This window comes from Maribacter spongiicola (assembly GCF_052119685.1).
Taxonomy (GTDB): Bacteria; Bacteroidota; Bacteroidia; order Flavobacteriales; family Flavobacteriaceae; genus Maribacter; species Maribacter spongiicola_A.
On sequence record NZ_JBGQOO010000001.1, the window covers coordinates 346,029 to 461,371 of the forward strand.

Annotated in this window: 123 protein-coding genes, 1 other RNA gene and 1 pseudogene (2 of these 125 cut by a window edge); 36 read left to right on the top strand and 89 right to left on the bottom strand. The window is 35.6% G+C overall.

All coding sequences use genetic code 11. The features are described from left to right. From ACEN2N_RS01375 to ACEN2N_RS01400, 6 genes are all read right to left on the bottom strand, one after another. On the bottom strand, positions 1-637 hold the 5' portion of the coding sequence (locus ACEN2N_RS01375) for a hypothetical protein (protein WP_441822657.1). It extends 8 nt beyond the left edge of the window; 637 of the gene's 645 nt are visible here — the first part of the coding sequence; it begins with the start codon at positions 635-637; its stop codon lies beyond the left edge, outside the window. A gap of 30 nt (positions 638-667) precedes the next feature. Next, positions 668-1,309 carry a tetratricopeptide repeat protein gene (locus tag ACEN2N_RS01380; protein ID WP_441822658.1) on the bottom strand — a complete coding sequence of 214 codons (642 nt, stop codon included), beginning with the start codon at positions 1,307-1,309 and terminating at the stop codon, positions 668-670. Between the two features lie 233 nt (positions 1,310-1,542). After that, entirely contained in the window at positions 1,543-2,256 is a 714-nt protein-coding gene (locus tag ACEN2N_RS01385) for a hypothetical protein (RefSeq protein ID WP_441822659.1), read from the bottom strand. 285 nt (positions 2,257-2,541) lie between these two features. Further along, positions 2,542-3,195 (bottom strand): hypothetical protein, encoded by a 654-nt coding sequence (locus ACEN2N_RS01390; RefSeq protein WP_441822660.1) that lies wholly within the window; start codon positions 3,193-3,195, stop codon positions 2,542-2,544. Positions 3,196-3,456: 261 nt separating this feature from the next. Next, positions 3,457-3,981 (bottom strand): HAD family hydrolase, encoded by a 525-nt coding sequence (locus tag ACEN2N_RS01395; protein ID WP_441822661.1) that lies wholly within the window; start codon positions 3,979-3,981, stop codon positions 3,457-3,459. A gap of 155 nt (positions 3,982-4,136) precedes the next feature. Next, the gene (locus tag ACEN2N_RS01400) at positions 4,137-5,225 is read right to left on the bottom strand and encodes an endonuclease/exonuclease/phosphatase family protein (RefSeq protein WP_441822662.1); all 1,089 of its coding nucleotides are present in this window, start codon (positions 5,223-5,225) and stop codon (positions 4,137-4,139) included. An 859-nt stretch (positions 5,226-6,084) separates the two neighbouring features. On the opposite strand from ACEN2N_RS01400, the gene ypfJ reads away from it, so the two are divergent. Beyond that, on the top strand, positions 6,085-6,981 hold the full coding sequence (gene ypfJ, locus ACEN2N_RS01405; protein ID WP_441822663.1) for a KPN_02809 family neutral zinc metallopeptidase: 897 nt from the start codon (positions 6,085-6,087) through the stop codon (positions 6,979-6,981). 35 nt (positions 6,982-7,016) lie between these two features. Here the strand turns inward: ypfJ and ACEN2N_RS01410 are convergent, their stop codons facing one another. The 8 genes from ACEN2N_RS01410 to aceB form a co-directional block, all read right to left on the bottom strand. Beyond that, positions 7,017-7,367 (bottom strand): DoxX family protein, encoded by a 351-nt coding sequence (locus ACEN2N_RS01410; RefSeq protein ID WP_441822664.1) that lies wholly within the window; start codon positions 7,365-7,367, stop codon positions 7,017-7,019. Between the two features lie 30 nt (positions 7,368-7,397). Further along, positions 7,398-8,066, bottom strand: a complete 669-nt coding sequence (locus ACEN2N_RS01415) for a peroxiredoxin-like family protein (protein WP_441822665.1) — start codon at positions 8,064-8,066, stop codon at positions 7,398-7,400. 19 nt (positions 8,067-8,085) lie between these two features. Then, a complete protein-coding gene (locus tag ACEN2N_RS01420) occupies positions 8,086-8,730 on the bottom strand; it encodes a DsbA family oxidoreductase (protein WP_441822666.1) in 645 nt (214 codons plus the stop codon). Positions 8,731-8,734: 4 nt separating this feature from the next. Continuing rightward, the gene (locus ACEN2N_RS01425) at positions 8,735-9,049 is read right to left on the bottom strand and encodes an EthD family reductase (RefSeq protein WP_423998163.1); all 315 of its coding nucleotides are present in this window, start codon (positions 9,047-9,049) and stop codon (positions 8,735-8,737) included. A gap of 96 nt (positions 9,050-9,145) precedes the next feature. Then, a complete protein-coding gene (locus tag ACEN2N_RS01430; protein WP_423998161.1) occupies positions 9,146-9,694 on the bottom strand; it encodes a carboxymuconolactone decarboxylase family protein in 549 nt (182 codons plus the stop codon). Positions 9,695-9,769: 75 nt separating this feature from the next. Next, on the bottom strand, positions 9,770-10,333 hold the full coding sequence (locus ACEN2N_RS01435; RefSeq protein ID WP_441822667.1) for a TetR/AcrR family transcriptional regulator: 564 nt from the start codon (positions 10,331-10,333) through the stop codon (positions 9,770-9,772). Positions 10,334-10,484: 151 nt separating this feature from the next. Continuing rightward, complete coding sequence (locus tag ACEN2N_RS01440; RefSeq protein WP_441822668.1) at positions 10,485-12,116, bottom strand: isocitrate lyase; 1,632 nt, start codon at positions 12,114-12,116, stop codon at positions 10,485-10,487. A gap of 74 nt (positions 12,117-12,190) precedes the next feature. Beyond that, complete coding sequence (aceB, locus tag ACEN2N_RS01445) at positions 12,191-13,789, bottom strand: malate synthase A (RefSeq protein WP_441822669.1); 1,599 nt, start codon at positions 13,787-13,789, stop codon at positions 12,191-12,193. A 126-nt stretch (positions 13,790-13,915) separates the two neighbouring features. On the opposite strand from aceB, the gene ACEN2N_RS01450 reads away from it, so the two are divergent. Then, the gene (locus ACEN2N_RS01450; RefSeq protein ID WP_441822670.1) at positions 13,916-15,394 is read left to right on the top strand and encodes a helix-turn-helix domain-containing protein; all 1,479 of its coding nucleotides are present in this window, start codon (positions 13,916-13,918) and stop codon (positions 15,392-15,394) included. 59 nt (positions 15,395-15,453) lie between these two features. On the opposite strand, the gene ACEN2N_RS01455 is transcribed toward ACEN2N_RS01450, so the two are convergent. From ACEN2N_RS01455 to ACEN2N_RS01465, 3 genes are read right to left on the bottom strand one after another with little or no spacing between them, the layout of a single operon-like run. Then, positions 15,454-16,716 carry a serine hydrolase gene (locus ACEN2N_RS01455; RefSeq protein ID WP_441822671.1) on the bottom strand — a complete coding sequence of 421 codons (1,263 nt, stop codon included), beginning with the start codon at positions 16,714-16,716 and terminating at the stop codon, positions 15,454-15,456. 20 nt (positions 16,717-16,736) lie between these two features. Next, positions 16,737-17,291 carry a hypothetical protein gene (locus ACEN2N_RS01460; protein ID WP_441822672.1) on the bottom strand — a complete coding sequence of 185 codons (555 nt, stop codon included), beginning with the start codon at positions 17,289-17,291 and terminating at the stop codon, positions 16,737-16,739. Positions 17,292-17,307: 16 nt separating this feature from the next. After that, entirely contained in the window at positions 17,308-20,235 is a 2,928-nt protein-coding gene (locus tag ACEN2N_RS01465) for a PEP/pyruvate-binding domain-containing protein (protein ID WP_441822673.1), read from the bottom strand. A gap of 265 nt (positions 20,236-20,500) precedes the next feature. Between ACEN2N_RS01465 and ACEN2N_RS01470 the strand changes: the two genes are divergently transcribed. Beyond that, a complete protein-coding gene (locus ACEN2N_RS01470) occupies positions 20,501-20,806 on the top strand; it encodes a hypothetical protein (protein ID WP_441822674.1) in 306 nt (101 codons plus the stop codon). A gap of 139 nt (positions 20,807-20,945) precedes the next feature. After that, on the top strand, positions 20,946-21,692 hold the full coding sequence (gene ppgK / locus ACEN2N_RS01475; protein ID WP_423998140.1) for a polyphosphate--glucose phosphotransferase: 747 nt from the start codon (positions 20,946-20,948) through the stop codon (positions 21,690-21,692). A gap of 85 nt (positions 21,693-21,777) precedes the next feature. Here the strand turns inward: ppgK and ACEN2N_RS01480 are convergent, their stop codons facing one another. From ACEN2N_RS01480 to ACEN2N_RS01510, 7 genes are all read right to left on the bottom strand, one after another. Continuing rightward, a complete protein-coding gene (locus ACEN2N_RS01480) occupies positions 21,778-22,677 on the bottom strand; it encodes a DUF6503 family protein (protein WP_441822675.1) in 900 nt (299 codons plus the stop codon). Positions 22,678-22,712: 35 nt separating this feature from the next. Then, entirely contained in the window at positions 22,713-23,501 is a 789-nt protein-coding gene (locus ACEN2N_RS01485) for an SDR family NAD(P)-dependent oxidoreductase (protein WP_441822676.1), read from the bottom strand. Positions 23,502-23,793: 292 nt separating this feature from the next. Then, a complete protein-coding gene (typA, locus tag ACEN2N_RS01490) occupies positions 23,794-25,596 on the bottom strand; it encodes a translational GTPase TypA (RefSeq protein WP_423998134.1) in 1,803 nt (600 codons plus the stop codon). Between the two features lie 105 nt (positions 25,597-25,701). After that, entirely contained in the window at positions 25,702-25,848 is a 147-nt protein-coding gene (locus tag ACEN2N_RS01495) for a hypothetical protein (protein ID WP_441822677.1), read from the bottom strand. Between the two features lie 167 nt (positions 25,849-26,015). Next, entirely contained in the window at positions 26,016-26,246 is a 231-nt protein-coding gene (locus ACEN2N_RS01500; RefSeq protein WP_441822678.1) for a hypothetical protein, read from the bottom strand. Positions 26,247-26,298: 52 nt separating this feature from the next. Further along, positions 26,299-26,880: a hypothetical protein gene (locus tag ACEN2N_RS01505; RefSeq protein WP_441822679.1), complete on the bottom strand. Its 582-nt coding sequence runs from the start codon at positions 26,878-26,880 to the stop codon at positions 26,299-26,301. A gap of 89 nt (positions 26,881-26,969) precedes the next feature. Then, positions 26,970-27,443 carry a hypothetical protein gene (locus ACEN2N_RS01510; RefSeq protein WP_441822680.1) on the bottom strand — a complete coding sequence of 158 codons (474 nt, stop codon included), beginning with the start codon at positions 27,441-27,443 and terminating at the stop codon, positions 26,970-26,972. A 176-nt stretch (positions 27,444-27,619) separates the two neighbouring features. On the opposite strand from ACEN2N_RS01510, the gene kdsA reads away from it, so the two are divergent. Together kdsA and ACEN2N_RS01520 are read left to right on the top strand one after the other, a co-directional pair. Beyond that, entirely contained in the window at positions 27,620-28,438 is an 819-nt protein-coding gene (gene kdsA / locus ACEN2N_RS01515; protein WP_441822681.1) for a 3-deoxy-8-phosphooctulonate synthase, read from the top strand. A gap of 55 nt (positions 28,439-28,493) precedes the next feature. Further along, positions 28,494-28,733 carry a hypothetical protein gene (locus ACEN2N_RS01520; RefSeq protein WP_441822682.1) on the top strand — a complete coding sequence of 80 codons (240 nt, stop codon included), beginning with the start codon at positions 28,494-28,496 and terminating at the stop codon, positions 28,731-28,733. Positions 28,734-28,762: 29 nt separating this feature from the next. Here the strand turns inward: ACEN2N_RS01520 and ACEN2N_RS01525 are convergent, their stop codons facing one another. Next, positions 28,763-29,143 (bottom strand): DUF1801 domain-containing protein, encoded by a 381-nt coding sequence (locus tag ACEN2N_RS01525; protein WP_441822683.1) that lies wholly within the window; start codon positions 29,141-29,143, stop codon positions 28,763-28,765. A gap of 88 nt (positions 29,144-29,231) precedes the next feature. On the opposite strand from ACEN2N_RS01525, the gene ACEN2N_RS01530 reads away from it, so the two are divergent. From ACEN2N_RS01530 to ACEN2N_RS01555, 6 genes are all read left to right on the top strand, one after another. Next, entirely contained in the window at positions 29,232-30,137 is a 906-nt protein-coding gene (locus tag ACEN2N_RS01530) for a phospholipase A (protein ID WP_441822684.1), read from the top strand. Positions 30,138-30,486: 349 nt separating this feature from the next. Continuing rightward, positions 30,487-31,122: a hypothetical protein gene (locus ACEN2N_RS01535; protein WP_441822685.1), complete on the top strand. Its 636-nt coding sequence runs from the start codon at positions 30,487-30,489 to the stop codon at positions 31,120-31,122. 20 nt (positions 31,123-31,142) lie between these two features. After that, a complete protein-coding gene (locus tag ACEN2N_RS01540) occupies positions 31,143-31,433 on the top strand; it encodes a winged helix-turn-helix domain-containing protein (protein ID WP_441822686.1) in 291 nt (96 codons plus the stop codon). Positions 31,434-31,488: 55 nt separating this feature from the next. Next, the gene (locus ACEN2N_RS01545; RefSeq protein ID WP_441822687.1) at positions 31,489-31,941 is read left to right on the top strand and encodes a Coq4 family protein; all 453 of its coding nucleotides are present in this window, start codon (positions 31,489-31,491) and stop codon (positions 31,939-31,941) included. Positions 31,942-32,068: 127 nt separating this feature from the next. Beyond that, on the top strand, positions 32,069-33,469 hold the full coding sequence (locus ACEN2N_RS01550; protein WP_441822688.1) for a DUF4153 domain-containing protein: 1,401 nt from the start codon (positions 32,069-32,071) through the stop codon (positions 33,467-33,469). A 304-nt stretch (positions 33,470-33,773) separates the two neighbouring features. After that, entirely contained in the window at positions 33,774-34,166 is a 393-nt protein-coding gene (locus tag ACEN2N_RS01555; protein WP_441822689.1) for a DUF2809 domain-containing protein, read from the top strand. Positions 34,167-34,180: 14 nt separating this feature from the next. Here the strand turns inward: ACEN2N_RS01555 and ACEN2N_RS01560 are convergent, their stop codons facing one another. Then, positions 34,181-35,386, bottom strand: coding sequence for an NAD(P)-dependent oxidoreductase (locus ACEN2N_RS01560; protein WP_441822690.1), 1,206 nt, complete (start codon positions 35,384-35,386; stop codon positions 34,181-34,183). A 176-nt stretch (positions 35,387-35,562) separates the two neighbouring features. Here ACEN2N_RS01560 and ssrA point away from each other — a divergent pair. Continuing rightward, positions 35,563-35,963, top strand: a transfer-messenger RNA (tmRNA) gene (ssrA, locus tag ACEN2N_RS01565). Positions 35,964-36,300: 337 nt separating this feature from the next. On the opposite strand, the gene ACEN2N_RS01570 is transcribed toward ssrA, so the two are convergent. Beyond that, on the bottom strand, positions 36,301-36,705 hold the full coding sequence (locus ACEN2N_RS01570; protein ID WP_441822691.1) for a response regulator: 405 nt from the start codon (positions 36,703-36,705) through the stop codon (positions 36,301-36,303). Between the two features lie 539 nt (positions 36,706-37,244). On the opposite strand from ACEN2N_RS01570, the gene ACEN2N_RS01575 reads away from it, so the two are divergent. The 3 genes from ACEN2N_RS01575 to ACEN2N_RS01585 all read left to right on the top strand — a co-directional run bounded on the left by ACEN2N_RS01575 (position 37,245) and on the right by ACEN2N_RS01585 (position 40,287). Beyond that, positions 37,245-37,520, top strand: a complete 276-nt coding sequence (locus ACEN2N_RS01575; protein ID WP_441822692.1) for a hypothetical protein — start codon at positions 37,245-37,247, stop codon at positions 37,518-37,520. An 858-nt stretch (positions 37,521-38,378) separates the two neighbouring features. After that, positions 38,379-38,588, top strand: a complete 210-nt coding sequence (locus ACEN2N_RS01580) for a hypothetical protein (protein ID WP_441822693.1) — start codon at positions 38,379-38,381, stop codon at positions 38,586-38,588. Positions 38,589-38,922: 334 nt separating this feature from the next. Beyond that, a complete protein-coding gene (locus tag ACEN2N_RS01585; protein WP_441822694.1) occupies positions 38,923-40,287 on the top strand; it encodes an exonuclease domain-containing protein in 1,365 nt (454 codons plus the stop codon). Between the two features lie 349 nt (positions 40,288-40,636). Here the strand turns inward: ACEN2N_RS01585 and ACEN2N_RS01590 are convergent, their stop codons facing one another. From ACEN2N_RS01590 to ACEN2N_RS01620, 7 genes are all read right to left on the bottom strand, one after another. Then, positions 40,637-42,046: an MBL fold metallo-hydrolase gene (locus tag ACEN2N_RS01590; RefSeq protein WP_441822695.1), complete on the bottom strand. Its 1,410-nt coding sequence runs from the start codon at positions 42,044-42,046 to the stop codon at positions 40,637-40,639. Between the two features lie 53 nt (positions 42,047-42,099). Then, complete coding sequence (locus ACEN2N_RS01595; protein WP_441822696.1) at positions 42,100-43,848, bottom strand: SulP family inorganic anion transporter; 1,749 nt, start codon at positions 43,846-43,848, stop codon at positions 42,100-42,102. Positions 43,849-43,902: 54 nt separating this feature from the next. Beyond that, complete coding sequence (locus tag ACEN2N_RS01600) at positions 43,903-44,247, bottom strand: TfoX/Sxy family protein (RefSeq protein ID WP_441822697.1); 345 nt, start codon at positions 44,245-44,247, stop codon at positions 43,903-43,905. A gap of 3 nt (positions 44,248-44,250) precedes the next feature. After that, positions 44,251-45,024 carry an SOS response-associated peptidase gene (locus ACEN2N_RS01605; RefSeq protein ID WP_441822698.1) on the bottom strand — a complete coding sequence of 258 codons (774 nt, stop codon included), beginning with the start codon at positions 45,022-45,024 and terminating at the stop codon, positions 44,251-44,253. A gap of 28 nt (positions 45,025-45,052) precedes the next feature. Continuing rightward, positions 45,053-45,838, bottom strand: coding sequence for an aldose epimerase family protein (locus ACEN2N_RS01610; protein WP_441822699.1), 786 nt, complete (start codon positions 45,836-45,838; stop codon positions 45,053-45,055). Continuing rightward, positions 45,831-47,126: a M20/M25/M40 family metallo-hydrolase gene (locus ACEN2N_RS01615; protein ID WP_441822700.1), complete on the bottom strand. Its 1,296-nt coding sequence runs from the start codon at positions 47,124-47,126 to the stop codon at positions 45,831-45,833. The genes ACEN2N_RS01610 and ACEN2N_RS01615 overlap by 8 nt, the downstream gene beginning before the upstream one ends. 78 nt (positions 47,127-47,204) lie before the next feature. Beyond that, positions 47,205-48,446 carry an ABC transporter permease gene (locus tag ACEN2N_RS01620; RefSeq protein WP_441822701.1) on the bottom strand — a complete coding sequence of 414 codons (1,242 nt, stop codon included), beginning with the start codon at positions 48,444-48,446 and terminating at the stop codon, positions 47,205-47,207. 3 nt (positions 48,447-48,449) lie between these two features. Between ACEN2N_RS01620 and ACEN2N_RS01625 the strand changes: the two genes are divergently transcribed. Next, complete coding sequence (locus ACEN2N_RS01625) at positions 48,450-49,685, top strand: exo-beta-N-acetylmuramidase NamZ family protein (RefSeq protein ID WP_441823122.1); 1,236 nt, start codon at positions 48,450-48,452, stop codon at positions 49,683-49,685. Here ACEN2N_RS01625 and ACEN2N_RS01630 read toward each other — a convergent pair. The 4 genes from ACEN2N_RS01630 to ACEN2N_RS01645 form a co-directional block, all read right to left on the bottom strand. Next, positions 49,674-50,546: a sterol desaturase family protein gene (locus tag ACEN2N_RS01630; RefSeq protein WP_441822702.1), complete on the bottom strand. Its 873-nt coding sequence runs from the start codon at positions 50,544-50,546 to the stop codon at positions 49,674-49,676. The genes ACEN2N_RS01625 and ACEN2N_RS01630 overlap by 12 nt on opposite strands. Positions 50,547-50,851: 305 nt before the next feature. Continuing rightward, entirely contained in the window at positions 50,852-51,403 is a 552-nt protein-coding gene (locus ACEN2N_RS01635) for an ASCH domain-containing protein (protein ID WP_441822703.1), read from the bottom strand. Between the two features lie 38 nt (positions 51,404-51,441). Next, complete coding sequence (locus ACEN2N_RS01640; RefSeq protein ID WP_441822704.1) at positions 51,442-52,140, bottom strand: tRNA-uridine aminocarboxypropyltransferase; 699 nt, start codon at positions 52,138-52,140, stop codon at positions 51,442-51,444. Between the two features lie 52 nt (positions 52,141-52,192). After that, the gene (locus tag ACEN2N_RS01645) at positions 52,193-52,684 is read right to left on the bottom strand and encodes a YkgJ family cysteine cluster protein (protein WP_441822705.1); all 492 of its coding nucleotides are present in this window, start codon (positions 52,682-52,684) and stop codon (positions 52,193-52,195) included. 75 nt (positions 52,685-52,759) lie between these two features. Between ACEN2N_RS01645 and ACEN2N_RS01650 the strand changes: the two genes are divergently transcribed. Together ACEN2N_RS01650 and ACEN2N_RS01655 are read left to right on the top strand one after the other, a co-directional pair. After that, positions 52,760-53,473, top strand: a complete 714-nt coding sequence (locus ACEN2N_RS01650) for a class I SAM-dependent methyltransferase (RefSeq protein WP_441822706.1) — start codon at positions 52,760-52,762, stop codon at positions 53,471-53,473. A 45-nt stretch (positions 53,474-53,518) separates the two neighbouring features. Further along, positions 53,519-54,430 (top strand): hypothetical protein, encoded by a 912-nt coding sequence (locus ACEN2N_RS01655; RefSeq protein WP_441822707.1) that lies wholly within the window; start codon positions 53,519-53,521, stop codon positions 54,428-54,430. Between the two features lie 12 nt (positions 54,431-54,442). On the opposite strand, the gene ACEN2N_RS01660 is transcribed toward ACEN2N_RS01655, so the two are convergent. Beyond that, the gene (locus ACEN2N_RS01660; protein WP_441822708.1) at positions 54,443-55,075 is read right to left on the bottom strand and encodes a 7-carboxy-7-deazaguanine synthase QueE; all 633 of its coding nucleotides are present in this window, start codon (positions 55,073-55,075) and stop codon (positions 54,443-54,445) included. 171 nt (positions 55,076-55,246) lie between these two features. Here ACEN2N_RS01660 and ACEN2N_RS01665 point away from each other — a divergent pair, with 171 nt between their 5' ends. The 5 genes from ACEN2N_RS01665 to ACEN2N_RS01685 all read left to right on the top strand — a co-directional run bounded on the left by ACEN2N_RS01665 (position 55,247) and on the right by ACEN2N_RS01685 (position 59,515). After that, the gene (locus tag ACEN2N_RS01665) at positions 55,247-56,755 is read left to right on the top strand and encodes a helicase HerA-like domain-containing protein (protein ID WP_441822709.1); all 1,509 of its coding nucleotides are present in this window, start codon (positions 55,247-55,249) and stop codon (positions 56,753-56,755) included. Positions 56,756-56,758: 3 nt separating this feature from the next. After that, entirely contained in the window at positions 56,759-57,313 is a 555-nt protein-coding gene (locus ACEN2N_RS01670; protein WP_441822710.1) for a hypothetical protein, read from the top strand. Positions 57,314-57,378: 65 nt separating this feature from the next. After that, the gene (locus ACEN2N_RS01675; protein ID WP_441822711.1) at positions 57,379-58,236 is read left to right on the top strand and encodes an alpha/beta fold hydrolase; all 858 of its coding nucleotides are present in this window, start codon (positions 57,379-57,381) and stop codon (positions 58,234-58,236) included. A 3-nt stretch (positions 58,237-58,239) separates the two neighbouring features. Then, positions 58,240-58,665 carry a VOC family protein gene (locus ACEN2N_RS01680; protein ID WP_441822712.1) on the top strand — a complete coding sequence of 142 codons (426 nt, stop codon included), beginning with the start codon at positions 58,240-58,242 and terminating at the stop codon, positions 58,663-58,665. Positions 58,666-58,675: 10 nt separating this feature from the next. Continuing rightward, on the top strand, positions 58,676-59,515 hold the full coding sequence (locus tag ACEN2N_RS01685; protein ID WP_441822713.1) for a transporter substrate-binding domain-containing protein: 840 nt from the start codon (positions 58,676-58,678) through the stop codon (positions 59,513-59,515). Positions 59,516-59,519: 4 nt separating this feature from the next. Here ACEN2N_RS01685 and ACEN2N_RS01690 read toward each other — a convergent pair whose 3' ends face one another. The 3 genes from ACEN2N_RS01690 to ACEN2N_RS01700 all read right to left on the bottom strand — a co-directional run bounded on the left by ACEN2N_RS01690 (position 59,520) and on the right by ACEN2N_RS01700 (position 63,474). Further along, complete coding sequence (locus ACEN2N_RS01690; RefSeq protein ID WP_441822714.1) at positions 59,520-60,491, bottom strand: aldo/keto reductase; 972 nt, start codon at positions 60,489-60,491, stop codon at positions 59,520-59,522. Positions 60,492-60,639: 148 nt separating this feature from the next. After that, positions 60,640-62,373 carry an alpha/beta hydrolase-fold protein gene (locus ACEN2N_RS01695; RefSeq protein WP_441822715.1) on the bottom strand — a complete coding sequence of 578 codons (1,734 nt, stop codon included), beginning with the start codon at positions 62,371-62,373 and terminating at the stop codon, positions 60,640-60,642. A 48-nt stretch (positions 62,374-62,421) separates the two neighbouring features. Continuing rightward, a complete protein-coding gene (locus ACEN2N_RS01700; RefSeq protein ID WP_441822716.1) occupies positions 62,422-63,474 on the bottom strand; it encodes a sensor histidine kinase in 1,053 nt (350 codons plus the stop codon). A 231-nt stretch (positions 63,475-63,705) separates the two neighbouring features. Here ACEN2N_RS01700 and ACEN2N_RS01705 point away from each other — a divergent pair, with 231 nt between their 5' ends. After that, entirely contained in the window at positions 63,706-63,852 is a 147-nt protein-coding gene (locus ACEN2N_RS01705; protein ID WP_441822717.1) for a hypothetical protein, read from the top strand. A gap of 52 nt (positions 63,853-63,904) precedes the next feature. Here the strand turns inward: ACEN2N_RS01705 and ACEN2N_RS01710 are convergent, their stop codons facing one another. The 4 genes from ACEN2N_RS01710 to ACEN2N_RS01725 form a co-directional block, all read right to left on the bottom strand. Then, positions 63,905-64,789: a bifunctional 5,10-methylenetetrahydrofolate dehydrogenase/5,10-methenyltetrahydrofolate cyclohydrolase gene (locus tag ACEN2N_RS01710; RefSeq protein WP_441822718.1), complete on the bottom strand. Its 885-nt coding sequence runs from the start codon at positions 64,787-64,789 to the stop codon at positions 63,905-63,907. Between the two features lie 33 nt (positions 64,790-64,822). Then, positions 64,823-66,160: a signal recognition particle protein gene (gene ffh / locus ACEN2N_RS01715; protein ID WP_441822719.1), complete on the bottom strand. Its 1,338-nt coding sequence runs from the start codon at positions 66,158-66,160 to the stop codon at positions 64,823-64,825. 255 nt (positions 66,161-66,415) lie between these two features. Beyond that, positions 66,416-66,931 carry a hypothetical protein gene (locus ACEN2N_RS01720; RefSeq protein WP_441822720.1) on the bottom strand — a complete coding sequence of 172 codons (516 nt, stop codon included), beginning with the start codon at positions 66,929-66,931 and terminating at the stop codon, positions 66,416-66,418. A gap of 69 nt (positions 66,932-67,000) precedes the next feature. Continuing rightward, positions 67,001-68,761 (bottom strand): hypothetical protein, encoded by a 1,761-nt coding sequence (locus ACEN2N_RS01725; RefSeq protein WP_441822721.1) that lies wholly within the window; start codon positions 68,759-68,761, stop codon positions 67,001-67,003. 106 nt (positions 68,762-68,867) lie between these two features. Here ACEN2N_RS01725 and ACEN2N_RS01730 point away from each other — a divergent pair, with 106 nt between their 5' ends. From ACEN2N_RS01730 to ACEN2N_RS01740, 3 genes are all read left to right on the top strand, one after another. Beyond that, positions 68,868-69,380 carry an RNA polymerase sigma factor gene (locus ACEN2N_RS01730; RefSeq protein ID WP_441822722.1) on the top strand — a complete coding sequence of 171 codons (513 nt, stop codon included), beginning with the start codon at positions 68,868-68,870 and terminating at the stop codon, positions 69,378-69,380. A 171-nt stretch (positions 69,381-69,551) separates the two neighbouring features. Next, complete coding sequence (locus ACEN2N_RS01735) at positions 69,552-70,463, top strand: FecR family protein (RefSeq protein WP_441822723.1); 912 nt, start codon at positions 69,552-69,554, stop codon at positions 70,461-70,463. Further along, the gene (locus ACEN2N_RS01740; RefSeq protein WP_441822724.1) at positions 70,444-72,960 is read left to right on the top strand and encodes a carboxypeptidase-like regulatory domain-containing protein; all 2,517 of its coding nucleotides are present in this window, start codon (positions 70,444-70,446) and stop codon (positions 72,958-72,960) included. Before ACEN2N_RS01735 ends, ACEN2N_RS01740 begins: the two co-directional genes overlap by 20 nt. Here the strand turns inward: ACEN2N_RS01740 and ACEN2N_RS01745 are convergent. Continuing rightward, on the bottom strand, positions 72,951-73,766 hold the full coding sequence (locus ACEN2N_RS01745; protein ID WP_441822725.1) for a Brp/Blh family beta-carotene 15,15'-dioxygenase: 816 nt from the start codon (positions 73,764-73,766) through the stop codon (positions 72,951-72,953). The genes ACEN2N_RS01740 and ACEN2N_RS01745 overlap by 10 nt on opposite strands. Before the next feature lie 85 nt (positions 73,767-73,851). Between ACEN2N_RS01745 and ACEN2N_RS01750 the strand changes: the two are divergent. Continuing rightward, a pseudogene (locus ACEN2N_RS01750) lies at positions 73,852-74,289 on the top strand (bacteriorhodopsin); the annotation flags it as partial. Between the two features lie 74 nt (positions 74,290-74,363). On the opposite strand, the gene argS reads toward ACEN2N_RS01750, so the two are convergent. Next, positions 74,364-76,145 carry an arginine--tRNA ligase gene (argS, locus tag ACEN2N_RS01755; protein WP_441823123.1) on the bottom strand — a complete coding sequence of 594 codons (1,782 nt, stop codon included), beginning with the start codon at positions 76,143-76,145 and terminating at the stop codon, positions 74,364-74,366. Positions 76,146-76,261: 116 nt separating this feature from the next. Here argS and ACEN2N_RS01760 point away from each other — a divergent pair, with 116 nt between their 5' ends. After that, positions 76,262-76,687: a hypothetical protein gene (locus tag ACEN2N_RS01760; protein WP_441822726.1), complete on the top strand. Its 426-nt coding sequence runs from the start codon at positions 76,262-76,264 to the stop codon at positions 76,685-76,687. Continuing rightward, entirely contained in the window at positions 76,684-78,123 is a 1,440-nt protein-coding gene (locus ACEN2N_RS01765) for an SDR family oxidoreductase (protein WP_441822727.1), read from the top strand. Before ACEN2N_RS01760 ends, ACEN2N_RS01765 begins: the two co-directional genes overlap by 4 nt. Positions 78,124-78,135: 12 nt before the next feature. Here the strand turns inward: ACEN2N_RS01765 and ACEN2N_RS01770 are convergent, their stop codons facing one another. The 41 genes from ACEN2N_RS01770 to rpsL form a co-directional block, all read right to left on the bottom strand. Next, positions 78,136-80,310: a molybdopterin cofactor-binding domain-containing protein gene (locus ACEN2N_RS01770; protein ID WP_441822728.1), complete on the bottom strand. Its 2,175-nt coding sequence runs from the start codon at positions 80,308-80,310 to the stop codon at positions 78,136-78,138. A 3-nt stretch (positions 80,311-80,313) separates the two neighbouring features. Next, complete coding sequence (locus ACEN2N_RS01775; RefSeq protein WP_441822729.1) at positions 80,314-80,805, bottom strand: (2Fe-2S)-binding protein; 492 nt, start codon at positions 80,803-80,805, stop codon at positions 80,314-80,316. Positions 80,806-80,814: 9 nt separating this feature from the next. Further along, a complete protein-coding gene (locus tag ACEN2N_RS01780; RefSeq protein WP_441822730.1) occupies positions 80,815-81,426 on the bottom strand; it encodes a hypothetical protein in 612 nt (203 codons plus the stop codon). A 113-nt stretch (positions 81,427-81,539) separates the two neighbouring features. Beyond that, positions 81,540-82,469, bottom strand: a complete 930-nt coding sequence (gene ctlX / locus ACEN2N_RS01785) for a citrulline utilization hydrolase CtlX (RefSeq protein ID WP_441822731.1) — start codon at positions 82,467-82,469, stop codon at positions 81,540-81,542. A gap of 41 nt (positions 82,470-82,510) precedes the next feature. Further along, on the bottom strand, positions 82,511-83,425 hold the full coding sequence (locus ACEN2N_RS01790) for a dimethylarginine dimethylaminohydrolase family protein (RefSeq protein ID WP_441822732.1): 915 nt from the start codon (positions 83,423-83,425) through the stop codon (positions 82,511-82,513). A 93-nt stretch (positions 83,426-83,518) separates the two neighbouring features. Then, positions 83,519-84,805: a citrate synthase gene (locus ACEN2N_RS01795; RefSeq protein WP_441822733.1), complete on the bottom strand. Its 1,287-nt coding sequence runs from the start codon at positions 84,803-84,805 to the stop codon at positions 83,519-83,521. 115 nt (positions 84,806-84,920) lie between these two features. Further along, positions 84,921-86,456 (bottom strand): glycogen synthase, encoded by a 1,536-nt coding sequence (locus ACEN2N_RS01800; RefSeq protein WP_441822734.1) that lies wholly within the window; start codon positions 86,454-86,456, stop codon positions 84,921-84,923. A gap of 119 nt (positions 86,457-86,575) precedes the next feature. Next, positions 86,576-87,868, bottom strand: a complete 1,293-nt coding sequence (gene eno / locus ACEN2N_RS01805; protein WP_423997989.1) for a phosphopyruvate hydratase — start codon at positions 87,866-87,868, stop codon at positions 86,576-86,578. 102 nt (positions 87,869-87,970) lie between these two features. Next, positions 87,971-89,098 (bottom strand): glutamine-hydrolyzing carbamoyl-phosphate synthase small subunit, encoded by a 1,128-nt coding sequence (gene carA / locus ACEN2N_RS01810; protein ID WP_441822735.1) that lies wholly within the window; start codon positions 89,096-89,098, stop codon positions 87,971-87,973. A 95-nt stretch (positions 89,099-89,193) separates the two neighbouring features. Then, positions 89,194-89,724 (bottom strand): 50S ribosomal protein L17, encoded by a 531-nt coding sequence (rplQ, locus tag ACEN2N_RS01815; protein WP_441822736.1) that lies wholly within the window; start codon positions 89,722-89,724, stop codon positions 89,194-89,196. 59 nt (positions 89,725-89,783) lie between these two features. Continuing rightward, entirely contained in the window at positions 89,784-90,776 is a 993-nt protein-coding gene (locus ACEN2N_RS01820; protein ID WP_441822737.1) for a DNA-directed RNA polymerase subunit alpha, read from the bottom strand. A 17-nt stretch (positions 90,777-90,793) separates the two neighbouring features. Then, complete coding sequence (gene rpsD, locus ACEN2N_RS01825) at positions 90,794-91,399, bottom strand: 30S ribosomal protein S4 (RefSeq protein ID WP_423997983.1); 606 nt, start codon at positions 91,397-91,399, stop codon at positions 90,794-90,796. 89 nt (positions 91,400-91,488) lie between these two features. Continuing rightward, a complete protein-coding gene (gene rpsK / locus ACEN2N_RS01830) occupies positions 91,489-91,881 on the bottom strand; it encodes a 30S ribosomal protein S11 (protein WP_027064807.1) in 393 nt (130 codons plus the stop codon). A gap of 9 nt (positions 91,882-91,890) precedes the next feature. Next, positions 91,891-92,265, bottom strand: a complete 375-nt coding sequence (gene rpsM / locus ACEN2N_RS01835; protein WP_441822738.1) for a 30S ribosomal protein S13 — start codon at positions 92,263-92,265, stop codon at positions 91,891-91,893. 2 nt (positions 92,266-92,267) lie between these two features. After that, complete coding sequence (ykgO, locus tag ACEN2N_RS01840; RefSeq protein WP_013305171.1) at positions 92,268-92,384, bottom strand: type B 50S ribosomal protein L36; 117 nt, start codon at positions 92,382-92,384, stop codon at positions 92,268-92,270. Positions 92,385-92,392: 8 nt separating this feature from the next. After that, positions 92,393-92,608 (bottom strand): translation initiation factor IF-1, encoded by a 216-nt coding sequence (gene infA, locus ACEN2N_RS01845; RefSeq protein ID WP_013305172.1) that lies wholly within the window; start codon positions 92,606-92,608, stop codon positions 92,393-92,395. A gap of 3 nt (positions 92,609-92,611) precedes the next feature. Next, positions 92,612-93,955 carry a preprotein translocase subunit SecY gene (secY, locus tag ACEN2N_RS01850; protein WP_441822739.1) on the bottom strand — a complete coding sequence of 448 codons (1,344 nt, stop codon included), beginning with the start codon at positions 93,953-93,955 and terminating at the stop codon, positions 92,612-92,614. Positions 93,956-93,969: 14 nt separating this feature from the next. After that, positions 93,970-94,422, bottom strand: a complete 453-nt coding sequence (gene rplO / locus ACEN2N_RS01855; protein WP_441822740.1) for a 50S ribosomal protein L15 — start codon at positions 94,420-94,422, stop codon at positions 93,970-93,972. 13 nt (positions 94,423-94,435) lie between these two features. Beyond that, positions 94,436-94,615: a 50S ribosomal protein L30 gene (gene rpmD, locus ACEN2N_RS01860; protein WP_133686491.1), complete on the bottom strand. Its 180-nt coding sequence runs from the start codon at positions 94,613-94,615 to the stop codon at positions 94,436-94,438. Positions 94,616-94,625: 10 nt separating this feature from the next. Continuing rightward, positions 94,626-95,150, bottom strand: a complete 525-nt coding sequence (gene rpsE / locus ACEN2N_RS01865; protein WP_058103817.1) for a 30S ribosomal protein S5 — start codon at positions 95,148-95,150, stop codon at positions 94,626-94,628. 9 nt (positions 95,151-95,159) lie between these two features. Beyond that, positions 95,160-95,516, bottom strand: coding sequence for a 50S ribosomal protein L18 (gene rplR / locus ACEN2N_RS01870; protein ID WP_441822741.1), 357 nt, complete (start codon positions 95,514-95,516; stop codon positions 95,160-95,162). 11 nt (positions 95,517-95,527) lie between these two features. Beyond that, the gene (rplF, locus tag ACEN2N_RS01875) at positions 95,528-96,070 is read right to left on the bottom strand and encodes a 50S ribosomal protein L6 (RefSeq protein ID WP_423997971.1); all 543 of its coding nucleotides are present in this window, start codon (positions 96,068-96,070) and stop codon (positions 95,528-95,530) included. Between the two features lie 19 nt (positions 96,071-96,089). Next, positions 96,090-96,488, bottom strand: a complete 399-nt coding sequence (gene rpsH / locus ACEN2N_RS01880) for a 30S ribosomal protein S8 (RefSeq protein ID WP_133686488.1) — start codon at positions 96,486-96,488, stop codon at positions 96,090-96,092. Positions 96,489-96,554: 66 nt separating this feature from the next. After that, the gene (rpsN, locus tag ACEN2N_RS01885) at positions 96,555-96,824 is read right to left on the bottom strand and encodes a 30S ribosomal protein S14 (protein ID WP_423997969.1); all 270 of its coding nucleotides are present in this window, start codon (positions 96,822-96,824) and stop codon (positions 96,555-96,557) included. 1 nt (position 96,825) lies between these two features. Then, the gene (gene rplE / locus ACEN2N_RS01890; protein WP_133686486.1) at positions 96,826-97,377 is read right to left on the bottom strand and encodes a 50S ribosomal protein L5; all 552 of its coding nucleotides are present in this window, start codon (positions 97,375-97,377) and stop codon (positions 96,826-96,828) included. A gap of 2 nt (positions 97,378-97,379) precedes the next feature. Further along, positions 97,380-97,694 carry a 50S ribosomal protein L24 gene (gene rplX, locus ACEN2N_RS01895; RefSeq protein WP_441822742.1) on the bottom strand — a complete coding sequence of 105 codons (315 nt, stop codon included), beginning with the start codon at positions 97,692-97,694 and terminating at the stop codon, positions 97,380-97,382. A 13-nt stretch (positions 97,695-97,707) separates the two neighbouring features. After that, positions 97,708-98,076, bottom strand: a complete 369-nt coding sequence (rplN, locus tag ACEN2N_RS01900; RefSeq protein WP_027064819.1) for a 50S ribosomal protein L14 — start codon at positions 98,074-98,076, stop codon at positions 97,708-97,710. Between the two features lie 3 nt (positions 98,077-98,079). Next, positions 98,080-98,337, bottom strand: a complete 258-nt coding sequence (rpsQ, locus tag ACEN2N_RS01905; RefSeq protein WP_027064820.1) for a 30S ribosomal protein S17 — start codon at positions 98,335-98,337, stop codon at positions 98,080-98,082. 12 nt (positions 98,338-98,349) lie between these two features. Then, on the bottom strand, positions 98,350-98,541 hold the full coding sequence (rpmC, locus tag ACEN2N_RS01910; RefSeq protein WP_027064821.1) for a 50S ribosomal protein L29: 192 nt from the start codon (positions 98,539-98,541) through the stop codon (positions 98,350-98,352). 12 nt (positions 98,542-98,553) lie between these two features. After that, positions 98,554-98,982 (bottom strand): 50S ribosomal protein L16, encoded by a 429-nt coding sequence (gene rplP, locus ACEN2N_RS01915; protein ID WP_027064822.1) that lies wholly within the window; start codon positions 98,980-98,982, stop codon positions 98,554-98,556. A gap of 20 nt (positions 98,983-99,002) precedes the next feature. Beyond that, a complete protein-coding gene (rpsC, locus tag ACEN2N_RS01920; protein ID WP_133686484.1) occupies positions 99,003-99,719 on the bottom strand; it encodes a 30S ribosomal protein S3 in 717 nt (238 codons plus the stop codon). A gap of 1 nt (position 99,720) precedes the next feature. Further along, entirely contained in the window at positions 99,721-100,128 is a 408-nt protein-coding gene (rplV, locus tag ACEN2N_RS01925; RefSeq protein ID WP_133686483.1) for a 50S ribosomal protein L22, read from the bottom strand. 3 nt (positions 100,129-100,131) lie between these two features. Next, positions 100,132-100,410: a 30S ribosomal protein S19 gene (rpsS, locus tag ACEN2N_RS01930; protein WP_133686482.1), complete on the bottom strand. Its 279-nt coding sequence runs from the start codon at positions 100,408-100,410 to the stop codon at positions 100,132-100,134. 14 nt (positions 100,411-100,424) lie between these two features. Beyond that, positions 100,425-101,249, bottom strand: a complete 825-nt coding sequence (gene rplB, locus ACEN2N_RS01935) for a 50S ribosomal protein L2 (RefSeq protein WP_133686481.1) — start codon at positions 101,247-101,249, stop codon at positions 100,425-100,427. A gap of 9 nt (positions 101,250-101,258) precedes the next feature. Continuing rightward, positions 101,259-101,549 carry a 50S ribosomal protein L23 gene (gene rplW / locus ACEN2N_RS01940; protein ID WP_027064827.1) on the bottom strand — a complete coding sequence of 97 codons (291 nt, stop codon included), beginning with the start codon at positions 101,547-101,549 and terminating at the stop codon, positions 101,259-101,261. 4 nt (positions 101,550-101,553) lie between these two features. Next, the gene (gene rplD / locus ACEN2N_RS01945; protein ID WP_133686480.1) at positions 101,554-102,186 is read right to left on the bottom strand and encodes a 50S ribosomal protein L4; all 633 of its coding nucleotides are present in this window, start codon (positions 102,184-102,186) and stop codon (positions 101,554-101,556) included. Between the two features lie 5 nt (positions 102,187-102,191). Then, complete coding sequence (rplC, locus tag ACEN2N_RS01950) at positions 102,192-102,809, bottom strand: 50S ribosomal protein L3 (RefSeq protein WP_133686479.1); 618 nt, start codon at positions 102,807-102,809, stop codon at positions 102,192-102,194. A gap of 144 nt (positions 102,810-102,953) precedes the next feature. Further along, entirely contained in the window at positions 102,954-103,259 is a 306-nt protein-coding gene (gene rpsJ, locus ACEN2N_RS01955) for a 30S ribosomal protein S10 (protein WP_007094989.1), read from the bottom strand. 9 nt (positions 103,260-103,268) lie between these two features. Beyond that, the gene (gene fusA, locus ACEN2N_RS01960; protein ID WP_441822743.1) at positions 103,269-105,401 is read right to left on the bottom strand and encodes an elongation factor G; all 2,133 of its coding nucleotides are present in this window, start codon (positions 105,399-105,401) and stop codon (positions 103,269-103,271) included. Positions 105,402-105,407: 6 nt separating this feature from the next. Continuing rightward, positions 105,408-105,884, bottom strand: a complete 477-nt coding sequence (gene rpsG, locus ACEN2N_RS01965; protein ID WP_133686477.1) for a 30S ribosomal protein S7 — start codon at positions 105,882-105,884, stop codon at positions 105,408-105,410. Positions 105,885-105,907: 23 nt separating this feature from the next. After that, positions 105,908-106,282, bottom strand: a complete 375-nt coding sequence (rpsL, locus tag ACEN2N_RS01970) for a 30S ribosomal protein S12 (RefSeq protein WP_027064832.1) — start codon at positions 106,280-106,282, stop codon at positions 105,908-105,910. Positions 106,283-106,682: 400 nt separating this feature from the next. Here rpsL and ACEN2N_RS01975 point away from each other — a divergent pair, with 400 nt between their 5' ends. The 5 genes from ACEN2N_RS01975 to ACEN2N_RS01995 all read left to right on the top strand — a co-directional run. After that, the gene (locus tag ACEN2N_RS01975) at positions 106,683-109,913 is read left to right on the top strand and encodes a SusC/RagA family TonB-linked outer membrane protein (RefSeq protein ID WP_441822744.1); all 3,231 of its coding nucleotides are present in this window, start codon (positions 106,683-106,685) and stop codon (positions 109,911-109,913) included. A gap of 12 nt (positions 109,914-109,925) precedes the next feature. Then, complete coding sequence (locus ACEN2N_RS01980; RefSeq protein WP_441822745.1) at positions 109,926-111,593, top strand: SusD/RagB family nutrient-binding outer membrane lipoprotein; 1,668 nt, start codon at positions 109,926-109,928, stop codon at positions 111,591-111,593. Positions 111,594-111,604: 11 nt separating this feature from the next. Next, positions 111,605-112,531 carry a hypothetical protein gene (locus ACEN2N_RS01985; RefSeq protein WP_441822746.1) on the top strand — a complete coding sequence of 309 codons (927 nt, stop codon included), beginning with the start codon at positions 111,605-111,607 and terminating at the stop codon, positions 112,529-112,531. 169 nt (positions 112,532-112,700) lie between these two features. Then, positions 112,701-114,107 carry a PQQ-dependent sugar dehydrogenase gene (locus tag ACEN2N_RS01990; RefSeq protein WP_441822747.1) on the top strand — a complete coding sequence of 469 codons (1,407 nt, stop codon included), beginning with the start codon at positions 112,701-112,703 and terminating at the stop codon, positions 114,105-114,107. A 68-nt stretch (positions 114,108-114,175) separates the two neighbouring features. After that, a protein-coding gene (locus ACEN2N_RS01995; protein WP_441822748.1) for an arylsulfotransferase family protein crosses the window boundary here: on the top strand, positions 114,176-115,343 show its 5' portion. It continues 179 nt past the right edge of the window; 1,168 of the gene's 1,347 nt are visible here — the first part of the coding sequence; the start codon lies at positions 114,176-114,178; its stop codon lies off the right edge, out of view.

A 115,343-nucleotide genomic window follows, 5' to 3' on the forward strand; every position in this document is an offset into this window, starting at 1 on the left:
CAATTACGGAAAAGATCACCTCTTTAAATTCTTTAGAGTCATCAACATCAAAAGGAATTGGTTCAAGATGCGCGTGAAATTCATCATATATTTCACCTGTGTCCTTTTTGATTTTATAACTAGATTCTTGAGTATCAGATACTACTTCAATATCGTAAAAGTCTTCATTCTCACGAATAATTATATCTTCTTCAAATCCATCTAAATTACCAATCGCTTGTTTTACAAAATCGATATGCTTTTTGATATCTTCTGTTAAGTTAAAATAGGGAATCGTTCGTTCAGTGGAATAATTGTAAGGATTTGCAACGGAGTTTTTATATGTAGTTTGCGTAGTAATATTCACCCCAACATCAAAATAGTAGATCGTATTTATAGGAATGTATTTATATTGATTTCTAAACGAAACATATACTTCCTCGCCATTTGACAATACCGTAGCTGATGTAAAATTCTCAAGACTTATGGAACCGCCAATTGAATTTAAGGCTGATGCTACAATAGCATCTTTACCCAATTTAAGTATCTCTGTAACCTCTTTCGACATTTTAGGACTATTTTGATGGGTTTGCTGTGCATGACAAACTGAAGCTGTTTGTATGAATAAAATAACAATAAGGCTTGAGATGATTTTCATTGATTGTAAATACTTAGCAATTGAAGGTAATTAACTATTACACTTTTCCCTAAGTTCCTTTTCATAAGCCTCTGTTACATTAGGGTTATTCATTTTCTTAGCTTTCTTAAGTAAACCTTTAGCCTCTTTACAATCACCGAGATACATTTTAATAATAGAGAGCTTATATATGGTGTTTGAATCGCGACCATCATACTTTAGCGATTTTTCTAGATACTCATTTGCCGATATTAGCGGTTGATTCGCATTTGATGCACCCCTTTCTAAACGTTGATAGTAGTCACCTAAATACGTAGTACCATAATCTGTCAAAATTTTGGTATGCTTCGGATTTATTACCAAACCTTTCTCATACTGCTCTCTAGCCTTTTCTAATGCACCAAGATTAAAATAGATTGCTCCGAAACCATAGTAAGCATCCGCATTCTTTGAATTCAACAAATTAGCTTGATTGAATCTTCGCATTGCAGTAACAAAATCACCTTTATCATATAGATAAGTAAAAGCCAGCTCATTCATTTTTTTACTCGCAGCTATAGTGTCTCCTTTGTAATGTTCTAAAATTTCTTTCCTGAATTTGTTATCTGACTCTATTTGCTCTTCAGTTTTTACAACATTTCCATATTCCGGCTGTAGAGAAATATCAATTGCTGCCTTTTTTTCCCAAGACAAATAATTATTATTTTGAGCAAATGAATTAAGTGATATAATTAGAAAAAATAAAGTACATTTTAATTTCATAAATTTTATTAAGTATAAACACACAACGTATTTGAATATGTTTTGTTGTGATTTGCACTAGCTTTCAAAAGATATAACGGCAGAAATTGAAGCCAAGGATAATGTTGTCTTAGATTAAAGAAAATTTATTGGTTTTTATCGATTCTCTTTTTTAGACAACATTACTAATTATATTCAATTCTTGCATTTTTAAAAGATTCTGTTGAATCAATTTCCATAACTTTATATCTGATACAGTTCTTTTTTGAATCATATTTAATACAGTCATAAATACTTTCACTGAAAACTTCTCCATCTTCAATAACGATAGTTGAGTTTTTTACAATTTCTCCGTTATTCAATTCAGTAACATTTTTGATAACCGAAGACCCTCTATCGTAGACATTGTACTTAATCAAACTTCTATTTGAATCATATAAAAACTCAGTTATTTGGTCAGGAAACGAACTGTATATTAAATTTATAGAATCTGTTAAAGAGATTCCTAAAGCTCTGTATTCAGATTGCTTAATTAATTTTCCGTTTTTATTAAGTACGTTTTCAATTTTAGATTTATTTACAAATCCCCTTGAACCATTGAAATATGTTTTTGAAATCAAAAGGTTCTTTTCTTCATAATTATAAGAATGAATATGTATTAAACCTTCCAAAGAATATTGCCTTTGTTCGGAAATCATACCGTTTTGATTGAAATATAATTCGTTATCAATAATGTATGCGTTTTCATTTTCTTTTGCCGTATTATTTCTTTCGTGCTCAAACTTTAGGCTCTTAACATCTCCTTTAAGTCCAATTTTTTCTATATCCGTCGTAAGATTTTTATTAGTTGAACAGCTAAAGAGTAAAATTGAAGTCACAAAAATCTGAAGGTATCTCATTCATTTTAATGTTGCCTAACACATAAATATGTGCAATTGCTATTTCAGCTAAGAAGATACAATTTCTTTCCAAAGTCATTATATGCAACTAGTTTAAAAACACTCGACGATTAAACAAAAAATAGTTCAATTGAATATCCGAAAAATAATATGTTTTTTGATGAATAAAAATCATAAACAATTACTGTAGCTATTTGTAAAAGTTTATTTAAACAATTGTATAAAAAAACAGCCAGTATTTAAAAAATACTGGCTGTTTCTATTTGAAAAAGAAAAGAAGTTATTCTACTCCTCTCCCAACTCGGTAATTTTCTTTTCGTATAGTTTTTTACTTTCTACTACGGCAACATTCAATTCTTGCATAATACCATCTACACGACCTTCTATACTTTTCATTTGATCATTAATATTATCGAAAGAATTAAGGGCTGCAGCTACTTCTAATGCTTTAACGACCTCAACGGCATCGCCATGTAATAATCTTAACTTATCTATAGCTTGCGATGTGTTGGTTAAAGTACCGTTATACTTGGTACGTGCTTTTTCTATGGCACCTAATAGTGTTTTCTTACTAGTTTCATCACTTAGACTATTGGTCTGTGTTTCCATAGCTGTAAACAAGTTAGAAGCCTTTTCTTTTAAATCTTCGTACTCTTTGTTTAAGTTCTGAACGCGACGATCTACTTTCTCCCAATCGCCATATACCTTAGCGAATTCTTTGTCTTCATTTTTGGTGTCTTCTAAGGCGCTTTTTAATGCATTTAAAGATTCTAGACCTTTGTTAACATTTTTATTGGCGGTCTCTTTTTTATTCTCAAAAGAGTTTACCTGAGATTTAAACTTGTCTTTTAAACGAATAAGGTCTTCAGGACTTTTATCTTTCCAACAAGAAGTTAGGGTAAGTGCAATTAGGGCAACAAATAGTGTTCTTTTAAACATGTAATACTTTCTTTAGTTAATGGTACGCCAAAGATACATATTCTAAGATGCTTTTTATTTGAAAATGAAATGGTCGAAATTTTAGCTGTAGGTCACTAAAATGTCTGCTACCTTTTTTAGGTCAGATACTACAATTTCTGTTTCTGGTGCTAGCGGATATACTTGTTGACCAGGTCTACAAATAAACGCTGCTCACCAGCCTGCCCAGAGTGCACCGGCAACATCCCAACCATGGGCTGCTATGAGCATACATTCTTGGGGCTATAACCCCATTTGTTTTGCTCCCCACGCATAAGTATCCGTAAACGGTTTGAATTTTCCCGTTGGCACTACACTTAGCATTTCATCAAAATATTCGGTTAATTTGGCATTTTCAAATTGCTTTTTTAATCCGTCGTTAGATGAATTGGTGAAGGCTACTAATTTGTATCCAGCATTTTTCAATTGTGAAAGCGCTTCTTTTACTTCTGGGTGCGCAGGTAAATTTCCCATAGCCTCTGAAATAATGGTATTGGCCTGTTCTTCCCTAAGAGAAATATCAACATTTGCAGCCACCATTTGTAATGCGGCAGCACCAATGTGACCGAATGGTTTATACTGACCACTTGCCGAAGTCACTAATGAATAATGTAACATGGTGGTAAACCAAAGAGAAAGCAAATCTTCTCTTCCGCCTAATGCTTTACCTACTTCTTTTTTAACTGAAGTAAGATCTAAAAGTGTTTCATTGACATCAAAGAACAACACTTTTGGTCTGATATTTTTATGCGCTTTAGTTATTTCCATATTAAAGTTTACGCTTTTTGTGCTTAATTTTTTTTACTAGAATTATAAGGTGCACCAATGACACTCATAAGCTGAATTAATATATTCGGGTTTATAAAAGGAAAATAAACTATTCTTTAAACAAGATAATTTACCTTAATTAAACTGTAAAAATTTCATTTCTTTGGCTCTTGATTTTCCTTTTCTATTTGTTCATAAGCCCTATTTAATTCTTCTTCTGTTGGTTCTGGCAGCATTTGCTCCTTTGCCAACTGTGGTTCAAAACTAAATTTGGTAAAAAATGGAAAATGATCAGAGCCATTATTATCCCCGAGTTTAACATCTAGAATTCTAAAATCGGGAGATGAAAAAATATGATCTAAAGGCCACCGCATAATCCAACTCTTTGCATTGTACGTACTAAAAAATCCTCTTCCCTTTCGCAAATCTAATAATCCGCTAACTTTCTGAAATAGCTCTGTAGTCTCTGACCAAGCTACATCATTAAAATCTCCCATAACAATAACTGGAAATTTTGATTCTCTTGTAAGCTTCGCAATTTTCATCATCTCAGCATCTCTATCAACAGAAGTTGGATTATGTTGTGGGGTTGGTGGTGCAGGATGTATGGCGAACAATTGAATAGTATCTTTAGATTTCAAAATAATTTTTGAGTGTATAGAAGGTATAGTGTCTTCTACTAAATATCTTACGCTAGGTTCTAAAAGTTCTAATTTGGAATAAAGGAACATACCATATGTATTACTTAAAGGAACTTCCAATTTATACAAATATTCTTTACTTAAAGACTTTGAAAATGCTTGTTGCCATTTTTTGTCGGTTTCAGTAAATAATAAAATATCCGCATCAAATTTTTTAGCTTCATTTACAACAGAAACTTTATTATCATTTTTCTGTAACACATTCGCTGTATAAATATCGAATGTGGGCTTACTTTCGGGGCTACTTTCGAAAATTTCCTTTTTTGCAAATGTGGTATACGGGTATACTTTTGCCATTTGAAAAGTAAAACAACCGGCCAGGGCGATAACAAAAAGAATGTCGACTTTGCTTTTTAAATTAAATCTGAAAAAATAAAGTAATAGTGCCAACATGGTTAAAACAGTTAATTGAAGATGTGGAAAGTCAAAAACCCTAACTGTCCAGTGATCAACTGCTATAAATGGAAAAATGGTCAACACTATTGCCAATACTGCAAAAACTCGTAAGAACAATCTTAATTTTAATTTATTACTTAGATTCATAATTACATTTTTGGTGGTTGGTTTTATTTTATTCAGATAAAAAGTGAGTTGTGTTTTAGAAATTTCTCACAGGCTTCAATTTTTAAATGTTTAATACAAATAATTATAAATTTGTACGTTTTGTTCTCATAATAATTACAGTTTTTTTTTAATCTTGTATTCGAATCCTAAACAAGTAGAAATATAAAAGGGACTTAAATTAGTAAGCCCCTTAGTTATTAAACTGCACACAAGAACACTAACCATTACTATTACAACACATGCAGCCTAATTATATGCAATTTTAATAGTAAATGACCAACCTTATTATCTATATCCAAAAATAAATTGACCCTGAATTTCATTGAAATTGATATTTATGAAGGGTTATTCATAAACAAAATTCATTCTATTCTTTATGTTTATATGGTATACACACATTTTTTAAGAAGTGCTTTATGTATACTTTACTGATCTAATTTTAAAATAACTCAACCAACATACTAACAGGGTCGACCGCGATTTAAATAACATTGAAATTAATTGCATGCACTACCTATATGGTTAGTTATAATTGGATTTGAGCACTTTAAAAAAAGTAGATTTAGTAATTTTATTGCGGAATAATTAAAACATATTTAACAGAGGAACTAACTATAATAAGCATGATTAACTTAGCCAACATATTGATTTAGTTAAAGATTCTAAAAATCGTTTGGCAAACTATTTAAATAATATGTTATAGCTAATTCTAAAACTAATTTAAGCTTTGAAAATAAATGGCTAGCGGTGTAATGTAAATATCAATCATTTAATGCTGTAGAGAATAAAAGTTGAAAGGCTTTCAAAATTAAATACTAATTTTTAAATTAAAAATACTATGAAATGGCAAGGTAGGCGTCAAAGTTCAAATGTAGATGATCAAAGAGGTCAGTCTAGTTCTAGAAAGAGTTTTAGTGGTTTTAACCCAACATTACTTGCACCAATAATCAAAATGCTATTTTCCAAAACCGGCTTGATTATCGCGGGACTTTTCTTAGCATTTTCATTCTTAACCGGTAACAACCCGTTAAGCTTAATAAGTAACTTTTTAGGCGGCAATAGTCAGACTGTTTCTACAGAATCGTATCAAGGTACTGCGAAAGAAAATCAGCAGGCTGAATTTAGCGCAACTATTTTGGCCAGTACCGAAGATGTATGGAATAACCTTTTAGATGATTACCGCGAGCCTACTTTGGTTCTTTTTACAGGTTATGTAACGTCTGCTTGCGGCTCAGCCTCGAGTGCAACAGGCCCTTTTTACTGTCCTGGTGACGAAAAATTATATCTTGACTTAAGTTTTTTTCAAGATATGGAACAACAAATGAATGCACCGGGCGATTTTGCGCAAGCTTATGTCATTGCACATGAAGTTGGTCATCATGTTCAAAAACTAATGGGAATAACCACCAAAGTCGATAGGCTCAGGGGACAATTAAGCGAAAAAGAATTTAACAAATACTCTGTTCGTTTAGAGCTACAAGCGGATTTCTTTGCCGGCGTTTGGGCAAATCGTTCACAAAGCATGACGCAAATGATGGAAAAAGGTGATCTTGAAGAAGCCTTAAATGCTGCAAATGCTATTGGCGATGATCGCTTACAAAGACAATCAACTGGAAAAGTTGTACCTGACTCTTTTACACATGGCACTTCAGAACAACGTATTAGATGGTTTAAAAAAGGGTTTGATACTGGTGATATTTCGCAGGGTGATACTTTTAGCGCAACTGTACTTTAATTAACCAAGAACAACGTACTATTTTTTTAAAACAGCTATATCCTTTTACTAAAAATATAGGAAACTACCAATGCCACCCAAGCAATTACCGCAGCCATCTGCTCTCCATCGCTTATCATTATATGTGCAAAAAAGGCTAAGGTAACCGCAAAGAAAAATGCGGAATATGCCCACTCTTTAATCACATGAAATTTCGGATTCCAAATAGCAAATAAACCAACCAACTTTGCCGTAGCGTACGGATAAATTAAATATGTTGGATAGCCCAAACTCGAAAAGGCTCCTTTTATAAATTCGTGATTAAAAAAGTACATGCCTGCAGAAAATAATATCACCAAGCTAAAAATACCTGTAGCGATGTAATAAATGATTCTATCTCTTTTCATGGTTAACAGTATTGGTGGTCAAATATTAATTTATTTCAGCTTATGTAATGCCTCTAAGATATCCGTCACTTCTGCTCTTTCGGTATAATCAGCATCTAAAAAGGCATATTGAATAACAGCATCAGTATCAATTACATAAGTCGCTGCCAACGGCAGTTCATTACTATCATCTCCATTTACTTCACTTAACCCAAATCCTGCTTCATAAATAGAAGCTACCTGATTGGTCAATGTATACACTACGCCATATTCTTTACCAACCACATTACCCACATCGCTCAACACCGTAAATTCAAGTTTATTTTTCTCTGAAGTAGATAAAGAATTATCTGGCAATTCTGGTGTAATAGCAATTAATGTAGCACCTGTTTTTTTAATTTCAGGAAGTTTTTCTTGTAAATAGTGCAGTGTAATGTTACAATACGGACACCAACCACCTCTGTACCATGTTAAAACAACTGGAGCGTTTTTCAGTTCCTCATATAATGAAAACCACTTACCCAACGTATTTTTCAACGTGAAGTTAGGTGCTTTGCTATTGACATTCAATGCGTTTTCTAAAACTCCCGATGCGGCAACACTTGAAATACCCTCAGCATATATCTGCTTTTTCTCTTCGGTAAATTTCGCTGCAGCTTCTTGGCGTTTTATATCTAACAATACATCTAGTTCACCTTTAATTTTATCTGCTTTACTCATAACCTGCATTTTTAATTTTCTATTCAGCGATCAATTCAGAAAGTACTTGTTTAAAACTAGCTACGGATTGGGCTCCTGTTATGGCACTTTTCATGTTAAATACAATAGTTGGTACGGAGTTTACACCCATATTCTTCCATTGCCCCTGTCTATTCCTTACTTCATGACGGGCTTCTACATTATCCAATTTCAACAATGCTACCTCTGCATTTAAACCCACTTCTAATAGCGCTTGTTTTAAGACCTCTCTATCAGACACATCTTTTCTTTCTCCAAAAAATGAAGTCATTAAGCGTAATTTTAGTTCCGTTTGTTTCCCAAAATCTTTTGCATACTCCAATAACACATGAGCGTCGAAAGTGTTCGACATACGCATCTCATCAAAATAGTCGAATTTGAATCCTAACTCTTCACCGATATCGGTCATGTTCTCACGCGACTCTTTCTGCTGTTCTATAGTTGAACCATATTTTTCGGTAATATGCTCAGTAATATTCTGACCTTCTAGTGGCATACCCGGATTCAATTCATAAGGTTGCCATTCAATCTCTACTTGATCTTGAATACCTAGTTCGTCAATTGCTTTTTCTAATCTCTTGTAGCCAATTGCACACCAAGGACAAACAACATCAGATACAATATCTATTTTTAATTTCTTTTTCATAATTCTAAAATGTCACCAACTCACTAATTTGAATCTCACCTTGTACATTACTATAATTCTTTACATCATCTGCAAATGTCGCTGCATGCTTACCAAATGAAGCCTGAAAAGAAGCTACATCGTCAAATTTTAAGTGTACAATAGCAACATAAGGCGCAGCCTCACCTGTTGCTCTTCCACCAACTCCCAAGTCAAGTTCCATATCTTTTATTGCACTGCCTACCAATTTAGATACCATTGGCAAATGCTTATTTTTGTAATAGTCAACATCGAATTTTACACCTTCAATATTCGGATACATTACTGATACTTTTATCATAATTTATTATTTAAATTAATAGTAAACCTTCCGAATATACAGAAGGCCTACTTTACACAATTAACATGTGGTTTCTGGGGGAAAATGAAACCTCAATTATTTAGACCATGCAAACTTTTGAAAAGCTGCATCGACCGGTGTATTTGCAATATGATTTGTATAGTTACTAATTACCTTTTGAGATAATCCTAAAATAATTTCTAATACCTGAGCTTCACCATAACCAGCTGTGTAAAAAGCATCTAAATCTTCTTTTGTTACATTACCGCGGTTACGCACTATAGTTAATGTCATCGTTCTTAAAGCTTCTAATTTTGCGTCTGCTAACGGAGTTTCGTTACGTAAAGCATCTGTAATGGCATCATCAACCTTCATCATTTTAGCAATACCTGTATGTGCCGGCACGCAATAATGACACGCGTGTTCAACATTGATTGTTTGCCACACTACCGTTAACTCATCATTATCGAATGAAGTTTCAGTAAATAACTGATGTAGTGTTTGATACGCTTCTAATAATTTTGAAGAAGAAGCCAACACACCATGCAAACCAGGAATCATACCAAATGATTTTTGAGAGTTCTCTAATAATGCTTTGCTACCTTTTGGTGCAGATTCTATGTCGTGTACTTTTAAAGTTGTCATAATCTTATTATTTCTATTAATTATTATATTTATGTTAAATCTAAGCAACTGCTTAGTTATTGATTAAAAAAAATGCTACAAGTGTAAAAATGTAATCCTAATAATGCCTTTTAACTGTTCCTCTTTAAATACTTTTGATGAAATTGACAGACCTAAAAGAGCGTTCATTAAATAGTCAGCTTGTGCTTCTATTTCTTTTACATCCCTTGAGTCGTCTTGTTTTAGGTTCCTTACAAATAGTTCTCTAATATTTGAAGAAAAACGTTTCAACGCCGCCATAATAACCGGACTCGAATCTTCTTTAATTTCGTTTACCGTATTGGTAACCAAACATCCTTTGAAAATTGCACCTTCTCTAGAAAAATCTAGAAAGTCAAAAAAATACTCTTTAATACCTTCTACCCCATTATTAGATTTTTCTAAGGTATTGGTGATGGCTTTGATTTGAGTATTATAAAGTTTAATACTTTCTAAGAATACACCTTCTTTATTTTTAAAGCTGGCATAAATAGAGAACTGGTTAATACCCATTTCTTTTTCCAACATACGAACCGATGTGCTTTCATAGCCATTACGCCAGAACAAGCGCATGGCCTTATCAATGACTTCAGTTTCGTTATATTGCTTTTTACGTGCCATTATTACTAATTACACTACAAAACTAAGCAAGTGCTTTGATATAAAAAAACTTTTAACTTTGCTTTGGCAATTTACACCTCAGAATAAATAAAATGAGCCAACCCGTAGGCCAGCTCATTTAAGATACATCAAATAAGAATAAGTTACTATGTTAAGATAATACGCCTACTTCTTTTTGAATCTTTTTCTTGCTGGATCCGGCATCGAATTGATTTGAAGTATTCTTCTCACCACCCGCTTTTAGTGCTTTTTCACCAGCAAAGAAAGATTTATGATCATCACCTAGGTCAGATCCGGCCATTCGTTGGTGCTTAACACAAGAAACGCCTTTACGAATTTCTTGTCTTTGTACACCTTTTACATAAGCCAACATGCTTTCTTCGCCAAAATAACCTTTGGTTAGGTCGCTCATATGCAAAGCTGTGGTATGATAGGTCGGTAATGTAATTAAGTGATGAAAAATACCAGCATCTCTTGCTCCATCAACCTGAAACGTTCTAATTTTTTTATCTGCGCGAAATGATAACTCAGTGTCATCATAATCTTCTGACATTAAATTATTTCTATCGTACTCCGTCATATTCTCGCCTTCGGCAAGCATTTCATCATACGCCTGACCTCTGAAATTTAAAGTCCAGTTGAACGAAGGAGAGTTGTTATATACTAATTTGGCATTTGGTACCACCGCTCTAATTCTATTCACCATATGAGCAATTTGTTTCACGTTTGGCGTTGGGGTTTCAATCCACAATAAGTCAGCACCATTTTGCAAACTGGTAATACAATCTAATACCACCCTATCTATATTAGTACCATTTCTAAATTTGTATAGTCCGTTTGGTAATCTAATTGGGCGAACCAATTTACCATCTCTTTTTAGAAGAACATCGTCTTCACGAGCATCTGTTATATCAATTTCCTCTGCCTCAACGAATGCCAAATATTGCGATGCCAAATCACCAGGTACTTGACTTACCGGTAATTTCTGAGTTAAACCTGCCCCTTCAGAATCAGTTCTAGCTACGATTACCCCGTCATCGATACCTAGCTCAATAAAAGCATATCTAACAGCATTCAGCTTGGCTACAAAATCTTCATGAGGTACGGTAACCTTGCCATCTTGGTGCCCACATTGTTTAGCATCTGAAACCTGATTTTCTATTTGAATCGCACACGCACCTGCCTGTATCATTTTCTTTGCCAATAAATAAGTAGCCTCTTCATTACCAAACCCAGCATCAATATCTGCTATGATAGGTACGATATGAGTTTCATAATTATCGATTTCATCTTGAACATCTTCTCCATTTTCCAATCTTCTGAACAAATCGTTCAATTCAATAGCATCTGCCTGGCGTAAAAAATCATAGATTTCTGCGATTAAGCTAGAAACGGCAGTTTTTTCATGCATCGATTGATCAGGCAACGGTCCGAATTCAGACCGCAAAGCCGCCACCATCCATCCAGAAAGGTAGAGGTATTTTTTACTCGTGGTTTTATGGTGCTTTTTAACGGCAATCATTTTTTGCTGCGCCACAAAACCATGCCAGCAACCTAAAGACTGTGTATAGTTCGAAGAATCTGCATCATACTCCGCCATATCTTTTCGCATAATAGCTGCAGTATATTTTGCAATATCCAATCCGGTTTTGAAACGATTTTGCGCGACCATTCTAGCAGCATTTTCTGGGTTGATATCGTTCCAAGCAGTCCCATACTTTTGCTTTAAGTTTCTTACAGTCTCCAATGCCGAACTGTACTTGCTTTGTTCTAAATTTTTCATAATTTTGAAATACGTTATTTATTATTGATAATGAGATCCTGTTCATTGTTGCCGCAATGGCAGGATCGTTTTATTTAAATGAATTTATAGGCTGGTAATGTTAAGAACTCTTCAAATTTATCTGTAACCACCAACTGATCGAACAGTTGTATCGCCAATTCAAATTTGGTATTCTTTATATTATCTTCACCAACTTCGGTAATTAGTTTTTCTACTTCATCATCGAATATTTCCATATACAGACCTTTATTCAATTGGCGCCCATCTGCAAGAATAACTTCATTCTTCAACCACTGCCATACCTGGGTTCTAGAAATTTCTGCCGTAGCGGCATCTTCCATTAAGTTGTAAAGTGCTACTGCTCCATGCCCCCGCAACCAAGCCTCTGTATACAAAATACCCACATTAATATTTTTTCTAATTCCGTCTTCAGTAATAGTACCTCTTGGTATTTCTACTAAATCTTGCTCTGTCACCTTTACGTCTTCTCGCATTACATGCATTTGATTCGGCGTAGGCATATGTTTATTAAATTCGACCATTGCAACCTCAACCAAAGCAGGGTGCGCTACCCAGGTGCCATCATGACCATTTACCACCTCGCGCTCTTTATCTTTTCTTACTTTTTCAAAAGCTTCTGCATTCGCTCTTTCGTCATTCTTAATAGGAATTTGTGCTGCCATACCGCCAATAGCAAGTATGCCACGCTTGTGACATCTTTGAATAACCAATTTTGAGTAAGCATCCATAAACGGAGAGGTCATGGTCACCTGATCTCTATTAGGAACTACAAAACCCGTGTGATTTCTAAATTTTTTGATATAAGAAAATATATAGTCCCAACGACCGCAGTTTAGCCCAACGATATGATTTTTTAGTTCAAAAATGATTTCGTCTAATTGAAAACTCGCTGTAATTGTTTCAACCAATACCGTCGCTTTAAACGTACCAGGAGGTACCTGCAAATAGTCTTGTGCAAATTCAAAAACTTCGTTCCACCAACGGGCTTCTGTATAGTGCTCTAATTTTGGCAAATAGAAATAGGGCGCTGTTCCATTTTCCATCATTGTTTTGGTATTATGAAAAACATATAGACCAAAATCTACCAAACTTCCAGAAGCTTCCTCCTCATTTATTACTAAGTGTCTTTCGTTTAGATGCAAACCTCTTGGTCGTACCAAAAGCACCGCTGTTTTTTCATTTAACTTGTATGACTTTCCCTTTTTAGTATCAGTTAAACTAATGGTCTTTGTATTGGCATCCATTAAATTCTGCTGCCCTTCAATACTATTTTTCCAACTTGGGGAATTACTATCCTCTAGGTCTGCCATAAATGTTTTGGCACCCGAATTAAGTGCATTAATAATCATCTTTCGATCTACCGGTCCAGTAATTTCAACACGCCTATCTTGTAAATCTTCTGGTATGTTTCCTGCAGTCCAAACTCCCTCACGAATAGTTTTGGTCTCTTTAGGAAAATGAGGATACTTACCACTGTCAAAGACTTCTTGCTGGACTTCACGGTTTTTAAGTAGCTCTAATCTTTTGGTGTTAAATTTCTCATGTAGTGCTGTAAGAAACTCTAAAGCACTGTCTGTTAGAATCTCAGGATAGTAATGATCTACCTGATTAGCGAACTGAATTTTCGAATGTTTTAAAATCGTGTTTTCCATTGTAAAAAGTTTTTGTTGACACAATGATAAAATAAAATACTTTAAAAAACAAGCGAACGTTCGCTAAATAGATAAAATACACTTTTTTTATGTTGTCCGCAAAATGTAGTATCTTTAAAACTTATTATGGAACAAGAATATATTAAACTTATTTTCGGTCTAAAACTGAAGCAAATACGAACCGACAAGAATCTGTCTTTATTTGGATTATCTAAAATATGTGGACTTTCAAAATCGTATTTGAACGAAATTGAAAAAGGAAAAAAATATCCGAAGCCAGATAAAATCATTTTACTGTCAGAAAAATTAGATGTGCCGTACGACCAAATGGTGTCTTTAAAGTTGGATAAAAATCTGGCACCTATAGGAGATTTACTACGCTCAAAAATTTTAAAAGAGATTCCTCTTGAATTATTTGGCATAAAAGAGAGCGACCTAATAGACATTGTTGCTACGGCACCAGCAAAAGTCAATGCCTTTATAAGTACCATTATAGAAATAGCACAGCACTATAGTTTTAGTAGAGAAAGCTTTTATCTTGCCTCTTTACGCTCTTACCAAGAAGCGAACAATAATTATTTTGAAGATATAGAGCAGCAAGTTTTAAAATTTGCCAAAGCCTACCATTTAGATCTAAACAAAACACTCTCTTCAAAAGATTTGGAAGAAATATTAACAGAAGAATTTGGATACACAATTAATAATGGGGAAATAAAAAAATATGAGGCCTTAGAAAATTTAAGATCGCTATTTGTTCCTGAAACCAAAACATTGTTGCTCTCTGCCGATATTAACGAGCCACAGCGCACTTTCATCTATGCAAAAGAAATTGCCTATAACTTTTTAGCTTATACTGATAGGTTATATTCTTTTCCTTGGATAAAATTTGAAAATTTCGACCAAGTTTTAAATAATTTTTATGCGTCGTATTTTGCCGGTGCACTTGTTATACCTAAAACTCGTCTTGTCCCTAAAATTGAAGAGGTGTTTTCAGAAGAGACTTTTGATCCTAATAAATTCTTAGCACTCATTAACGGTTTCAACGCCTCTCCTGAATCTGTTTATCAACGACTAACTAATATTTTACCGAACTCCTTCAACATACAGAACTTATTCTTTCTCCGTTTTACCCATCGATTAGGTAGTACAAAATACCATCTTAAAAAAGAGCTGCACCTATCTCATCAACATTCGCCTAGAGCTAATGAAACCAACGAGCACTACTGCCGACGTTGGGTGTCGTTAAAAGTTTTGAACGATATTAAAATGAGCCAGAAAGACCATGAATTTGATTGCCAAATATCTGAGTATGATGGCGATGACAATAGCTATATTGTTTTCTCTTCTGCAACAAAAGATCCGTTTAAGGACAATCAGTACAGAAGTATTAGTATAGGTTTGCTCATGAATAAACAACTAGAACGCAAAATCAAATTTTTAAACGACCCAAAATTAAAGTCTCAAAAAGTGGGCGTTACATGCGAGCGTTGTGCCATTAAGAATTGCAAGGAGCGCCAAAATTCAGCTGTTGTTCTAGATAGGGTAGATAAAAATAAAAATGTAGAATCTATTGTAGAAGAGTTGCAGGCGAAGTTTCAGTCTTAATTATAATATTTAATCAAGACTACCCACATCTAAACACCTACATCTTTGCCACTAATAATTTACCCCTTTCTAATAATTTTATCAATATTACCCGCTAAATACATATGATCACTTGCAGAATTTTTACGAAGTACGTTCGTCATTAACACCACCATATACCTACAATTATCTGGATGCTCAACAATGATAACAGAGTTCATAAAATTGGTGACGTTACCCATATATTTTCCACAAGCTTCACCATTGCTTCTATCGCATTTGTACAAGGAGCCCGATTTAAAATACACTGCCGCTTCTTTCAAAACTGGCGATTGTGCGTAACGAATTCTACGATCGGTCATATACATTAATCGCTTCATTTCTAAACTAGAATCTTCATCGACTACTTTACCTTGCTCTAACTGCACCAAGAATTTCATTAATCCTTGCGGAGAACCAATACTACCACCTTTATCACCAACATAAGTATTTGGACCTCTAGTGAAGAAACTACCCAACCTCCACTCGTCTGAAGTAATACCTAAATCGCGAAGTGGCAAATTGACTACATCATTACTTAAATCGGTCAAGTCTTTTCTTGGCGTCTCTTTAAAATAAGCATCCGTTTCTTCTTGAGTTAAGTCGGGATATTTCTCTCCGAATGCAGCCATTAATAATACCTCTCTCCATACAATACTTGCAGCACCATTGTTACTCACCGACAACATGTGATCTGCCCATTCGTATAAAGTGAACACATCGCTGGCAATTACTTGACGTTTCACCAACGTATTCTTTTCAATATTATAGATAGGAATAGTATGTTCATCTGTTAAGCCCCATATTCCTGCTTTTACAGATTTATTTTTTAGCAGCTCCGTTCTTTTCTCGAATGAATCCGGGTAAATTTTTTCTAACTGCGTAAATAATCCTAATAAGACAGCCAATTTACCAACACTACCTGGCTGATAGCCTGCCGTTTCATTTCGTTCGGCATAACGAACATGTTCTGGGTCAGAAATATCCAAGACCGTTAAGGAATAACTTTTATCCAATCCGCGGAAAAGTGCACTGATTTCTTTCTGAAAATCTTCGTTCACCTGCATCAATCCCATTGCGCTATCATTCTTTCTTGATAGCAAGTTCAATTGAATATCGCTGTACGATTTCATTGCTCCGGCAGGCAATGCAGATGCATCTTTGATCTCTCCGTTTTTTATCATCTCTAAACGCTTTAAACGTTTAATACCTGTGCGCTCGTAACCGTCAATTGGGTAATATTTGTATGTTGTAAACGCAGATGCACTTAACACAACAATTAACAATACTATAATTTTCTTCATAATCATATCAATACTAATTCTTAAAAACTCTTATATGTAACATCAAATCGACCATTGCCATCCACAGCTGAAAAATAAAAAGTCCCAGATATAAACTTTTTTTCTTCATCAATTTTAATGATTTCCAGAACTCCACCAATGTTTTCATTAGAGTAAAATTCTGACTCAATTATTGCGCCGCTAATTTTTTTATTAATCCAACAAGAAGCATTAGCAATGGGAATATCGTTACCTTCTAATATAGTTTGTGAAAGGGAATATTTACCCTCGGTTAAAGGCTCTAAACCATTAAATAGTTCCAATGTCATAGAGACATATCCATCTATATCATTATGAGACCACAAAGCAAATCGATACCCTTCAAAAATCTCGCCATATGTCAATTGCAATTTGGGGGTATTTGCACAGTCTAAACAAAAGCTACCTTTTTTGGGCACATACACTTGTCCATTAATAAGGCAACCAAATGTATTTAATCCTGCAGTGGTTATCGCCGGCAGTTCTTCATCAACCCCATCGTCATCATCTAAATCACACGCAGTGAAAACAAGAAACAATGAAAAAATTAAAAACATGCAGGTCCTTTTCATTCTACAATTTTGTACTTAAAGAGATTTCTTTCTCTGTATTAATTTTCGGTGTAATAGATTCTAGATACCCAGAACTCAACGCTTTTTTATTTTCAACAAATGGTCTAATTTGAAACAACCATACTTTATCTTCTTTGAAACCAAGCTCCACATCATAGGCGCCTTCATAATCTGAATTTGTCTCTTTAGGCAGTGTTTCGCGAATGGTTTTTGCTAAAGTCTTAATTTCGGCCATGTTTTTTTCATTCACTACCCTATTCTGAAATGTAGCTGCCTTTTTACCAGTACCGCCAGTTGCAGGTAAGGTGTTGTACATTGGCTCGCGTGCAGGTGCCAATAAACGATAGCCATTAGTATCATATATAGTATACGTTTCTGCGGACTGACCATCTACAGCGCCACCTGCACCTCTACTAAAAGCAACGGTTAAATCTTTATCGTTACCCGAATTGATACCTTTTGTAATTAATACACCCGAGTAATCAACGTCTACACTTGGTATGACCAAAATAGAAGGAAATACATTCTCAGGATTCAATAAATACACTTGTCTCCATTTAAAGCTACGTTCGGTATATGGTGAAGCCCACACATCTTTTATACCTTCTAAAACTTTCTCTTTATCTAACACATTAAAAAGTGTCAAGTTTAATCCTGCACCAGTAAACTCCTTTAAATCCTCCATATTGGTATCGCTACGCAAGAACACGGGAATTTTTCCGAAGTCCGACCCAAGAACAGATTTGAATTTGCTTTCAAGCTGATTCATAAAATCTTCTTTCAACGGCATTTTTTTGATAGCACCTCTTAAGGTTTCTAATTGTCGTAATTGATAATTCTCAACTTCAGGCTCTGGTACATCTGCATTTCGCATACGCTCGGCTTCTTTGAACATGGCATTCAAATATTCCCAATACGAACTACTCTCGCCAGGCATTTGCTGATCCATATGGTCTCTAAAAATTCCGAACGGAATCACTAACCCCTCAACCACCTGCTCAGGGAACATCTTTTTCAATTGACCAAGGTTGGCAGCTTTTGGTCCGCATAATGCTCCCGAGTCACTTGCATCAACATCGCGCATATTCAAAACATCGGTATTGCCCAATTGAATTTTTTCAACAGGCACTTCTATTTTATCGGTATTACGTTCTTTTTTTACGAATAATCCGCGTTCTTGATCGGTCATTTCTGCTTCAGGTTTTATAATCACATTTCCCTTGTTAGAAACCGCATAAAAAACCCTTGTACCGTCGTACTTCTTTAAACTTTGAAGGTTAGCATCTGACAAAGCTGCATTTGGTATCCCTAAATTACGCGCCAGTAATTGCACATGAGAAACCATGTTCCCTTCTGCAACCGTAGCAATACCCGCAACAGGTTTTAAGTCTGACGGTGAGCGTTGAAAAATGTAAATTTTATCTGCCGATACTTCAATATCTTCAAACGAACCATCAACAACAACCAACTCACCAAAAGCATACCCTGGGTTTAACCCTCTAAACGCACTTTGGCCAGCAACATCCATCACTTTATTGGTCAAGGCAGATTCTTTAGAAATAAAATCACCCAACTCACCAACGCTTTGCCCTAAATGCAATGCTACCGAACCTCTAATTCTATCATCTATAAATGCATACGATTTTGGTTCAAATGTGGTATACGTATTTACTACTTCTTGGTAATTTGCTTTTACCATGGCTGCACTCCATTCAACTGCTGCTCTTGCCGTTTCTAATACTTGCGTTAATTCTGCTAAGCTCAATTGATCTTGATTGAACTTACTAAGAGTACCAGCAACCTGCTCCCATTCCCACAGTTCTATATATCCTGCCCCGACTGTTGCCGTTGTTAAAGCACATATTTTCTCTAACTGTTCGCTTACCGTTGTAGGTTCCCAATTAGGAGAATTTTGAAATAATAGCTCTTCTAATTTTAAAGAAATATCAAGTAATTGTAATCGTGCTAAGGGGCGCTTTTCTGTTAGCAGTTCTTCTCTGATTTCTAAAAGTAACTGTGCCGTTTCATTTACTGAATACGAAGGTGCTTTATTATTCGACCTGCCATTTACAAATGATTGCACCTTATCACCTAAGGTTGTTCCCTTTATTAATTTTGATTTGTTCAGCAATGCCTGAACATCTACCGGCGTAAAGAAAGTTTGCATGGTAACTACTAGACCGTCTAACTTTTTATTCAAATCGGTAGTCAGCGATTTTTGGTTTTTAACTTTAAAATCGATTACTTTTTGAATATCCGACTTTTCAGGCTGACTATGAATTTTTGTTCTCAGATCCATAAACGGAGTATATAGATCTGAGACTACTTTCGATTCGCTTCGCATTAACTGCGCTACATTATCATCGCCATTATGGGGAATATCTTTTAAAGACTGACGAATAAAATAGAAGTTATCGGCAACTACAGCATCCTTTGATAAAATTGATTTATAGAAATTGATTCCCCAAGCTTCTTCGTCTTCTACCTGAACAGAACCTCTATAAAACTGTCCTTTTTGATTAATCCATCCGTCATCGACTAATCTCAAATATTTATCTAACTGATATTGTTTTAAACGAGAATGGTTTTGGTCGGTATCCCAAAGTTCATCTATAGAGGTGTAAGCCAAAATCTGACCTAAATAAATATGATTGCTCTTACCTAATGCAACCACTTCATCCTTATAACGGGCATGCTGCACCCCAGGACCTATATTTTCTGGACACGGGTCTTTAGGCTGACGAATACTACCATCGGTACAAAACCATCGAATGTCTTTATATGGTCCACGTATATCGCTCTTGTACTTAGTAACCAAAGCTTCGATTTGATCTGCAGCTAGCGGAGATTGCGCTTGTGAGGTATGTATAAATGCAAAAAACGCGGTAAAAAGTATACTGTAAAAAGATTTTAATTTACTGTTCTTCAATTGTATAATATTAGATTATTTACCAAAGGTAGTATGTAATTACACTATTATACACGGTTAAAGACAAATTATTTTAACACCATAAATAAAAAATACAAGACTGACTTACAACGATTTAAGATTTAAAAAAAGATTCATAATAAAATGATAAAATAAATCGTTATTCAACTAATTAGATTTCATTTGCAAGAACTTTTCAAACCTAAAAAGCAGATTTGAAAATTGGACAAAAAAAATCTATACTTAACTTAAGAAGCAAAAAAAAATGAAATCAATTTTAATAGTATTGTTCGTTGCAGTTTCTTCATTGACCACCTTTGGTCAAGATACCAGCACTATGAACGGAACGTATGAGGGTTATATTAATGGCGCATATGTATTTACCGATAGTGAGGGTGACAGCGTAGAGTTTAATAATGCAGTTAGTGCAGTAACCTCTAAGTACGATTTGAACAGTCAAAAATTTATTGGAAAACAATTTTCAATTACTTTCACAATAGATTCTGAATTAGATGAAGACGACGAAGAAATTCAAGTTAGCACAATAGTTGATTTGCTAATGCCAGAATAACAAAATAAAAAGGACCTGATCAGGTCCTTTTTTTATGGCCATAAACCAGTGGTAACAGTGGTAAAAATCTAACAATAATAATCGCGCTTCAAAGAGCCGATTCTTTTTCGTTTCTTTGTAATCCATAATAAAATATAAAATGACTTTACTAGGTATTGATGTAGGTGGTTCTGGAATTAAAGGAGCGTTAGTTAATTCGGAAACCGGAGAAATGCTCTCTGAACGTTTTAGAATAGTGACTCCCATACCAAGAACACCAGACGCAATGGCCGATGTAATTGCTCAGATTGTTACCCATTTCGACTATAAAGGTAAAGTGGGCTGTGGTTTTCCAACAATTATAAAAAACGGAGTTTGCAAAGCAACCGGAAATCTACATAAAAGCTGGCTAGGCGTAAATGTTGAGGAATTGCTAGAAAAGAAAACCGGTTTAGATTTCACCGTAATCAATGATGCAGATGCTGCAGGTTATGCAACCATGAATTATGGTATTGGTAAAGGAGAAAAAGGTTTTGTTGTTATGATTACCATTGGTACCGGTTTAGGTAGTGGTGCCTTTTTAGATGGTAGATTAATCCCTAATTTTGAATTAGGCCAGATACCTTATAAGAAATACTCAAAAATAGAAAAGTGGGCAGCAGGATCGGCAAAAGATCGCGAAGGCCTATCGTATAAAAAATGGGGAAAAAGATTTAATACTTTTTTAGAATATGTAGAATTGATCGTTTCACCAGACTTAATTATTATTGGCGGTGGTGCATCAAAAGATTTTGAAGAGTTTAAATCTAAGATTAATATAGAAACTAAAGTTGTCGCGGCAGAGCTTCAAAATCATGCCGGTATTATAGGTGCTGCGGTCGCCTCTCAATACAAAGTAAAAAAATAAAAAGGCTCCAAATCCTTATAGTACAGGATAAAAAAATCCCAAAGAGAACTTTGGGATTTTTTTTATCCTAATAATTTATAAAATACTATTCTAGAATCTTCGCATTTGCAGGAGCATCAAAAAAGTCTTTAGGCAATTCTTTTTCGAAGGATACATCGGTGAAATCAATTTTAGTAATATAATCTCCCGGTTGATTATTTTTCACCGTCCAGTAGGTTTTAAATCCACCTGGCATAGTAACACCATCTACCACTTGTTCGCCAATAAATTCGGTAAACTTTTCTGGAGCGTGACCACCATCTTTAAAGTACTCAGGGTATGAAACGATGTATCTCATAACCGCTATTTTGCTCGTGTCTTTATTTACATATAAAATATAGTAATCATCTGGAGCATCACCTGTTTCGGCATCAAAGGTTACTTTAACCACATTATAATCTTGTCCTTTAAATTTCTCAGCATCGAGCAATTCTAGATTTACCCCTTCGCCGCTTAAAACAAAAGGATGACCCACAAACCATAATGGTGTTAATGCCCAAAACTTAGTATCATAGGCAAATGCAGTACTGTCTTTTGCTTTTACCCAAGCTTGATCACCTGACCAACCAAATTTCGCAGAACTAACTATTGTACTTGTATGCACAGATCTATTGCTCCATGTGTCTACAGTTTGGTAACTATCTCTCGCCGTTTTACCATCTAAAGGCTGATAATTAAAACGAAATGTAATTGGTCCGTTTGCATACCAAGTATCCAGTCCACCATGTGCTTCCATTGCGTTCCAAATAACTTTTCCTGCTTCCGTAGTATGTAGTCTTTCTTTTGTTTTTGCAACCCTTGAAGATACCCAAGATTCAGGTATTTCAATTACAGTAGATTCTGCAACCACTTCTTCAATGGGTTCAGTTACCGATTTAGGAGTTTCTTTACAGGATATAAAAACTGCAAATAGTGATAAAAGTGAAAATTTGTAAAGTAATTTCATAGTTGTGTGCCGTTTGGTTGATTTCCTAATTTAGATCACACGGCTTTATGATTTAAACTAGCCATTTTACGTTCCTCGTAATTTTCTGCCACCACCTTATCTAACTCTGCCGGTGCTTCAAAATTTAAGGTATTTTCTTTCAGTCGGTCATCACCACCAAAAATAACTTGAATCTCCTTATTAAATAATCCTTCTAAAGAACGTTTAGCAACATATTCTGGCGCATCCATTTTTCTACCTTTAAATTTTTGCATCATCTCGGTATCTGTAGCGGTGGGAAAGGCACAGGTAACCGACACTTTAAACGGTGCCAATTCTCTACGAATAGAATCTGAAAACTGACGAATCGCTGCTTTTGTGCTACCGTAAACCGCATAAAATGGCATCCCTATTAATCCCAATCCCGATGAAATATTCAAAATATATGCATCTTCAGAGAATTTCATTAATGGAATGCAATACTTGGTCAATAGCATTACTGCTGTAAGGTTAACAGCAACTTGATCATAAAGATCTTCATCTTGAATATCCTCTAAAGGACCTGCAGCTACGATACCCGCATTATTTATTAAGATATCTAAATGCCCCCATTTATCTTCTATACGTGCAGCAGCGTCTTGTAAAACTTCAATATTGGCAACATCACCTGCAATTCTAATAAATGTTACCTCTGGATATTCTTCCGAGAGTTGTTTTAGGTTTTGTTTATCACGAGCAATAACGGCAATATTGGTTACTCCGCCATTTATAAGTTCTTGAACCATACATTTTCCGATACCACGAGTACCACCCGTAATAAGTACATTTTTACCTTTTAGTTGCATAATAGTGTTCGTTTGAGTTGCGTTTAAATTCCACTTTAAATTAAATAAAAATCGATGTGGAAACGAAGAAAATTGAAGGATAGGTATATTATTAACGAAGTAGGAAAATCTACCTTAATTTATTGCATTTTTCTTAACCATAAGGCGCATATACACCATTTACATATCTGAAATTCAAAATATGTAGAAAGTTATAAATCAATACTTGAGCATGAGAATCAAAAAAGCCACCCAATTAGGTGGCTAAAATTCTATAAGGCATAAAAAAGCCCCTTAAAAGGGGCTCTATTATTTATGCTATTTTATTTCTCTTACGTTCATTTTCGGTCAAATAGATTTTACGTAAACGTAAATGTTTTGGAGTAACCTCAACATACTCATCTTTTTGAATGTATTCTAATGCCTCTTCTAAAGAAAACTTAATTGCCGGAACAATTTTAGCTTTATCATCAGCACCAGAAGAACGAACGTTAGACATTTTTTTAGTCTTTGTAATATTAACGGTCATATCATCTCCACGAGAGTTTTCACCGATAACTTGACCTTCGTAAATATCTTCTCCTGGATCAACGAAGAACTTACCACGATCTTGTAATTTATCAATAGAATAAGGAATTGCTTTTCCTCTTTCCATAGAGACTAAAGAACCATTCTGTCTTTGAGGAATATCACCTTTCATTGGTTGATACTCTAAGAAACGGTGTGCCATAATCGCCTCACCAGCAGTAGCGGTTAATAATTGGTTACGAAGACCGATAATACCACGTGATGGAATTTGGAATTCACATAACATACGGTTACCCTTTGCCTCCATTTTAGTCATCTCACCTTTACGGATAGATACCATTTCAACAGCTCTACCAGAAACTTCTTCAGGTAAATCAATTGTTAAATGCTCTATAGGCTCACATTTTACACCATCAATTTCTTTGATGATTACTTGTGGCTGTCCAATTTGCATTTCATAACCTTCGCGTCTCATTGTTTCAATTAGAACCGAAAGGTGTAATACACCACGACCAAATACTAAAAACTTATCAGCACTGTCAGTTGGGTTTACACGTAAAGCAAGGTTCTTTTCTAATTCTCTAGCCAAACGATCTTTAATATGTCTAGAAGTAACAAATTTACCATCTTGACCAAAAAACGGGCTGTCGTTAATAGTAAACAACATACTCATTGTAGGCTCATCGATAGTAATTGTCTTTAATGCTTCAGGATTTTCTAAATCAGCAACAGTATCACCAATTTCGAAACCTTCAACACCAACTAAAGCACAGATATCACCTGTTTCAACAGACTCAACCTTTTTACGACCTAGACCTTCGAAAACATAAAGTTCTTTGATTTTAGATTTCACGATACTACCATCGCGTTTTACCAAAGAAATCTGCTGCCCTTCTTTTAAAGAACCTCTTTGCAATCTACCAATAGCAATTCTACCGGTAAATGAAGAGAAATCTAAAGAAGTGATCAACATTTGAGTATTCCCTTCTTTTGGTTCGAAAACAGGAATATGCTCAATAACCATATCTAATAATGGCTCAATATTGGTAGTTTCGTTTTTCCAATCATCGCTCATCCAGTTGTTCTTTGCAGAACCATAAACTGTAGGGAAATCTAACTGCCACTCTTCAGCACCTAATTCGAACATAAGATCGAAAACTTTTTCATGTACTTCTTCTGGAGTACAGTTTTCTTTATCAACTTTATTGATTACCAAACAAGGCTTTAAACCAAGATCGATCGCTTTTTGAAGTACGAAACGTGTTTGTGGCATAGGCCCTTCAAAGGCATCAACCAATAACAAAACACCATCTGCCATATTCAATACACGCTCAACTTCACCACCGAAATCGGCGTGACCAGGAGTATCGATAATATTTATTTTAGTATCCTTATATATAACGGAAACGTTTTTGGAAGTAATGGTAATACCACGTTCTCTTTCCAAATCGTTATTATCCAAAATTAAATCACCTGTATTCTCGTTTTCACGAAACAAGCTACAGTGGTACATTATTTTGTCTACCAAGGTGGTCTTACCGTGGTCAACGTGCGCAATGATCGCAATATTTTTTGTAGTAGTGGACATAAGGTCTTATTTAAGCGTGCAAAGATACTTTAAATATTGATAGCTGCACTTAAACTTATGTTATTTTTATCTTATTGATTTTGAGAGAGTTCCATAATACAAATCTTACTTTTTTCGACCACCAATAACCCAACCTAGTCTAGCATCTATTAAAATACCCGCATCTGTATTAAATTCATCTACAAAAATAGCCGGACCGAAAGCCAAACCAAAATAGAATCCTTTTTTATAAGTACGCTGTAAACCATACACTAACGCAGTATTATAGAAATAGTCTGATGCATATTCAAGATTACCAATAATGGGCTTGCCAAATTGTAAATGATTTAAAAAACTGATGTAGTTACCGGTATTACCAGATGTATTTTTACCTTTTCTAAGTCTTCTATCAAAATTGATGTACTGCCTAACATCTGCTCCTACCCCAGGATATAGTCCGAAATTGGTATATCTATCTGACCCCCATTAAGTTCAAAACCTAAAAATGCCTCTAAGTTCAAGGTTGTTTTAGAACCAATACCGAGTTCGTATGACACTCCTGGCGCCAACAAATTAGCTTTAAAGAGTCCGTCTTCTACTTGTCTACCATTTTGTGCAAAAAGGGAAAAAGAAAACATAAGAATTGCTGAAAGAAGGGTGATTTTTTTCATGATTTTAGTTGGTTTGGTTTTATTTGGGATGTATATCAAACATCAGACCAGTTTAATCAAAAACCGGTTTTGTAGATTTCCGCTTTGTTGCTACCCAACCAAATTTAAAACTCACCAATGGACCATAACCATCTGGTATACCGTCGCCTTTATAAAACCCTGCGCCCAACTCTGCGTTAAAATTGAAGCCTTTTGGGTATGTACGCTGAACGCCATATACCATACCGTAGAAACCTAAATTAAAATCGCTCGGACCTTCAATATTTGTAGAAAGGCGTAATTGCGAAAAGAATATGGCCTGTGCCGCGGCAATATAATTACCAGAATTACCCGATACATTTTTATCGCGGTCAATACGTCTCTGAAAATTATGATAATAACGGTATCTATTGTTCAAAGCTAAGCCATACGCATAGCCTTCACCATAAGTAGCAGCGCCTAAGCCAACATCTACTGAAACAGATTGATTTCTAAATATGCCAAATTCGTAGCTTATACCCGGATTAAAAAGGTCGAACTTGAATTGATGCCTTTCTAGGTTGATGAGACCGTTGCCTTTTTCAGAAAAATCCCTAATCTGGGATTGGACGTTTGTAAAAGATAAAAACAGAAGAATTAAAGTAATTTGTTTCATGTAGTTTGATTGATGTTGCAACTAAAACTACATGTTTCTAAAAACGTAACCACCAGATTTAATGAAATATTAAGAAAATACTTACGTAATTAACGACCAACGCACCATCGCTTTTCACTAATAATAAAGCCTATACTCAAATTGGCTACTGGGTAAATACCGCCTTCGAACTGCCCATCATAATAAGCTGCACCTACATCTACAGAAAAGTTGAAGCCAGAATCATAACTACGTTGTATACCTGTTACCAAACCGGCATAACCGAATGCTCCTTTTACATTCTCGTTTGCAATAGTTCGTGAACCGGGAAAAAATACTGCTACCGCTGGCGCCACATAATTTGCCGAGTTGCCATAAATCTGTTTTCTATTGCGCTGACGCTTTTCAAAATTGTAATAGTAGCGATATTGCCCAGCTATTGCTGGGAAAACTCCGAATTCTCTATACACATCTGGCAACAAAGGATCTAAAACAACTTGAATACCTGCCTTTATATCAAGGGTAGTATTGGTGCCCATAGCCATTTCGTATTCAATACCGGGATTAATGAGATTAATCTTCACTTGTCTCAGCTCACAATTTTTACCAAACTGGGCATTGACATTGCACGCAAAAAACACCAGCAAAAATATTATTAGAAACGGTTTGATTTTCATTTCGATTTGGGGTTTCGACAATCTTATCTTAATAGAACAGTGAGCTTCTTAAAATAGTATCTTTGTTTAAAAATATTCGACGAATGAACCTATCTCTTATACCCCAAATAAAACATACCGACAGCAATAACTTTTTTCTTCTATCTGGACCCTGTGCCATTGAAGGTGAAGACATGGCGATGCGCATCGCAGAACATATTATTACTATAACCGATGAGCTTAAAATACCTTATGTATTTAAGGGAAGTTTTAAGAAAGCAAATCGTAGTCGTTTAGATTCTTTTACTGGTATTGGAGATGAAAAGGCATTAAAGATTCTACGAAAAGTTTCTGAAACATTCAAAGTACCAACAGTTACCGATATACATACCGAGCAAGATGCTGTTATGGCTGCCGAATATGTTGACGTTCTTCAAATACCCGCATTTTTAGCACGCCAGACAGATTTGGTAGTTGCTGCTGCAGAAACAGGAAAAACAGTAAACATCAAGAAAGGACAATTTATGAGTCCCGAAAGCATGAAACATGCCGTTAATAAAGTGACGGAAACCGGAAACCAACAAGCAATTATTACCGATCGTGGTACCATGTTCGGTTACCAAGATATGATCGTAGATTTTAGAGGTGTACCGACCATGAAACAATTTGCACCTGTAGTTTTAGATGTTACGCATTCGTTACAACAGCCGAATCAAACTTCTGGTGTAACTGGCGGTAGACCAGCATTGATTGGTACTATGGCACGCGCAGGTGTTGCTGCTGGTGTTGACGGACTCTTTATAGAAACACATTTTGATTGTGCCAATGCAAAAAGCGACGGTGCCAATATGTTGGATTTAGAATTAATGAAAAAACTATTGACAGATTTAGTGGCATTAAGAGCAGTTGTTAATCAGTTTTAAATCTTGACTATTTATTGCATTTCATTAGAAAAATATTGATAATTGAAAAAATACGATGAAGAAAATAAAACTAACTTTAGTTATCTTTTTATTGTTTTCTATAGAATGTTTTAGTCAACAAACAGGAAGTACAGGTATTACGCAAACTGCAGTTAATAACGGTATTGGAATTGGAAGCGCAATTGCAATTGTCGTTTCGTGGGATAGGAATAAGTCAATTCTTTACGCATTATTACACGGAATATTAGGCTGGCTCTATGTGATATACTTTGTAATTGTTCGTGAAAAAGAATAAGTAAGTTTTATCCGTATTAACATTAATAATTAAAGTAAGTCTTTCCGCTTATAAAACCCATTTTTCCGAACAGAATAAGCATCTTGTAAAACATCAATAAGAATATCGTTATCAATATCTTCAAGGGTACTATAACGCAATGAACGTACTACTTTTCTGTTTTCAGAAATTAGTACGTTCAAATGTTTTGTAAGATGTGCAGAGTTCCAAAAAGCAATATCTACAAACTGCTTTTTGTGCGAGGCATTTAAATAACAGATGGGCGATTTACCGATATAAAAACAGGGAATATTCCATTTGAATTTCAGTTCAACCTCAGGCAAAGTCGTTTCGATCATCATTTGCAAATGCATCAGAATACTTCTATAAGGTTCAGGTTGTTTGAAAATATAGTTCTCTGCTGGTTTCATAAACAATTTGATTGTGTTAATTTAAAATACGAATACATTTACAAATACGCATTCAAATATATAATTTTGACACTCTTAAAATTTATTGATGTTTAAAAACACAACTATAGCTTTAATAATTGCTTTTATAACAGGTACATATTATTTCGGTGTTGCTCAAGATGACCATGATCATAATTGGTATTTCAACAATAGTAAAAGCTTAAGCGAATTATGGGAATTAGATGATGAGCACCAACGCGGTACGTTCATTCTTACTTCGTATAAACCCATATACATAACTGCCGCAAAATTTTCTACCAACCCCAATGAATTTCCTCAGGCAGAAAACTCAGATAAAATTTTAGATGAACCTAGTAGTTTAAACGCAGTCGAGTCAAAATTTCAAATCAGTCTAAAGACCAAAATTTTTCATGGTATGTTCGATGGTCGTATGGATTTATGGATGGGCTATTCGCAGACCGCCTATTGGCAAATTTATAATACAGAGCGTTCAAGACCATTTCGAGAATTGAATTATCAACCAGAAATCATCGCGAACTTTCCCGTTAAGTTTCCGATTTTGGGGTTTGAGACTAAAATGATCGGAGCCGCTATAATTCATGAATCTAACGGACAATCAGATCCTATTTCTAGAAGCTGGAACCGTATTGCTTTTCATGCCGCATTCGAGAAAGGAAACTGGCAGGTAATGCTAAAACCTTGGATACGGATTGGAAGCAAAATTGATGACAATGAAAATATATCTGATTATATAGGTCGTGGTGAAGCTGACATCACGTATGACTGGGGTAGACAGCGTTTTAGAGCAATTGCAAGACACTCTTTGAATTTGGGAGATAAAAGTCGCGGGAGTTTACAGCTCAACTGGTCTTTCCCTATTTTCGAAAATTTCAATGGTCATTTTCAATTGTTCGATGGCTATGGCGAAACGCTCATAGATTACAACCACCGACAAACCACATTTGGTATTGGTGTTTCTTTAATTAATTAGGCGCTTTAAAAAGGCTATACACTTACTCTCTTATTTGACTTAAAGTCCATTTTTATACATTTGAATGTAAATTACTGATGGAAATTCTACGCAGATTTCCGATGTTATTGCCCGTTTTTATAGTTGATGTGCACATATGTATTCTCCGTAGATTTTTTATTACAATAGTTCTATTCAAAACAGTAAACCTCCTTAAAACATTAAGTTCAAAAGGAATAAATAGGCAATAAAATTTAGTCGATTTTCTCTTTCTTAGCTCCCATTAAAGCATCTTCACTAACTTTTTTTACTTCAGTTTTGTTGAATTATCAAAATTTTAAATTAACTTTGAATTTCAAAGTACTTTAATATGGAAACAAATAAGTATCTAAACGATATTACCGAAATCAAGAATTTAATGAATCGTTCTTCACGGTTTATTTCATTAAGCGGACTCTCTGGAGTGCTCGCCGGTATATACGCATTAATTGGGGCCGGCTTTGCTTATGTTAAGTTAAAAGACACCTCAGCTGCCAATTATGAAAATTTTTCTGGTAGGTCTTCGTCACTTTGGGGTTCAGATACTGCTAGCGACCTAACTTTAATTGCTTTTGCCGTTTTGATTGCAGCAGTAATTACCGGTTTTATTATGACCTTGAAGAAGTCTAAAAAAAGTGGAGAGAAAATTTGGGACAGCACCAGCAAGCGGTTAGTGTTCAATTTCGCTATTCCGTTAATAGTTGGCGGACTTTTTTGTTTAGTATTGATGCAACAAGGTATAGCTAGCCTAGTGGCACCTGCTACACTCATTTTTTATGGGCTGGCTTGTGTAAATGCAAGCAAGTATACCATGGGTGATGTTAGATATATGGGTTTAGCATTTATTGGAATAGGATTAGTTAGCACTCAATTTATAGGATATGGATTGTATTTTTGGGCTTTAGGGTTTGGCGTTTGCCATATTCTATATGGCGCATTAATGTATTACAAATACGATAGAAATTAAGATTAGCTAGCTATTGATATATGAGTTTAATTGACAACATAAACAAAGCTTTTGACCACCGTATAAGACTGGGCATTATGTCTATTCTAATGGTGAACGACTATGCTGATTTTAAAATGTTGAAAGAGCTATTAGGTGCTACAGATGGCAATTTAGCCAGTCATACCAAAGCGCTGGAAAAAGAGGAATATATAAAAGTGGAAAAGCAATTTATTGGTCGTAAACCAAACACACGTTATTCTGCCACTGCACTTGGCAAAACACAGTTTAAGAAGCATATTAATGCTTTAGAAAAACTCATAGGTAAGTAGTATATTTTTTTATCATTTTACTTTGAATTTCAAAGTACTTTTAAAATAAGAAATAATGAGAGCAGCCATTTTAGAAAAATTATATGATTGGAGCGTGACACCCTATCAATACTTCAAGAAAAATGAAGCTTGGCAATATAATGCTGAAGAGCTAAAAGAGTACCCAAGCAACTCATTAGGCTATCACATGGGTAAATTTCTTATTGCCAATAACTTTCAGTTGCAAGAAAAACTAGAGAGTCATGATGTATTTCATATACTCACGAACACGGGAACTTCGGTTCCCGAAGAAATAAGCATGCAGTTCTATTTAATGGGAAATGGAAAAAGAAGTCTTTACTTATTTACCGTCATATTAATAGGCTCTATGCTGTATCCGGAGTATTGGAGGTTCTTTATATCGAAATATACCTGTGGTAAATCTGCACTACCCTTTCATCAATTAGATTTTCAGAAACTGCTGCATCAACCCATCCAACGAATAAAGTCCACATTTTTAATTCCATAAAACCATGATACTAGAACTATCTAAAATTTCAAAAACTCGTAATGTAGTGCATCTCCTTTTTGGATACTATCTCTTATTAATAATCACAAAAATCAAATCACTAATAACCTTTTAAATACATCATATTATGAATATTCATATAAAATCAATCTTATCTGCCTTAGCCTTCAGTTTATTATTCTACAGCAAAAGCTTTGGTCTAAATCTATTTCTTATATCCATTTTAGTAGTGGTACTTGTTTCTACCTTAAAAGAAACTAGAACCATGTCTTGGGGCTATGCACTTACCTATATTCTAACTTCCATCTTTATTCTTATTAACCCAACGGGGTTTACCATATTTGTTCATTTCATGGCATTAATGGTGTTTATAGGAAAGTCCATATCAAGTAAAACCTCATTATACCTTTCTTGGTTACTTGGTTTTACTAATTTATTGGTTGCGTCTATCGCAAATTTCATTCAAAGACAAAATTCAGTAAAAGAAAAAGATGTAATAAAAGAGACTTCACCAAAACTGTTGAACCGCTTAAAAGGTGGCTTCTTCGCTGGTATTCTACTAATCTTATTTGCTACGCTTTATAAGAATGCGAATCCTGTTTTTGGAAACCTTCTAGATCAGATTAATTTTAACTTTATCAGTTTACCTTGGGTATTCTTTACTCTTCTGGGGTATGTTATATTTCTAAACATCTTACGCCCATTAGATGCACAAGATTTAATAGCGGTCGATGCATCTCAGAAAAACGAATTGGAGACTCCGACCGAAATAGAAATCATTGAACAAAAAAAGCAACTAGAAAGTGAGCATACCTTAGGCTCATTTATATTTATCGCCCTTAATATTCTACTGATATTCTTTTTAGTAACCGACGGAATTTACCTAATTCAAAAAGGTGATATTTCTAATGCAGAATACTCGGCATCTGTTCATCAAGGTGTGTATGCCCTAATGTTTTCGATAGTGTTAGCGATTATCTTAATTCTTTATTTCTTTAGAGGAAACCTCAATTTTTATAAAGAGAATAAACAAATAAAAACGCTAACCTATGTTTGGATCTCTTTAAATATTATACTAATTGTCTTTACATCTTACAAGAACTTTACCTATGTTGAAGCCTTAGGTCTTACCTATAAACGCATTGGTGTTTTCGTATATCTGCTACTTACCCTTACCGGATTAATTACAGCCTATATTAAAGTAGCGGAAGTAAAAAGCTTTGTTTATTTAGTACGCACCAATATCGCCACATTGTTTACTTTCTTAGTACTAAGCGCTGCAGTGCCGTGGGATAAAACAATTACGTATTTCAATTTAAGTACACTCGAAAATCCAGATATTCATTACCTCATCGATTTAGGGGATACCAATAGCATTCAATTATATAACTATGCTAAAGAGAAAGAAGTTAATTATGATTTGAATAGTAGTATTCTAGAAAAACACGAAGAATATATCACCTTACAATCAGAAAAAACATGGCAAGAATATACGTTTGCCCAACTAGCTAAAACTGACACGAAATGATGGTTTTATTTAAACATAAATGGAACCGTAGAATTTTGAGAGTAGTTTCATTGTATTTCCTAGTCTCGACTTTGCTACTGTGTATTGCCTTAATACCAGAAAATGAGGTCACTACCGTTATAGGAATTATGCTATATCTCAGCTATATCATCGTTACCTGTATTGCGTTGATTATAATTTTGATAAATATTCTTAGGTATTCGAAGGATATACAAGAGCATACCATGGTGCTTATATTACTGATTATGAATTACCCCATAAGTATGCTTTATATCTATTTAACAAACGCTTAAACTTTCAACACATGAAATTCAAATTCAACCGCATCTATTTTATATACTTTTTAGTACTATTAGTAATCGAAATCTTAATTGCAGTATTTTTAAAATCCGGCTTTATTCGACACACATTCGGAGATTACCTGGTGGTCATTCTTATGTTTTACTTTTTTAAATCTTTCGTGAAGGCGAATGACATTGAAATTGGCGTTTCAACATTACTAATAGCATATGCCATCGAATTTTTACAACTCACTAATATGCTTAGTTATTTCGGACTAGAACATTCTAAATGGGCAAATTTAGTCTTCGGTAATTATTTTAGCATACAAGATTTATTAGCGTACACCTTAGGCATACTTACCGTAACTAGCTTAGAGATAAAAAAACGCTTGCTATTAAAACAGCCTATAAATTAAAATGAAACCTCTATTTATTCTTTACCATCAACATAATCTTGCAAGTATGCATAGCGCTCGGTCAGCTTTCCGTTTTGAGTCATTCTCGCTCTATGAAGAACTCCATCCTTATCACCATTGAAAAAAGCTGGAATAACATTCTTTATAAAAGCCTCACCAAAACCTTCGCTGGCATCTCTTGGTAATTCGCATGGTAAATTATCAACGGCCATAACTGCAATTGCATCAGAGTTTTTAAAATCGATTTCAGATTCCGATTCGGCGTGATACCCGTAAATTGGATCTGCAATCGTTGAAGGGCGGATTGTTGAGGCAACCGGTCCGTCAATATCACAACTGACATCGGCAACAACTTTTATTTTGAAATCTTCATGTTTGGCATCTTCACGAGTAAAAAGATACGGAGACCCTTGACCGAAATAATGACCCGCAATATAGAAATCACTCACTTTTGCAAACCTGAAGAAGTTAGATTTATATTCCTGTGGATGAGCAAAGAAATCAGCCTTATTACCACGAACTCCGTCTTTACGTTTGTTATATTCACTTGCATCTATTTGGCAATATACAGGCTCGCTGAAAGTCTTTTCTAAGTATTCGGTAACATTTACCCTTCTCATTCCCATACCATCTAGCATCTCTCTAGCACCATTACCCACTCTTCCTCTACCAGTAAGCAGCACCTTAATAGCAGGTAATTTTAATTTTTTGAGTTCGCTAATCAATGCTTCTTGATTTTCTAAATCGTTAGCTTTTGGCAAATGGAACAAGTCAAATTTGAGTCCGTATGCACGAAATCCGTTATAGGCACCAACGATACCCGCGTATCTACCAAAGGCAACAACACGTTGTTCTTGCTTGTTGGTAATTACCTCATGGTCATACATTTCAATGTTCTTTTCTAAAATAGCACGAAGCAAATCTCTATTGTAAGGTTGCTTTTTAATGGTATGTGAAAAGAAAAAATATTTTTTATTGGGAATAAGGGAATCAATTGGCACTTCTTTCACTCCTAAAAGAACATCACAATTATCCATTTCACTGGCAACAGTAATACCTAAATGCTTATAATCAGCATCGGCATAAGCACGAATAGGAGATGGTTCTACAATTATTTGTGCCTCAGTATGCGTTTTTAAGACTTTTTGACATGCTTTTGGAGACAGAACAACACGCTTATCTGGTGGATTCTTACGTTCTCTGATGATTCCGAACTTCATATAGGTTTGGTATAAATATTGTACTAAATTATACAATTAGAAACACTTGGCTTCGGTCAAAATAAAAATTATATGGGATCGTAAAGTTTTGTTAGCTTTGCTGCCCGCTATTTAATAGTTGAAGTCGATTGAATTGATGCAGCTATTATTTAGATTAGGAAGTTCTTTTACATATTGGGGCCGACCGGTTTTGACAGCGAGACCAGTTGGAATGTAAGCATGTCGAGCGCTGGGAAACAGCTCGTTAATCTCATTTTTCACACTTTTAATTGGCGAAAATAATTACGCTCTTGCCGCTTAATCCGAATTATAGTAGGATTTAGCCTCGTCCCTACCAGGTAGGGAAGCGAGATGTTCCTGAATAGCCCTTGTTGATGGCGATTCTTATAGGAGCACCAGAAAAGTCAACATAAGGGTGTCCGCTCACTTTGGCGACACCACCAAAATCTTAAGAAGATAAGTGTGTATTGGGCGGTTTCTGGTCAGGTACGCATCGAAAATCAATCAGATTCTAAACATGTAGAAAGCATTTTAATTGCTTGTTTGGACGAGGGTTCGAATCCCTCCGGCTCCACAAATAAAACCACCTTTATGGTGGTTTTTTTCGTTACACCTGCTAGATTCGAAAGCCAGCACATCAGCTCGCACCGTGCTAAAAAGGTCTACCAGACCTTTTATTAACGCAAGGTCGTCTCCGGCTCCACTATCACTCACAACTGGAATGTGGATGAAAATAAAAAATCCCATCAAGTTTATTTGTTTGGGATTTTTGTTTTTATACACCAAGGCTTTTTTCAGCCTTGACAGTTGAATTTGCAGAACGTGAGCTAGTTGGGAACACCGTAAGGTAATACTCCGGCTCCACTAATAAAAACCACCTTCCGGGTGGTTTAATTAAACGTTTTTTCAAAAATTTAAACTGCAATCTTACTCATAGTTATAATATCTTTAAGGTTTTGTGAAACTAAAGGTTTTGAAATAAAATCACGCACCAATTCATAACTCCTACCTTTTTCAATATCAGATGCATCAAAATGCGAACTCACAATAAAAACCTGAGGCTTGTTATCAAAAATTAATTTTTGAAATTTATCTAAAAACTGCCATCCGTTCATAACTGGCATGTTTAAATCTAGTAGAATAATATCGGGCATTCTCTGCCCGCTTTTCAAAAGAGAAGTTAAATTCGTTAAAGCTTCATAACCATCTTCATACACTAGAATATTAGCACTCACAAAATTATTGTGATTCAAAAGAATTTTGGTGCCATAAACACAAATGGGGTCGTCGTCTATAATACAAACTGTGTCAACTTTCATAGCAATTAATTTTTTGGGAAAACTTTTTATACAAATCTATAAGCTAATTTATTTTAACAATATTTAACTTACAAAATATTTTCAAAGAAAACTAACTTTTAAAAGAAAAAGCTCATTTTTTATCATCTAATTACAAGGCAAAGAGCCTAAAAAAAAAACTCGTAGTAATTATTTTTTCGCGATAATTTATAAAAAATAGGAATAATTTGAAGGATATTCTAAAAAAAATGCATTAAACATCAATGCTACAAGAAATAAATATTTCAGGAAAAGGGGTATTCTTTTTCAATAAGACTAACTAAGCGTTAATAATAAATTCGAAGACCTATAAGTAATAGTACTACTCTTCAGATGATGTCAAATTTTACAGAACAATTTGTTCAAATACAGAAGACTACAACAGCTATTACAATTAGCGTAAAATATCATCTTTTTTTATCGGTTAAAACACCAATATGATCACTCAATATATAAGTATGAGATTTTAATAATCCACATTGTTATCAACTTGCTCATATCTATTAAAATCTTTTAACTGATTGAAAAACAATTTTAATTATTTTTGGAAACTACCAAGACCAATAATGACCGAAAATATAAAACAAATGTTCAGTAAAATGAACGACGAAACTCGCGATGAAGCTCTACTACTTTTAAAGTCAGAGTTTAATTTAGAAAGTGCAAAGTTCATTAAGAAAAACTGGATTATAGGTGGTCGCATTCCTGAAGAAAACCAGGAGCGTATTGTTCAAATCTTCCAAAATTTATTAAGGGTTCAGATTTTAAGAATTAAAGAGATTAAGGTTCAATTCTAACCCTTACATTTCTTAACACTATATAACACGATTAATTTCTTGGATAAAAAAACCGATACACTTATGAAGATGTACCGGTTGTTCAACTAACTCAAACGTATTCTAAACTCGATGCAAAGATGCATTCATTTATTAAGTTCAAGTTTACCTAAACATCAAGCTAACTTTAAATTCGTTGTTTTGTAAAAATACCTCAGCGAAATTCAATTTCCCCTTGACCTTTTGCCAATTAAATCTACTTCCTCAATTATAATAAATTCAATTTACCCGCTACTGGGTATGTTCTTGCTGTTTACCTACCCAAAGTTTTGACCAAGATATACTAAGGGAGTAGAGAGAATTGTTTCTTTTACAAATCTAGATTCCTCACAAAAGATCGCATTCCTATATAACGTATTATGCAAAGGCAAAAAATAAGTTGAAACTATTGGTGAGATTCCCTTAACGACATATTAAATCGCTAGGACAAATTACGAACGAACCGAATCTGAACTTCATTTAATGGTTAAACTATACAACAATAGAGCATGCTTTAAAACTAAAAACCTATTTAGAACAATGAATATTTTTTAGCCAAAGCCCCTCATGGGAATTATTGATTGAAACCCGATAAAAATGTTCCGTAATCAAAATGAATTATTTTTTTTGCTTAATTATTAAAAAAAATCAAACTAAAGCAACATACGATATAAGTTAATATGCTAATAATTATAGTGATTTATGTTATCAACAATGAGTGTTAATAACATTCGTGTGCATTTCATCGAATAAAATGAACTTTTCATCGTTAATGAATAAAGTTTAAATATTTTCGAAATGCGCTAATAAAATAGCGAGATAATTTTTACCACCAATTACATGAAATTTAATACTACCAAAGCCTTTTTCGTCCCTGTAGCAGCAATCCTTTTTCTTTTAAGTTTATCTTCTTGCGGTAAAGATTACGACCTTGTATCAGAATATGTTGTTCGTGATAACACTGAGAAAACAATCTCAAACAATTCATTGAACAATACTAATTTAGGCGTAGCTTCTATCAATATTGAAAAAGCAAAAGAAAGTAACTAATACTTTTACTCCTATTTAATTCTACTGTATAAGTACCAATACGCTTTAAATTTTAAAGCGCAACTATTTCTTTATTTTCGCTAATTTTAAAACTATAAAGAGTTTAGACTAGCGAATATCTTTTAATTTGCCATTGGCATTCTTCGCACCAATAACACTTACTTATGAAGATATCTTTTGAATCTCATATTCCAGTGATGAATCTAATAATCATTCACTAGTCCTTTTATAACATACTGTTACACTCCCAATTTTATCTCGATATACCCGACCCCAAATAAAATGATAATGCATTTTCTGCTAACTTTGCAGTTCTAAATTCATACTTCACTTTTTGTATACAATAATTGACATAGAAACTACCGGAAACGGCATAAAGGGTAACAGAATTACTGAAATATCCATTTTTAAATATGATGGTCACGAGGTTGTAGATGAGTTTACTTCTTTGGTGAATCCGGAATGTGAGATACCTGCATTTATTACCGGACTTACGGGTATTGACGATGATTTGGTACGAAATGCACCGTTGCTAGAAGAGTTGATTCCGCAAATTTTAGATATTACTAAAGACACCATTTTTGTAGCCCACAGTGTCAATTTCGATTACAATGTCATTAAAAATGAGTTTAAATTATTGGGTCATGATTTTTCTCGAAAGAAACTATGTACGGTTCGTTTATCAAGAAAATTGCTACCTGGCTTCAACTCTTACAGCTTAGGAAAATTAACGGCCGCCTTAGGCATACCTTTAACGGATCGACACCGAGCGAGAGGCGACGCACATGCTACAGTACTTTTATTTCATAAATTACTGAGAGCCGAAAATGCAGATTCCGTTTTCAAACAATTCTTGAATTCAAATTCTCAAGAGGCTACTTTGCCTTCTGGTTTACCAAAAGAAGAGTATTTAAAACTACCGACCACTGCAGGTGTATATTATTTTAAGGACCAAAAGGGGAAAATTATTTATGTCGGTAAAGCCAAGAACATTAAAAAAAGAGTGCTTGGTCATTTTTACGACAAAAAAACAAAAGAGATTACCCTTTGTGCAGAAACTACTTCGTTAGATTTTGAAGAAACCGGTAATGAACTCATTGCCTTACTAAAAGAATCTGCCGAAATTAAACACCACTACCCTAAATATAACAGTGCGCAAAAAAGATCTATTCAACAATACGGCATATTCACCTACGAAGACCGAAACGGTATTATACATCTTGCTTTTAATAAAATAAAGATGACTCCGAATCCGGTTGCTATTTGCTATAGTCCTACCGAAGCCAGACAGTACTTAGAAACACTTTGCAGCACTTTCGAGCTTTGTCCTAAGTATTGCCATCTACAAGAGAATGTGGCTATATGCTCGCATTACAAAATTAAACAGTGCATAGGTATTTGTTCTGATCTAGAAATGGTAGAAGAATACAACCAACGCGTAAAAGATGCCTTAAAAAGTATTAAGGAAGTTGAAGCTACGCTGGTCATCAAAACCAATGGTAGAACTATGGATGAAAACGGATTTGTGGTCATTAGAGAAAATAATTATGCTGGTTATGGCTTTGCACCTACCGATGTTGCCATAGAACAAATTGAAGACCTTGAGATGTTTATTACACCACAAAAAAATACGCTAGAAACCCAGCGTATTGTTGAAAGTTATTTGAGAAAAAATCCCGAATCAGCAATTTCTATTTAAAAACAGCAGCAGGTTTATTTGTTCATTTTCTTATACATCCTAATTATAAAGAGTAACCACACCATAAATATGATGGACACAACAATTGAATAAATTAGGACGAATTCCACTATTTTTTATATTTTAAGTAGTTCATAAAACCAAGAATGGTCGGTGCCCAAAAAGCTATAAAAATAGCATCTAGTTTTTTACCTGATAAAAAGAGAACCTCTGAGACGACAATTATAGAAATTACAACTAACAGCATCATAATATTCATTATGCCAACTCGCTCTATAAAATTTTTTAACATAGCTCTAATTAGAATCTATTAAATATACTAAACTAATTATAAACAAAACCGTCATTTTTATAATGTGGTCGGACAAACATAATCTGTCTTCTTCAAATCTTCATTTTTAAGTGCTCCGTATCCACCTTTAACATCAATAAGATTGTGGATGCCACGGCTCTTTAAAATAGACGATGCTATTACAGAACGGTATCCGCCAGCACAATGCACTAAAAATTCTCCCCTTTCTGGAAATTCAGATAAATGCTTGTTCAACTCGCTAAGTGGTGTATGTACTGCACCTACTAAGTGCTCGCTTAAGTATTCACCATCTTTACGAACATCGAAAATGCCAACATTTCCTTTATCAATTAAGGCTTTAGCCTCAGATGATGATATAGACGTTATTTGGTCAAATTCTTTACCTGCAGCTTGCCAAGCTTCAATTCCACCTTTTAAATACCCGATGGCAGAATCAAAACCAACACGAGATAGTCTAGTAATCGCTTCTTCTTCCTTTCCATCTGGTATCACCAATAATAAAGGTTGTTTGGTATCGGCAATTAAATCGCCCACCCACGGAGCAAAATCTCCATTTAATCCGATAAAAATTGATCTCGGTATATGACCTTTTACAAACTCATCTTGATGTCTTACATCTAATACCAAAGCTTCAGTATCATTCGCAGCTTTTTCGAATTCGTCGGGAGACAACTCAACATTACCACGATCAAGTACATCACCAATATCTTCATATCCTTCCTTATTCATCTTTACGTTTAAAGGAAAATATTTAGGTGGTGGCAACAGACCGTCAGTTACTTCTTTGACAAATTCTTCTTTGGTCATATCTGCCCTTAAGGCATAATTCATACTTTTTTGATTGCCCAAAGTATCGACCGTTTCCTTCATCATATTCTTACCACAAGCAGATCCCGCACCATGTGCCGGATATACAATAACATCATCTGCCAACGGCATAATTTTAGTACGTAAACTATCAAACAATGTACCTGCTAATTGCTCTTGCGTCATGTCTGCAGATTTCTGTGCTAAATCTGGTCTGCCGACATCACCTAAAAACAAGGTATCACCAGAAAAAATAGCATGATCTTTACCATTTTCATCGCGCAATAAGTAAGTGGTACTTTCCATCGTATGCCCTGGTGTATGTAACACCTTAAAGGTAATCTTACCCAATTTAAATTCTTGACCGTCTTTGGCAATTATGGCATCGAAAACAGGGTTTGCAGTAGGACCATATATAATAGGCGCGCCTGTTTCTTTTGATAGCGTTACATGCCCACTGACAAAATCTGCATGAAAGTGAGTTTCAAATATATACTTGATCTTTGCATTGTCGTTTTCAGCCCTTTTAATATACGGACTCACCTCTCTCAATGGGTCAATTATTGCTACCTCACCATCACTCTCAATATAATATGCTCCTTGAGCCAAACAACCTGTATATATCTGTTCTATATTCATTCTATACTTTTTTATTTTTAAATATCCCTTCCCCTTTAAGGTACGAGATTTATTTAATTTAGACTTCTTTTAGCTTTAGCCATTCTACTATTTTCATAAGCTACTTTTGCAGCCAATAAGGAAACTTCATTTGGGTCGTCAAAGAAATTAACCGCTTCTTTTGTTTTCACGAATAAAAACTCTCGCTGTAATTCTTTAATGATTCCGGTATTAAAAATGATATCTCGTGTTGGTCCGATAGCTCCTGCAATGTAAAACTGAAATCCTCTTTCTCGAATATCATGTATCAATTTCGTAAGCATATCTGCTGCTGTAGCATCTATATAATTTATAGCCTCTGCGTTCAAAATTATTCCTTTTAACTGCGGTCCTTTTGCCCTGATATGTTTTAACAACTGCTTTTTAAAATAGGCAGAATTACCAAAGTACAATTGCGAATCGAAACGTACTATTAATAAATCATTACGAACCACAACCTCATCTGCAAAACGAATTACATTTTTATAATAGTCAGAATTACCAATATTACCTATCTCTACAAAATGCGGTTTCGACGTTCTATATACCATTAGCAATAATGAACACAGCACGCCAATAAGTATACCTTGGGTTATACCAATGAATAAGGTGATAATAAAGGTAATTAACATTACAAAAAACTCATCTTTTCTATTGAGCCATAAATGCTTAAAGTAAGCTATATCTATAAGTTTTACAACAGACACCATAATAATACTCGCCAATATAGCATTGGGTAAATACTGAAATAACGGCGTTAAAAATAATAAGGTCAGTACTACCAATATAACACTGAAAATAGCCGATAAATTCGTTTTCGTACCAGCATCGTAACTAATTGCCGATCTCGAAAAACTAGCTGTTACAGGGTAACCTTGAAAGAAAGATCCAACAATGTTCGAAGATCCAATTGCTATTAATTCTTGATTTGCCTGAATAGTATCTTCACCCGTTTTATCTTCAATCGCCTTACCAATAGATATAGCCTCTAAATACCCTACCAACGCCAATGCAATCGCTATAGGCACTAATTGTTTCATGTTTTCTATATCGATAGTTGGCAACACAAAAGTTGGCAGACCGCTTGGCACACTACCTACCAGTTTAACATCAAAAACGTTTAACTGAAACAGGTATACAGCTACAATACCAAGTACCACAATAATTAGAATACCGGGTATATTCTTATTCCATTTTTTAAACCCAAGTAGCAGTGCAATACCCACCAGACCTATGCTGAAATCTACCCAATTAATTTCGCCCAGTTTATAAAAAATATTAAAAATAGTTTCATAAATTTTATTGCTGCCTGGCACAGAAACACCTAATAAATGCTTAAGTTGACTTAACACAATTATAATCGCTGCCGCGGATGTAAAACCACTAATAACGGGCTTGGAAAGAAAATTGACCAAAAAACCCATTCGCAATACACCCAACAAAAACTGAATGCACCCCACCATTAGGGTAAGCAACACGACCATTATAATGTAGTTCTCTACACCGGTAATTGTCAAGGTTCCCAAACCTACGGCTACCAATAACGAATCCATCGCAACAGGTCCTACTGCTATTTTTCGTGATGTTCCTAAAAGTGCATAGGTAAGTATCGGAAATAAAGAAGCATACAAACCATGAACTGGTGGCAACCCCGCAATCATTGCATACGCCATACCTTGTGGCACCAAAACGATACCAACGGTTAGACCAGCCAACAAGTCTTTTATGAAGTAAGCTTTTTTATAGGTAGAAACCCATTCCAAAAAAGGAAAAATGTTTTTCACGCCGTAAATTTAATCATTTCAAAGGGCATAGAATCAGATTTTGTAACCATTACTTTATTGATTCAGAAGTCTATTAAATTCCAACGCTTTTTCCGTCCAAAAATCAAGATCATCTTCGGTATCGAATCCATCGGGACCAATAAATAAAAAACCACGAATCGGTTTGCCCGTAAAATCCATTGGTTTACTACCTAGTTTGTCTAATAGTTCTTCATAATTCAATTTCCCTACCCGCACCATCAATTTATCTTCTTCCCTTTTTTTATCGAACATAATGCCTAAACACATCTTACCGTTCATCATAAACGTGAGGCCGCCCATCATTTTCTTCTCCTCCAGATCACCTTTGCCTTTTAAACGAGATCTTACTCTATCTGCTAAATACTCGCTATATGCCATTGCCTAAAAATTAAGTTCTTCTGGTTCTAATTCTTTATACTCTACTTCTTGGGCAATTGATTCTATATTTCCTGCATAGCTTTTACCACGGAGTTTGCCCACGGTATGTGCTTGCAATGCCTCATTATTATTTGCACTCAGCAGCCCTTTTAATTCTTTTTCAAAATCTGTAGATGATGTTAACCACTGCTCTTCAATCTCATCCGCCAACATTAAAGGCATTCGTGGTTCTTTCAGTTTTGGGTTGTTATGAATCTTAGCCATCATACCATTACCGACCGTAGTTACAATTGAAAAAGAATTGATAACACCACCATGTTCAGGATGTATCCACTCAGACCATAATGCAGCTAACGCTAAAGGTTCATTATTTTTTCGGTGGATGAAAAAAGGATACGTGTTATCCTTATAATGGTGATGCTCGTAAAAGCCGTCAACATAAAGTATGCAGCGTTTTTCGTTGGCAGCATCTCTAAAAGCGGGTTTCTCAAAAATGGTTTCTACCCGAGCGTTTAAAGTACTGTTCCAAATTTTCTTTTGTTGTTCTACACTATTTACCCAGTGCGGAATAAGACCCCAAGTAGCTACAATAGGATAAAACGGATCTTCATTGGTATAAATTAAAACTTCAGGATGCGAAAACCCTGATGCATGGTGAAGCGGTAAATCGGTCAACGGTGCAAGTTTCTCAACAATCTCTTCAATCGCCTTTAAATCTTGACTTCTCTTTGCTCTTTTTAACTGCGCCTCTAAGCTGGTTTTTACATCATAACACATACACTATTCTTTAGTGATGAATTTTAAACTATACAGGTTTTAACGTAACTGTAAAAATAGCCGGCTCATGCTTTAATACCATAAAACCTTCTGCTAAATCATCTTGTTCTACCGCATACGGATAAAAGGTAATTGGCTCTATACAGACCATATTAGGTACCTCTGTCCAAAGCATAAAATGACTAAAACCTTCGGATGTTATTTGAAGTGATTGCTCATCTTTTAAAGTAATTACATCTGTATTTGGCACTTGTAATGCTCTACTGCCAACTTCCAAAACTTCAGGTATGGTAATATTTTGTTCTCCGGCAGAAATGATCGCATTTTCAGAATGTAGCATAAACGCAGGGTGATAGCCCAACATAAAAGGCATGTCTTCTTCTCCAGAAATTGAAAACGTAACCACCAACGAATTGTCTATTAATTCAAGTGACTTTACAAACTCAAAATCATAAGGCCAGCTTAATTTCTCTGCGGTAGATTTTTTAGGATATTTCGAATTTAAAACCTCGGTATTCGCTGTATATTTTTTAGAGAACACAGCTTTACTTGCTGAGCTTTCTAACAACTTATATTTCATTTCACGTAGCAGACCATGCTGATCTTGAGTGGCAAAACCCTTGGGAGTTTTCACTTTAAAATCTGCCTCATTTGTTGGTCCGATCAACGGAAACATTTCGGTATCTACACTGCGCCATCCAGGGTTTCCTTTTTGGTGCATAAATTCGTAATCAGAAACTAGGTAACTCACCAATTCCCCTGCCTCTATTTTTACTTGTTGATCTCCTACCTTTAATGTTGTTATATTACTCATTTATTAATCTATAAATTAATAATGCTGTTCTTTTCGTTAATGCCTCTATAGTATTCAAATTCACTGTTTCTTCGGGAGTGTGGGCTGCATTACCCATAGTACCCAGTCCGTCTAAACAATCTACATACTCCGCCACAAAAGAAGTATCTGCCGCACCTCTTTTACCTGGGTCGTATGCTAAAACCTCACCTTGTTTTAAATCTAAACTTACCGTGTTCAGTTTTGTCAATAACGCCTTATTACCTTCAGTAGGTTGCATTGCTGGGTAACTATCTTTGAAAGTTACTGTTGCAGATGTATGTGGTAAATTATTCGCCACTACGGTTCGCATATTATCACGAGCACGTTCTTTTTGTTCTTCAGATATAAAACGTAATCCGCCACGGACTTCTGCTTTTTGAGCCACTACATTGGTCTTACCAAAAACAGTTCCTTTACTGGTCATTTCATCAAACTCTACAAAAGTACCACCAACTAATGTCCCAGGATTAAAAGTCAATAAATCTTCTCCTCTTACATCAGTATAAAATCCGTTTAATATTCTTGACATTTCAAAAATAGCTCCTGCACCTGTATCTTCACTGAATATACCAGATGAGTGCGCTCTTTTACCCTCTACCTCAACCTTCCAACCTGAAGAACCTCTTCTGGCAACGGTTGCATAATTGAATCCGGTGGAGTTTTCAAAACCTAAACCGATATCACTTCTTTTGGCCGCTTCAATTAAATCGTGTCTGCTTTTTTCTAGCGGACTACCTGTACTTTCTTCATCACCTGTAAAGGCAACAATAATTTGAGCATCATTTAGCAATCCGTTTTGTTGTAGCGCTTTTAAAGCATACAGCACTATAACATCGCCACCTTTCATATCATTACCACCTGGTGCATGTGCAATAGAATCGTTCACCATCTCAAAAGTTTGAAACGGACTATCTTCTTCAAACACCGTATCTAGATGACCAATTAACAATAATTTCTTGCCTTTTGTCCCTTTAATTTCTGCAAATAAATGTCCCGCTCTATTCATTTCTTCGGGCATAGGAATCCAAGTGCTTTCAAAACCTATATCGGTGAGAGCAGAAGCAAATTCTTGACCTACCATTTCAACACCTTTAAGATTTAAGGTTCCGCTATTAATGTTTACGACTTTTTCTAAAAATGAAATAGCCTCGGCATTATTTTGCACTATAGATTTTACAACCTTCTTCTCATTCTTTGAAAGTTTCTGTGCATTGACGCCGGTCAATAAAAGCACAGCAATTAGGGTAATTAGTAGTTTTTGATGCATGTGGTCTGTTTTACATCAAATTTACCAAAAAGGGGTTTAACCGAAGATTAAATTTGGAATAAGCTATTCAAAAATAAACTACTCGAATCGAATAGCTTTAACGGGTGTTATTCTAGTAATAATATATGACGGGATCAAAAGCATCAACAAACAAAGCAGCAACACACCCGCGTTTAAAAGAAGAATAGTCCACAGATCTATACTTACAGGTATGTACTCAATGTAGTATTCTTTTGGGTTCGGGAATTTAAAAACTCGAAACTTCTCTTGTATAAAAATAATCCCAAGCCCTATAAGGTTGCCCCAAAATAAACCAACAACAATAAGGTAAGCCGCGTTATATAAGAAGACTTTTCTTATACTCCAGTTGTTTGTACCCAATGCTTTTAAAATACCTATCATTGGCGTACGCTCTAATATTAACACTAGTAATGCGGTAATCATATTTATACCACCAACGATAATCATAATACCAATGATAAGGGCAATATTAAAATCGAACAAGCCTATCCACTCAAAGATTTTATAATACTTATCTTTTATAGTTCTATTATCAAGTGTTGAAAATGTATTAGATCTTATCTCTATATTCTTCTCGTCTATATCATCAAAACTCTCTAAGAATACCTCAAAATTACCTATCTCCGTATCTTTCCATTTATTCATACGCTGAATGTGGCGTATGTCTGTAAAAATATAGAGTCCGTCAATTTCCTCGAAACCGCTATCGTAGATTCCGGTGATAGTGAATTTTCTTTGGTTAGGTATTTTATCAGCTGCATCATCCCGTAGAAAAAAGGTAAAGAAAGAATCTCCCACTTTTAAGTTCAAACGATTTGACATTATTCTCGAAATAAGCACATCAGAATTCAACTCTCCCGAATAATCAGGCAAAACACCTTCAATCAAAAACTCATCGAACGGCTCCCAATTATATTCTTTGCCCACACCTTTGGCGATAATACCCTCAAAAGTTTCTTCGGTTCTTATAATTCCTGCTTTGGTCGCCACAGCTTGTATGTGCACAATGCCATCGACCATGTTAAAGTCCGGATAAAACTCTTGCTCCGTACTCACGGGCACCACAGAAACTTCAGAATTATTATTATCGTAATTATAGATTTGTACGTGACCGTTGAAAGCAGTTATTTTTTCACGGATTTTCTCTTTTAAACCACCTCCTGTAGCAATGGCGACCAACATCATTATAACCCCTATTGCAATTGCTGCAATGGCTATTTTTATTATTGGTGCAGATATGCTAATTTTATGCTCCTTACCCTTTATAAGCCGTTTGGCGATAAAATATTCTAGATTCAAATGATGTTATTTTTATCCAATTTCAAAAGTACAGTTTTATTATGGTTTTTGGTATTGGCTACCTGCGGAAACGAAACCAAAGTACAAGCCATTACCACATCACCAATCGATGAACCAAAAATTGAACAAGAAGTAAAAGAAATTGTAGTCGCCGCCAACCGTACGGAAGCATATGTACCACTTTTAAAAGGAAAAAAAATAGCTGTTGTCGCCAACCAAACCAGTGTAATATTTAAGTCTAGCGGACATACCCATTTGGTAGATAGCCTACTTTCTTTAGATATTGACATTAAACATGTGTTTGCACCAGAACATGGTTTTAGAGGTAATTTCGATGCAGGTGAACATGTAAAAAATAGTACCGACACAAAAACAGGATTAGAATTAATATCGCTGCACGGTAAAAACAGAAAACCAAGTCAAGAGCAATTAGAAGGTTTAGATTTAGTGTTATTCGATATACAAGATGTAGGCGTTCGTTTTTACACCTATATCTCGACTATGCAATTGGTGATAGAATCTTGTGCCGAAAAAGGAATTCCTATTATAGTGTTAGACAGACCAAACCCGAACGGACATTATGTAGACGGACCAACGATGGAAGCAGCACACACTTCTTTTCTTGGGATGACTGAAATTCCGTTAGTATACGGAATGACTATTGGCGAATATGCCAACATGATCAATGATGAACTATGGTTAAAAGGTGATAAAAAAGCGGATTTAACCGTAATCCCTTTAGAAAACTGGACGCATGATATGTTTTACAGTCTACCAATTCGCCCTTCACCAAACTTACCGAATGAGACTTCTATTACGCTATACCCAAGTTTGGGAATGTTTGAAGGCACTAACATTAATGCAGGTCGTGGAACCGAATTTCAATTTCAACGTTACGGAGCTTCATTTTTAGATTCCAAGGTGTATGATTTCACCTATACTCCTGAGCCAAATTTTGGATCTAAATATCCGAAAGAGGAAGGGAAATTATGCTACGGAAAAGACCTGTCAAAAACGGAGCGCATGAACGAGGTTACTATGGATTACATTATAGATGCCTATACGAATACGACAGATAAAAGTAAATTCTTTCTTACCAGCGGGTTCACAAAACATGCAGGTAGCGAAAAGTTGCAAAAGCAAATTGAAGCCGGTGCCACCAATGCCGAAATAAAAGCGACTTGGCAAGAAGACATTGAAAAGTTCAAAAAAATTAGAGCGAAGTATCTACTTTACTAAAGGTTGTTCATTTACAACATCTGCCAGGTTACTACCATCTGTTGTTGGTTTCCTATACCCTACAAAAGGATATTTCAACAATGAACTAATTTGACCGTTAGCAACCTCATCAGGAAAAGTGTCTACACCGTAGATAATTTTCTCTCTATCTAAATGCATATAGGTGCCGAATAAACGATCCCACCACGAGAATATATTTCCGTAATTGCTATCTGTATAAGGCAGTACATAATGATGATGTACTTTATGCATATCTGGTGAAATGAGCACATAACTTAAAGCCTTATCAACACCCTTTGGTAGTTTAATATTGGCATGGTTAAATTGAGATAATACTACAGAAAGACTTTGATACAGCATAATAATACCCACCGGTGCACCAACCACTAAAACTCCGACTAAAGTAAATATATATCGAATGATACTTTCTAACGGATGATGTCTGTTTGCAGTGGTCGTATCTACATTATGATCCGTATGATGCACCAAATGCACCATCCACAATGGTTTTACTTTGTGCTCTACTAAATGAGCCGTGTAAGCTCCAATTAAATCTAAAAGTGCTACACCTAAAAATACATACGCCCATAATGGCATTTCTGGCAACCAATTAATGATTCCGAAATCATTGGCAATCGTCCAATCAGAAGTTTTTAATAATAAAAATGCCAACGGAAAATTGATAACTATAGTAGTCAGTGTAAAAAAGAAGTTAGGCAGCGAATGTTTCCATTTGTTATAACCGCCGATAAATAGCGGTACGATACCTTCTAGTATCCAAAAAAATGTAATCCCGCCAACTAAAATAAGTGATCTGTGGGCTGCAGGGATTGATTCGAAATAAGATATGATTTGTTCCATTAAATGAGGGAGTCGTTTAAGTTATGAGCTGCAAAAAATATTCTAAAATCTAATTAATGCATCTTCAATAAAAAAATATAAATTCTAATAAATTCGCAACTATTCATCCAATATAATAAACTTTTGCTGATTTAATAACTGATAGATATACTTTTCAGAATCTCATTTTAAAGATAAAACCCTTGAACATTTGCTAAAACTTACAGATTATAGGTAGATGATCACTGATTTTCAACCAATAAGATACTGCTCCGATTTCGATTGTTTTGATGTTCTTTACAAATTCTTGGCTTCCGAAAATATAATTATTTCCTCCAAACTGTTTTAAATCTTTCAAAAACGATGAGCATATCTTCCGTAGGTTCTTCTCCATTTTCTTTCATAACACTTTCAAAGAAATCCCAATGCGCTTTTCTCCATTTTTGAAGAGGCTCTATGTCAGTTCCTATATCTAATACTGCTAAAGATTCTGAAAGTTGATTGAAAGGTATCGTATCAACCTTTGTTATTTCAATGATAGCTTGTGCTTTACCGTCAAAATCTGTAATAATATGGTTTGTGCCAATTTGCGGCAAACCAGCTTCTGCTTCAACGTACCATTTATACAATCCTGAAGTAGTAGCGGTCTTTTTTCCGTTTACTGTCAACGCCGCCAATCTATCAGCATCTTCTTTGTTATCATGAAAAAACCAAGATTCTGGGAATTCTTCTTTGTTAACTTGAGGGGTAGATTCTGTATAGTCATTCCACATTTCATAGACAGATACATCAATATTATCATCTTGCAATATCTCTTTCTTAGCCTCATTTTTACAGCTAAGAAATATTAAAATCAGGAAAATGGATAGATGTTTCATAATAATTTAGGAATAATGAATTCAGAGCATAATATCACCTATTCTAACTCAAAAACAACATTTCTCTCCTTTTTATCCCAATACATCGTCTTCGGCCCAATCTCTTTGTTCGCAGTTGAACTATAATTTTTATTGTTTGGGTTTAAAATATAATCGAGTTGATGTTCAATCATTTTTTCAAAAGGGATTAGGAAGTCCGTCGTATTACATTGTTCTACCCCACCTTTCTTCAATAAATTCAAAACTGTATAAACCGATTCAATCGTACTAAGGCAAAGCGCTTCGGGCTGTTGCTTAATAATGAATTTGGATGCTATACTATTATCAAAACTTACTCTATTCAATTTTTGCAAGTTCGTACTTAGCTTGAGCATTTTACGAGCACAGGGCCATGTACCATCGAGAATGAAGATGTTTGCGCCTTTACCTAAAAAACTATGCATTTCAGAACCATTTCTCTGAGATAAATTAAAACTTTCTCTACCCGGGTAAAGTAAGAATGAACCAATTTCTTCATTCGTTAATATTTCATTTACACGATCATTATTGCTAAAATCGACACCAACTATAATCTCTGAATTGTCAAGCTGAAGATTAGTCATACACCCCGTTCCATTCTTCTCTTTTTTATACTCTTTAGGGTGCATGAGAATTATGAAACGTGTTTTAGTCTTGACAGTACTAATGTGTTTACAAATACAGGTGCTCGAAGGTCGCATGCATTTGTAACATTTCATTCTTGGATTATTATTTAGGACTTGCAATATAAAATTCTCTTTATTTATCTACTTATTTTATCAACTTCTTCATCTCCTCAACAATATTAAAAGCGGCAGGGCAAATAGCTACATTTTTTAGGGTAAGGTTACTTATTTGCTGAAACTTCTTTCTATCTGTATGTGGAAACTCCCGACACGCTTTTGGGCGTACATCATAAATAGAACAGTAGTTATCGGATCCTAAAAAAGTACAGGGCGTTTCTTGTAACACAAAATCGTTCTCCTCATCGACCCGTAAATAGGTTTCGATAAATTTTTGCGGCTTCATTCGAAACGATTTTGAAATACGTTCTACATCGGCATTTGTAAAAAGTGGCCCTGTGGTTTTGCAACAATTGCCACATGTAAGGCAATCTGTTCGCTCAAATTCCGCCACGTGCAGTTCTTGCATGATATAATCTAAATTCTTAGGCGGCTTCTTTCTTAGCTTAACAAAGAACTTTTTATTCTCGTTATGTTTTTCTTTTGCCTTTTGCGGCAATTCTCGTAAAACCTCTTCCATGTGCAAAATTAATTCCCCAAAACTAGCGAAGTAGTACCAAAAATCGAGACTTTTGCAACTAGAAATACAAGAATTTTGAACAACGACATTTTAGGTACGGCACTTTTAGATTATCAGAACGGAAACTATTCTGAAGATATTACCACATATTCATCACTACTTGAAGATGATGTTTTACCGTTACCTTATATGTTCAGGAGTTTTAAAGAAATGCCAGAGCTAGAACAAAAGGCTTTACAATTATGCAAAGGCAACGTGCTAGATGTTGGCTGTGGTGCTGGTAGCCATGGGTTGTATTTACAAGAAAAAGGTTTTTCGGTTATAGGGCTAGATGCTTCTAAAGGCGCTATTGAAGTAAGTAAATTACGCGGACTCAAAAACACTGTACACTCAGAATTACTAAAATACGAAGGTGAGCAATTCGATACTATTCTAATTTTAATGAACGGCATCGGCTTGGCAGGAACGCTAGACGGATTAGAACCGTTCTTCTCTAAATTAAAATCGCTTTTAAAAAAAGATGGTCAAATTCTGTTAGACTCCAGCGACATTATTTATATGTTCGAAGATGGCGAAGATGGCGGGTATTGGATACCTGATAACGTTAATTACTACGGCGAAGTAAACTTTGAAATGGAATACAAAAAGGAGAAAAGCACATCTTTCCCCTGGTTATACGTAGACTACAATACGTTACAAAGAGCTGCTAACTATAGTAATTTAACATGTGAGCTTGTAATGGAAGGCGAACATTACGACTATTTAGCAAGATTGACGCAAATGAAGTAATAGCTACACTTTTTTTTCGTTATCCTATTTGTACAAAATGATATTATGAATAAGTTCAAAAGTTTATTGCTTGTAGGTATTATAACATTTGCAGTTTCGTGCTCTAAAAGCTCTTCAGATTCTGACGGTGACACTACAGAAACCAAAGTAGATAAAAGTGCCAATTTATTGGCGACAGGAGATTCTGCCAACGATATACTTTCTAACGATACTTTTGATAAACTTTTAATAGAAATAGCATACGTTACCGGTTTTAAACCAACGGATGCTGCGATGACCCAATTTACCGACTATCTAAAAGCACATACGCTAAAAGAGCAAATTGAATTGGTGTATAACGAATTATCAAGTCCGTCAGAAGACGAACTAACTTTACAAGAAATTGCAGATCTAGAAACTAAAAATAGAACGGTCTTTAATACAGGCAGCACCTTAGCTATCTATATTTACTTTGCAGATGCGCCTGCCGAAGGCGATGACATTGAAGATGGCTTAGTTACATTAGGCGCAGTATACCGCAATACCTCTATGGTGATACACGAAGTTACCGTAAGAGAATTAGCCGGTTTAAGTTCTTCTATAAGTGAAGTAGATGTAGAAACCACCACTTTAAATCATGAATTCGGACACCTATTCGGTTTGGTAAATTTAGGTTCTGATATGGTAAACGATCATGAGTCTGAATCTGAAAATGAAGACGGACAATTAGTTGGTGATAACCATTGCAACCAAACAGGATGCCTTATGCGTGCAGAATTACAATTTGGTGGGTCTACAGGTAAATCTTTACAATCAAATACTCTTACTCAATATGAAGACGGCGTTACATCTGGTTGTACACTTTCTGGCGCAACAGTTTTAAAACTACTACAACAAAACACGGAAAAAAGTGTCGCTACAGTAGGTCTTGATCCGGAATGTCTTTTAGATATTCGCGCAAATGGTGGGCGTAATTAAAACTAATTCGGTTTAAGGAATATTCAAATACTTATGCGTTTGCAATGACACTTTCCATTTTGGGTTGTTCATTACATACTCTACTATCAAAGGCACAACTTTATCTCTAACACTCCATTCTGGCTGCAGGTATAAAATACAATTTGCGTTGGTTTTCGCTGCTTGCTCTTCAGCAAAAATTAAATCGTGCTTGTTATAAACAATGACTTTAAGCTCATGGGCTTCGTCGTAAATTCGACCTTCAGGTAATTTATTTTTCTTAGGTGAAAGACAGATCCAATCCCAATCGCCAGAAAGCGTGTAGGCACCAGAAGTTTCGATATGTGTTTTTAGACCTTTTTCCTTTAATGCTTTTGTAATCGGGTTCATATCCCACATTAATGGTTCTCCACCGGTAATAACAATAGTATCAGAATATTTGGCAGCGTTGTCGACTATTTGTTCGATGGCAGTAGGCGGATGCGTTTCTGCATTCCAGCTCTCTTTTACATCGCACCAATGGCAACCAACATCACACCCGCCAACACGAATAAAGTAAGCTGCGGTTCCTTTATGAAAGCCCTCACCTTGTATGGTGTAAAACTCTTCCATTAAGGGTAAATACACCCCTCTATTCACTTTCTCAAGTACCTCCTCATTTTTCATTCGGCAAAGATACGTTTTAGTTGACAAATTCTACACGAAGTATACATCGGTAAATTCTGTACTCAGGCTAGTACTGTTCGCACATTAAATGTTAAAAAGTCGTGATATTAAAGACTGGTCTTATCTTTTGGTTTGGTTAAAAATCCCCTATTTTTATCGAAAATATATAAAATGGCCGGTACCGAAGATTTTTTTGACCACATAGAAAAGGGATATGCCACGAAAGGCGATTACATTAATATGGGCGCAGCTATGCTAAATGGTGAAGCTGTTACTAATGCATTCGTGAAAATACCGTTAAAAACTTTAAACAGGCACGGACTTATTGCAGGTGCTACGGGTACTGGTAAAACAAAAACATTACAAGTATTAGCAGAGAATTTATCTGAAAAAGGTATTCCTGTAATGTTGATGGATTTAAAAGGAGATTTAAGCGGATTGGCACAACCGAGTGCAGGTCATGCAAAAATAGATGAGCGTCACGCCAAGATTGGTTTCCCGTTCAAGGCAAGTAGTTTCCCTGTAGAAATACTTTCGTTATCTGAGCAAGATGGCGTAAAATTAAGAGCTACAGTTTCTGAATTCGGACCTGTATTACTATCCCGTATACTTGACCTTTCTGAAACACAATCAGGTATTGTTGCCGTTGTATTTAAATACTGCGATGATCAAAAAATGCCATTGCTAGATTTAAAAGATTTTAAAAAGGTATTGCAATATGCAACAGGAGCCGGGAAGGCAGAATTCACAAAAGAATACGGTCGTATTTCTACAAGTTCGACGGGTACCATTCTTAGAAAAATTATTGAGTTAGAGCAGCAAGGTGCAGAATTGTTTTTCGGCGAAAAGTCTTTTGATGTAAATGACCTTACCCGTATCGATGAGGAAGGCAGAGGCTATATTAGCATTCTACGCCTAACCGATATTCAAGACAGACCAAAGTTATTCTCTACATTTATGTTGAGTTTACTGGCAGAAATATATGACACCTTTCCAGAACAAGGTGATAGCGACAAACCAGAATTAATCTTATTTATAGACGAAGCACATCTTATTTTCAAAGAAGCTTCGAAAGCATTATTGGATCAAATAGAAAGTATTGTTAAACTGATACGTTCAAAAGGTATTGGTTTGTATTTTGTAACCCAAAACCCAACAGATGTACCAAATGATGTATTATCTCAATTAGGTTTAAAGGTGCAACATGCATTAAGGGCTTTTACCGCTAGAGATAGAAAAGCGATAAAATTAACGGCAGAGAATTATCCAGAATCTGAGTATTATGATACGAAAGAAGTGCTTACCTCTTTAGGTATTGGTGAGGCTTTAATATCTGCATTAGATGAAAAAGGTCGACCTACTCCTCTTGCAGCGACATTATTACGTGCACCAATGAGCCGTATGGATATTTTGACAGATAAAGAGTTAAAAGATGTCAATGATAGATCATCATTGGTTAAAAAGTATGGTGAAGTAATAGATCGAGAAAGTGCTTATGAAATTCTGAACGAAAAGATTGTAGCTGCAGAAAAGTTGGCAGAGAAGGAAAAAAACAAACCTGCCGCTACGAGAAGAACATCTACCAGAACCAGTACAAGACAGAATCCGGTATTAAAAGTTTTAACAAGTGCCACTTTTATAAGAGGTGTACTTGGTGTATTAAAAAAAGTGATGAGATAGCATATGAATTTTAGATATACCCTTTTATTAATTTTCTGCTGTGGTTTACTTGTAAACTGCACTGATGAGAAGAATACAGATTTTCAAATATCTGGTGATCAAGTTGGCAGATTATCCAAGCAAAGTTTGGCACGTGATATTGAATTAATTTTCGAAAAAGACTCGGTAGTTCAAGATACGGTCAAGCTAAATTTTGGTAATGGCGCCAGTAAAATAAAAATTTACGAAAGAGGTGGTGCTTTACTACTGACCTTAACGCCGAATAACGATAGCATCGCTACCATACAGAACGTCATAATCAATGATGACAGATTTGTGACAGATAAAGGGATTTCTAGAGTAAGTACTTTTAAAGAAATACGAGAAAACTATCCTATTAAAAAAATCATTACATCTATGAACAATGTGGTGATTCTATTAAAAGACAGCGATCTATATTTCACGATAGATAAAAAAGAGCTACCAGAAAGCCTTAGGTATAATGCCAATAATAAAATTGAAGAGGTACAAATACCAGATACTGCAAAAGTAAAATACATGATGGTGGGTTGGGATTGATATTCTCAAAACCATTCAATTTGATATTCTTCGGATAACTTTTATACATTTCAAAATTTTATCAAGTGCCAGTATACCTTCAAAAGCTTATCCCTAAATTAATCGGATTCTATTTTAACTTCCTTGTATGGTTTTCTCCAAAGAAAGTCGCCCACAAGGCTTTTTTAGTTTTTATAAAGGTCAGAAAAGGTGGTGTACTACCAAATCAAAAGGCATTTTTAAATCAAGCGAAATTAGATGTGTTACCATTGGATGAAAATGAAATTCAAGTTTACAACTGGCCCGGTACCAAAGAAACTGTTTTACTTGTGCACGGTTGGGAAAGCAATACTTGGCGTTGGCATAAACTCATAGAAAAATTACAAGAAGCAGATTATAATATTATTGCCTTTGATGCACCTGCACATGGGTATTCTTCTGGCGATATGCTACATGTGCCGCTTTATGCCGAAACGTTACAGCACGTATTAACCAAGTACCAACCAACAGTGCTTATAGGGCATTCTATGGGTGGTATGACTGCTTTGTATAATGAGTCTCTACACCCAAACAAAACTTTAGAAAAAATAGTAACGATAGGTTCACCATCAGAATTTCATGAGATACTTACGCACTATAAAAACTTGCTAGGCTTTAATAGTATAGTTTTAAACGCTCTAGAAAATTTAGTGTACACTAAATTCAAGTTTACGGTCAAAGAATTTTCTAGTTCCAAATTTGTTGAAAGGAATCAGAAAAAAGGATTACTTTTCCATGACAGGTTCGATATGATCGCTCCGTATCACGCCTCGGTCGATGTCCATAAACATTGGAAAGGAAGTGAATTGGTAAGCACAGAAGGTTTAGGGCATTCTATGCACCAAGATGGTGTAAATGATAAAATAGTGGAATTTTTAAATCAGGAACAATACTTAAATTTATAGCATATGCAAAATGTAACACCTTTCCATATTGCCATTCCCGTTCATAATTTAGCGGAATGCAGAACTTTTTACAGAGATATTTTAAACTGTGAAGAAGGTCGTAGTAGTGACCACTGGGTAGATTTCAATTTATTCGGACATCAATTGGTGATACATTACAAACCAAAATCTGAGACAGAAAGCGTTCACCATAATCCTGTAGATGGTCATGATGTACCAGTACCGCATTACGGAGTAGTTTTACCTTGGGATACTTTTCAAAGCTTTTCAGAAGAACTGAAATCGAAAGGTGTAAAATTCGCTATAGCACCTTATGTTCGTTTTAAAGGTAAAGTTGGCGAACAAGCTACGATGTTTTTCTACGACCCTGCAGGCAATGCCTTAGAGTTTAAAGCCTTTAAAGATATGGGGCAGTTGTTTGCTAAGTAGACAAATACTTATGTTTAAAACTTTTGACCACTATTTAAAAATATTATTATTTACTATTGTAATCTGCTTTGAAATAGGATGTAGCCCAAAACTATCCAATTCAAAAAATTATACTGTTAACGGTATTGAAAGTGGTTCTGATATACTAAATAATATTTACCAAAAACAAACTTTAAGAGTTGGAACAACTGGTGATTTTAAGCCTTTTTCATATATAGTAGATTCAACTGGCAACTATACCGGAATTGATATAAAAATGGGAAAGGATTTAGCAAAATCTTTAGGTGTAAAAGTTGAATTCATTGAAACTAGCTGGCCAACACTAATGTCAGATTTAATGGAAAATAAATTTGATATTGGTATGTGCGGAGTAACAATTACTCCTGAAAGAAAAAAAATATCCTTTTTTAGTATACCAGTATATTCAAGTGGTAAAGCTGCTATTACTAGAGATGAGAATGCATTAAAATATAATTCAATTGAAAAAATTAACAACAAAGAGGTAAGAGTTATTTTTAATCCTGGCGGCACCAATGAAGCGTTTGCAAGGGCAAATTTCCCAAAAGCTACGCTAATTCTTAACGAAGACAATCTTAGTATTTTTCAAAAATTGGTAGATAGTGAAGCAGATGTGATGGTCACAGATGCGATTGAAACATTAATTCAACAACAAATTCATAAAGAACTAACTGCAGTAAACCCACATGCTCCATTTAACAGTTTTGATTTTGGATATCTTCTTCCAAAAGACACCATATTCAAAACTGTAGTAGACAACTGGCTTTTAGAAAAGAAAAAAGATAGCTTGATTATTAAGTTACTACATAAAGAAATTGATGAACATCGATAAATCACTACTGCGACCAAGAAGTAGGCACTCTATCCCAACGGTGCTTTTTTAATTCTTCATACAATTCGTTAGATAGTAATTGACCATCACTTGTTGCAGTATTCGCTAAGACATTGCGTTGTTTACGCATACCAGGTATGGTAGTACCAACATTATCATTCATTAATATAAAACGAAGTGCCATTTCGGCCATGGTCATACCTTCAGGAATTAACGGTCTTAGGGCATCGGCATGTTCTACCGAAGAAATTAAATTCTCAGGTACAAAATAGGTGCCGCGCCAATCTCCTTCAGGAAACGTTGTTTCCTTGGTCATAGTTCCTGTCAATGTTCCTTCATCAAAAGGCACACGTGCAATGGTTGCAATATCTAGATCTTTGCATAGCGGAAATAGGGTATCTACTGGCGCTTGGTCAAATATGTTATAAATGACCTGTACAGCGTCTAACAATCCTGTTTTTAAGGCTTTTATTCCATTTTCCGGTTCCCAACGGTTCATACTAATACCCATTGCCGCTACTTTACCAGAAGTTTTTAAATCTTCAATAGCACGTTGCCATTCTTCTCTGTCGCTCCAACCGTCATCCCAGGTATGAAATTGCATAAGGTCTATTTGCTCCAACCCTAAATTCTTCAGAGTCTTATGGGTGTATTCCATTATATGTTCTGTAGGATAGGATTCCTCAAAAGTATATTCCGGTTTTGCTGGCCACTGAAAGTTCTTAGGCGGAATTTTACTTGCCGTATATATTTTCTTAGAAGGATGTCTTTTTACCAACTCCCCCAACAACTCCTCACTATGTCCTTCGCCATAACCCCAAGCAGTATCAAAAAAATTTATTCCGTTTTCAACTGCCAAGTCCAATGATTTTGCAGATTGGGCATCGTCACTGGCCGTCCAACCTGCCATGCCCCACATTCCATATCCTACTTCACTTACCTGCCAATCTGTTCTTCCGAATCTTCTATATTTCATTCTTTAAAATCTTATTCATTGATTATTGAATCCTGATTTGCAGAGTAGACCATCTTCGCCAATCTGCATTCATCGCTTCTCGATACTAATTTTTCGTGCCTCAAAATTCACTCGAAGTGACACTTATATTTTGACTCAACTATTAAGATTACTTATACCTCCAACTTGTCAAATCAGCTCCTTTTGGTGCACTCTTTTCTATACGTTCCATAATTTTGGGCACATACATACTGTTATACCTTAAACGAGTAATGGCGTTGGGCTGATCAGGATCTCCGTTCCAACAATGTTCTGCCCTATCGCCATATAAAACTTCTCCTTCATAATAAGGTTCGGTAGTACTCTCCAAGAAATCTTCCATTAAATACACCGCATTGTTTAGGTAGTAATTATCCATATCGCCACAATAGATATGAATTTTCCCTTTTAAATTATCGCCCAACTTATCCCAATCGCGTTCTAGAATATGTCTTAAATCGAAATTTTCTTTCCAATATTCAGCTACCTTAGGGTTGATATCGCCAGTCTTTTTATCCCAAATCCGCTGCGGATAACCATCTTTACCTTGAGGAGAATAGGTTGCTTCCCAAATATCCCATTGTTGACCTGACCTAGATTTATCGCCTAACACCAGTTCTAAATGATTGCCCTGTCTTAATGTTGATTGAATTTGCCCTAAGTAATTACGATGCGATGGCACCTCTAAAGTTTTATGAGCACTCTTGTAGAAATAGGCATTTTCATCATCATAGATATTCGTTAAAGTATACGCTCTAAAATCTATAGGATCTGGGCAAGCCGCGAAACATCCATTGTATTCTTCTGGGTATTTCACCTGTACTGCCAAAGCTTCCCAACCACCGGTTGAACCACCATAAAGAAAACGAGACCACCCCTCGCCCATTCCTCTAAACTGTTTTTCTATTTCAGGGATTAGCTCATAAGTAATAGCATCGCCATACGGACCTTGATTAGCTGAGTTTACGGCATAAGAATCATCATAATATGGTGTAGGATGCTGAATTTCAATTATAATGAAACGAGGAAAATCTGGTTCGTTCCAGCGCTTATAAAAATCATAGGCTTCTTGCTGTTGTATAACATTATAACCTTCTAAACTAAATCGTTCAGAATACTCTGGTTTCATTTTAGGATCTGGCGGCGTAGTTCTGAATCCGCCAAAATCTGAAGGAAAATGGCCGTGAAATACCATCAGAGGATACTTAGCTTCCGGATGTTCTTCAAATCCTTTTGGCAGCAATACATGAGCTCCTAAGAAAATATCGCGTCCCCAAAACTCAGAAAGTTTTTCTGATTTCATCTTTACATGTTTTATCCACTTGGTATCTTCTGGCTGCTCTATTGGTGGAATCACCTGATCCAAATCGACCGACACATTTTCAAAGCCATTACTAGCAACTCTTATTTTAAAAGGTTTGCTATATAAATTACCCGGTGATTTTTGCCATTGTTGTCCTTCGCCATTATCCATAGGCAACTTAACCGTATGACCAGTAGATAGGTTAAAAGTTTCATACACGTTTAAAAGAGCCTGTACATTATACTCCCCTGGTGGAACATCTTTTAAGCTTTCATATGGGTAACCGAATACATTTTCATCGAACGTAAGTACAGAATCTTTAGCCCAATTCTCGACATTCATTCCGAAAATCAGTTGCGTATTGAGTCCGTCATTAATTTGAAACCTTGGTTCATCGTTATCATCCGAAGAAAGCATAAGCAGCAAACGACCGTCTTTAGCCAAAGAGTCTACCTCAGCCGAATAACTTACATCAATTGTATACTTATGCTCTAATTTAGGAGGTTCTGAACACCCCATTATAAAAGCTACGACCACTAGAACCAAAAGATTTTTTCTCATAGGATAAATATTTTCATCTTAAAGATAATTAATGCACTAAATAAAATACTATGTAGGGAAGACAATTCTAAATTCTGTTCCTTCATTCGGACTACTAGAGACAGATATTGTACCCCCTAAACTATTGATTTGATTTTTAATCAAGAACAAACCAACACCTTTACCTTCTTGTACATCATTAAAACGCTGATTTAAACCAAAAATCTTATCTCCGTTATTTTCCATATCAATCCCTTGACCATAGTCTTTAAAAAGAAGCACATTTTTACCTTCTTTAAGTTCTGTTTTAATTTCTATAATAGGAGAAATACCTGGTATGGCATACTTTATCGAGTTGGTAATAAGGTTCAAAAAAATACTTTCCATGTATGCGTTATTAAAGTAAACGCTTTTACAATCTGAAAAATCTGAATCAATTCTAGCGTTAGAGTTTTTTATTACAGCTCCTAATGTACTATAGGTTTTAGCCAAAATATTCTCAAAAAAAACTTCTGTAAGTGAATTGAGTCCTTTGCTCGCATTCTCCACCAAATTCAAATAATTCTCCAAAGATTCCTTTATACCTTTAGCAGAAACTTCCATATACCTTAATATCTGTAAAGTATCTTCATCATTTATAAAAGAATAATCAATAACATCAAAAAGCGAGATTAAATTATTCATAGGAGCTCTTAAATCATGAGAAGTGGTATAGTTCAACCTTACCAAATCTTCATTTACCGTTTTCAATTTGGCAAATTCAACGATACGCTCATTCTTTAAGTTTATTTCATCGGTAATATTCTTGGCTATTGCATAAACCAATTTCTCTTCATCTACAGGAACAGCACTCCAAGACAACCAAATTATTTCACCATTTTTCTTTACATATCTATTTTGAAAATTCACCAGTTTTTTATTCTCATGTAGGCTAATTCTTGTTGTTTGGGTAACATCTTTGTCCTCATCAAAAACAAAATCATTGATTTTTTTAGACAAAAGTTCCGCTTTTGTAAACCCAAGTAATTTAATGAAAGCCGGATTTACATCTTCAAAATATCCTTCATAATTAGCTATGCAAAGCATGTCTACCGAAGAATCAAAAAAGTGGCTTAATTTCATATTTGGTATAGCTACTTCAGTATAATAGTTTTTAAAATGTAAGATTATTACAACTGAATCAATTGCTACAATAAACTTAGACAATAAAATTTTATAACAATTACTATCGCTGCAATTTAATATGCTAACCTACATATTCTGCTTATTTATTAAACAAGCAAAATACCAATTTCACATATAAAACGTTTTAAAGTATTACCACATTTAATCTTCATATAATCAACTGGTACTATGAAAAAACTACTATACATCGTATTAATCGGAATTTCGATAACAATAATGGCAAGTTGCGATTATGATGACAGCAATGACATAGACATCTTAACACCAAATGACACAACAGAAACCGGAGTAACCATCAAGGAATTACCTGCATAAAAAAAGCCTCGCAATAGTATTGCAAGGCTCCGTTTATAATTTTTATAGAAAATTAGTTTCTACTTCTATGTCTTTCACGAGCTAACAATGTATTTTTCAACAACATTGCAATAGTCATAGGACCAACCCCACCAGGTACGGGAGTAATGAACGATGCCTTTTTACTTACGTTTTCAAAATCAACATCACCCGTAATATAATATCCTTTTTCTTTAGTCTCGTCTGGTACTCTCGTAATACCCACATCAATTACAACAGCATCATCTTTTACCATTTCTGCTTTCAAGAATTTTGGAACGCCTAATGCAGAGATAACAATATCTGCCTGCGAAATAATCTGCGTAATGTTTTTAGTGTGACTATGGGTAAGTGTAACGGTAGAGTTACCTGGCCATCCTTTTCTACCCATTAAAATACTCATTGGTCTACCCACAATATGACTACGGCCAATTACCACCGTATGTTTACCTTTTGTATCAACTTTGTAACGTTCCAATAATTCAAGAATACCGAACGGAGTAGCAGGAATGAACGTACTCATATCTAAAGCCATTTTACCAAAGTTGGTTGGGTGAAATCCGTCAACATCCTTGTCTGGATCAACGGCCATAATTACCTTTTGAGTATCTATTTGTTCTGGCAAAGGCAATTGAACTATAAAGCCGTCGATATCATCATCAACGTTCAGTTCTTTGATCTTGTTCAATAATTCCTGCTCAGAAGTGGTACTTGGCATTTGAATTAAAGTTGATTCAAAGCCGATACGCTCGCAAGAACGTACTTTGCTACCAACGTAAGTTAAACTAGCGCCATCGTTACCAACAATAATTGCTGCTAAGTGGGGTACTTTCTCACCACGTTCTTTCATCTTGGCAACCTCAGCCTTGATTTCCTCTTTTATTTCGTTGGATACTTTTTTACCATCCAATATTTCCATGTCCGCTTCTTTTTAAGTTCTATTGTTTGGTTGTTATTTCATCCCTTTCATGGCGCCCATCATCTGCATCATCTTTTTACCGCCGCCGCCTTGCATCATTTTCATCATCTTGCTCATTTGATCGAACTGCTTCAAAAGCTGATTAATTTCTTGAACTTCTCTACCAGCACCTTTTGCAATACGTTTTTTTCTACTCGCATTTAATTTAGATGGCGTAGAACGCTCATCGGGTGTCATAGAATATATAATGGCTTCAATATGCTTGAACGCATCATCATCAATATCTAAACCTTTTAAGGCTTTTCCTGCACCAGGAATCATGCCCATAAGGTCTTTCATATTACCCATTTTCTTGATTTGCTGAATTTGGCTCAGGAAATCATCGAATCCGAATTTATTCTTGGCAATCTTCTTTTGAATCTTTCTAGCTTCCTCTTCATCGAACTGCTCTTGCGCTCTTTCTACAAGTGAAATAACATCACCCATACCCAAGATACGATCTGCCATACGTGATGGATAGAAAACATCAATAGCTTCCATCTTTTCACCAGTACCAATAAACTTAATAGGCTTATCAACAACCGATTTAATAGATATTGCGGCACCACCACGGGTATCACCATCTAATTTGGTTAAGATAACCCCATCGAAATTCAAGATATCATTAAAAGCTTTCGCTGTATTTACAGCATCTTGACCCGTCATAGAATCTACAACGAACAATGTTTCTTGCGGTTGAATTGCTTTATGAATGTCAGATATCTCTGCCATCATCTTCTCATCAACAGCTAAACGACCAGCGGTATCAATAATAACTACATTAAAACCTTCTGCCTTTGCCTTAGCAATACCTGCTTGAGCTATGGAAACCGGATCTGTATTTTCTCTGTCGGAATATACAGGAACACCAATTTGATCACCAACCACATGTAACTGATCTATTGCTGCCGGGCGATAAACATCACAGGCAACCAATAATGGTTTTTTAGATTTTTTAGTTTTTAGGAAATTTGCAAGCTTGCCAGAAAAGGTAGTCTTACCAGAACCTTGTAGACCAGACATTAAAATAATAGACGGATTGCCAGATAGATTAATACCTTCAGATTCACCACCCATTAATTGGGTAAGTTCATCTTTTACAATCTTGACCATTAACTGACCAGGTTGTAACGTGGTCAATACATCTTGCCCCAATGCCTTTTCTTTTACCCTGTTGGTAAATTCTTTGGCTATTTTAAAGTTAACATCCGCATCCAACAAGGCTCGGCGTACTTCTTTGGTAGTCTCTGCAACATTAATTTCTGTAATCTGACCATGACCTTTTAGTACATGTAAAGCTTTATCTAGCTTATCGCTTAAATTATCGAACATTCTTTTCTTTTTTAAGGGGTTACAAATTTAATAATCTCAACGTAAATTAAGTAGCAAGTGCCATAAAATAACAAAACAAAAGAGCACCCATTAAAAAATGGATGCTCTAAACTTAGTTGTGGGGCAAAAAAGGTATTACATTTTCATTAACTGCAAGATCAAAACTTCCATCAATACCGCCAACGAGGCCCAACTCTTTACTGTTGACGGTATATTTTTGGATGTTTTACTTTTATTTGGATTTGACTTTAATACTTATTCTTTTTCAAAAACAAGAATATCTATACTACCATCTCCTCCACTAATATGTTTTAATTCGATTCTTGTGTCAGTATAAGAAACAATCTCCCAATCTTCTGATAGTTCTTCTAAATTTGAGGAAGACGAAAAGAAAATATTAAAATCGACATCATCACTTGAATCATCGTCATCACTAGAACTGTCATCGCTAGAGCTATCATCGTTACTCTCATCTTCATTACTACTAGAATCTGAAGTGATTGACCAACTACCAGTTATTTGCAGGTCTTCCTTATCAGCATTCAAAACTCCATCTGTATTAAAAGTGAACGAATACCCAGAAAAATTACTGGTTTGATCAACTTGGTCTTCTTCAAAACGTGCTACCAACCAAGATCCAGAAGTGGCTGTTGCTTTAATTTCAGTCAAGTCCATTTTACTGTTTTCAATACTGTCATCTGAAGACTCACAGGAAAAAAACAGAATTGCTAAAAAAAGGTAAAGGATAGATTTTACATGTTCTAGTTTCATAATTCTCATTTAGGGTTATTTATTAAAACTAAAGCCGTTAGAAATAAATTCTTGCAGACCTTATATTTCTTATTTTTCTAATACTAATGTGGTTATGCTGCCATCTCCACTAATATCTTTTAATTCAATTCTACCGTCGACTACAGATACTACCTCCCAATCATCGGTTAGTTCATTAAAAGGATTGTTCTCTCCAAAATTCAAAAAGACTTTTAGTTTATCCTCACTATTTCTAAGTACTCTCCATAATCCCGCTCCGAAAACTTCGCCACCTTCCATGATAGAAATTTGATTGTCAGCAATAAAGCTTACACTGTAACCACCATATATATTGGTCATATCAACATTATCTTCCACATAAGATGCCACAATCCAGTCGCCGCCCATCATAAAATCTCTAATTTCCAGAACATCGGCGTCTGTAATACTGTTTTCACATACACGTTGCAGATCCAACTCGTATCCAATTTCGTCAGCTTCAAATTTTAATCTATTACTGAACATTTCACGTATTGGCCATTCAAAATTTACACCAGGTTCGTCAGTAATTTCAATAGCCAAAACTAATATTTGTTCTGTATTCAATTTAATATCCCAGGTCCCTTCAGAAATATTGACACCGTTGGATAAGGTTACAACGCCTTCTGCCATAAATTGAAATTCATAACCTAAAACCCTATCAAAATCCTCGTTTTGTAATTCTATATCCTTAATAATCCAAGCACACTCTTTAAGTATCTCTCTTAAGGTATCTACATTGGTATATTGCAAATCTTCACCACAGAATTGCTTCATGATTACTCGGTTACCATCACCACTGAATAACTTGATTTTATCATCTCCTAAATCGTAAACATTCCATTCTAGGTTAAAATCGGTAGAATTCTCAAATTCCATAGTAAGTTTTACACCATCATCGCCAACCGTTGTGCTCCAAGTACCCTCAATTACAGTTGCACCGTCAAAACCATTACTAACCGTACCGTCTCCTTTAAAGTTTAAAATGTAGTTTACGTATTGCTGCGTCTGGTCAACATCGTTTCTTCTGAATTCAGTTACGAACCATACACACTCAATTAATTCAGAATTCAATTCATCTTCATTAAAATCATCATCATTGTAATCATCGTCGTCATCTTCATCGCAATCGTCTTTTGCATTTTCAATCGCAATTGCCAATTCTTCATTACTATCTACTACGATGGTAGTTTCGTCAGACAATTGTAAAGTCACCGGAAAATCAAAACTTATAAGGTTATCGTCATCTAAATCTTTGAAGAACAAACGCAACTCGCGATCACTAGCGACCTCAACAGTACTGGTCTGCTCTAAGTTGACGTTAAAGGTGAATAGTGTCATAGGGTATACAAAATCTATACATTCTATATCATCATCTTCGCCGCCTTCTTTACAATCTGCAGCTAATAAGCGTAACTCATCTAAACCGTTAATGGTAATTTCAGAGAAGTCACCCGCAGTAATTGTTATAGGAAAAATGATATCTAGAAGGTTTTCATCATCTTCTACACTATCAAAAATTTCTTCTATTTGCTCAATATTTTCTTCAGAATCGATGGTAAGTATTAAACCGTTAACTTCAACCGTATACGGAAAATTGATCTGAAAGCAACTAGTACCATCTACGATATTATCCCAAGAACCATCGTTAGAACTGGTACGTTGAATTAAATCTGCCGTAGAAGAATTTGCTGTAATTGCAGTTGGCTCTTCTCCGTTATTAATTTCTTCGATTTCATCTTGACAAGCGGTAAAGCTCAGTGCAATTGTTAGTAGGCTAACGTACATTGCATATTTAAAAATCTTTTTCATAATGACTTGGTATTGTTTGTTATTATGCTTCTAAAACAACCGACTTTAAAAATACCCTACCTCCTTTTTAATTTTTTTTCAAATATCTTTGGTAAAAAGCAATCTATTGAAAGCAGACCAAACATTAAATGTATGCGAAGAGCAGGTTTACAAAAGGGTTTTTAACGAAACGTCTAAAACCATCTTCAATTACATTTATTACAAATTCGGTAACGAAGAGAAAGCCAATGATGCTGTACAAGAGGCATTTGTTAAGCTGTGGGAGAATTGCGCCAAGGTCGCTCCAGAAAAAGCAAAATCATATTTATATACTGTTGCCAACAATCTTTACCTCAATGTTATTAAGGCAGAAAAAGTAAGGTTAAAATATGCCGATGCTACTTTAAAGACCACGAATGAATCTCCGGAGTTTATTATGGAGGAAAATCAATTTAAGGAAAAATTGGATAATGCATTGAACAGCCTGCCAGAAAATCAACGCACCACTTTTTTATTGAATAGGATCGACGGAAAAAAATATGCAGAAATAGCAGAAATGGAAGGTGTAAGCGTCAAAGCGATAGAAAAACGGATGCATTTGGCATTGAAGAGTTTAAGGGAGCAAATTGATGGGATATAGGTGAGTGAATTAGTGAAAAAAACTTTTTACATTTCAATTAAACAACACAACTACTTAATACTTTTTACTTAGTACTTAATACTCATTACCGACCACCAATAACTAAATACTTAAAAAAATAAAGTAGGGTATTCTAATACTCAGTTGTTATACTAATACAAAGCTAAAAACATGCAAGACAATTACTTAGCAAAATGGCTCAATAATGAATTGACCGAATCCGAATTGGCGGAGTTCAAAAAATCGGAAGCCTATGAAACATATCAGAAAATCAAAGACTCTTCGGCTCGGTTAGAGTCTCCTGAGTTTGATATGGATAAAGTGTGGGAATCTATTGATCAAAATAAAACCGTAGAGGAACCCAAAGTATTTATTTTATCACCTTTTAAGAGGTTTCTTCGTGTTGCTGCCGTTGTAGCTATATTACTTGCTGGGTCATTCTTTTATTTAAGCACATTAAACGAATCTTTTTCTACGGAATATGCTGAGAGCAAATTCATCACTTTACCAGATACCTCTGAAGTTATTCTGAATGCAGAATCTGAGTTAGCTTTTAACAAGAATAAATGGGATACCAATAGAAATGTTGACCTCAAAGGTGAGGCTTATTTTAGAGTAGCAAAAGGAAAAAAATTCACTGTAGAAACTGCTCAGGGCTTAGTTACAGTATTAGGCACGCAATTTAATGTAGAATCTAGAGAAAATTTTTTTGAGGTCACCTGTTTTGAAGGCTTGGTTAGTGTTACTATTAACGGTAAAGAAACGAAGTTACCTGCAGGAAATTCTTTAATGACTATTGCCGGTAACAGCACGATGTCGAAAGCTATTATCAATGGTGGTCCGTCTTGGTTAACGAAAGAAAGTTCTTTTACAAGTATACCATTACATTATGTAATGGACGAATTGCAAAGACAGTATAATATTGAGGTAGCTACTGATGATATCGATACTACCCAGCTTTTTACAGGTTCATTTACCAACGAGAATTTAGAACTTGCCCTAAAAAGCATAAGCGCTCCTTTAAAAATTAAGTATACCTTAGAGGAAAACAAAGTGCTATTCTATGCCGAAGAAGCACCTTAAATTTCTTATCAGCCTATTTTTGTTACTGATGTTCAGTGGGGCGAGCTATGCCCAAACCACAAAGGACAGCATAGCATTACGCGATATATTATCTGAACTAGAAAATTCGTTCGATGTAAAATTTTCATTTGCAGATACCGATATTAAATCGGTTTACATCGCAAAACCTAAATCGAATTCTCTTGATGAAATTCTCACCGAACTAAGGGAAGCAACGGGAATAACCATCAATAAATTAAACGATCGTTATTACACCTTAACCAAAATTACCACGATTTCTATCTGTGGTTTTGTGCTAGACAATTTTCAAGAAAATAATATACCAGGCGCCACAGTTGAAATCTATGAATCTACCCTATCGGGCGTTACAGATGGTAATGGTTCATTCAGCTTTGAAAATGTACCCGTAAATTCGTTGGTGCATATAAAACATCTCGGTTATAAACCCATGTTTATTGAAGCCAAGGAGCTTTCAAAAACTACAGAATGTAAAGCGATTGCAATGGCCCTCAGCTATCAAGAATTAGAGGAAGTCGTTGTTACCCAATTTCTAACTACAGGACTTCAAAAACTTAATAACGCAAGTATAGAATTGAATCCCTCAGAATTCGGAATTTTACCCGGAGTTAGCGAACCAGACATTCTACAGACCGTGCAAGCCTTACCAGGAATTAAAAGCGTTGATGAAACCGTATCTGATATCAACATACGAGGCGGAACAAACGACCAAAATCTAATTCTTTGGGACGGAATTAAAATGTACCAAACCGGACACTTTTTTGGGTTAATTTCAGCATTTAATCCGTATGTAACAGAAAAAGTGACCATCATCAAAAATGGTACATCTGCCATCTATAGTGATGGTATTAGCGGAACTTTGAGCATGCACACTACAGATGAATTACCAATGAACAGTACCGGTGGAGCCGGATTCAATTTAATTTCAGGAGATATTTTTGGGGAAATTCCCTTTCAAGATAACATGGCGTTACAAGTATCTGCCCGCCGATCATATACTGACTTCTTAAACACGCCGACCTACAACTCATTCTCTGAAAAGGCATTTCAAGATACCGAAGTAAATAGTGAGAGTGAATTCTATTTCTACGATTTTACCGCTAAGTTTATGTACCAAATCAATCCGTATCAGAAAGCGAGTATCAGCTTAATTAATATGAGTAACAACCTTAATTATTTGGAAACTGCCAATGACACACTTGCTCCAAATAGAAGTAATTTGAATCAGGATAATTTTTCTATTGGTAGTGAATTACAAAGTGAATGGACAGATGATTTTTCATCTCAAATAAGTTTCTATTACACGCAGTATGATTTAGACGCCTTATCCATCTCCAGTAATGAAGCACAGCAATTAAAGCAGAATAATTTAGTAAAGGAATCGAACATAAAACTCACTAGCTATTACAAACTAGGAGAATATATAAATTGGATGAACGGTTATGAATTTACCGAAACAGGAATTAAAAATACAACCAACGTTAACCAGCCGCCATTTGCAAGTAATATAAAAGGAGTAATTCGCAAACACGGGGTATTCAGCGAAATCGCCTATAGCTCAGAAGATGAGAAATTGACTGGGTTCATTGGAGGTCGCTTGAACTATATTGAAAATCTTGACACGTTTCAAGAATACATTTTTGAACCTCGTATAAATATCAGCTATGAGTTACTCCCTAATTTTAAAACCGAAGTATTGGGTGAATTTAAAAGTCAGGTCACCAATCAGATTATCGATTTGGAACAGAACTTTCTAGGAATAGAAAAAAGACGTTGGATACTCTCTGATGGCGATGCCTTACCCATCACCAAAAGCAAACAGGGATCTATTGGTTTTAATTATGACACCAATAAATTATACGTAGGCATAGATGCTTTTTACAAAGAAATAAATGGCATAAATGTGTACACGCAAGGTTTTCAAAACCAGAATCAATTTAATGGCGAGATTGGCTCTTATGCAGTTAAAGGGGCTGAGTTTTTAATCAACACAAAGAATAACGACTATAGTGCATGGCTTAGTTACACCTTCAACAAAAACGACTATACTTTTGGTGCATTGGCACCATCTATTTTTCCAAATAATTTAGATGTTAGGCATGCTATTACACTTGCTGGAAATTATACTATCGGTGATCTTAAATTGGGTATTGGCTTAAATTACAAATCAGGGAAACCATTTACACAACCTATTGAAAGCGACCCAATTAATGAAGCGGTTTTCCCAACCGAAATAAATTACGAAGAACCTAATAGCAGTAGACTACCCGAATATTTTAGAGCAGATGCATCAGCAAATTACACTTTAAAAATGGGCGGTAAAATGAATGCTATTTTTGGCGTATCGGTATTAAATTTCACCAATAGGCAAAACACCCTAAACACCTATTACAGACTGCTAGACGATAATACCATTGAAACTATTGAACGTTTATCTCTAGGTATTACGCCCAATGCTAGTTTTAGAGTTCAGTTTTGATTTTGATTCAACTTTTTGATCACCAATACATGAGGAAAGGTTATAGCTGCCAGAAAAGAGAAAAAGAAAGCTAAAGACTTTTCAAAATTATCTCTAAATATGAATAGCAAGAAAAGTAGTCCCGCAACAGAGATTAACCAATATGGTAATGATGTTACCACAAATGAGCGGAAGGAACTTTTATTAATATGACCATGCAAAAAGAATATCTGGTCATAAAGGGAGGGAATAGAATGCCATAGGATAAAATATATAGTGAAACCCCACAACAAAGAGGCTGTTTTAAAAACCACAAAAAATAGTACTATAAAAAATAGCTCCTTTATCGGATTAATTTTTAATTCTTTCTTCAATATCAAAATGATACTAAAAGCCAATGTACTTACACCACTAATAAGTAATCCAATTTCAAATACAGATTTAGCAACAGAATAACCTATTATATTTTTAATAATCTCAGCTGTTGCTATATAATTTGAACTAAAAAGGAGAAAGAGAATAAAAGTACCATACGTAAAATAAAGCGCACTAGTTTTAAAAGATGCTCCAATCGTCTTAGAAATAAAATGTTGTTCTCCAAAATGATAACCACTAAAAAGCACAAATACAATTAATGCTAAGCTTGGCACTAAATAAAAAATTAATATACTGCCAAACACAAAAAGAACATAATACAAAAGAATCTTCAAGTAATTTCGAGTTAATTTCTTTTTGCTATCAGTCCTCTGAAGCAGAGTAAGGTCATTTGCACCATGTAAAATTCCAAAAGAAAGAATAAAAATATAGGCCATAACATGCTCTATCATGTCTTCAAAAATAACCGCCAACCACAATGAAAAGAACGTGGCTACAATGGTTATGCTTTCTAACTTGATAAATTCAATATGCTTATTTTTAATTTTAAAAGTTGCTGGCGCTAAAAAGTCATTACTCTGGAAACTAATTTTAGCTTCAGTAGTAATGTTAGTAACAGGATACTTTGGAGAGGCAGTTTACAACACAGGCAGTGGTCCAGCTGTTTGGGGATTAATCTCAGGTCTTGCGTACTTTTATATTGTCTATGAAATTTGGTTTGGTTCAGCAAAAAAATTGGCAGAGCAAGCAGGTGGGGCCGTACTAACCGCACACAAAACTTTATGTTGGTTTGTGCTTGTAGGGTGGGCAATTTATCCACTGGGCTACATGGCAGGTACACCTGGATGGTATGAAGGTCTAGGAAATATAGGTCTTAATATGGATGTTATTTACAACATTGGTGATGCTATAAATAAAATAGGTTTTGGTCTCGTTGTTTATAGTGCAGCACTTGCCGCAAAAAAAACTTCATAACATATTAGCAGCATATTTTAGTTGGTTAATAATTATAGTTGCTATGAAAAAGATCGCTTCGGCGATCTTTTTTTTTACATACGTTCAGGCACTTCAACACCCAACAATCTAAATGCATCTTGTATTACTTCAGCTACTTTCTTAGATAACTGAACACGAAAAACTTTTTTCTCATCATCAGACTCTCCTAGTATAGAAACTTGCTGGTAGAACGAATTAAATTCCTTCACCAAATCATAGGTATAATTCGCAATCAATGCCGGACTATAATTATCCGCAGCTAATTGAATAATTTCTGGGAAAATTTCAAGCTGCTTAATCAACTCCTTTTCCTTTCCGTGTAATTCTGTAACCTTGGCATCCTTAGAAATGTCGATACCCATGCTTACTGCCTTTCTTAAGATAGACTGAATACGTGCATAAGTATATTGAATAAACGGACCAGTGTTTCCTTGAAAGTCTACCGACTCTTTAGGGTCAAATAAGATTCGTTTTTTAGGATCTACTTTTAATATGTAATATTTTAAAGCACCTAAACCAATCATTTTATAAAGCGATTGCTTTTCGGTTTCATTATAATCTTCAAGCTTACCTAATTCTTCTGAAATTGTAGCGGCAGTTTGGGTCATATCAGCCATAAGATCATCGGCATCAACAACAGTACCCTCTCTACTTTTCATTTTTCCGCTAGGTAAATCTACCATCCCATAACTTAGGTGATGTAGTTTTTTAGACCAAGAGAAACCAAGTTTCTGTAGAATTAAGAACAATACTTTAAAATGATAATCTTGCTCATTACCAACAGTGTACACCATTCCGTTTACATCTGGGTGATCTTTTACACGTTGTATCGCGGTACCAATATCTTGGGTCATGTAAACAGCAGTACCATCTGAACGAAGAACAATTTTCTCATCTAGCCCGTCTTCGGTCAAATCAATCCAAACACTACCATCTTCCTTTTTAAAGAAAACTCCTTTTTTTAATCCTTCAGCAACCACATCTTTACCTAAAAGATAGGTGTCACTTTCATAGTACAGGTTATCAAAATCGACTCCTAAATTCTTATAGGTAACCTCAAAACCTTTATACACCCATCCGTTCATGGTTTTCCAAAGTTCAACGGTATCAGCATCACCAGCTTCCCATTTTAAAAGCATTTCTTGAGCTTCCTGCAAAATAGGAGCTTCTTTTTCTGCAACTTTCAAGTCAGTACCTTCAGCAACTAATGTTGCTATTTGTTCTTTGTACGCTTTATCAAAAGCAACGTAATAATTGCCAACTAGCTTATCTCCTTTAAGACCTGTCGAAGAAGGCGTTTCTCCGTTTCCAAATTTCTGCCAAGCGACCATACTTTTACAAATATGAATTCCGCGGTCATTAATAATTTGGGTTTTGTACACTTTTTTACCAGATGCCTTTAAAATTTCAGCAACAGAATATCCTAATAAATTATTACGAATATGCCCAAGGTGCAATGGCTTATTGGTATTCGGAGAAGAATATTCTACCATTACCGCATCATCTGACTCCTTTACAAATCCGAAATTCTCGGTTGAAAAAATCGAATTGAAAAAATCTAAATAGAAACCATCGTTAATAACGATATTCAAAAAACCTTTAATCACGTTAAAGCTAGCAACAGCATCTACATGCTCCTCTAAGTATGCACCAATCTGCTCACCAATTTGAACCGGATTCCCCTTTACCAAGCGCAACATCGGGAAAACCACAATAGTGATATCGCCTTCAAAATCTTTACGCGTAGGTTGAAATTCTACGTTTGGCAATTGCTTGTCAAAGATAGATTGAACCGCTTCTTTTACTTTATCTGATAGTACCTCTTGAATATTCACCAAAACGTTTAATTAAGGCTGCAAAACTAATCATTTTTTAGGCTTTTAAGGTAAACAGATGCGGCATTCATTCGCCTTTTCGCTAACTTTAATAAAAACACCACAATCAAATACGCATGCTTGTAAATGTATCTTACAATAATAAGGAGATTACCAGAAAAATAAATGAAGAAGTTGGTAAGCCTTTTACATTAAAAGAACGATGGACATTGGGTGGCATTGGCTCTCCAAAACTCATTATTACCAACACTAGTGTAGAAATTAGAAATTTATTGATTTTAGACAATAACAGAGATATCTGTAATATAGAAATGAGACCTAAAGGTATTATTGTCGGTTTTCGCTCTTTGCTAGAAAGCTATGCATTGATTATACCTTACTATAAACTCACCCTTTATAAAGGAGAAGCATCTGTTTATTCCATTTATCGAGACCATCATTTTATTAAAGTTGAATCTGACACCAAAGCAGTACAGAAATTCTTTAAAAAACTATTGGGCTTTAAAGCTGATAATGCACCAACCGCTATAGAAGATTTATGAAAATATTACTTACAGGTGCCAATGGTTATATAGGTATGCGTCTTTTACCACAGCTTTTAGAAATGGGGCATGAGATAGTTTGTGCTGTACGTGATGAAACTAGACTTTCTGTAGATAAAGAAACCAGGCAACAAATAGATGTCATTGAAATTGACTTTCTAGAAGAACCAAAAAAAAATGTAGTACCGAAAGATATTGATGCCGCTTATTTTCTAATTCACTCCATGAGTTCGTCAATACAAGATTTTGATGAAATGGAGGCGAAAACGGCAGAAAATTTCAATAAATATGTTGCCGATACTCAAATTCAACAAGTAATTTATTTGAGTGGAATTGTCAATGACAACAATCTTTCTAAACATTTACAATCAAGAAAAAATGTAGAAGACATTTTATACCAAGGCGACTTTAAATTAACGGTTTTAAGAGCAGGAATTATTGTAGGGTCGGGTAGTTCTTCTTTTGAAATTATTCGTGATTTGTGTGAAAAATTACCTGTGATGGTTACGCCGAAATGGGTATTGACAAAAACGCAACCTATTGCCATACGTGATGTCATTACATTTCTAACAGGTGTATTAGGAAATGAAAAAACGTTCAACGATTCTTTCGACATTGCCGGACCAAATGTAATGACCTATAAAGAAATGCTGCATAGATATGCAGAAGTCAGGGGTTTCAAAAACTGGATATGGACCGTACCAGTTATGACCCCTAAACTATCTTCGTATTGGTTATATTTTGTAACCTCAACCTCATACAAACTAGCATTGAATCTGGTGGATAGTATGAAGATTGAAGTAGTGGCAAAAGACACACGATTACAAGATATTCTCGGCATTACTCCACACACCTACAAAGAAGCAATTGATTTAGCCTTTAAAAAAATTGAGCAAAACTTAGTAATAAGTAGTTGGAAGGATAGTATGATCAGTGGGCGATTTGTCGATAATCTTGAAAAGCATATACAAGTCCCGAAATTTGGAGTACTGAAGGATTATAAGCAAGTAAAAGTTTCGAATCCCGAGGAAGTTTTAGAACGCATTTGGAGCATTGGCGGTGAAACCGGATGGTATTACGGCAATTGGCTTTGGAAAATACGCGGATTTTTGGACAAGCTTTCTGGCGGAGTTGGTTTGAGGCGCGGAAGAACACATCCTAACAAAATATTTGCTGGTGATTCATTAGATTTTTGGCGGGTACTATTAGCTGATAAAAAGGCAAAACGACTACTGCTATTTGCCGAAATGAAACTACCAGGCGAAGCTTGGTTAGAGTTTAAAATTGATGAAGACAATGTGCTACATCAAACCGCAACCTTTAGACCGCGCGGCTTACGAGGTAGATTGTACTGGTACAGTATAGTACCGCTCCACTACTTCATTTTTGGCGGAATGATTAAAAACATCGCTGATCAGAAAAATGCTAATCAATAACCAGAACTTCTGTTATGCTTTCTTTGAAAGCTTTAAAGGCAACTCAGTTAAGCGTTCTCCTGTTAAGCGTCTAACGGCATTTGCGATTGCAGCTCCAATTGGTCCTAGAGGCGGCTCCCCTACTGCACCTGGTGTATCTTTACCTTGCAATAAAAATACATCAATTTCTTTTGGTGCATTCTTCATTAAAGCCATTTGGTATGGTCCATATATGGTCGGAGTTAATTCCCCGTCTTTCACGAACATTTGCTCATAAAGAACGGCACTCATCCCCATAATTACACAACCTTCGCATTGCGCACGTATCTGATCAGGATTAACGGCTAAACCTGGATCCATAGCGATTGTAACTCTATGCACTACAATCTCATTATCAACAATAGAAACCTCTGCCACCTGCGCGCATGGCGTATTCGCATCTATTGAGGCAGCAAAGCCCATAGCACGACCATCTTTTACTTCTTCACTATAGTTAGCTTTTTCGGCAGCGGCTTTAATAACATTTTTTAAACGAATGTCAATTGGTTCATCTGCTATTTGATGCAATCTAAAATCGACTGCATTTTTTTTCGCTTTTAGCGCCATTTCATCTATAAAACTTTCCATGGCGAACGTATTGGCCAACAACCCCAGACTACGCCACCAACTGGTAGCAAAAGGCAACTCAACATGCCAGCACTCCGCTTTAAAATTCGGTATAGCAGTGTATTGAATGAATCCGCCACGAATGGCACCAACATCTGCACCCAAAAAGTTAGTAAGCGCATTAGGTATTAGAGCAGAATCGGTAGCAACATCGCCACTCACGAATTGATGTTCTAGTCCGTCTAAATAGCCCTCCGCATTTAATTTTCCTTTAATAACATGATGTGTTGGTGGTCGAAACATATCATGTTGAAATTCTTCTTTTCTACTAAAAAAGTATTTAACAGGTTTACCGACAGCTTTAGACATAACAGCAGCCTGAACAGCATGTGGTGTATGTAATCTTCTACCAAAACCACCACCTAAATAAGTAGGTATAACATTGACTTTTTCTGCATCTAAATCTAATCGCTTGGCAACCTCTTTTCTAGTAAGACCTACAACCTGAGTCGATATTTTTATTGTCGCAGTATCACCATCTACAAAAGCAACAACACCATTTGGTTCGATTTGAGCATGTGCACCAATCGGACTTCTAAATTCTAAAGTCACTACTTCCTCTTGATCATCAAAAGAGTCGCCGTTCTTCTGTATCACCGAAGACTTTCCGTTACCGACAGTCATCATTTTTACGATTGCCTCGGTATTTAAATTATCATAACTATCCCAAGTTACATTAATAGCTTCTTTAGCATTTTCAGCTTCTATCATAGAATTAGCCACTACACCTACAAAATCATCTTCTACCACAATTTTAACTACACCAGGCATACTCTCTGCTGCATTGGTATCTGCACTGACAAATGTTGAGCCTATTTTAGAAGCTCTTACAACCGCACCATAAAGCATACCAGGCATTTCTGCATCCATCCCGAATATCGGATCTCCGTATACTTTCGCATCCAAATCAACCCTAGCAATTGGTTGACCTATATATTTATAATCTTTAGCCTCTTTTAATACAGGAACATCTGGCACTTCCCAATTCTCAACTCCCTCTGCCGCCTGAGCATAAGTCAATGTTTTTCCGTTGCCAGATATAACGCCATCTACGACAGAAAGCTGATCGACATCTACATTCATTTTAAGAGCAGCTTCTTTTAAAAGCATCACCCGAAGCATGGCAGAAAGTTCTCTAAGCGGTTTCCACAGTCCAGATATAGAAGTACTACCTCCAGTGGCAAAACTATCTACATTTCCAGTTGAAGAAGCAGCATGTACTACCTGAATCTGATTCATAGATACCGACAATTCTTCGGCAGCCATTTGGGCAATACCTGTAAATGTGCCCTGCCCCATTTCCATTTTGGGAGAATGTAACAAGATATTATTATCAGAGGTGACCTCGAACCAAATCATAGGTTGGTCAATATTATCTAGATAAGGCGCTTCAAGAGAATTAACCACACCCAAAATTTGACGTCGAATAGGACTTCTAAATAAGTAGGCTCCAATTGCGACAACACCAATAGTTCCTAATCCGCCTTTGACCAAAAATTTTCTTCTAGACACTTTCTTTGAATCTTTTTCTTTACCAGCCATCTATTATAACTCTTTAGATTCATTAATCACCTTCTCTGCTTGCAACTCCGCCGCTTTATGTATGGCTTTTCGCATTCGGTAATAAGTACCACAGCGACATACATTTATAATGTTCTTATCTATATCTTCATCTGTTGGTTTAGGCACTTTGCTTAACAATGCTGCCGTTGCCATCATAAAACCTGGTTGACAATAGCCACATTGCGGTACAATTTCCTCTATCCATGCCTGTTGAACAGGATGTGGATTTTCTCTATCTCCTAAACCTTCTATGGTAGTCACTTTTTTTCCTTCCGCAAATTTTACGGGATAAGAACACGACCTGACCGCTTCACCATCTACATGTAAAGTACATGCACCGCAAGCCGCTTTTCCGCATCCGAACTTTGTACCTTTTAAATCTAAAGTATTTCTAACGACCCAAAGTAGAGGGGTGTTTTCATCTGCTATAGCTACGGTTTTTACGACACCGTTTACAGTCAAGGAAATTTCCATAAGGTTTTATTATTTAGAAGGTATTATTGCTCCGTCAGCAAACCAGTTTTCAACAGCTTTCTTAAAATCTTCTTTTGAAACTGGTGGTATAGTTCTTGGCTTACCATCAGCATCTACGCCTGGATCCCATGCCCAAAGCACCAAATCATCTTCGGTCATATGCTCAATAAGTTCTTGATGACTTCGATTGCCATTCGTGCTTTTATCAAGTAAACGTTCTGCTATTTGTTCGCGAGTGAGTCCTTCCCATGCCATTGAAGCCGGTGCCAATGCCCAATGAGGAGCACCGGGAACACCTGAATTTAAATTATTTTCAGATTGATGACATGTATTACAGCTCGTTGCTTCAAAGCCATGATCATCTTCCCCTCTAGCCATGCCAAAATGATGCGGATGACTAGTATCGCCCTGTTTTGGTATGTGGTCACTTGGGTGACAATTCATACAGCGTTGATGGGTAAGTACATCCATCATTTTAGTATAAGAATCATCAGAAGTTAATTCGCTGCTATTTTCGGCTTCAACTATCTCAAGTTCAGATATTTTTGGAGAACCTGCAAATACCAGAAAAACTCCAATTATCATTAAGATTAAAAAAGTATTGACTGGCTTTTGCTTCATACTATTTATTAAAATGTGAAAAAATTAAAATACTATTGTAATGAAGATAATCAATGTATACTAACTTATTTAACTCATTCAATTTTAAAATTAAAATTTCCCCAGACCCTTTTTTAACTCTTCGGAAGAAAAACTTCTGCCATCATACAGCGAGCACTACCACCGCCACAAGTTTCGATAGTTTGTAACGAGCTATGTAAAATTGCACAGTGATTTTCTATTTGGGCAATCTGCTCAGGCGATAAACTATGGTATGCAGCAGAACTCATGACCATATATCTCTTATCATCGGATCCTAATACTTGCAACATATTACCTGCAAAGTGATGCATTTGTTGCTCAGTGATAGTTATAATTTCTTTACCATCGTTCTTTAAATGGTCTAACACATTCTTACGCTCTTTCTTATCATCGATCGTAGCCGGACAAATAACAACGAAATTTTCAGCCAAAGCCATCATGACATTGGTATGATAAATAGGCAATCTTTTACCATCAACCGACTGATTTGCCGTAAATATCACCGGAAAGAAATCAAAATCCTCACAGAATTCTATAAACAAGTCTTCATCTGCTCGCTCAGACAAAGCGCAATATGCTTTTTTATTTACCCTATCTAACAAAATACTTCCCGTGCCCTCAAGATAAAACCCTTCTTCTTCAGCAGAAGTGTAATCTACGACATCATTAATCTTAAAACCGCTTTGTTCTAATATCTCGAAAATATCTTCTCTTCTTTCATTTCTTCTATTTTCGGCAAACATTGGGTAGATACCGACTGTACCATTTGAATGAAAAGAGATCCAGTTGTTAGGAAAAACACTATCTGGAGTGTCTGGTTCTTTAGTGTCTTGGACAACGATAACATTAACTCCCTTATTCTTTAATACGGTTACAAAAGCATCAAACTCATCTTGAGCTTTTTGATTTATTTCTTGATTCTTCATATCAATATCTTCCATGAAGTAGTTATTGACAGCGGTCTGCTCGTTCATTCTAAACGACACCGGGCGAATCATGAGTATAGTATTTGTTATTTGCATATCGGGGTAGTAATTAAATTTCTCTTTTTATTTTTTTTAAATTATTCTCTTATGAGTGGTAAAGTACTGCAGCGTAATAAACCTTCTTGTTTTGATATTTCGGCATACGCAATTTCTTCTACCGTAAAACCTTGTTCACGCAACCAATTGTTAAGACGTGTAAAATTACGTTCAGATACTACGACATCTGGTGAAATTGAAAAGACGTTACTATACATATGGTACATTTCATTGGCATCTATTTCAAACACATTTTTTTTACCAAAAAAGTCTACCAACCATTGGTATTCCTCTTCTACCAAGAATCCGTTTTTGTGCAAAATAGCTTTCCCTTTACCTAGAGGTTGAAAACAACAATCTAAATGCAATGCATTCTCTTGTGCCACCGTATTAGACTTTCTTAATTCGAATGACTTAACCGTCTTATGCGGAAATTGTTTCGTTAAATATGTTACAGCAGCTTTATTAGTTCGTGCAGTTATATAAGCAGAATAGTCGGGAGCGGTATAGGTGCCTACAAAAATATAATCGTTCCAAGGCATAACATCACCACCTTCAACATGAACGTCATCTGGCGGTGTTAGAATATTTTCATCATCGATTTTATCCAAAACATGTAAAATCGCTTCGACCTCTTTTTCGCGATCAGGTAGTATGTTTGCTTTGATGAGCTTATTTTCAATAACAAATGCAATGTCTCTAGTAAATATTTGATTACAGTCTTCGAGAACCTCTGGTCTAAAAACCTTAACATCATATTTCTCGAATACTTTTCGAAAACCCTCCATCTCAGCGATCATATCTGCTTCAACCGGATACGTACCCGCTTTAATATGTTCTAATGATTTTGGGTCATAAGCCTCTTCAACGGTAGGTGTTGGTCCAGAGCTTTTAGCGATTCCTAATACGACAGCTTTTAACCTTGAAACTTCATCGTTAATATTTAACTGTAACATATGTTTATATTTTAAAATGAATTAAAAAATGGCACAAAAAAAAGCCCCTTTAAAATTAAAAGAGCTTTTTGTTTTTTTGATAACGGTAGCAATCTACCTCTTGTCCAGTTCGACAAAAGGTCTTAAGTTTTCACCAACATAAACTTGTCTTGGTCTACCAATAGGCTCGCCGTTCAGTCTCATTTCTCTCCATTGTGCGATCCACCCTGGTAATCTACCTAAAGCGAACATTACCGTAAACATTTCTGTTGGTATACCTAAAGCTCTATAAATAATACCAGAATAGAAATCTACGTTTGGATATAATTTTCTGTCAACAAAATATTGATCCTCAAGTGCTTCTTTCTCCAAACCTTTTGCAATTGCAAGAATAGGATCATCGATACCTAAATCTGCCAAAACTTCATCGGCAGCCTTTTTAATAATCTTAGCACGTGGATCGAAGTTTTTATAAACTCTATGACCGAAGCCCATTAATCTAAAAGGATCAGATTTATCTTTAGCTTTCGCCATGTACTTTTTAGTATCGCCACCATCTGCTTCGATAGCTTCAAGCATTTCTAAAACAGCTTGGTTAGCACCCCCATGTAATGGACCCCAAAGCGCAGAGATACCCGCAGATAAAGATGCAAACAAACCAGCATGAGAAGATCCTACAATACGCACTGTACTTGTAGAACAGTTTTGCTCATGATCTGCATGCAAAATCAATAATTTATCTAAAGCTTCGATAATTAGTTTGTTCTTCTTATACTCTTGATTAGGACGCTTAAACATCATTTTATGAATGTTCTCTACATACCCTAAACTATCATCACCATAATCTAATGGAAGACCTTTCTTTTTACGCAATGTCCAAGCTACAAGAACCGGAAATTTAGCCAGAATACGCACAATTGAGTGGTACATAGCATCGTCAGAGCTAACATCTACAGTCGAAGGGTTGAATGCAATTAATGCACTTGTTAAAGAAGATAAAACCCCCATTGGGTGTGCAGATTTTGGAAAACCGTCCAAAATCTTTTTCATCTCTTCATCTACATGAGACTCATCTTTAATGTCTTTATGAAATTTCGCTAGTTCTTTTGCGTTTGGTAATTCACCAAAAATCAATGCATAAGCAACTTCTAAGAAATCTGCCTTCTCAGCTAACTCTTCAATTGAATATCCTCTGTAACGCAAAATTCCTTTCTCACCATCTAAAAAAGTAATGGCACTTTCACATGACCCTGTATTTTTATACCCTGGATCAATAGTTATAATTCCATTGGTAACCGAACGCAAAGTAGCGATATCAATTGCAAGTTCGTTTTCGGTTCCCTTAATAACAGGAAACTCATATTTTTCACCATTATATTCTAAAATAGCTTTATCTGACATTTTTAATTTTTACGTTTTAAATACTTCTCGTAAAGTTAACAAAACAAGTGTGGTTTACCAATTTCAAAAATCTGTTTCGGGTAAAATTAACAATAAGTTCTATGAATAGCTTTCATTACAACAGATAAAGTGAAGTGTAATATTCATCTAAAGATTTTTCCCAGGTAAAACGAGCCTTTTTTGCATTCGCTTTAATCTTTTTCCAGGTGTCTTTATCATGTTCCCAAATGGTCAAAGCCTCATCGAAACTTTTTACCATATTACTAATTTGCTCATCATAAGTATTACCACTAAAAGCAAAACCGGTATGTAAATGCTCAACAGTATCTTTTAGTCCGCCTGTATGATGCACCAAGCAAGGGTTACCATTTCTCATGGCTAGCATTTGACTTATACCGCACGGTTCGAACAAACTCGGCATAAAATATAATTCTGTTTCTAAATACATAGAATCGATCAAATCTTCAGACTGTCCGTTCGTAAAAACAAAATTCTTGTACTGATAGCTCATATGACGAAAGAAATCTTCATAATCGGGATCGCCCGTACCTAATAAAATGAAAATACCTTCTATTTCATCTAACCTGGCTAGCATTTGCTCAAAAGCTTCAGGAGAACGCTTTAGAAAGTAGAATTTCTGTTCGGTTAATCTTGCGACACTCGACACAATAAATTTTGGTTTGTTACCAACATATTGCATAATTTTCTCACCGGTATGTGCTAGAAAATCTGCTTTGTATTTTTTTGATGTATCCTGTAGCCATCTAAAAAGAGCTTTGACGGTATTTCTATACAACAGACCTTTTTCAGCAACTCTAATATTATCGTAATTACTGGCATTCAGTATCCCAAAAAGGCGTCCTTCATTATCTGCCTTGATCAAATCATTTTCCAAACTTTCACCTCCAATAAATTCAGGTCTTCTACTTGGCAAAAGAACATCTTCTTTGTAAGATGGAGAAACCGTATGAACCGCATCGGCAAAACGAATACCCACCGCCATTAAATTAATACAATCTTGATAACGAGGATCCATCAAAGCTTTATGGTCCAATTGAACTTCTGGAAACCAATGACTTACAGATGCGTAATTATTATAAAAAGGGCGAATACCCTGTATAGCTAGATTGTGAATCGTATATACATATCGCATCTTCTTTAAATCTTGATAATTCGGATGAAATGTTTTTATAAACAACAGTGCTGCAGAATGCCAGTCATGCATATGCACAATATCTAAATCGCCGAAAGCACCAACCTTAATGGCCTCTGCCGTAGCAGTACAGAAAATTATAAATTTTATAAAATCGTTAAAAAATGGCTCGGTAGGGTCATCATGATAAATATGCGCAATACCACCTTCCACTATTTCAGGATGGTGAATTACATAATGTGTAATATTCTTATCTACCCTTTTTGGTACTACTTCATACAATTCTGCTGTATAAGGCATACCTCTAAGACTAAATTCAAGTTTAGTTTTAAAAATTCCGTTTTTATGTAATCTTGAGTAGGCGGGTACCACCACGTGAGCTTTATCTCCTCGTTTCGATATCTCTCTTGGCACATCTCTAACAACATCACCCATTCCACCTGCTTTACAATCTGGAATAGCATCGTTCTCTGCGGAAACAAAAAGAAAATTATTCATACGCTAACAAAGAGGTATTATTAATGGTTTATTCTCAAAAGGTAGTTAAAGTTTTGAAGTACGCCAAAAAAAAAAGCCTTTCTCAAGAGAAAGGCTTAATTAAATAATCTTTAAAGAAATTATCCCAATTTAAATGCTTTTTCTTGAGGATAATAAGCGGTACTACCCAACTCTTCTTCAATACGAAGTAATTGGTTGTATTTTGCCATACGATCTGATCTAGAAGCCGATCCTGTTTTAATTTGACCTGTATTTAATGCTACAGCCAAATCAGCAATAGTATTATCTTCAGTTTCACCAGAACGGTGAGACATTACAGAAGTATAACCAGCATTTTTAGCCATGTTTACCGCAGCAATTGTTTCTGTCAATGTACCAATTTGATTTACTTTAATCAAAATTGAATTTGCAATTCCTCTTTCGATACCAGTAGATAGACGCTCAACGTTTGTAACGAATAAATCATCACCGACTAATTGAACTTTATCTCCGATTTTATCGGTCAAAGATTTCCACCCGTCCCAATCATTTTCATCCATACCATCTTCGATAGAGATAATTGGGTATTTAGCACTTAAATCTGCTAAATATTGAGCTTGCTCTTCAGAAGTTCTAATAACACCAGATTCTCCTTCAAATTTAGTATAGTCGTATTTACCATCAACATAAAATTCTGCTGCGGCACAATCTAAAGCGATCATCACGTCATCACCTAAAGTATATCCTGCATTTTTAACTGCTTTTGCAATCGTATCTAAAGCATCTTCAGTACCACCTGCAAGGTTTGGTGCAAAACCACCTTCATCACCCACAGCCGTACTAAGACCACGATCATGTAATACTTTTTTCAAGTGATGAAAAATTTCAGTACCCATTTGCATTGCATGTGAAAAGCTTTTTGCTTTAACAGGCATTACCATAAATTCTTGAAATGCGATAGGAGCGTCTGAGTGAGAACCACCGTTAATAATATTCATCATTGGTACAGGAAGCGTATTAGCACTTACCCCACCGATGTATCTAAAAAGAGAAAGTCCTAATTCATTAGCAGCAGCTTTTGCAGCGGCTAATGACACCCCTAAAATAGCATTTGCTCCTAGTTTCGATTTATTTGGCGTGCCATCTAAATCGATCATTGTTTGATCCAAAAGGTTTTGATCAAAAACGTTCATTCCTAATATCTCTTCTGCAATAATATTGTTAACATTGTCAACAGCCTGTGTAACACCTTTACCCATAAAAGCTTTACCACCGTCGCGAAGCTCAACCGCCTCATGCTCACCTGTAGAAGCTCCAGAAGGAACAGCTGCTCTTCCCATTACTCCGTTTTCAGTAACGACATCTACTTCAACTGTTGGATTCCCTCTAGAATCAAAAATTTGCCTTGCGTGAACGTTTAATATAATACTCATTTATACTCTTATTTTAGTTGTTTGTTTAAAAAGTAAAGATACAAAAGCAAGCATTTAACTAGCTTGTTCGGCCCTTACATTTGCCAATTAATTAATGTTTATTTAAACTATTTCGTTATGTTTTGAACAATTCTCAATTAATTTAAAAAAATCATCGAAAAGGTAATCTGCATCATGTGGACCCGGACTTGCTTCTGGGTGATATTGTACAGAAAACACATCTTTATTTTTCATACGAATACCAGCAACTGTTTTATCATTTAGATGTGTATGCGTAATCTCTAAATTCACATTAGCTTCTGTTTCTTCTCTATTAATTGCAAAACCATGATTATGTGAAGTAATTTCACCTTTACCAGTAATTAAATTTAAGATCGGATGGTTTATACCTCTATGGCCATTGTGCATCTTATAAGTAGACACACCATTTGCCAAAGCCAGTACTTGATGACCTAAACAGATTCCAAATAAAGGTTTATCTGTCTGTATCATCTTCTTGACAGCAGAGATTGCATCAACTAAAGGTTCTGGATCACCGGGGCCATTAGAAATAAAGAAGGCATCTGGGTTCCAAGCTGACATATCTTCAAAACTAGTATTGTAAGGAAAAACTTTTACATAAGCACCTCGCTTAACTAGGTTACGCAAAATGTTCTTTTTAATACCAATATCTAATGCTGCGATTTTAAATGTTGCATCTTCATCGCCAACAAAATAGGGTTCTTTTGTCGATACTTTAGAAGCTAATTCTAAACCTTCCATACTAGGCACTGCACTTAAACGATTTTTTAAATCATCTATATTATCTATGTCTGTAGATATTACCGCATTCATTGCACCATTATCTCTAATGTAACTAACCAATGCACGTGTATCAACATCAGATATAGCGAAAAATTCATTTTTATTTAAAAAACCTAATAAGCTATCATCTGCCAATGGTCTTGAGTATTCATAGCTAAAGTTTTTACACACCAAGCCTGAAATCTTAATAGACTCAGATTCTACTTCATCTATATTTACCCCATAGTTACCTATATGGGCATTAGTAGTAACCATAATTTGCCCGAAATAAGATGGATCTGTAAATATTTCTTGATAACCGGTCATACCTGTATTAAAACATACTTCACCAAAAGCTGTCCCTTCTTTGTCTCCAACAGATTTACCATGAAAGATTGTACCGTCTGCAAGTAAAATTATTGCTTTTCTCTTTGCCTGATATTTCATTTTAGTCTTATAATTTATTTCGTTCACAAAAAAACATAAAAAAAGGATAAGCTAGAAAGCTTATCCTTTTTCATTATTAATATTTATCGACAATTTTATTCCTTAGAATCATCTGTCTTAGCTTCAGTTTCAGTTTGAGCTTCTTCAACTTTCGTTTCTTTCTCTGCAGAAACAACTTCAGCCTCACCACCTGATCTTCTACTTCTTCTAGTAGATTTCTTTTTAGGCTTACCAGCGTTGTATAACTCGTTGAAATCAACTAATTCGATCATCGCCATATCAGCGTTATCTCCTAAACGATTTCCTAACTTAATAATTCTAGTATAACCACCTGGTCTATCAGCAACTTTCTCAGAAACAACACTGAACAACTCAGTTACTGCATACTTATCACGAAGATTCTTAAAAACGATACGTCTGTTATGCGTACCTTTTTCAGCACTAACATTATTCTCAGCTTTTGATTTTGTAATCAAAGGCTCAATAAATTGTTTCAAAGCTTTCGCTTTAGCTACCGTAGTGTTGATTCTTTTGTGTTCGATCAAAGAACAAGCCATGTTTGCTAACATTGCTTTTCTGTGAGCTGTTTTTCTACCTAAGTGATTAATCTTTTTACCGTGTCTCATCTTTTAATTTTATCATCTTGCTACCAAACTCGATAGAACGAGGAGCAAAATATGATTATTTAATCTTTATCTAATTTATATTTTGATAAATCCATACCAAAACTTAAACCCTTATTAATTACAAGTTCTTCAAGTTCAGTTAACGATTTTTTACCGAAGTTTCTAAACTTCATCAAGTCATTCTTATTAAAAGAAACTAAATCCCCTAAAGTATCAACTTCAGCTGCTTTTAAACAGTTTAGTGCACGAACCGAAAGATCCATATCAACTAATTTAGTTTTTAATAATTGTCTCATGTGTAGAGACTCTTCATCGTAAGTCTCTGTTTGAGCTATTTCATCAGCTTCTAATGTAATACGTTCATCAGAGAATAACATGAAATGGTGAATAAGAACTTTAGCAGCCTCAGTTAAAGCATCTTTAGGATGAATAGAACCATCTGAAGAGATTTCAAAAACTAATTTTTCATAATCAGTTTTTTGCTCTACACGAAAGTTTTCGATACTATACTTTACATTTTTAATAGGTGTAAAAATAGAATCCACTGCTATTGTACCTAATGGTGCACCGGACTTTTTATTTTCTTCCGCAGGTACATAACCTCTACCTTTTTCAATAGTAAGTTCCATATTGATACTAACTTTAGCATCCATATTACAAATTACTAAATCAGGATTCAAAACTTGATATCCAGAAATGAACTTTTGAAAATCACCTGCAGTTAATTGATTCTTTCCGCTTACAGAAATTGAAACAACTTCAGCTTCAGAATCTTCTATTTGCTTCTTGAAACGAACTTGTTTCAAGTTTAATATAATCTCTGTTACATCTTCAACAACGCCAGGTATCGTAGAGAATTCATGCTCTACTTTATCTATCCTAACCGAAGTAATTGCATGACCTTCTAAAGAAGAAAGCAATACTCGTCTTAATGCATTCCCAACAGTTAATCCATAACCAGGTTCCAAAGGGCGAAATTCAAACTTCCCTTCAAAATCAGAGGAATCGATCATTATTACTTTATCGGGTTTCTGAAAATTAAATAATGCCATAATTGGATCGGTGTTGTTTATTTAGAGTATAACTCCACGATTAATTGTTCTTTGATATTTTCAGGAATTTGCATTCTCTCAGGAATAGTAACATAAGTACCTTCCTTCTTTTCGCTATTCCATGAAATCCACTCATAAACTGCGCTACTTGCAGTCAATGAATCTTGTATAGTTTGTAATGACTTAGATTTTTCTCTAACACCAACAACATCTCCTGCTTTTAATGAGTAAGAAGGTATGTTTACCAACTCACCGTTAACCGTAATGTGTCTGTGAGATACTAATTGTCTTGCACCGCTTCTAGTTGGAGAAATTCCCATTCTGAAAACCACGTTATCTAAACGAGATTCACATAATTGAAGTAAAATTTCACCAGCAACACCTTCTTTTCTCTTAGCAGTCTGGAATAAGTTTCTGAATTGTTTTTCTAAAATACCGTAAGTATATTTAGCTTTTTGCTTCTCCATTAATTGAACAGAGTACTCAGATTTTTTACCTCTTCTTCTGTTATTACCGTGTTGTCCTGGAGGGTAATTCTTTTTTTCGAAAGATTTGTCATCTCCGAAAATTGCTTCGCCAAATTTACGGGCGATTTTTGATTTTGGTCCTGTATATCTTGCCATTTTCTTTTAATTTGAAAGTGAGACTATGAATTAAGGCTTATCCTTCGATAATCGTAACTACACTTTCGGTGAAATATATTAGTAATTAATTAAACTCTTCTTCTCTTAGGAGGTCTACATCCGTTATGAGGCATTGGAGTAACATCAATAATTTCTGTTACTTCGATACCGGCGTTATGTAAGGATCTAATAGCAGATTCTCTACCATTACCTGGACCTTTTACATAAACCTTAACTTTTCTTAAACCTGCTTCATGAGCTACTTTAGAACAATCTTCAGCAGCTACTTGCGCAGCATACGGTGTATTTTTCTTAGAACCTCTGAAACCTAATTTACCAGCAGACGACCAAGAGATAACATCTCCTTTTTTATTAGTCAAAGAGATGATGATGTTGTTGAAAGATGCACTTATGTGGGCCTCACCAACAGAATCAACTATAACTTTACGTTTCTTGGTAACTTTAGTACTTGCCTTTGCCATACCTAATTATTATTTAGTTGCTTTCTTCTTGTTAGCAACTGTTTTACGCTTTCCTTTTCTAGTTCTAGAGTTGTTCTTAGTACGTTGACCTCTTAAAGGCAAACCTGATCTATGACGAATACCTCTATAACAGCCAATATCCATTAAACGCTTAATGTTCAACTGAGTTTCCGAACGTAACTCACCTTCGATTACGAATTCAGAAACAGCATCTCTAATACGACCTATTTCATCATCATTCCAATCAGAAACCTTAGTATCTTCGCTAACTTGGGCTTTACTCAATATTTCTTGCGACCTACTTCTTCCAATTCCAAAAATGTAGGTTAAGGCGATTACGCCTCTCTTTTGTTTTGGTATATCTATACCTGCGATTCTTGCCATAATTACCCTTGTCTTTGTTTAAATCTAGGATTCTTTTTGTTGATTACGTACAACCTGCCTTTTCTGCGAACAATCTTGCAGTCGGCACTTCTCTTCTTAACTGATGCTCTTACTTTCATCTTGTATCTTAGTATCTATATGTAATTCTTGCTTTTGTAAGGTCATACGGACTCATCTCCAATTTAACCTTATCTCCAGGTAATAGTTTAATATAGTGCATACGCATCTTACCTGATATATGCGCTGTTACCACATGTCCATTCTCCAATTCTACACGAAACATTGCATTTGATAATGCTTCGATAATAGATCCATCTTGTTCTATTGCTGCCTGTTTAGCCATAAATTATGCTACTTTTCTATTTTTACCCGTTTTCATTAATCCATCATAATGTCTATTCAATAAATATGAATTAACCTGTTGTACCGTATCAATAGCTACACCCACCATAATTAAAAGGGAAGTACCACCATAAAATAAAGCCCAACCAGCTTGAACATCCATTAACTTAACAACTATCGCCGGTAAAATAGCCAGCAAAGCTAAGAAAATAGATCCAGGTAACGTTATTAAAGACATAATCTTATCTAAATAATCTCCAGTTTCTTTACCAGGACGTATTCCTGGAATAAATCCACCACTTCTTTTAAGGTCATCTGCCATTTTATTGGTAGGAACAGTAATTGCGGTATAGAAATATGTAAAGATTATAATCAATATTGCAAATAGCAAGTTATATGCCCATCCGAAAATATCACTGAACTGCACTTGCATCCACTGTCCAAAGGAAGTATCATCAAAAGCACCTCCTATTAAACCTGGCACAAACATAATTGCTTGAGCAAAGATTATAGGCATTACTCCAGAAGCATTTAGCTTTAACGGAATATATTGTCTAGATCCCATTATGTTCTTTTCATATCCACCAGAAGCGGTACGTCTTGCATATTGTACAGGTATTTGTCTTGTAGCCATTACTAATAGTATACAAGCTAAAATAACTAAGAACCAAATAATCACTTCAATAAGAATAAACATTAAACCACCATTATTATCAGTTGTTCTTGAAATAAATTCCTGAACAAAAGACTGTGGCATTGTTGCGATGATACCGATCATAATCAACAATGAAATACCATTACCAATACCTTTATCAGTAATCTTCTCACCTAACCACATGGCAAATACGGTACCTGTTACCAATATAATAACAGCAGGAACCATAAAATCTAATCCTTTACCTAATAAAAATGCACTATCTCTAACACCGAACGCTTCTAAACCGTATAAGTATGCAGGAGCTTGAACAATACAAATACCGATGGTTAACCATCTAGTAATTTGATTAATTGTCTTACGACCACTTTCTCCTTCTTTTTGTAACTTCTGAAGATAAGGTATCGCTATACCCATCAACTGAACTACAATAGAAGCTGAAATATAAGGCATGATACCCAAAGCAAAAACAGAAGCATTAGCAAAAGCCCCTCCTGTAAATGCATTTAAAAGACCAAAAATACCCTGATCAGTACTATCTGTCAATCCACCTAATTGAGTCGAATCAATACCCGGAAGTACAATTTGACAACCAAAACGATAAACTAACAAAAGACCCAACGTAATAAGAATTCTATTTCTTAGCTCTTCTATCTTCCAAATATTGGATATTGTATCAATAAAATTCTTCATGCTCTCGTTTATGCTTACAAACTTATTGCTTCACCACCTGCTGCCTCTATAGCTGCTTTGGCAGATGCTGTAAATTTATGTACTGAAATTTTTAGAGGTGCCTTTAATTCACCATTACCTAAAATTTTCACTAAATCATTTTTACCAACTAAACCATTCTCGATCAAAAGATCTAACGAAACCTCATTAGTTAAAATCTTATTATCAACAAGTTCCTGCAATTTCTCTAAATTGATCCCTTGGTAGTCTTTACGATTTATATTCGTAAAACCAAACTTAGGTACACGACGTTGCAAAGGCATTTGACCACCTTCAAAACCAATTTTCTTAGAATAACCAGATCTTGATTTTGCTCCTTTATGACCTCTTGCAGCTGTTCCTCCTTTTCCAGAACCCTGACCTCTTCCAAGGCGTTTTCCGTCTCTATTAACTGAACCTTCTGCAGGCTGTAGATTATGTAAACCCATTTTATTCTAATATTTAAGCTTCCTCTGTGGAAACTAAATGTTTAACTTTATTTATCATTCCAAGAATGTTCGGTGTATCATCATGTTCAACAACCTGACCAATTCTTTTTAAACCAAGAGCCTCTAAAGTTCTTTTTTGATTTTGAGGTTTCTTAATTCCACTTTTTCTCTGTGTAACTTTAATCTTTGCCATAATTTTCCTCTTAACCTTTAAATACTTTTTCTAAAGAAACACCTCTTTGTGTAGCAATAGTCTTTGCATCTCTAAGTTGTAGCAAAGCATCGAATGTTGCTTTTACAACGTTATGCGGATTTGATGATCCTTGAGATTTAGATAGTACATCATGTACACCTACAGACTCTAATACCGATCTTACAGCACCACCAGCAATTACACCGGTACCATGAGATGCAGGTTGGATATAAACCCTAGCTCCACCAAATTTACCTTTTTGCTCGTGAGGTAGAGTACCCTTATTTAAAGGAATACGTACCAAGTTCTTTTTACCATCTTCAATTGCTTTAGCGATAGCCGTTGCAACTTCTTTTGATTTACCTAAACCGTGACCTACAACACCATTCTCATCACCTACAACAACAATTGCAGAAAAACCGAATGCTCTACCACCTTTTGTTACCTTGGTTACACGTTGAATACCAACTAATTTATCTTTTAAATCTAAACCACCTGGCTTAACAGTTTCTACGTTTTTATATTTTTGGAACATACTAGTATATTAGAATTTTAGTCCTGCTTCTCTTGCACCATCAGCTAAAGATTTTACTCTTCCATGATACAAATTACCTCCTCTATCAAAAGCTACTTTTTCTAAGCCAGCTTTTACAGATTTCTCAGCGATTGTTTTACCAACCAAAGCAGCAATCTCGGTTTTATTTCCTTTTACTTTTGCGATATCCTTATCTCTTGAAGAAGCGGATACTAAAGTGACTCCGTTAACGTCGTCTATAACTTGAGCGTATATTTCGCTGTTACTTCTAAATACAGATAATCTTGGTTTAACTGCAGTTCCAGAAGAAACCTTACGTATTCTACGTCGGATTCTTAATTTTCTTTGTGTTTTTGATAATCCCATAATATCCTTTATTAAGCTGACTTACCAGCTTTTCTTCTTAATATTTCACCTACAAACTTAATTCCTTTCCCTTTGTAAGGCTCAGGACTACGGAAAGATCTAATCTTTGCTGCAACATGACCAACTAATTGTTTGTCATGTGAGGTAAGCTTTACAATAGGGTTCTTACCTTTATCAGAAACTGTTTCTACTTTTACCTCTGGGGCAATATCGAAAACAATATTGTGAGAAAAACCTAAAGCTAAATCAAGTTTTTGACCTTGATTACTTGCTCTATAACCTACACCTACCAACTCTAACTCTTTAGCCCAACCTTTAGAAACACCTTCAACCATATTAACGATTAGTGATCTATATAAACCGTGCTTTGCTTTGTGCTCCTTAGAATCAGAAGGTCTTGTTACAAAAACCTCACCGTCTTCTACTTTAATCAAAACTCCTGAGAACTCTTGAACCAACTCACCTAACTTTCCTTTAACAGAAATGATATTGTCGTTGATTTCAACTGTAACTCCTTCAGGAATTGCGACTGGATTATTACCTATTCTAGACATTTTCTAAATCTTTAATCAATTAATAAACGTAGCACAAAACTTCACCACCAACTTTTTCTGCCTTTGCTTGCTTACTTGTCATTACACCGTGAGATGTAGAAACAATTGCAACACCTAAACCATTCAAAACACGAGGTAAATCTTCGTTACCTGCATACTTTCTAAGTCCAGGCTTACTGATACGCTGTATTTTCTTGATGACAGGTTCTTTTGTAACCTTATCGTACTTCAAAGCTATTTTAATAGTCCCTTGTACTTTGCTCTCTTCGAACTTGTAACTTAAAATATATCCTTGATCGAATAATATTTTAGTAATTTCTTTTTTTAGATTCGACGCAGGAATTTCAACAACCCTATGTCCCGCTCTACTCGCGTTTCTAACTCTCGTTAGGTAATCTGCAATAGTATCTGTTACCATATGTATATAATTCGGAAACGGTTTTCAGCACTTAAGCTAAACCTGAATCCATTAATAATTCTATTCTTACCAGCTAGCTTTCCTAACACCTGGTATTAAACCGGCATTTGCCATCTCTCTGAACTTCACCCTTGAAATACCAAAAGTTCTCATGTAACCTTTAGGTCTTCCAGTTAATTTACATCTATTATGCAAACGTACCGGAGATGCATTTTTAGGCAATCTCTGTAACGCCTCATAGTCTCCAGCTTCTTTCAAAGCTTTACGTCTTTCAGCATAAACTGCTACAGTTCTTTCCCTTTTTCTCTCACGGGCTTTCATTGATTCCTTAGCCATACTAATTCTTTTTAAAAGGTAAACCTAATTCTGTTAATAATGATTTTGCTTCTTTGTCTGTTTCTGCAGAAGTTACAAATGTAATATCCATACCGTTAATTCTATTGATTTTATCAATATTAACTTCAGGAAAAATAATTTGCTCTGTTACACCAAGGTTATAATTTCCACGACCATCAAACCCTGTAGCTTTGATACCTTGAAAATCTCTTACTCGTGGTAATGCAGAAGTAACCAAACGATCTAAAAACTCGTACATACGCTCACCTCTCAAGGTAACTTTTGCACCAATTGGCATACCTTTTCTTAATTTAAAGGCAGCAACATCCTTTTTAGACATTGTAGCAACGGCTTTTTGACCCGTTATCATAGTCATTTCATCTATTGCATGGTCAATAAGTTTCTTGTCAGCAACAGCAGCTCCTACACCTCTACTCATTACTATCTTCTCTAACTTAGGAACCTGCATTACATTACTGTAACCAAACTCTTCGGTAAGGGCAGCTACTATTCGCTCCTTATACTCTTTCTTTAATCTTGCAACGTATGCCATAACTAAATTACTTCATTGGATTTTTTGGAAACCCTAACTTTTTTACCATCCTTCATTTCGTAACCTACTCTTGTTACCTCGCCAGACTTGCTGTCGATTAAAGCTAAGTTAGAAATATGGATTAAAGCTTCTTTTTTTACAATACCACCTTGAGGGTTTTTAGCACTAGGCTTCTCATGTTTAGACACCATATTGGCACCTTCAACGATGGCTTTATTTTTCTCAAGATCCACACGCATCACTTTACCTTCAGTACCTTTATGGTCACCAGCAGTAATTCTTACCGTATCCCCTGTTTTGATTTTTAACTTTTTCATCTTGTCCGTTATATTATAATACCTCTGGGGCCAATGATACAATCTTCATGAACTGCTTATCCCTAAGCTCTCTTGCTACAGGTCCAAAAACACGAGTTCCTCTCATTTCTCCGGCAGGATTCAATAAAACACAAGCGTTGTCATCAAATCTTATATAAGACCCATCAGGTCTTCTAACCTCTTTCTTTGTACGAACTACAACAGCAGTTGAAACCGCACCTTTCTTGATACCTCCGTTTGGAGTTGCCTCTTTAACAGTAACAACAATTTTGTCACCTATTGAAGCATATCTTCTTTTGGTACCACCAAGAACACGGATAGTTAAAACTTCCTTTGCTCCTGTGTTATCCGCTACTTTTAGTCTAGATTCTTGCTGTAACATAACTTATTTAGCTCTTTCTAAGATTTCTACTAATCTCCAACATTTGGTTTTACTCATAGGACGAGTTTCCATGATCTTTACAGTATCACCAATGTTACAATCGTTCTTTTCGTCATGTGCAACATATTTCTTTGTCTTCAAAACGAATTTACCGTACATAGGATGTTTTACTCTTTTCACTTCGGCAATAACAATAGATTTCTCCATTTTATTACTAGTGACAACTCCTACTCTCTCTTTTCTTAAGTTTCTTTTTTCCATAAAGCCCACCAATTATTGGTTTTCCCTATTAGTTAATTCAGTGGCTAATCTTGCTACCGTTCTCCTCACTTTTCTAATCTGAAGTGGATTTTCTAACGGAGTTACAAAATGTGCCATTTTCAAATCTGCATGTTGCTTCTTATACTCGGCAAATTTCTCCGTAAGTCCTTCTACAGACATTTCTTTAATCTCTTGTTTTTTCATTATTCCTTACGTTTAATTTCCGCCCTCGTAATCTCGAGCTACAATGAATTTTGTTTTAACAGGAAGTTTTTGAGCCGCTAATCTTAAAGCTTCTTTTGCTACTTCCATAGGAACTCCGGCCACTTCGAACATTATTCTACCTGGTTTAACCACAGCTACAAAATATTCTGGCGCACCTTTACCTTTACCCATACGTACTTCTAATGGCTTTTTGGTAATCGGCTTATCTGGAAATATTTTAATCCACAATTGACCTTCTCTCTTCATAAATCTAGTAGCAGCAATACGAGCAGCTTCTATTTGGCGTGAAGTCAAAAATGTAGCATCATCAACATTCTTTATACCGAACATACCATTTGAAAGTTGGTGTCCTCTACCAGCAAGACCTTTCATACGGCCTTTCTGCATTTTACGGAACTTCGTTCTTTTCGGTTGTAACATTACTTTAGTTCTTTAAAAAATTACTTTCTACGACGTTGTTTTCTTCCACCTTCTTGCTTACCGCCTTTAGCAGAATCTTTTTCCATTCCTACTAATGGTGATAAATCTCTTTTACCGTATACCTCACCTTTCATAATCCAAACTTTTATACCAAGTTTACCATATGTTGTTTGAGCTTCCTGTAAAGCATAATCAATATCTGCTCTAAAGGTCGATAAAGGAATTCTACCATCTTTATATGATTCTGAACGTGCCATTTCAGCACCGTTCAATCTACCAGAGATTTGAATCTTGATTCCTTCAGCATTCATACGCATTGCAGCGGCGATTGCCATTTTTATAGCTCTTCTAAAAGAAATTCTACTTTCTATTTGACGAGCAACACTTGCTGCTACTAAATTTGCATCAAGCTCGGGTCTTTTTATTTCAAAAATGTTGATTTGAACCTCCTTACCGGTGATTTTCTTCAACTCTTCTTTCAACTTATCAACTTCCTGACCACCTTTACCGATAATAATACCAGGTCTAGCAGTAGTTACAGTTACAGTGATTAATTTAAGAGTACGTTCTATTATAACTCTTGAAACACTAGCTTTAGAAAGTCTGGCATGAATATACTTACGTATTTTATCATCCTCAGCCAATTTATCTCCGTAATCGTTACCACCATACCAGTTAGATTCCCAACCTCTAATGATTCCTAGACGATTTCCTATTGGATTTGTTTTCTGTCCCATCCTAGTTTTCTGTTATATTTTTTGACCCCAAAACCAAAGTAACATGGTTTGAACGTTTTCTAATTCTATGTGCTCTACCTTGTGGAGCAGGACGCAATCTTTTAAGCATTGCCCCACCATCAACTCTAATCTCAGCTACAATTAAATCAGCATCTTCTAAACTTGCCTCTTCATTTTTTGCCTGCCAATTTGCTAAAGCTGAAAGCAACAATTTCTCTAACTTTCTAGAAGCTTCTTTAGGGTTAAACCTTAAAATAGCTAAAGCTTGCTCTACTTTTACACCACGAATTAAATCAGCAACTAAACGCATTTTTCTAGGTGAAGTAGGACAGTTATTCAACTTTGCGAAAGCTACCTTCTTCTTATCAGCCTTAATTCTTTCGGCCATCTGTTTTTTACGAACTCCCATAGCTTACTTTTTTCCTTTGTTTTTCGCTCCTACATGACCTCTAAAAGATCTTGTTGGTGAGAATTCCCCAAGTTTATGTCCTACCATGTTTTCTGTTACAAAAACAGGTACAAATTGTTTTCCGTTATGAACCGCTATTGTCATCCCAACAAAATCAGGAGTTATCATAGAAGCTCTAGACCAGGTTTTTATTACCGCTTTTTTACCGGATGATACACTTTGTTGGATTTTCTTCTCCAAGCTATAGTGAACGTAAGGTCCTTTTTTTAGTGAACGTGCCATTTCTTTCTACTTTTTTATTTCTTTCTACGTTCTATTATATACTTGTTGGTGCTCTTTGTCTTAGAACGAGTTCTGTATCCTTTAGCAGGTATACCGTTTCTCGATCTTGGATGACCACCCGAAGCTCTACCTTCACCACCACCCATTGGGTGATCGACAGGGTTCATCGCTACCGGTCTAGTTCTTGGTCTTCTACCTAACCATCTACTTCTACCAGCTTTACCTGATACCAGTAATTGATGATCCGAATTAGACATAGCCCCAATAGTTGCCATACAACCTGAAAGAATTAATCTTGTTTCACCAGATGGCATTTTAACAGTAACGAACTTACCATCTTTTGCCATAAGTTGAGCAAAAGTACCAGCACTACGCGCCATAACAGCACCTTGACCAGGTCTCAACTCAATACATGAAATTATAGTTCCTAAAGGAATCTCACTTAATGGCATTGCATTACCGATCTCGGGGGCAACAGCTGAACCAGAAGAAACCTGCTGATCAACTTGTAAACCATTTTGAGCGACTACATAACGCTTTTCACCATCTGCATATTCCAAAAGAGCAATAAATGCAGTTCTATTTGGATCGTACTCTATAGTTTTAACAGTAGCAAGCACATCTTGCTTATCTCTCTTAAAATCTATTACACGATACCTTCTTTTATGACCTCCACCTTTTTGGCGTATGGTCATCTTTCCTTGACTGTTTCTACCTCCCGACTTTTTTAACGGAGCAAGCAAGCTTTTCTCCGGCTTATCAGCAGTAATGGCGTCAAATCCATTTACTACTCTAAAACGCTGTCCTGGAGTGATTGGTTTTAATTTTCTAACTGACATTTCTTGTCTTTATAGATTACTGTAAAAATCGATAATATCACCTTCTACCACATCAACAATTGCTTTTTTAATAGCATTTGTTTTACCATGTTGTACACCAGTTTTTGTATATCTGGATTTTCTTGAAGGACCGTAATTCATTGTACGAACCTTCTTCACAGAAACACCATAAGTAGCTTCAACCGCATCTTTAATCTGCAACTTGTTAGCCTTAGGGTTAACCACGAATCCATAACGGTTATTCAACTCGCTATCAGCAGTCATTTTTTCCGTTATAATTGGTTTTATTAACACACTCATGATATTATTGTTTATTTAAGTTCGATTCAATTCCTTCTAAAGAGCTCTCTAACAATACCACACTATTAGCATGTAGAATTTTGTAAGTACTTAATTCTGAGTTAGTTATAACTTCTGAGCCTTTAAAATTACGCGAAGACAAATATACACCTTTATTTGAATCACCCAACACTATTAAAGACTTTTTATTCTCAAGACCTAACGTCTTCAAAACATTAATAAAATCTTTAGTTTTTGGAGTATCAAAATCGAAGTCTTCAACTACTAAAATTGCATTTTCTTTAGTCTTTAAAGAAAGTGCAGATTTTCTTGCCAAACGCTTCAAGTTTTTATTTAACTTCTGGGTATAATCCTTAGGTCTTGGACCGAATATTCTACCACCACCTCTAAATATTGGTGATTTAATACTACCTGCTCTCGCAGTACCAGTACCTTTTTGTTTTTTAATTTTTCTCGTACTACCAGCGATCTCAGCTCTTTCTTTAGCTTTGTGCGTTCCCTGTCTTTGATGAGCCAAATATTGCTTAACATCTAGGTAAACTGCGTGATCATTAGGCTCTATAGCGAAAACATCATCAGAAAGGTTTGCCTTTCTACCTGTGTCTTTTCCTTTAATATCTAAAACTGCTATCTTCATTACATCTACCTTTGTATAGTTACATAAGCATTCTTATGGCCCGGAACACAACCTTTTACTACTAAAAGATTCTTTTCTGGAACTACTTTTAAAATCCTAAGGTTCTGAACCGTTACACGATCAGTACCCATTCTACCGGCCATTTTCATACCCTTAAATACTCTAGCTGGATATGATGCAGCACCAATAGAACCTGGAGCTCTAAGTCTGTTATGCTGACCATGAGTTGCTTGACCAACCCCAGCGAATCCGTGGCGTTTAACAACACCTTGAAAACCTTTACCCTTAGATGTTCCTACAACATCTACGAACTGACCTTCAGCGAAAACGTCAACACCTACGGTGTCACCTAATTTAAACTCACCTTCAAAATCTCGGAATTCAATGACTTTTTTCTTGGGAGAAGAACCTGCTTTTTTAAAATGGCCTAATTCAGCCTTAATAGCACGACTTTCTGCCTTGTCATCGAAACCAAGTTGAAGGGCACTATACCCGTCGACCTCAATGGTTCTGACTTGGGTAACTACACATGGTCCAGCTTCGATAACGGTACATGGAATGTTTTTTCCATTCTCGTCAAAAATACTGGTCATGCCTACTTTCTTTCCTATTAACCCAGACATACTTATTTATATTAATTATTACTTATTAAATTCTTTGTAAAAAAATAGGGTCAAAATAATTTAACCCTAAATTATTTTTTCCGTTTTTCCCTCGCACGCAGCTTAGGACATGTAGTCTAACCCATAAATGGGAAAGACATTTACTTATACCTTTATCTCAACTTCAACACCACTTGGAAGTTCTAACTTCATAAGTGCATCAATAGTCTTAGATGAAGAGCTATAGATATCCAATAATCTCTTATAAGAACTTAATTGGAACTGCTCTCTTGATTTCTTATTCACGTGAGGTGAACGTAAAACCGTAAATATCTTTTTATGTGTTGGTAAAGGAATTGGTCCTGTTACAACAGCACCGGTAGTCTTTACCGTTTTTACAATCTTCTCAGCAGACTTATCTACCAAATTGTGATCGTAAGATTTTAGTTTTATTCTAATTTTCTGACTCATGTCCTAAATTTAAGCTGTTATACCTTTTGCTGCTTTGATAACCTCCGCTGAAATATTGGAAGGTGTCTCTGCATAATGTGAAAATTCCATTGTTGAAGTAGCTCGACCTGAAGATAATGTTCTAAGAGATGTAACATATCCGAACATTTCAGATAATGGCACAGTACCTTTAACAACCTTTGCACCAGCTCTATCGCTCATGTTACCAATAGTTCCTCTACGTCTGTTTAAATCTCCAACGATATCACCCATGTTTTCTTCTGGAGTAATAACCTCTAACTTCATAATTGGCTCCATAATTACGGCACCCGCAGCTTTACCCGCAGCTTTGTAACCCATTTTTGCAGCTAACTCAAACGAAAGCGCATCAGAATCCACAGCATGGAAAGAACCATCTTTAAGTATAACCTTCATAGAATCCATTTCATAACCAGCTAAAGGTCCATTTTGCATTGCCGAAGCAAAACCTTTCTCAACAGATGGAATAAATTCTTTAGGAATACGACCACCTTTTATCTGATCAACAAACTGAAGTCCTTCACCTTCGAAATCTTCATCAGCAGGTCCCATTTCGAATACAATATCACCAAACTTACCACGTCCACCAGATTGCTTTTTATAAGTTTCTCTATGTGAAGCTGTTTTAGTTAAAGCTTCTTTGTATTCTACTTGAGGCTCACCTTGATTCACCTCTACTTTAAATTCTCTTCTTAAACGGTCAACAATAATATCTAAGTGCAACTCACCCATTCCAGATATAATAGTCTGACCAGAAGCTTCATCAGTTTTCACTTGAAAAGTTGGATCCTCTTCTGCTAATTTAGATAAAGCCATTCCTAACTTATCTACATCAGCTTTAGTTTTAGGCTCAACAGCAATACCAATTACAGGTTCTGGAAAGTTCATACTCTCTAAAACAATTGGATGCTTCTCATCAGACATGGTATCACCAGTCTTAATATCCTTAAAACCTACAGCTGCACCAATATCACCTGCTTCGATATAATCGATAGCATTTTGTTTATTAGAATGCATTTGATAAATACGTGAAATACGTTCTTTTTTACCTGAACGGTTATTCAATATATATGAACCAGCATCTAAACGACCAGAATACGTTCTAAAGAAAGCTAATCTACCTACGAAAGGATCAGTAGCAATTTTAAAAGCTAATGCTGCAAAAGGTTCCTTTACACTAGGCTTACGTTTTTCAACCGCACCTGTATCAGGATTAACACCCTCTATCGCTTCCTTATCCATAGGAGAAGGCAAATATCTACAAACAGCATCCAATAAAAATTGAACACCTTTATTTTTAAACGAAGAACCACAAATCATAGGTATGATTGCACGGTCCATTACAGCAGCCCTTAGAGCAGCATGCACTTCCTCTTCAGTGATAGAATCTTCATCTTCGAAGAATTTCTCCATCAAATTCTCATCATATTCTGCAACAGCTTCAATTAAGGCAGCTCTATACTCCCTTACCTCAGCCTTCATATCTTCAGGAATATCAATAACATCAAAAGTGGCACCAAAGCCCTCTTCATGCCATTCAATAGCTCTGTTCTTTGCTAAATCAACAATACCTCTAAAATCTGACTCATCGCCGATCGGAAGTACTATTGGAACTGCATTTGAACCAAGCATTTCTTTAACTTGCTTACAAACCATAAGAAAGTTAGAACCTTGACGGTCCATCTTGTTTACAAATCCAATTCTTGGAACTTTATAATTATCAGCTAATCTCCAGTTAGTTTCTGATTGTGGCTCAACACCATCAACAGCACTAAATAAAAAGACTAGACCATCTAATACACGTAAAGAACGATTCACCTCTACAGTAAAATCAACGTGACCAGGGGTATCGATAATGTTAAAATGATAATCCATTGCCTCAGCAGTTGGTTCACCATTTTCTTTTGGAAATTTCCATTCACATGTAGTAGCAGCAGAAGTAATAGTAATACCTCTTTCTTGCTCCTGCTCCATCCAGTCCATAGTAGCAGCGCCATCATGAACCTCACCTATCTTATGACTAACTCCCGTATAAAAAAGAATACGTTCGGTCGTCGTGGTTTTACCAGCATCAATATGAGCTGCAATACCAATATTTCTTGTATATCTTAAATCTCTTGCCATTTCCGATTAGAATCTAAAGTGAGAGAATGCTTTGTTTGCTTCAGCCATCTTATGTGTATCAGTTCTTTTCTTAACCGCTGCACCTTCTTCTTTAGCTGCTGCTAATATTTCGCCAGCCAACCTTTGAGCCATACCTTTTTCGTTACGCTTTCTTGCATAACTAATCAACCACTTCATAGCTGTTGATATTTTACGGTCTGGTCTAATTTGCATTGGAATTTGAAATGTTGCACCACCAACTCTTCTACTTCTAACTTCTACGTGAGGCATAACATTACTTAATGCATCTTTCCAAAGCTCTAAAGCCGTCTTCTCTTCATCAGTCTTCTTTGCATCTACGATATCTATTGCATCGTAAAAAACACCAAAAGCAACTGATTTTTTACCATCCCACATCATCATATTGACGAAACGTGTCACCAATTGATCGTTGAATCTTGGATCTGGTAAAAGTGGTCTTTTCTTTGCCTGTCTTTTTCTCATTACTTCCTTTTAAACAAGTTTAATTAATTCTTAGGGCGTTTTGCACCATATTTAGATCTACGTTGTGTTCTACCGGCCACACCTGCTGTGTCCAATGCACCACGTACAATATGATACCTTACTCCTGGTAAATCTTTAACTCTTCCGCCTCTTACTAATACTATCGAGTGCTCTTGAAGATTGTGACCCTCTCCCGGAATGTAAGCATTTACTTCCTTACCGTTAGTTAACCTAACCCTTGCTACTTTTCTCATAGCTGAATTTGGTTTCTTTGGCGTGGTAGTATAAACACGTGTACAAACACCCCTTCTTTGAGGACACGAATCCAAAGCAGCCGATTTACTCTTCTTAGTAATCGTCTCTCTTCCTATTCGTACTAATTGTGATATTGTTGGCATACTATAATAATATATAAAAATTACCCCTACTTTAAGGGTCGGCAAATGTAGTAATATTTCACTAACATTCAAACCAAGTTGCATTTATTTTCATTTTTTTTTAATTCGATAAAAATTAACATTAATAAACGATTGTTAATTTACCCTTAAAAATATTGCAAATACCTAATAAATCTAGATAGAATTAAAATTGAATAAATAGCAGCTTTTTCTGATATTTTCTACAGAATTGCGAATATGATAAAAAAATACCTATCGAATTATATAACTTTAAATATGGATCGTGTTTTATCTGTAACTTCTGATTTTATAACATCTTCTTAAAGTTTTATTAAAATTCTCTTGCTTTATTAACACATTATTGTGATGTTTGCTGCTAGCTAATTCAAATAATTTAAAAATGAGAACAAAACTAAATGGATTGTTAACGCTACTACTAGCGTTAGTTGTGCATATTTCTTTTGCACAACAAAAAACAGTATCCGGTACGGTTACTGATCAAGGAGGGCTTCCTTTGCCCGGAGTTAACATTGTAGTCCAGGGTACCACGACAGGTACACAAACTGATTTTGATGGTAACTATTCTATTATGGCCTCACAAGGCGAAACCTTATTATTTACTTACATTGGACAGAAAGCAGTTCGCCAAGCAGTTGGCGCATCAAGTACTGTAAATGTAACCATGGAAGAAGATGCCCAAGCACTTGAAGAAGTGGTTGTAACAGCACAAGGTATCAAAAGAGAAAAGAAATCTCTTGGTTATGCTGTATCTTCTGTAGGTGAAGAAGACTTGGAGCAAAAAGCAGAAGGTGATGTAGGTAGAGTACTTAACGGTAAGGCTTCTGGTGTTTTAATTAATGCTGCCAGTGGTGTTTCAGGTTCTGCTACTAACATTATTATTCGTGGTTTTACCTCTATTTCTGGTTCTAATCAACCTTTATTTATTGTTGATGGTGTTCCTTTTAGTTCTGATACGAATGCACAAGGTTCTGCCATTGATGGGAACGTAGGTTCTAGTAGATTTTTAGATTTAGACCCTAACAACATTGCTAATGTAAACGTATTAAAGGGTTTAGCTGCGGCTAACTTGTATGGTACTGCTGGTAGAAATGGTGTTATCTTAATTACCACCAAAGCAGGTGCTGCAGGAACAGGTAAAAAGAAATCTGAAATAACGGTAACTTCTTCTATCTTCTTTAATCAAGTATCTACTTTACCTGATTATCAAGATCAGTATGGTAACGGTTTTGATCAAGCGTATGGTGCTTTTTTTAGTAACTGGGGTCCTGATTTTGGTATAGATGAACCTGGTAGTTTTGGATCTGCTTACGCGGGCACAACAGCTGACGGTACACTTTTAATTAATCATCCGTATTCTGTAAATGCAGGTGTTAGTGCTGCTTTCCCTGAATTTCAAGGTGAAACATATGAATACAAAGCGTATGATAGTGTTAAGAATTTCTTCCGTACAGGAACGGTTACAAACAACTCAGTAAACGCAACTGGATCTTCTGAAGATGGGAAAGTTTCTTATAGCGCTAGTCTTGGTAACTTAAGTGACCAAGGTTTTACACCTGGCAACAAATTACAGAGAACTACTATTAGTGTTGGTGGTAAAGCTGAATTGAGCAACAAATTTACCGTAAACGGTACGATGAACTTTACTAAAAGTGATGTAAAATCGCCTCCAATTTCTGCAAGTTTAGGTAATGGCTCTACAGGTGCGGGCGCATCCGTATTTGGTCATTTATTCTTTACTCCAAGAAGTGTTGATTTAATGGGTCTTCCTTTTCAAAGCCCTATTGATGGTAGCAGTGTATACTACAGAGGTGGTAACGATATTCAAAACCCAAGATGGACAGCAGAAAATGCATTTGCAAACCAGGTAACAAATAGAGTTTTTGGTAGTGCTCAATTCACGTATAAAATTAATGACAACATTAACGCCTTTTTTAGAACTGGTATTGATTTCTATACAGAACGTAACGAAATTGGTCAAAACAAAGGTGGTGCTGAAGGGTACATACAAGGTAGATACCAAACATATGATAACAAAAACACTATTTGGGATCATACTGCACAGATTAATGGTATGTGGCAATTAACTGAAAAGTTAGACATGAACGTTAACTTAGGTGCCACTTCTAGAAGAACAGAATTCTCTAGACAAGGGGTTACTAGTGATCAACAGTCAATTTTCGGTGTGTTTAAGCATTATAACTTTGCAACTCAATCATCTTTACTGAATTCAGTAGGTGACCCATTACAAAGCGATCGTACACAAAATATCATGGGTGTATATGCACAAGCTGAATTTGGTTATGACAATTTTGCTTATTTAACTTTAGCAGCTAGAAATGACTGGGTATCTAATTTTATTGAAAATTCAATAACTTACCCTTCTGCGAGTTTATCTATTTTACCAACTGCTTTAATCGATGGTTTACAATCACAAAACGGACTTAATTTCTTAAAATTAAGAGCAGGTTACGGTACTTCTGCAGGTTTCGCCTCAGGTTACCCGGTAGCTTCTAAAGCGGTATTAGATACTAGAGACTTCCTTCTTGGTGGTAATTTGGTTTCTTCGATTACTGTTGATGATGACCTAGCAAACCCAGGTCTTACCCCAGAATTATTAACTGAGGTTGAATTTGGAGTTGAATCAAGATTTTTAAAAAATAGAGTATCTTTAGATGTATCGGTTTATAAGAAATCGACTACCGACTTAATATCTGAGCAACCTTTAGATCCATCTACGGGTTATTCTACAACTGTAACCAACATTGGTGAAGTTCAAGCAAAAGGTATTGAATTAGATTTAGGTGTTTCTTTATTCCGTAGCGAAAATCCAGGTAGTTTTAGCTGGGACGTAACTGGTAACTTCACTGCAGATGAATCTACTGTAATCGACTTGGGTGCTGATACTGATAACATTAACATTGGTGGTTTATTCACCGATCTTTCTAACTTCGCCGTACCTAACAGACCTTTTGGTGTAATTTTAGGCAGTAGAGTATTAAGAGACGATAATGGTAACAAAGTAGTTGCCAGTACAGGTAGTTATGTAGAAGAAAATGGATTGTTCGAAATAGGTGATCCTAACGCAGATTGGAGACTTAACGTAAGCAATGGCTTTAATTACAAAAACTTCTCTTTTAACTTCGATATTTCTTATAGACATGGTGGTGATGTATACGCAAGTACAATATCGGCACTAGTAGGTAGAGGTTTAACAACAGATACTCAAGATCGTGTTTCTACTTTCATTTTACCTGGTGTTAAGGCAGATGGTTCAGTAAATGATATTCAAATTAACAACTCTGATTATTACTTCAGTAACGTTGCATTCGGACCAAATGAATTACAAGTTTATGACGGTAGTACAATTCGTTTGAGAGAATTAAGATTAGGTTATTCTGTCCCTAGTAAAGCGTTAGAAAAGACTCCTTTCGGTTCTTTAAGCGTATCTGTAAGCGGACAAAACCTATGGTTTAGAGGTATCAATGTTCCTAAAGGTGTAAATTTTGACCCTGAAAATCTTGGAGTTGGTGTAGGTAATGCACTTGGTTTTGATTTTATCAATAGCCCAGGTTCTAGAAGATTCGGTATGTCTGTAAAAGCAACATTTTAAAAAATTAAAAAAATGAAAATATTTATTAAAAACGTAGTTCTAACTTTATTCTCCGCTGGGCTTGTCCTTTCGTGTGAGACTACTGAACTTAATTTAGTTACTGACCCAGATGCGGTTAGTCCTGAACAAGCAACCCCAGATGGATATCTGAACAAGGTTCAAGAAGAATTCGCAAGATTCAACGAAGATGTTGGATTAAATTCTGCAGCACTAGTAAGAATGGAAAACATGGGTACACGTTTGTACCAACAAGCATACTCTCCTGCCTCACAAGATGGCGAATGGGAAACTGCATATTCCTCTATGTTAACCGATATTAGGGCAATGAACATTTTAGCCGAAGAAGCTAATTTCAAGCGTCATATCGGTATGGGGCAAGTTTTTGAAGCATTTACCATGGTAACTCTTGTTGATATGTATGGTGATGTTCCTTACTCTGAAGCAGTTCAAGGTATCGACAATTTAAATCCTGCACCCGATGCTGGTGCTTCTATCTATGCTGCTGCTCTAGCTCTTTTAGATAACGCTATTGGTAATTTTAGTACTACCGATAACGCTGCTGGTCCAGATGTAGATTTCTATTACGATGGTGACTGGGATAAATGGATAAAATTAGCTAACTCATTAAAACTAAAAATCTATGCGCAAACTAGATTAGTAGACGCTAGTGCCGTTAGTTCTTTTAATGCAATTATCACAAGTGGAAACTACATTACATCTGTTTCAGAAGACTTTCAATTTACTTGGGGTTCTAATGTTGTAAATCCAGATTCAAGACATCCAGATTATGGTGACAACTATACTCCACAAGGAGCTGCAGATTACACGAGTAACTGGTTAATGAATTACATGGATAATGATAAAACTTCAAGTGATCCAAGAATTCGTTACTATTTCTACAGACAATCAGCAACTACACCAGGTGCAGTTGACTCTGATGGACCTAACCAACAAACATTATCTTGTAGTGTTGAACCTATACCCCCTCATTATGTAGCCGGTGGATTTACTTTCTGTAATTTACCAAACGGGTATTGGGGTAGAGATCATGGAGATGACGATGGTACACCTCCTGATGGTCAATTAAGAACTACTTACGGTGTTTATCCTATTGGCGGTGAATTCGATGACAGTACTTTCGAAGCTATTGATTTAGGGTCTGGCGCAGGTGGAGCTGGAATTACACCAATTTTCTTAGCGCAAACTGTTGATTTCTTAAGGGCTGAAATTGCATACGCAACGAATAATGCTGCTGGTGCAAAAACATTCTTAACTAATGGTATTCAAAAGTCAATGGATAAAACCTTAGCATTTGGAGCATTAGACACCGGAGCTGATTTATCTCTTGCTCCAACTGATACAGATGTTGCTGATTATATTGCTGAAGTTGATGGTCTTTATGATGCTGCCGTTGGTGATGAAAAATTGAATATAATTGCTAAAGAATTTTTTGTAGCATTGTTCGGTAACGGTATTGATGCTTTTAACTTCTACAGAAGAACTGGATACCCAAGTGATTTGCAAGCAGACAGAGAACCTGAACCTGGTGCATTTATAAGATCATTCCTTTATCCTGCAGTTTATGCGAATAACAATAACACTGTTACTCAAAAAGGATCAGTAACCGTTAAAGTTTTCTGGGATAATAACCCTGATTCTGGATTTCCATTATCAAACTAAAAAAAAGAAAAATGAAAAGATATATTAAAAACTTAATGATGCTTTCGTTGGTAACCACAGGGTTCTTAGCCTGTGAATCCAGCAATAAGACAATTGATGATGTCTTCGCTGAAGTAACTCGTGGCGCTGTGTTTAGATCTACCACTCCAGCCACTGAGATAGCTGCTCAAGAACTTAGTTTCTCAGACCCGACTGCATCTGTATCAACTACTTTCGAAGTAGAAGATAATGCTCAAGGAGGTCTATTACAAGACGTTCAAGTATATAGCGCATTTAATAGTGCTGCCGATCCTGCATCTTCTGTTGCGGAGGTGTTAATTAATACTATACCTGCTTCAGCTTTCACAACGAATGCTGATGGATTACCAGGTACTACTGTTACACTTACTTTAGGTGAATTAGCTGCAGCCTCAGGCTTAACACCAAGTGATTACACAGGGGGTGATTCTTTCACGATAAGATATGTATTAAATCTTACAGATGGTAGAGCTTTTACCAGCACTAATTTGAACAGTACAGTATCTGGTGGTTCATATTTTAGATCACCATTTACTTATACTATTCCTTTAGTTTGTCCTCCAATTCCTCCAACTGCTGGAACTTGGACAATTGAAATGGAAGATGCTTATGGAGATGGTTGGCAAACAGCAGGTAACGGTGGTCCTGGTATTACCATTACTCTAAACGACGGTACTGTATTTGAAGTAGGAATGTGTTCACCTTATGAAGCTTCACCTTACGATTGTACGCCTGGTACTGCTGCCGCCACAGCGACTATAGATATTCCTGTAGGAACTACAACCGCAGACTGGGTATTTCCTGGTGATACCTATGGTGAAATATCTTTCAAGATACTAACACCTAATGGTAATTTAGCTGCTGACTCAGGTTTAAATCCACCTGCTGGTGCAATTGCAATTGATTTCTGTGTTGATTAAACTTTTAGTTAATAAATAATAAAAAGGGTGTAAACTAAGTTTACACCCTTTTTTCATTTTAACCATTTCAATTGAAAAGGTTTTATTATATTGAATATTTTAAAAAGTATTCAATCTTACAGAAAATCTATATTTCTGTTTTTATACAAAAAAAAACCTCATAAAAATAATGACCCGTTATCTACTTCTTTGTTTCGTATTACTTCAACTTTCATGTAAGAATAATTCAGATAAAAAAACGGTAACCCCTATCGAAACTAGTGAGAAAATAAATGTATCAAACAAAGACTTCGTAATTAATGGAGGCCTTTTTTTTCCAAAAGGTTTTTCAGCTCTAGTGGTTGTAGATAGTATTGGTCCATCTAGACACATTGCGGTTAATGCCAACGGCGACATCTATGCCAAATTAAGAGAGCCAAATGGAACAAATGGCAACATGGCATTACGGGACACAACGGGTAATGGAGTTGCCGATATAAAGCAACGATTTGGTGACTACCCAAATGATGGTACTTTCGCTACAGAAATGCGTATACATAATGGCTATTTGTATTTTAGTTCTGAACAAGTAATATATCGACAAAAATTAACCTCCAATCAGTTAATTCCAAATGGTAAACCAGAAGTCATTTTAACAGATTACTTTCCTAAAAGATGGCACAACGCCAAATCATTGGCTTTTGATAAAAAAGGAAGTATGTACGTAACATTTAGCGCACCTACTAATGCTTGTGAAGATCCTAATTCTGTTGGTCAAATTAAAGGAATGAACCCATGCCCTGGTGTTGAAGTTCTTGGCAGCATTTGGAAATTTGACGAAAACAGATTGAACCAATCCCAACAAGACGGGCAATTGTATGCCACCGGAATACGAAGTATGGTAGCAATTTCTTGGAACGATGAAGACAATACGCTGTACGGTTTACAGCACGGTCGTGATTACCTACATAATCATGCTCCACAATACTTCAGCAAATGGGACCAAGCAGTTTTACCTTCAGAAGAATTTATGAAAATTGAAGAAGGAGATAATTTTGGTTGGCCATATAGTTATTACGATCATTTTAAAAATAAAAAACTAATTGCGCCAGAATATGGTGGTGATGGTAAAAAAGAAGCTACTGACTATAAAAACCCTATCATGGGCCTGCCTGCACATTGGGCACCAAATGACCTTCTATTTTACAAAGGTGATGCGTTTCCTGAACGATACAAGCAAGGTGCATTTATTGCTTTTCATGGATCTATGAATAGAACACCTTATCCACAAGCAGGATACATTGTGGCATTCATTCCTTTTAACAACGGAAAACCAACAGGTGAATGGGAAGTGTTTGCAGATGGTTTTACAGGAAAAGATACCATTGCAACTATGCCAGAAGCAAAATACAGACCTATGGGTTTAGCAGAAGGACCTGATGGATCACTTTATATATCCGAATCAAAACAAGGTAAAATATGGAAAGTATCTTTTAATGGCAATAAATCTGAATTTGGTGAGGAACAATTACAGGAAATGAAGAAAGCTAAATCAAAATCTTATTTGAAAATTCCTGAAAAATTAAAAAACAACTAACTATTCGAACTTACTTTTACAAAACAAAAAATTGATATTATCTTGTAACAAAAAAAAGAAAATTACTTATGATTAAGTTAAACATTACAGATTTAAAAATTGCCCTTTTCTTTTTATTATGTACCGTAGTTTCATCTTGTTCTAATGATAATAACAGTATTGAAATCTCAGAAGAAGAAATTGAGAACCCAGAAACTACCGAAGAAGAAAATGAAGAAACACCTATTGATTCCGTACAAACATTAACGGGAGAATTAGGTACTGTTACCTTTTACAACCAAGCACTAATAGAAGACCATTATGTTCTAGTAAATGATGCCGCTGCAAACAGTGTATATCTAATGGATAAAAATGCGGACTTAATTTATAATTGGCCATTAGGTGATCGCAAAATTGGTAATGACGTTATTTTATTAAATGATGGTACATTATTAGCCTCACTTGAATCTGACAATCTGGAGTTTGCATTTGGAGGTCAAGGCGGAATAATACAAATTATAAATAAAAACGGAGAAGCTATATGGAACTTTGATTATTCGAATACGGAACATAGATCCCACCATGATGTTGAACTATTACCAAATGGAAACATATTAGCAATTGCATGGGAGAAAATGTCAGCTGAAGAAGCAATTGAAAATGGTTATCAACTTGACAATGCTATTTACCCTGAATCAATAATAGAAATAAACCCAACCACCGAAGATATCGTATGGGAATGGCATTCAAAAGACCATTTAATTCAAAATTTTGATGACACTAAACTTAATTTCGGCAGTGTTGAAGAAAATCCGCAATTAATTGACCTAAATTATGTGGAAGCAGCAAATGGTAACATTATGCACGCTAATGGCATAAGCTATGACGACGCGAATGATTTAATATATCTTAGTGTCAACTATTACAGTGAGGTTTGGGTAATAGATCATTCTACAAATACCAATGAGGCGACATCTCACTCTGGCGGCAATTTTGGAAGGGGCGGTGATTTGGTCTACAGATTTGGAAACCCTACTACACAATATGATAATATTACAAAACGATTGTTCGTCAACAATCATTATCCTAATCTTTTTGAACCGGGTAAAATACTTGTTTATACAAATGGTGGTGATTTAGAGCAATCTACAGTTTATGAACTTCAACTACCAGCTGATTTATCTCAAAACACTATACCCGCTCTTACTCAACCAGAAGTACTTTGGAGTTTTACTGACCCAGAATTATATGCGCCCA

Bases quoted from the DNA above. Each gene is read 5' to 3' on its own strand.
- ACEN2N_RS01735 (WP_441822723.1), top strand. From the start codon at position 69,552: ATGCAAGACAATTACTTAGCAAAATGGCTCAATAATGAATTGACCGAA.
- typA (WP_423998134.1), bottom strand. From the start codon at position 25,596: ATGTCCACTACTACAAAAAATATTGCGATCATTGCGCACGTTGACCAC.
- aceB (WP_441822669.1), bottom strand. From the start codon at position 13,789: ATGGAAAACACGATTTTAAAACATTCGAAAATTCAGTTCGCTAATCAG.
- ACEN2N_RS01700 (WP_441822716.1), bottom strand. From the start codon at position 63,474: ATGAAATTAAGCCACTTTTTTGATTCTTCGGTAGACATGCTTTGCATA.
- ACEN2N_RS01615 (WP_441822700.1), bottom strand. From the start codon at position 47,126: ATGCATCAAAAACTACTAATTACCCTAATTGCTGTGCTTTTATTGACC.
- ACEN2N_RS01800 (WP_441822734.1), bottom strand. From the start codon at position 86,456: ATGAATAATTTTCTTTTTGTTTCCGCAGAGAACGATGCTATTCCAGAT.
- ffh (WP_441822719.1), bottom strand. From the start codon at position 66,160: ATGTTCGATAATTTAAGCGATAAGCTAGATAAAGCTTTACATGTACTA.
- rpsD (WP_423997983.1), bottom strand. From the start codon at position 91,399: ATGGCAAGATATACAGGACCAAAATCAAAAATCGCCCGTAAATTTGGC.
- ACEN2N_RS01430 (WP_423998161.1), bottom strand. From the start codon at position 9,694: ATGACAACTTTAAAAGTACACGACATAGAATCTGCACCAAAAGGTAGC.
- ACEN2N_RS01790 (WP_441822732.1), bottom strand. From the start codon at position 83,425: ATGTTACAGTTAAATATTAACGATGAAGTTTCAAGGTTAAAAGCTGTC.
- ACEN2N_RS01725 (WP_441822721.1), bottom strand. From the start codon at position 68,761: ATGAAAAAGATTTTTAAATATGCAATGTACGTTAGCCTACTAACAATT.
- ACEN2N_RS01780 (WP_441822730.1), bottom strand. From the start codon at position 81,426: ATGAAGCAAAAGCCAGTCAATACTTTTTTAATCTTAATGATAATTGGA.
- rpmC (WP_027064821.1), bottom strand. From the start codon at position 98,541: ATGAAAAAACAAGAGATTAAAGAAATGTCTGTAGAAGGACTTACGGAG.
- ACEN2N_RS01640 (WP_441822704.1), bottom strand. From the start codon at position 52,140: ATGAAATGTTACAAATGCATGCGACCTTCGAGCACCTGTATTTGTAAA.
- rpsG (WP_133686477.1), bottom strand. From the start codon at position 105,884: ATGAGAAAAAGACAGGCAAAGAAAAGACCACTTTTACCAGATCCAAGA.
- ACEN2N_RS01710 (WP_441822718.1), bottom strand. From the start codon at position 64,789: ATGGAAATATTGGATGGTAAAAAAGTATCCAACGAAATAAAAGAGGAA.
- ACEN2N_RS01590 (WP_441822695.1), bottom strand. From the start codon at position 42,046: ATGAATATAGAACAGATATATACAGGTTGTTTGGCTCAAGGAGCATAT.
- ACEN2N_RS01610 (WP_441822699.1), bottom strand. From the start codon at position 45,838: ATGAGTAATATAACAACATTAAAGGTAGGAGATCAACAAGTAAAAATA.
- secY (WP_441822739.1), bottom strand. From the start codon at position 93,955: ATGAAGAATTTTATTGATACAATATCCAATATTTGGAAGATAGAAGAG.
- kdsA (WP_441822681.1), top strand. From the start codon at position 27,620: ATGAACCTATCTCTTATACCCCAAATAAAACATACCGACAGCAATAAC.
- rpmD (WP_133686491.1), bottom strand. From the start codon at position 94,615: ATGGCAAAGATTAAAGTTACACAGAGAAAAAGTGGAATTAAGAAACCT.
- ACEN2N_RS01555 (WP_441822689.1), top strand. From the start codon at position 33,774: ATGAAATTCAAATTCAACCGCATCTATTTTATATACTTTTTAGTACTA.
- ACEN2N_RS01820 (WP_441822737.1), bottom strand. From the start codon at position 90,776: ATGGCATTATTTAATTTTCAGAAACCCGATAAAGTAATAATGATCGAT.
- ctlX (WP_441822731.1), bottom strand. From the start codon at position 82,469: ATGCAAATAACAAATACTATACTCATGATTCGCCCGGTGTCGTTTAGA.
- ACEN2N_RS01600 (WP_441822697.1), bottom strand. From the start codon at position 44,247: ATGGCATATAGCGAGTATTTAGCAGATAGAGTAAGATCTCGTTTAAAA.
- rplD (WP_133686480.1), bottom strand. From the start codon at position 102,186: ATGAAGATAGCAGTTTTAGATATTAAAGGAAAAGACACAGGTAGAAAG.
- ACEN2N_RS01655 (WP_441822707.1), top strand. From the start codon at position 53,519: ATGAATAAGTTCAAAAGTTTATTGCTTGTAGGTATTATAACATTTGCA.
- ACEN2N_RS01665 (WP_441822709.1), top strand. From the start codon at position 55,247: ATGGCCGGTACCGAAGATTTTTTTGACCACATAGAAAAGGGATATGCC.
- ACEN2N_RS01990 (WP_441822747.1), top strand. From the start codon at position 112,701: ATGACCCGTTATCTACTTCTTTGTTTCGTATTACTTCAACTTTCATGT.
- fusA (WP_441822743.1), bottom strand. From the start codon at position 105,401: ATGGCAAGAGATTTAAGATATACAAGAAATATTGGTATTGCAGCTCAT.
- ACEN2N_RS01525 (WP_441822683.1), bottom strand. From the start codon at position 29,143: ATGAAACCAGCAGAGAACTATATTTTCAAACAACCTGAACCTTATAGA.
- ACEN2N_RS01745 (WP_441822725.1), bottom strand. From the start codon at position 73,766: ATGATAGAGCATGTTATGGCCTATATTTTTATTCTTTCTTTTGGAATT.
- ACEN2N_RS01500 (WP_441822678.1), bottom strand. From the start codon at position 26,246: ATGAAAAAAATCACCCTTCTTTCAGCAATTCTTATGTTTTCTTTTTCC.
- rpsQ (WP_027064820.1), bottom strand. From the start codon at position 98,337: ATGGAAAAAAGAAACTTAAGAAAAGAGAGAGTAGGAGTTGTCACTAGT.
- ACEN2N_RS01385 (WP_441822659.1), bottom strand. From the start codon at position 2,256: ATGAGATACCTTCAGATTTTTGTGACTTCAATTTTACTCTTTAGCTGT.
- ACEN2N_RS01545 (WP_441822687.1), top strand. From the start codon at position 31,489: ATGAGAGCAGCCATTTTAGAAAAATTATATGATTGGAGCGTGACACCC.
- ACEN2N_RS01410 (WP_441822664.1), bottom strand. From the start codon at position 7,367: ATGAAAAGAGATAGAATCATTTATTACATCGCTACAGGTATTTTTAGC.
- ACEN2N_RS01645 (WP_441822705.1), bottom strand. From the start codon at position 52,684: ATGGAAGAGGTTTTACGAGAATTGCCGCAAAAGGCAAAAGAAAAACAT.
- ACEN2N_RS01395 (WP_441822661.1), bottom strand. From the start codon at position 3,981: ATGGAAATAACTAAAGCGCATAAAAATATCAGACCAAAAGTGTTGTTC.
- rplF (WP_423997971.1), bottom strand. From the start codon at position 96,070: ATGTCTAGAATAGGTAATAATCCAGTCGCAATTCCTGAAGGAGTTACA.
- ACEN2N_RS01760 (WP_441822726.1), top strand. From the start codon at position 76,262: ATGCTTGTAAATGTATCTTACAATAATAAGGAGATTACCAGAAAAATA.
- rpsH (WP_133686488.1), bottom strand. From the start codon at position 96,488: ATGGTAACAGATACTATTGCAGATTACCTAACGAGAGTTAGAAACGCG.
- ACEN2N_RS01625 (WP_441823122.1), top strand. From the start codon at position 48,450: ATGTTATTTTTATCCAATTTCAAAAGTACAGTTTTATTATGGTTTTTG.
- ACEN2N_RS01400 (WP_441822662.1), bottom strand. From the start codon at position 5,225: ATGAATCTAAGTAATAAATTAAAATTAAGATTGTTCTTACGAGTTTTT.
- ACEN2N_RS01705 (WP_441822717.1), top strand. From the start codon at position 63,706: ATGAAAAAACTACTATACATCGTATTAATCGGAATTTCGATAACAATA.
- rpsE (WP_058103817.1), bottom strand. From the start codon at position 95,150: ATGTTCCAAAAATATAAAAACGTAGAAACTGTTAAGCCAGGTGGTTTA.
- ACEN2N_RS01690 (WP_441822714.1), bottom strand. From the start codon at position 60,491: ATGAAATATAGAAGATTCGGAAGAACAGATTGGCAGGTAAGTGAAGTA.
- infA (WP_013305172.1), bottom strand. From the start codon at position 92,608: ATGGCTAAACAGGCAGCAATAGAACAAGATGGATCTATTATCGAAGCA.
- ACEN2N_RS01390 (WP_441822660.1), bottom strand. From the start codon at position 3,195: ATGTTTAAAAGAACACTATTTGTTGCCCTAATTGCACTTACCCTAACT.
- rpsN (WP_423997969.1), bottom strand. From the start codon at position 96,824: ATGGCTAAGGAATCAATGAAAGCCCGTGAGAGAAAAAGGGAAAGAACT.
- ACEN2N_RS01660 (WP_441822708.1), bottom strand. From the start codon at position 55,075: ATGAAAAATGAGGAGGTACTTGAGAAAGTGAATAGAGGGGTGTATTTA.
- ACEN2N_RS01560 (WP_441822690.1), bottom strand. From the start codon at position 35,386: ATGAAGTTCGGAATCATCAGAGAACGTAAGAATCCACCAGATAAGCGT.
- ACEN2N_RS01795 (WP_441822733.1), bottom strand. From the start codon at position 84,805: ATGTCAGATAAAGCTATTTTAGAATATAATGGTGAAAAATATGAGTTT.
- ACEN2N_RS01415 (WP_441822665.1), bottom strand. From the start codon at position 8,066: ATGAGTAAAGCAGATAAAATTAAAGGTGAACTAGATGTATTGTTAGAT.
- rpsS (WP_133686482.1), bottom strand. From the start codon at position 100,410: ATGGCACGTTCACTAAAAAAAGGACCTTACGTTCACTATAGCTTGGAG.
- ypfJ (WP_441822663.1), top strand. From the start codon at position 6,085: ATGAAATGGCAAGGTAGGCGTCAAAGTTCAAATGTAGATGATCAAAGA.
- rpsM (WP_441822738.1), bottom strand. From the start codon at position 92,265: ATGGCAAGAATCGCAGGTATAGATATACCAAAACAAAAGAGAGGCGTA.
- ACEN2N_RS01975 (WP_441822744.1), top strand. From the start codon at position 106,683: ATGAGAACAAAACTAAATGGATTGTTAACGCTACTACTAGCGTTAGTT.
- ACEN2N_RS01435 (WP_441822667.1), bottom strand. From the start codon at position 10,333: ATGGCACGTAAAAAGCAATATAACGAAACTGAAGTCATTGATAAGGCC.
- ACEN2N_RS01455 (WP_441822671.1), bottom strand. From the start codon at position 16,716: ATGAAGAAAATTATAGTATTGTTAATTGTTGTGTTAAGTGCATCTGCG.
- rpsC (WP_133686484.1), bottom strand. From the start codon at position 99,719: ATGGGACAGAAAACAAATCCAATAGGAAATCGTCTAGGAATCATTAGA.
- rplR (WP_441822741.1), bottom strand. From the start codon at position 95,516: ATGGGATTATCAAAAACACAAAGAAAATTAAGAATCCGACGTAGAATA.
- ppgK (WP_423998140.1), top strand. From the start codon at position 20,946: ATGACTTTACTAGGTATTGATGTAGGTGGTTCTGGAATTAAAGGAGCG.
- ACEN2N_RS01425 (WP_423998163.1), bottom strand. From the start codon at position 9,049: ATGATAAAAGTATCAGTAATGTATCCGAATATTGAAGGTGTAAAATTC.
- ACEN2N_RS01530 (WP_441822684.1), top strand. From the start codon at position 29,232: ATGTTTAAAAACACAACTATAGCTTTAATAATTGCTTTTATAACAGGT.
- rpsL (WP_027064832.1), bottom strand. From the start codon at position 106,282: ATGCCAACAATATCACAATTAGTACGAATAGGAAGAGAGACGATTACT.
- ACEN2N_RS01480 (WP_441822675.1), bottom strand. From the start codon at position 22,677: ATGAAATTACTTTACAAATTTTCACTTTTATCACTATTTGCAGTTTTT.
- ACEN2N_RS01605 (WP_441822698.1), bottom strand. From the start codon at position 45,024: ATGTGTTATGATGTAAAAACCAGCTTAGAGGCGCAGTTAAAAAGAGCA.
- rplO (WP_441822740.1), bottom strand. From the start codon at position 94,422: ATGGGTTTACATAATCTACAGCCTGCAGAAGGTTCAGTTAATAGAGAC.
- ACEN2N_RS01535 (WP_441822685.1), top strand. From the start codon at position 30,487: ATGGAAACAAATAAGTATCTAAACGATATTACCGAAATCAAGAATTTA.
- rplN (WP_027064819.1), bottom strand. From the start codon at position 98,076: ATGTTACAGCAAGAATCTAGACTAAAAGTAGCGGATAACACAGGAGCA.
- ACEN2N_RS01775 (WP_441822729.1), bottom strand. From the start codon at position 80,805: ATGGAAATTTCCTTGACTGTAAACGGTGTCGTAAAAACCGTAGCTATA.
- ACEN2N_RS01550 (WP_441822688.1), top strand. From the start codon at position 32,069: ATGAATATTCATATAAAATCAATCTTATCTGCCTTAGCCTTCAGTTTA.
- ACEN2N_RS01770 (WP_441822728.1), bottom strand. From the start codon at position 80,310: ATGGCTGGTAAAGAAAAAGATTCAAAGAAAGTGTCTAGAAGAAAATTT.
- carA (WP_441822735.1), bottom strand. From the start codon at position 89,098: ATGAAATATCAGGCAAAGAGAAAAGCAATAATTTTACTTGCAGACGGT.
- ACEN2N_RS01635 (WP_441822703.1), bottom strand. From the start codon at position 51,403: ATGAAACATCTATCCATTTTCCTGATTTTAATATTTCTTAGCTGTAAA.
- ACEN2N_RS01570 (WP_441822691.1), bottom strand. From the start codon at position 36,705: ATGAAAGTTGACACAGTTTGTATTATAGACGACGACCCCATTTGTGTT.
- ykgO (WP_013305171.1), bottom strand. From the start codon at position 92,384: ATGAAAGTAAGAGCATCAGTTAAGAAGAGAAGTGCCGACTGCAAGATT.
- eno (WP_423997989.1), bottom strand. From the start codon at position 87,868: ATGAGTATTATATTAAACGTTCACGCAAGGCAAATTTTTGATTCTAGA.
- ACEN2N_RS01505 (WP_441822679.1), bottom strand. From the start codon at position 26,880: ATGAAACAAATTACTTTAATTCTTCTGTTTTTATCTTTTACAAACGTC.
- ACEN2N_RS01450 (WP_441822670.1), top strand. From the start codon at position 13,916: ATGGAACAAGAATATATTAAACTTATTTTCGGTCTAAAACTGAAGCAA.
- ACEN2N_RS01765 (WP_441822727.1), top strand. From the start codon at position 76,684: ATGAAAATATTACTTACAGGTGCCAATGGTTATATAGGTATGCGTCTT.
- rpsK (WP_027064807.1), bottom strand. From the start codon at position 91,881: ATGGCAAAGGCAAGTACTAAAGTTACCAAGAAACGTAAAGTTATAGTT.
- rplC (WP_133686479.1), bottom strand. From the start codon at position 102,809: ATGTCTGGGTTAATAGGAAAGAAAGTAGGCATGACCAGTATTTTTGAC.
- ACEN2N_RS01440 (WP_441822668.1), bottom strand. From the start codon at position 12,116: ATGAAAAATTTAGAACAAAGCAAGTACAGTTCGGCATTGGAGACTGTA.
- ACEN2N_RS01520 (WP_441822682.1), top strand. From the start codon at position 28,494: ATGAAGAAAATAAAACTAACTTTAGTTATCTTTTTATTGTTTTCTATA.
- ACEN2N_RS01630 (WP_441822702.1), bottom strand. From the start codon at position 50,546: ATGGAACAAATCATATCTTATTTCGAATCAATCCCTGCAGCCCACAGA.
- ACEN2N_RS01420 (WP_441822666.1), bottom strand. From the start codon at position 8,730: ATGAAAAAGAAATTAAAAATAGATATTGTATCTGATGTTGTTTGTCCT.
- ACEN2N_RS01685 (WP_441822713.1), top strand. From the start codon at position 58,676: ATGTTTAAAACTTTTGACCACTATTTAAAAATATTATTATTTACTATT.
- ACEN2N_RS01980 (WP_441822745.1), top strand. From the start codon at position 109,926: ATGAAAATATTTATTAAAAACGTAGTTCTAACTTTATTCTCCGCTGGG.
- ACEN2N_RS01680 (WP_441822712.1), top strand. From the start codon at position 58,240: ATGCAAAATGTAACACCTTTCCATATTGCCATTCCCGTTCATAATTTA.
- rplQ (WP_441822736.1), bottom strand. From the start codon at position 89,724: ATGAGACACGGTAAAAAGATTAATCACTTAGGTAGAAAAACAGCTCAC.
- rpsJ (WP_007094989.1), bottom strand. From the start codon at position 103,259: ATGAGTCAGAAAATTAGAATAAAACTAAAATCTTACGATCACAATTTG.
- rplW (WP_027064827.1), bottom strand. From the start codon at position 101,549: ATGAGTGTGTTAATAAAACCAATTATAACGGAAAAAATGACTGCTGAT.
- ACEN2N_RS01695 (WP_441822715.1), bottom strand. From the start codon at position 62,373: ATGAGAAAAAATCTTTTGGTTCTAGTGGTCGTAGCTTTTATAATGGGG.
- rplX (WP_441822742.1), bottom strand. From the start codon at position 97,694: ATGAAAAAGTTAAAAATCAAAACAGGGGATACGGTAAGAATTACTGCT.
- ACEN2N_RS01985 (WP_441822746.1), top strand. From the start codon at position 111,605: ATGAAAAGATATATTAAAAACTTAATGATGCTTTCGTTGGTAACCACA.
- ACEN2N_RS01460 (WP_441822672.1), bottom strand. From the start codon at position 17,291: ATGTTTTTAATTTTTTCATTGTTTCTTGTTTTCACTGCGTGTGATTTA.
- ACEN2N_RS01540 (WP_441822686.1), top strand. From the start codon at position 31,143: ATGAGTTTAATTGACAACATAAACAAAGCTTTTGACCACCGTATAAGA.
- ACEN2N_RS01470 (WP_441822674.1), top strand. From the start codon at position 20,501: ATGAAATCAATTTTAATAGTATTGTTCGTTGCAGTTTCTTCATTGACC.
- ACEN2N_RS01485 (WP_441822676.1), bottom strand. From the start codon at position 23,501: ATGCAACTAAAAGGTAAAAATGTACTTATTACGGGTGGTACTCGTGGT.
- ACEN2N_RS01740 (WP_441822724.1), top strand. From the start codon at position 70,444: ATGCCGAAGAAGCACCTTAAATTTCTTATCAGCCTATTTTTGTTACTG.
- rplB (WP_133686481.1), bottom strand. From the start codon at position 101,249: ATGTCAGTTAGAAAATTAAAACCAATCACTCCAGGACAGCGTTTTAGA.
- ACEN2N_RS01720 (WP_441822720.1), bottom strand. From the start codon at position 66,931: ATGAAACTAGAACATGTAAAATCTATCCTTTACCTTTTTTTAGCAATT.
- rplE (WP_133686486.1), bottom strand. From the start codon at position 97,377: ATGGCATACGTTGCAAGATTAAAGAAAGAGTATAAGGAGCGAATAGTA.
- rplV (WP_133686483.1), bottom strand. From the start codon at position 100,128: ATGGGAGTTCGTAAAAAACAGATGGCCGAAAGAATTAAGGCTGATAAG.
- ACEN2N_RS01580 (WP_441822693.1), top strand. From the start codon at position 38,379: ATGAAATTTAATACTACCAAAGCCTTTTTCGTCCCTGTAGCAGCAATC.
- rplP (WP_027064822.1), bottom strand. From the start codon at position 98,982: ATGTTACAACCGAAAAGAACGAAGTTCCGTAAAATGCAGAAAGGCCGT.
- ACEN2N_RS01670 (WP_441822710.1), top strand. From the start codon at position 56,759: ATGAATTTTAGATATACCCTTTTATTAATTTTCTGCTGTGGTTTACTT.